The sequence below is a fragment of the Paenibacillus sp. FSL P2-0173 genome, assembly GCF_038008045.1.
In the GTDB taxonomy this organism is placed as follows: domain Bacteria; phylum Bacillota; class Bacilli; order Paenibacillales; family Paenibacillaceae; genus Paenibacillus; species Paenibacillus polymyxa_B.
Genome location: NZ_JBBOYK010000003.1, coordinates 57672 through 173014 on the forward strand (window position 1 = coordinate 57672; position 115343 = coordinate 173014).

109 protein-coding genes and 2 pseudogenes (1 of these 111 only partly in view) are annotated in these 115343 nt (G+C 45.7%); 7 read left to right on the forward strand and 104 right to left on the reverse strand.

All coding sequences use genetic code 11. The features are described from left to right. Positions 1-85: 85 nt before the first annotated feature. The 5 genes from MKX30_RS16575 to ftsE all read right to left on the reverse strand — a co-directional run bounded on the left by MKX30_RS16575 (position 86) and on the right by ftsE (position 6204). Entirely contained in the window at positions 86-1402 is a 1317-nt protein-coding gene (locus MKX30_RS16575; protein WP_068938863.1) for a PDZ domain-containing protein, read from the reverse strand. 165 nt (positions 1403-1567) lie between these two features. Further along, the gene (locus tag MKX30_RS16580) at positions 1568-3034 is read right to left on the reverse strand and encodes a S41 family peptidase (RefSeq protein WP_023990618.1); all 1467 of its coding nucleotides are present in this window, start codon (positions 3032-3034) and stop codon (positions 1568-1570) included. Between the two features lie 206 nt (positions 3035-3240). Beyond that, complete coding sequence (locus tag MKX30_RS16585) at positions 3241-4524, reverse strand: peptidoglycan DD-metalloendopeptidase family protein (protein ID WP_316244316.1); 1284 nt, start codon at positions 4522-4524, stop codon at positions 3241-3243. An 86-nt stretch (positions 4525-4610) separates the two neighbouring features. Beyond that, a complete protein-coding gene (gene ftsX, locus MKX30_RS16590) occupies positions 4611-5528 on the reverse strand; it encodes a permease-like cell division protein FtsX (RefSeq protein ID WP_013312238.1) in 918 nt (305 codons plus the stop codon). Then, positions 5518-6204, reverse strand: a complete 687-nt coding sequence (gene ftsE / locus MKX30_RS16595; protein WP_023990620.1) for a cell division ATP-binding protein FtsE — start codon at positions 6202-6204, stop codon at positions 5518-5520. The genes ftsX and ftsE overlap by 11 nt, the downstream gene beginning before the upstream one ends. Positions 6205-6428: 224 nt before the next feature. Between ftsE and MKX30_RS16600 the strand changes: the two genes are divergently transcribed. Further along, positions 6429-7847 carry a VanW family protein gene (locus tag MKX30_RS16600; protein ID WP_341063020.1) on the forward strand — a complete coding sequence of 473 codons (1419 nt, stop codon included), beginning with the start codon at positions 6429-6431 and terminating at the stop codon, positions 7845-7847. A 71-nt stretch (positions 7848-7918) separates the two neighbouring features. Here the strand turns inward: MKX30_RS16600 and MKX30_RS16605 are convergent, their stop codons facing one another. Next, a complete protein-coding gene (locus MKX30_RS16605; protein WP_028542121.1) occupies positions 7919-9082 on the reverse strand; it encodes an S-layer homology domain-containing protein in 1164 nt (387 codons plus the stop codon). A gap of 266 nt (positions 9083-9348) precedes the next feature. Here MKX30_RS16605 and MKX30_RS16610 point away from each other — a divergent pair, with 266 nt between their 5' ends. Further along, positions 9349-10137 (forward strand): alpha/beta hydrolase, encoded by a 789-nt coding sequence (locus MKX30_RS16610; RefSeq protein WP_316244318.1) that lies wholly within the window; start codon positions 9349-9351, stop codon positions 10135-10137. Positions 10138-10211: 74 nt separating this feature from the next. Here MKX30_RS16610 and MKX30_RS16615 read toward each other — a convergent pair whose 3' ends face one another. The 13 genes from MKX30_RS16615 to argC form a co-directional block, all read right to left on the reverse strand. Further along, positions 10212-11846 carry a glycosyltransferase family 39 protein gene (locus MKX30_RS16615; RefSeq protein ID WP_053326220.1) on the reverse strand — a complete coding sequence of 545 codons (1635 nt, stop codon included), beginning with the start codon at positions 11844-11846 and terminating at the stop codon, positions 10212-10214. A 103-nt stretch (positions 11847-11949) separates the two neighbouring features. Further along, complete coding sequence (locus tag MKX30_RS16620; protein ID WP_341063021.1) at positions 11950-13551, reverse strand: ArnT family glycosyltransferase; 1602 nt, start codon at positions 13549-13551, stop codon at positions 11950-11952. Beyond that, positions 13548-13967, reverse strand: a complete 420-nt coding sequence (locus MKX30_RS16625) for a GtrA family protein (RefSeq protein WP_023990626.1) — start codon at positions 13965-13967, stop codon at positions 13548-13550. The genes MKX30_RS16620 and MKX30_RS16625 overlap by 4 nt, the downstream gene beginning before the upstream one ends. Beyond that, a complete protein-coding gene (locus MKX30_RS16630) occupies positions 13930-14937 on the reverse strand; it encodes a glycosyltransferase family 2 protein (protein ID WP_023990627.1) in 1008 nt (335 codons plus the stop codon). The genes MKX30_RS16625 and MKX30_RS16630 overlap by 38 nt, the downstream gene beginning before the upstream one ends. Positions 14938-14960: 23 nt before the next feature. Next, complete coding sequence (locus MKX30_RS16635) at positions 14961-17420, reverse strand: glycosyltransferase family 2 protein (protein ID WP_053326222.1); 2460 nt, start codon at positions 17418-17420, stop codon at positions 14961-14963. Beyond that, complete coding sequence (locus MKX30_RS16640; protein ID WP_023990629.1) at positions 17413-17664, reverse strand: hypothetical protein; 252 nt, start codon at positions 17662-17664, stop codon at positions 17413-17415. Before MKX30_RS16640 ends, MKX30_RS16635 begins: the two co-directional genes overlap by 8 nt. A 513-nt stretch (positions 17665-18177) precedes the next feature. Next, positions 18178-19590, reverse strand: coding sequence for an argininosuccinate lyase (argH, locus tag MKX30_RS16645; protein ID WP_028542127.1), 1413 nt, complete (start codon positions 19588-19590; stop codon positions 18178-18180). 86 nt (positions 19591-19676) lie between these two features. Next, complete coding sequence (locus tag MKX30_RS16650; RefSeq protein WP_013312249.1) at positions 19677-20912, reverse strand: argininosuccinate synthase; 1236 nt, start codon at positions 20910-20912, stop codon at positions 19677-19679. Positions 20913-20972: 60 nt separating this feature from the next. Then, complete coding sequence (argF, locus tag MKX30_RS16655) at positions 20973-21929, reverse strand: ornithine carbamoyltransferase (RefSeq protein ID WP_023990632.1); 957 nt, start codon at positions 21927-21929, stop codon at positions 20973-20975. 48 nt (positions 21930-21977) lie between these two features. After that, complete coding sequence (locus tag MKX30_RS16660; protein WP_053326224.1) at positions 21978-23240, reverse strand: acetylornithine transaminase; 1263 nt, start codon at positions 23238-23240, stop codon at positions 21978-21980. Between the two features lie 53 nt (positions 23241-23293). Further along, positions 23294-24133, reverse strand: coding sequence for an acetylglutamate kinase (gene argB, locus MKX30_RS16665; RefSeq protein WP_025723996.1), 840 nt, complete (start codon positions 24131-24133; stop codon positions 23294-23296). Positions 24134-24251: 118 nt separating this feature from the next. Next, a complete protein-coding gene (gene argJ, locus MKX30_RS16670; RefSeq protein WP_028542130.1) occupies positions 24252-25478 on the reverse strand; it encodes a bifunctional glutamate N-acetyltransferase/amino-acid acetyltransferase ArgJ in 1227 nt (408 codons plus the stop codon). 103 nt (positions 25479-25581) lie between these two features. Then, entirely contained in the window at positions 25582-26631 is a 1050-nt protein-coding gene (argC, locus tag MKX30_RS16675) for an N-acetyl-gamma-glutamyl-phosphate reductase (RefSeq protein ID WP_023990636.1), read from the reverse strand. A 391-nt stretch (positions 26632-27022) separates the two neighbouring features. On the opposite strand from argC, the gene MKX30_RS16680 reads away from it, so the two are divergent. Continuing rightward, positions 27023-27943, forward strand: coding sequence for an SMP-30/gluconolactonase/LRE family protein (locus MKX30_RS16680; protein ID WP_013312255.1), 921 nt, complete (start codon positions 27023-27025; stop codon positions 27941-27943). 94 nt (positions 27944-28037) lie between these two features. Here MKX30_RS16680 and MKX30_RS16685 read toward each other — a convergent pair whose 3' ends face one another. The 4 genes from MKX30_RS16685 to hpf all read right to left on the reverse strand — a co-directional run bounded on the left by MKX30_RS16685 (position 28038) and on the right by hpf (position 34016). Beyond that, the gene (locus tag MKX30_RS16685) at positions 28038-28937 is read right to left on the reverse strand and encodes a YitT family protein (protein WP_023990638.1); all 900 of its coding nucleotides are present in this window, start codon (positions 28935-28937) and stop codon (positions 28038-28040) included. Positions 28938-29033: 96 nt separating this feature from the next. Further along, positions 29034-30147 (reverse strand): peptide chain release factor 2 gene (gene prfB / locus MKX30_RS16690; protein WP_103744773.1). Its coding sequence is split into 2 segments (ribosomal slippage): positions 29034-30074 and positions 30076-30147, totalling 1113 coding nucleotides; the frame shifts between segments, so codons are not numbered across the junction. 445 nt (positions 30148-30592) lie between these two features. Beyond that, a complete protein-coding gene (gene secA / locus MKX30_RS16695) occupies positions 30593-33043 on the reverse strand; it encodes a preprotein translocase subunit SecA (RefSeq protein ID WP_023990640.1) in 2451 nt (816 codons plus the stop codon). Positions 33044-33455: 412 nt separating this feature from the next. Further along, positions 33456-34016: a ribosome hibernation-promoting factor, HPF/YfiA family gene (gene hpf, locus MKX30_RS16700; RefSeq protein ID WP_023990642.1), complete on the reverse strand. Its 561-nt coding sequence runs from the start codon at positions 34014-34016 to the stop codon at positions 33456-33458. Between the two features lie 433 nt (positions 34017-34449). Here hpf and MKX30_RS16705 point away from each other — a divergent pair, with 433 nt between their 5' ends. Further along, positions 34450-45525, forward strand: coding sequence for a DUF7507 domain-containing protein (locus tag MKX30_RS16705; protein ID WP_341063022.1), 11076 nt, complete (start codon positions 34450-34452; stop codon positions 45523-45525). A gap of 159 nt (positions 45526-45684) precedes the next feature. On the opposite strand, the gene MKX30_RS16710 is transcribed toward MKX30_RS16705, so the two are convergent. From MKX30_RS16710 to MKX30_RS16850, 29 genes and pseudogenes are all read right to left on the reverse strand, one after another. Continuing rightward, the gene (locus tag MKX30_RS16710) at positions 45685-45882 is read right to left on the reverse strand and encodes a cold shock domain-containing protein (protein ID WP_013312263.1); all 198 of its coding nucleotides are present in this window, start codon (positions 45880-45882) and stop codon (positions 45685-45687) included. 647 nt (positions 45883-46529) lie between these two features. Beyond that, complete coding sequence (locus tag MKX30_RS16715) at positions 46530-48362, reverse strand: 2-aminoethylphosphonate aminotransferase (RefSeq protein WP_341063023.1); 1833 nt, start codon at positions 48360-48362, stop codon at positions 46530-46532. Further along, a complete protein-coding gene (locus MKX30_RS16720; RefSeq protein WP_340959064.1) occupies positions 48356-49048 on the reverse strand; it encodes a class I SAM-dependent methyltransferase in 693 nt (230 codons plus the stop codon). The genes MKX30_RS16715 and MKX30_RS16720 overlap by 7 nt, the downstream gene beginning before the upstream one ends. Beyond that, positions 49041-50183, reverse strand: coding sequence for a phosphonopyruvate decarboxylase (gene aepY / locus MKX30_RS16725; protein ID WP_340959063.1), 1143 nt, complete (start codon positions 50181-50183; stop codon positions 49041-49043). The genes MKX30_RS16720 and aepY overlap by 8 nt, the downstream gene beginning before the upstream one ends. Continuing rightward, positions 50180-51778 carry a phosphoenolpyruvate mutase gene (gene aepX / locus MKX30_RS16730; RefSeq protein WP_279835400.1) on the reverse strand — a complete coding sequence of 533 codons (1599 nt, stop codon included), beginning with the start codon at positions 51776-51778 and terminating at the stop codon, positions 50180-50182. Before aepX ends, aepY begins: the two co-directional genes overlap by 4 nt. 49 nt (positions 51779-51827) lie before the next feature. Then, the gene (locus tag MKX30_RS16735) at positions 51828-53876 is read right to left on the reverse strand and encodes a sulfatase-like hydrolase/transferase (RefSeq protein ID WP_341063024.1); all 2049 of its coding nucleotides are present in this window, start codon (positions 53874-53876) and stop codon (positions 51828-51830) included. 60 nt (positions 53877-53936) lie between these two features. Continuing rightward, positions 53937-55079 (reverse strand): DegT/DnrJ/EryC1/StrS family aminotransferase, encoded by a 1143-nt coding sequence (locus MKX30_RS16740; RefSeq protein WP_341063025.1) that lies wholly within the window; start codon positions 55077-55079, stop codon positions 53937-53939. A gap of 19 nt (positions 55080-55098) precedes the next feature. Beyond that, entirely contained in the window at positions 55099-55725 is a 627-nt protein-coding gene (locus MKX30_RS16745) for an acetyltransferase (RefSeq protein ID WP_341063026.1), read from the reverse strand. Between the two features lie 12 nt (positions 55726-55737). Further along, on the reverse strand, positions 55738-56877 hold the full coding sequence (neuC, locus tag MKX30_RS16750) for a UDP-N-acetylglucosamine 2-epimerase (RefSeq protein ID WP_028542144.1): 1140 nt from the start codon (positions 56875-56877) through the stop codon (positions 55738-55740). Beyond that, positions 56874-57902 carry an N-acetylneuraminate synthase gene (gene neuB, locus MKX30_RS16755; protein ID WP_341063027.1) on the reverse strand — a complete coding sequence of 343 codons (1029 nt, stop codon included), beginning with the start codon at positions 57900-57902 and terminating at the stop codon, positions 56874-56876. The genes neuC and neuB overlap by 4 nt, the downstream gene beginning before the upstream one ends. A gap of 16 nt (positions 57903-57918) precedes the next feature. Continuing rightward, positions 57919-58638: an acylneuraminate cytidylyltransferase family protein gene (locus MKX30_RS16760; RefSeq protein WP_341063028.1), complete on the reverse strand. Its 720-nt coding sequence runs from the start codon at positions 58636-58638 to the stop codon at positions 57919-57921. Continuing rightward, positions 58635-59654, reverse strand: coding sequence for a UDP-N-acetylglucosamine 4,6-dehydratase family protein (locus tag MKX30_RS16765; RefSeq protein WP_341063029.1), 1020 nt, complete (start codon positions 59652-59654; stop codon positions 58635-58637). Before MKX30_RS16765 ends, MKX30_RS16760 begins: the two co-directional genes overlap by 4 nt. A gap of 29 nt (positions 59655-59683) precedes the next feature. Continuing rightward, positions 59684-61492, reverse strand: coding sequence for a motility associated factor glycosyltransferase family protein (locus tag MKX30_RS16770; RefSeq protein WP_341063030.1), 1809 nt, complete (start codon positions 61490-61492; stop codon positions 59684-59686). Between the two features lie 127 nt (positions 61493-61619). Continuing rightward, complete coding sequence (locus MKX30_RS16775) at positions 61620-61964, reverse strand: hypothetical protein (protein WP_341063031.1); 345 nt, start codon at positions 61962-61964, stop codon at positions 61620-61622. Beyond that, entirely contained in the window at positions 61964-62347 is a 384-nt protein-coding gene (gene fliS, locus MKX30_RS16780; RefSeq protein WP_010349674.1) for a flagellar export chaperone FliS, read from the reverse strand. Before fliS ends, MKX30_RS16775 begins: the two co-directional genes overlap by 1 nt. A gap of 14 nt (positions 62348-62361) precedes the next feature. After that, a complete protein-coding gene (gene fliD, locus MKX30_RS16785; RefSeq protein ID WP_341063032.1) occupies positions 62362-63834 on the reverse strand; it encodes a flagellar filament capping protein FliD in 1473 nt (490 codons plus the stop codon). Between the two features lie 14 nt (positions 63835-63848). After that, positions 63849-64226 (reverse strand): flagellar protein FlaG, encoded by a 378-nt coding sequence (locus tag MKX30_RS16790; RefSeq protein WP_341063034.1) that lies wholly within the window; start codon positions 64224-64226, stop codon positions 63849-63851. A gap of 171 nt (positions 64227-64397) precedes the next feature. Continuing rightward, entirely contained in the window at positions 64398-65171 is a 774-nt protein-coding gene (locus tag MKX30_RS16795) for a flagellin N-terminal helical domain-containing protein (protein WP_341063035.1), read from the reverse strand. A gap of 421 nt (positions 65172-65592) precedes the next feature. Further along, the gene (gene csrA / locus MKX30_RS16800) at positions 65593-65826 is read right to left on the reverse strand and encodes a carbon storage regulator CsrA (protein WP_209940550.1); all 234 of its coding nucleotides are present in this window, start codon (positions 65824-65826) and stop codon (positions 65593-65595) included. Next, positions 65826-66272, reverse strand: a complete 447-nt coding sequence (locus MKX30_RS16805) for a flagellar assembly protein FliW (protein ID WP_279835439.1) — start codon at positions 66270-66272, stop codon at positions 65826-65828. The genes csrA and MKX30_RS16805 overlap by 1 nt, the downstream gene beginning before the upstream one ends. Before the next feature lie 83 nt (positions 66273-66355). Further along, complete coding sequence (gene flgL, locus MKX30_RS16810) at positions 66356-67264, reverse strand: flagellar hook-associated protein FlgL (RefSeq protein ID WP_279835441.1); 909 nt, start codon at positions 67262-67264, stop codon at positions 66356-66358. Between the two features lie 24 nt (positions 67265-67288). Next, positions 67289-68869 carry a flagellar hook-associated protein FlgK gene (gene flgK / locus MKX30_RS16815; protein ID WP_071558139.1) on the reverse strand — a complete coding sequence of 527 codons (1581 nt, stop codon included), beginning with the start codon at positions 68867-68869 and terminating at the stop codon, positions 67289-67291. Between the two features lie 15 nt (positions 68870-68884). Continuing rightward, complete coding sequence (locus tag MKX30_RS16820) at positions 68885-69385, reverse strand: flagellar protein FlgN (RefSeq protein ID WP_068938901.1); 501 nt, start codon at positions 69383-69385, stop codon at positions 68885-68887. 10 nt (positions 69386-69395) lie between these two features. Then, complete coding sequence (gene flgM, locus MKX30_RS16825) at positions 69396-69671, reverse strand: flagellar biosynthesis anti-sigma factor FlgM (RefSeq protein WP_013312286.1); 276 nt, start codon at positions 69669-69671, stop codon at positions 69396-69398. Positions 69672-69867: 196 nt separating this feature from the next. Continuing rightward, on the reverse strand, positions 69868-70278 hold the full coding sequence (locus MKX30_RS16830) for a TIGR03826 family flagellar region protein (protein WP_023990675.1): 411 nt from the start codon (positions 70276-70278) through the stop codon (positions 69868-69870). Positions 70279-71023: 745 nt separating this feature from the next. Continuing rightward, entirely contained in the window at positions 71024-71491 is a 468-nt protein-coding gene (locus tag MKX30_RS16835) for a LysM peptidoglycan-binding domain-containing protein (protein WP_339201048.1), read from the reverse strand. Positions 71492-71873: 382 nt separating this feature from the next. Further along, a complete protein-coding gene (locus MKX30_RS16840; RefSeq protein WP_258043382.1) occupies positions 71874-72368 on the reverse strand; it encodes a ComF family protein in 495 nt (164 codons plus the stop codon). Between the two features lie 419 nt (positions 72369-72787). Beyond that, positions 72788-73501, reverse strand: a pseudogene (locus MKX30_RS16845) (helicase-related protein); the annotation flags it as partial. A gap of 105 nt (positions 73502-73606) precedes the next feature. After that, positions 73607-73888 (reverse strand): hypothetical protein, encoded by a 282-nt coding sequence (locus tag MKX30_RS16850; RefSeq protein ID WP_341063038.1) that lies wholly within the window; start codon positions 73886-73888, stop codon positions 73607-73609. Positions 73889-74392: 504 nt separating this feature from the next. Here MKX30_RS16850 and MKX30_RS16855 point away from each other — a divergent pair. Beyond that, positions 74393-75295 carry a trypsin-like serine peptidase gene (locus MKX30_RS16855; RefSeq protein WP_341063040.1) on the forward strand — a complete coding sequence of 301 codons (903 nt, stop codon included), beginning with the start codon at positions 74393-74395 and terminating at the stop codon, positions 75293-75295. Between the two features lie 220 nt (positions 75296-75515). Here MKX30_RS16855 and MKX30_RS16860 read toward each other — a convergent pair whose 3' ends face one another. Together MKX30_RS16860 and MKX30_RS16865 are read right to left on the reverse strand one after the other, a co-directional pair. Beyond that, complete coding sequence (locus tag MKX30_RS16860) at positions 75516-76934, reverse strand: tetratricopeptide repeat protein (RefSeq protein WP_341063042.1); 1419 nt, start codon at positions 76932-76934, stop codon at positions 75516-75518. A gap of 470 nt (positions 76935-77404) precedes the next feature. Further along, positions 77405-77614, reverse strand: a pseudogene (locus tag MKX30_RS16865) (Ig-like domain-containing protein); the annotation flags it as partial. 172 nt (positions 77615-77786) lie between these two features. Between MKX30_RS16865 and MKX30_RS16870 the strand changes: the two are divergent. After that, positions 77787-78860 (forward strand): SPRY domain-containing protein, encoded by a 1074-nt coding sequence (locus MKX30_RS16870; protein ID WP_341063044.1) that lies wholly within the window; start codon positions 77787-77789, stop codon positions 78858-78860. A 23-nt stretch (positions 78861-78883) separates the two neighbouring features. Here MKX30_RS16870 and MKX30_RS16875 read toward each other — a convergent pair whose 3' ends face one another. Next, positions 78884-79117: a hypothetical protein gene (locus MKX30_RS16875; RefSeq protein ID WP_341063046.1), complete on the reverse strand. Its 234-nt coding sequence runs from the start codon at positions 79115-79117 to the stop codon at positions 78884-78886. A 132-nt stretch (positions 79118-79249) separates the two neighbouring features. Continuing rightward, a complete protein-coding gene (locus tag MKX30_RS16880) occupies positions 79250-80056 on the reverse strand; it encodes a hypothetical protein (RefSeq protein WP_341063047.1) in 807 nt (268 codons plus the stop codon). Positions 80057-80312: 256 nt separating this feature from the next. Between MKX30_RS16880 and MKX30_RS16885 the strand changes: the two genes are divergently transcribed. Next, a complete protein-coding gene (locus MKX30_RS16885) occupies positions 80313-81179 on the forward strand; it encodes a hypothetical protein (protein ID WP_341063049.1) in 867 nt (288 codons plus the stop codon). On the opposite strand, the gene MKX30_RS16890 is transcribed toward MKX30_RS16885, so the two are convergent. The 48 genes from MKX30_RS16890 to MKX30_RS17125 all read right to left on the reverse strand — a co-directional run. Next, positions 81168-81320 (reverse strand): hypothetical protein, encoded by a 153-nt coding sequence (locus tag MKX30_RS16890; RefSeq protein WP_341063051.1) that lies wholly within the window; start codon positions 81318-81320, stop codon positions 81168-81170. The genes MKX30_RS16885 and MKX30_RS16890 overlap by 12 nt on opposite strands. A 220-nt stretch (positions 81321-81540) precedes the next feature. Then, positions 81541-82311 (reverse strand): M15 family metallopeptidase, encoded by a 771-nt coding sequence (locus MKX30_RS16895; RefSeq protein ID WP_341063052.1) that lies wholly within the window; start codon positions 82309-82311, stop codon positions 81541-81543. Then, positions 82268-82756 carry a phage holin family protein gene (locus MKX30_RS16900; RefSeq protein ID WP_341063053.1) on the reverse strand — a complete coding sequence of 163 codons (489 nt, stop codon included), beginning with the start codon at positions 82754-82756 and terminating at the stop codon, positions 82268-82270. The genes MKX30_RS16895 and MKX30_RS16900 overlap by 44 nt, the downstream gene beginning before the upstream one ends. Positions 82757-82843: 87 nt before the next feature. After that, positions 82844-82972, reverse strand: coding sequence for a hypothetical protein (locus tag MKX30_RS16905; RefSeq protein WP_341063055.1), 129 nt, complete (start codon positions 82970-82972; stop codon positions 82844-82846). A gap of 17 nt (positions 82973-82989) precedes the next feature. Then, the gene (locus MKX30_RS16910) at positions 82990-83370 is read right to left on the reverse strand and encodes a hypothetical protein (protein WP_341063057.1); all 381 of its coding nucleotides are present in this window, start codon (positions 83368-83370) and stop codon (positions 82990-82992) included. A 19-nt stretch (positions 83371-83389) separates the two neighbouring features. After that, positions 83390-84301: a phage tail protein gene (locus MKX30_RS16915; protein WP_341063059.1), complete on the reverse strand. Its 912-nt coding sequence runs from the start codon at positions 84299-84301 to the stop codon at positions 83390-83392. A gap of 14 nt (positions 84302-84315) precedes the next feature. Next, positions 84316-84705 (reverse strand): phage tail-collar fiber domain-containing protein, encoded by a 390-nt coding sequence (locus MKX30_RS16920; protein ID WP_341063061.1) that lies wholly within the window; start codon positions 84703-84705, stop codon positions 84316-84318. 9 nt (positions 84706-84714) lie between these two features. Continuing rightward, positions 84715-85467, reverse strand: a complete 753-nt coding sequence (locus MKX30_RS16925; protein WP_341063063.1) for a putative phage tail protein — start codon at positions 85465-85467, stop codon at positions 84715-84717. Further along, positions 85464-86288 carry a baseplate J/gp47 family protein gene (locus MKX30_RS16930; RefSeq protein WP_341063065.1) on the reverse strand — a complete coding sequence of 275 codons (825 nt, stop codon included), beginning with the start codon at positions 86286-86288 and terminating at the stop codon, positions 85464-85466. Before MKX30_RS16930 ends, MKX30_RS16925 begins: the two co-directional genes overlap by 4 nt. Continuing rightward, entirely contained in the window at positions 86285-86728 is a 444-nt protein-coding gene (locus MKX30_RS16935) for a DUF2634 domain-containing protein (protein ID WP_341063067.1), read from the reverse strand. The genes MKX30_RS16930 and MKX30_RS16935 overlap by 4 nt, the downstream gene beginning before the upstream one ends. Continuing rightward, positions 86721-87146 (reverse strand): hypothetical protein, encoded by a 426-nt coding sequence (locus tag MKX30_RS16940; RefSeq protein ID WP_341063069.1) that lies wholly within the window; start codon positions 87144-87146, stop codon positions 86721-86723. Before MKX30_RS16940 ends, MKX30_RS16935 begins: the two co-directional genes overlap by 8 nt. Positions 87147-87148: 2 nt before the next feature. Continuing rightward, entirely contained in the window at positions 87149-88126 is a 978-nt protein-coding gene (locus tag MKX30_RS16945) for a hypothetical protein (protein ID WP_341063071.1), read from the reverse strand. A 6-nt stretch (positions 88127-88132) separates the two neighbouring features. Beyond that, the gene (locus MKX30_RS16950) at positions 88133-88780 is read right to left on the reverse strand and encodes a hypothetical protein (RefSeq protein ID WP_341063072.1); all 648 of its coding nucleotides are present in this window, start codon (positions 88778-88780) and stop codon (positions 88133-88135) included. 3 nt (positions 88781-88783) lie between these two features. Beyond that, positions 88784-92302 (reverse strand): tail tape measure protein, encoded by a 3519-nt coding sequence (locus tag MKX30_RS16955; RefSeq protein WP_341063074.1) that lies wholly within the window; start codon positions 92300-92302, stop codon positions 88784-88786. 158 nt (positions 92303-92460) lie between these two features. After that, on the reverse strand, positions 92461-92880 hold the full coding sequence (locus MKX30_RS16960; protein WP_341063075.1) for a hypothetical protein: 420 nt from the start codon (positions 92878-92880) through the stop codon (positions 92461-92463). 62 nt (positions 92881-92942) lie between these two features. After that, positions 92943-93392 (reverse strand): phage tail tube protein, encoded by a 450-nt coding sequence (locus MKX30_RS16965; protein WP_341063077.1) that lies wholly within the window; start codon positions 93390-93392, stop codon positions 92943-92945. Beyond that, on the reverse strand, positions 93389-94741 hold the full coding sequence (locus MKX30_RS16970) for a phage tail sheath subtilisin-like domain-containing protein (protein ID WP_341063079.1): 1353 nt from the start codon (positions 94739-94741) through the stop codon (positions 93389-93391). The genes MKX30_RS16965 and MKX30_RS16970 overlap by 4 nt, the downstream gene beginning before the upstream one ends. Further along, the gene (locus MKX30_RS16975; RefSeq protein ID WP_341063081.1) at positions 94722-94979 is read right to left on the reverse strand and encodes a hypothetical protein; all 258 of its coding nucleotides are present in this window, start codon (positions 94977-94979) and stop codon (positions 94722-94724) included. The genes MKX30_RS16970 and MKX30_RS16975 overlap by 20 nt, the downstream gene beginning before the upstream one ends. Continuing rightward, complete coding sequence (locus tag MKX30_RS16980; protein ID WP_341063083.1) at positions 94976-95470, reverse strand: hypothetical protein; 495 nt, start codon at positions 95468-95470, stop codon at positions 94976-94978. The genes MKX30_RS16975 and MKX30_RS16980 overlap by 4 nt, the downstream gene beginning before the upstream one ends. After that, positions 95470-95964, reverse strand: a complete 495-nt coding sequence (locus MKX30_RS16985; protein WP_341063085.1) for an HK97 gp10 family phage protein — start codon at positions 95962-95964, stop codon at positions 95470-95472. Before MKX30_RS16985 ends, MKX30_RS16980 begins: the two co-directional genes overlap by 1 nt. Continuing rightward, positions 95951-96277, reverse strand: a complete 327-nt coding sequence (locus MKX30_RS16990; RefSeq protein ID WP_250273313.1) for a hypothetical protein — start codon at positions 96275-96277, stop codon at positions 95951-95953. The genes MKX30_RS16985 and MKX30_RS16990 overlap by 14 nt, the downstream gene beginning before the upstream one ends. Beyond that, the gene (locus MKX30_RS16995; protein ID WP_341063087.1) at positions 96274-96660 is read right to left on the reverse strand and encodes a DUF3199 family protein; all 387 of its coding nucleotides are present in this window, start codon (positions 96658-96660) and stop codon (positions 96274-96276) included. Before MKX30_RS16995 ends, MKX30_RS16990 begins: the two co-directional genes overlap by 4 nt. Next, complete coding sequence (locus MKX30_RS17000) at positions 96629-96991, reverse strand: Rho termination factor N-terminal domain-containing protein (protein WP_341063088.1); 363 nt, start codon at positions 96989-96991, stop codon at positions 96629-96631. The genes MKX30_RS16995 and MKX30_RS17000 overlap by 32 nt, the downstream gene beginning before the upstream one ends. After that, positions 96991-97923 carry a phage major capsid protein gene (locus MKX30_RS17005; protein ID WP_341063090.1) on the reverse strand — a complete coding sequence of 311 codons (933 nt, stop codon included), beginning with the start codon at positions 97921-97923 and terminating at the stop codon, positions 96991-96993. The genes MKX30_RS17000 and MKX30_RS17005 overlap by 1 nt, the downstream gene beginning before the upstream one ends. 24 nt (positions 97924-97947) lie before the next feature. Further along, complete coding sequence (locus tag MKX30_RS17010) at positions 97948-99186, reverse strand: XkdF-like putative serine protease domain-containing protein (RefSeq protein ID WP_341063091.1); 1239 nt, start codon at positions 99184-99186, stop codon at positions 97948-97950. A gap of 25 nt (positions 99187-99211) precedes the next feature. After that, the gene (locus MKX30_RS17015; RefSeq protein WP_341063092.1) at positions 99212-100042 is read right to left on the reverse strand and encodes a phage minor head protein; all 831 of its coding nucleotides are present in this window, start codon (positions 100040-100042) and stop codon (positions 99212-99214) included. Continuing rightward, entirely contained in the window at positions 100035-101531 is a 1497-nt protein-coding gene (locus MKX30_RS17020; protein ID WP_341063094.1) for a phage portal protein, read from the reverse strand. Before MKX30_RS17020 ends, MKX30_RS17015 begins: the two co-directional genes overlap by 8 nt. 3 nt (positions 101532-101534) lie before the next feature. Then, positions 101535-103220, reverse strand: a complete 1686-nt coding sequence (locus MKX30_RS17025; protein ID WP_341063095.1) for a DNA packaging protein — start codon at positions 103218-103220, stop codon at positions 101535-101537. Further along, positions 103214-104071 carry a phage terminase small subunit-related protein gene (locus MKX30_RS17030; RefSeq protein ID WP_341063097.1) on the reverse strand — a complete coding sequence of 286 codons (858 nt, stop codon included), beginning with the start codon at positions 104069-104071 and terminating at the stop codon, positions 103214-103216. The genes MKX30_RS17025 and MKX30_RS17030 overlap by 7 nt, the downstream gene beginning before the upstream one ends. A gap of 66 nt (positions 104072-104137) precedes the next feature. Next, on the reverse strand, positions 104138-104638 hold the full coding sequence (locus MKX30_RS17035) for a hypothetical protein (RefSeq protein ID WP_341063098.1): 501 nt from the start codon (positions 104636-104638) through the stop codon (positions 104138-104140). 145 nt (positions 104639-104783) lie between these two features. Beyond that, positions 104784-105002 (reverse strand): hypothetical protein, encoded by a 219-nt coding sequence (locus MKX30_RS17040; RefSeq protein ID WP_025682615.1) that lies wholly within the window; start codon positions 105000-105002, stop codon positions 104784-104786. A gap of 135 nt (positions 105003-105137) precedes the next feature. After that, positions 105138-106175 (reverse strand): DNA cytosine methyltransferase, encoded by a 1038-nt coding sequence (locus MKX30_RS17045; RefSeq protein WP_341063100.1) that lies wholly within the window; start codon positions 106173-106175, stop codon positions 105138-105140. Further along, complete coding sequence (locus MKX30_RS17050) at positions 106172-106720, reverse strand: ParB N-terminal domain-containing protein (protein WP_341063101.1); 549 nt, start codon at positions 106718-106720, stop codon at positions 106172-106174. The genes MKX30_RS17045 and MKX30_RS17050 overlap by 4 nt, the downstream gene beginning before the upstream one ends. Before the next feature lie 62 nt (positions 106721-106782). After that, on the reverse strand, positions 106783-107550 hold the full coding sequence (locus MKX30_RS17055; protein WP_341063102.1) for a hypothetical protein: 768 nt from the start codon (positions 107548-107550) through the stop codon (positions 106783-106785). A gap of 270 nt (positions 107551-107820) precedes the next feature. Then, positions 107821-108135, reverse strand: coding sequence for a hypothetical protein (locus MKX30_RS17060; protein WP_341063103.1), 315 nt, complete (start codon positions 108133-108135; stop codon positions 107821-107823). A gap of 1091 nt (positions 108136-109226) precedes the next feature. Next, complete coding sequence (locus tag MKX30_RS17065; protein ID WP_341063105.1) at positions 109227-109484, reverse strand: hypothetical protein; 258 nt, start codon at positions 109482-109484, stop codon at positions 109227-109229. Between the two features lie 187 nt (positions 109485-109671). Then, positions 109672-110160, reverse strand: a complete 489-nt coding sequence (locus MKX30_RS17070) for an ArpU family phage packaging/lysis transcriptional regulator (RefSeq protein ID WP_341063106.1) — start codon at positions 110158-110160, stop codon at positions 109672-109674. An 89-nt stretch (positions 110161-110249) separates the two neighbouring features. Further along, the gene (locus MKX30_RS17075) at positions 110250-110375 is read right to left on the reverse strand and encodes a hypothetical protein (RefSeq protein WP_323873213.1); all 126 of its coding nucleotides are present in this window, start codon (positions 110373-110375) and stop codon (positions 110250-110252) included. Then, positions 110372-110668, reverse strand: coding sequence for a hypothetical protein (locus MKX30_RS17080; protein WP_341063108.1), 297 nt, complete (start codon positions 110666-110668; stop codon positions 110372-110374). Before MKX30_RS17080 ends, MKX30_RS17075 begins: the two co-directional genes overlap by 4 nt. Beyond that, on the reverse strand, positions 110661-110945 hold the full coding sequence (locus MKX30_RS17085) for a hypothetical protein (protein ID WP_341063109.1): 285 nt from the start codon (positions 110943-110945) through the stop codon (positions 110661-110663). Before MKX30_RS17085 ends, MKX30_RS17080 begins: the two co-directional genes overlap by 8 nt. Before the next feature lie 5 nt (positions 110946-110950). Beyond that, positions 110951-111244: a hypothetical protein gene (locus tag MKX30_RS17090; protein ID WP_341063112.1), complete on the reverse strand. Its 294-nt coding sequence runs from the start codon at positions 111242-111244 to the stop codon at positions 110951-110953. Positions 111245-111279: 35 nt separating this feature from the next. Continuing rightward, positions 111280-111609 (reverse strand): hypothetical protein, encoded by a 330-nt coding sequence (locus MKX30_RS17095; RefSeq protein WP_341063114.1) that lies wholly within the window; start codon positions 111607-111609, stop codon positions 111280-111282. 44 nt (positions 111610-111653) lie between these two features. After that, entirely contained in the window at positions 111654-112247 is a 594-nt protein-coding gene (locus MKX30_RS17100; protein WP_341063116.1) for an HNH endonuclease signature motif containing protein, read from the reverse strand. 3 nt (positions 112248-112250) lie between these two features. After that, positions 112251-112481: a hypothetical protein gene (locus MKX30_RS17105; protein ID WP_341063118.1), complete on the reverse strand. Its 231-nt coding sequence runs from the start codon at positions 112479-112481 to the stop codon at positions 112251-112253. 13 nt (positions 112482-112494) lie between these two features. Then, positions 112495-113190, reverse strand: coding sequence for a DUF5348 domain-containing protein (locus tag MKX30_RS17110; RefSeq protein ID WP_341063120.1), 696 nt, complete (start codon positions 113188-113190; stop codon positions 112495-112497). A gap of 108 nt (positions 113191-113298) precedes the next feature. After that, positions 113299-114312 (reverse strand): sigma-70 family RNA polymerase sigma factor, encoded by a 1014-nt coding sequence (locus MKX30_RS17115; protein ID WP_341063122.1) that lies wholly within the window; start codon positions 114310-114312, stop codon positions 113299-113301. A gap of 30 nt (positions 114313-114342) precedes the next feature. Then, positions 114343-115290 (reverse strand): hypothetical protein, encoded by a 948-nt coding sequence (locus MKX30_RS17120; RefSeq protein WP_341063123.1) that lies wholly within the window; start codon positions 115288-115290, stop codon positions 114343-114345. 2 nt (positions 115291-115292) lie between these two features. Further along, positions 115293-115343, reverse strand: partial view of a crossover junction endodeoxyribonuclease RuvC gene (locus MKX30_RS17125; protein WP_341063316.1) — the end only. The gene runs 474 nt beyond the window's last position; the window shows 51 of its 525 coding nt (coding positions 475-525); its start codon lies beyond the right edge, outside the window — the gene reads right to left on this strand; its stop codon occupies positions 115293-115295.

Genomic DNA, 115343 nt, shown 5'->3' on the forward strand with positions numbered 1-115343 from the left:
TTCAAGCAGGCTACTGTCGGCATATAAAAAGAGCGTAGCCTTATTCGACTCTAATCAAATAATGACTACCCTCTTGTTGTAACATCTATTTGTCCATGGTATCCAAATGTGCACCCTCTGCCTGCGATGCCTGTCCAGCTTTACGTCGTCGTGCGCCTATGTGCATGGCAACAATCCGATAGATGGAGGCTGGCTGTATGGATACGGCCCAGCTCGCGTCTGCATCCGGTGCAAGCACGACCCCTAGCTGGTGATGATCGCCATCGTACATGCCTCGCTGCACAAACTTGCTCTCGCCCTGCAGATTGCGTACCTCCAGCTTACAAAAAGCAGAGTTGATTCGCAAGGCCTGGTGTAACTCGGCACGGGTATTCACAACAACCCCATTCACGCGGTAAATGGCCTCGCCCGGCAGTATGCCCATGGCTGTCGCTGGACTGTCTGGCAGCACAGCGAGAACACGCATCCCTTGCTCCGGATGGACAAACATCGGGCTAAGACGACTTTCCTCTATATTACCATACCAGATCAGCGCCTCATGAGCCAGAAAGGAGAATAACGCTGCTAACAATATCAGCGGATTCCACCAAGCAGCCAGCAAGCTCAGCAGAAGTAAAGCCACACTGTACAGGAGCAAACGGTTCGAAGTAAGTACCGCCTTCTGTCGTGGTAGCTGGCCTAGCGTCACGCTACTGAAGCCCATTAGGACTGGCAAGGCTGCCAGCATATACCCGGTTCCGGCATCGCCGCCGAACAAAGGTGTCCAGGGAAGCATGAAGCCTCCCTGAGTCGGTACCAACAACAACAACGGAATGGGCCAGAGGTCTTCCATACGATAACCGCCAACCAATCTTCCCCGTTTGCCCTCGACAAACAGCGGAGTGGCCGCCTTCCCCCCTTGCCAGCGAACCAACAGCGCCTCAGCCACATGCAGCACGGCGACCAACACCAACAGTGCTGGAATATCCAATCCGCGGATGGCTGCTACTGATGTTCCGAGCGCTCCCCCAGGTTGCCAGCCACTGGCCACGTTTAAGAAAAACTGAACCACACCTAGCAGACCTACCGAATAAGCGAGACACAGGTAACGGACGCGTACCAGCATGAGCAGTAATGTCGCTACCCACAGGCACACGATGGAAGCCGAGTTCAGATGCACACTGACGAACATTCCCAGAGCAGATAGCGCCATTCCAGCAAGCAAACCACTCCATACGACACGCCAGGTCTCTGCAGCCCAGCTATGCATTTTGGTATGAAATAGCTTGCGCTCCAGCAGCATTTGCCGACGATAACCAAGTGCTACAATGAGTATTGAGATATAATAAAACGGCTGCAAAAGCAGGTACAAGCAAGCATTCAAGACGCTCCATCCCCATTGTAATGCCCATTCCAAGTCCATTCACACTCCTTATGCCCCTGGCCCGCTGTATAGCGGATCACGTACATTTCATATCCATTTATTCTATATGAAATTGCCAACGTAGGGAAGACAAACCGACAGACTGCAAATAAATCCCAATATAAAAGGAGGCTGTTTCCAGCCCCCCTTGTTGTAGCCTCACTATTATTTCGCTGCGCTTGTCTTCATTTCCTTCCGAATCTCTTCAATCCCCTGCTTGAGTTGATTATCATTTTTCGGATCACGAATTTTCTCAATCAGCTTGGCTTCCATCGCTGCTGCTGTCTTCGCATCAATGATGCCGCTAGCCGTCAGCTTCGCTTGTTTTTGGAAAGCAATAACAGAGCTTTCAGTTACTTTGTCAAAATAGCCATCCTCGCGACCTGGTTTGTAACCCAAGCCTTGCAGAATGATTTGTGCATTTTTCACATCACTGCTATTCATATTGTATTTCAAGGACTTTTCCTTGTTCAACGGTGCTGCTGTGAAGTATTCAGGCTGTTCCACCGCGATATTCGGCTTAATCCCTTTTTTATGAATCCACGTTCCATTTGGCGTTAACCATTTGGCAATCGTGATTTTGAGCAGGCTACCGTCACCCATTTGCTTGTCATAGCTGGTTTGTACAGTACCTTTACCAAAGGAATTTTCCCCGATCAACACAGCACCTGCTGATTGCTGGAGAGCACCTGCCAGAATTTCGGACGCACTTGCGCTGCCTTTATTCATTAGCAAAGTCACTGGATAGTTCTTACGTGATCCTTTGGATTTCTCTTCTTCACGCTTCTGATTCTTGTCTTCCACTTGTACAATCGTTTTGCCAGAAGGTACAAATTGCTGTGCAATATCAATGACCACGGAAAGCACGCCGCCCGGGTTATTACGCACGTCAATGACGAGCCCTTTAAGCCCTTGTTTTTCGAGCTTCGCTAACTCTTCCTTGAAACGTTCTGCTGTATTCAAGGAGAACTGGGTGATCGTGATGACGCCTACACCGTCGCTTTCCATATGAGCCGTTACAGTTTCCATATCAATGTTGTCACGGGTAATCGTGTATTCGAGCGGATCAGGAGAGCCACTGCGCTGAATTTTGACTTTTGCCTGACTGCCTTTAGGCCCACGGATTTTGGAAACGGCCTTGTTTAGATCCAATCCGTCCAGTGTTTCACCATTAACAGACAAAATAATATCCTTAGAGCGTAACCCTGCCTTCTCTGCCGGGGAGCCTTTAATTGGCGTGACTACAACTACTTTCCCGTTTTCGGCAGCTACTTCGGCTCCGATCCCAGTAAAAGAACCTTCAATGGATTGCTCGAATTGTTGGGCAGTTTCTTTACCCATATAAGAGGAATACGGGTCGCCGAGCGACTCCATCATACCATTGATGGCGCCATCCACCAGCTTGGTACGATCCACATCCTGATAATATTGTCCCTGAATCAGGTCCATCGCCGTCTCGATTTTGCGGATATCACTTCTGGAGGTAGAACTGCTACCTGTCACACTCGCCAGCAGTCCTTCGCCCAGAGCGCTGTTCCCTACTGTAGTCGTTCCAGTATAGGCAAAAGTGAGCAGACTGCCGCCAAGCAGCCCGATCACCATCAAGAGTATCGCTGTACTTTTTTTCAACATCTAATCGTCCACCGCCTTCTCATTATCTTGTATCCTATTGCCTTACAACGCATATCCATCCACGAAGTATACGTCTAGCTTGTACGGAATATGTTAATTGTATCCTACTCCGTGTCTCAATGCACATGTTCTTCATCGGATATTAACCATTACAGCAAAGCCCTATCTACAACCGTAATGGCTATAAATAGGGCTTACCTTATCTACTATAAATAGTTCATCGGATTTACAGGTTTGTTATTTTCGCGCACCTCAAAATGACAGTGAGGTCCTGTGGAATTGCCCGTCGAACCAACTTCTGCAATTTTTTGACCACGTTTCACAGTCTGCCCGGTATGAACCACCGTACCGCCATTGCGAATGTGTCCGTATAGGGTCCATAGCCCGTCTCCATGGTCAATCACAACCGTATTTCCATAGCCACTCCACCATTCGGCAACAATGACAACACCATCTTCGGCTGCATGAATATCGGTTCCCTGAGGAGCCGCCATATCAACACCTGTGTGGCCTTTAAGCTTGCCGGTAATCGGATGTACCCGCATGCCAAAAGTAGATGAAAGTCGGTAATGGGATACAGGCGAAGCCAATGTGCCCGTTCCGCCTGTATACGTACTGGCTGCCGCATGGCTGGAATTCGAGGCGGCACCTGAGGATGAAGATGCATATCGTTTGGCTTCAGCCGCACGTGCAGCCGCTCTAGCGCGTGCTGCTTTGGCAGCCTGCTCCGCTCTAAGCTTGTTCTTCTCCTGCACCAGACCCACACGTTTGTTAGCGAGTGCTACCAGCATGTCATTTTGCTCTTCGCTGATTTCATCTGACTCAGCAATATCATGATCGTAATTGGAAATCAGTCTTTGTTTCTCTTTTTCCTTCGAATTCAGTTCTGCTTTGGCGTCCTGCTTGAGCGCATAGAGCTTCTTGGCATTTTTATATTCCGTGTCCAGCTGTTTCTTCTTGCTTACGACCAATACCTTGTCCTTTTTATGCTCGTCCAACAGGATTTGATCCTGCTCCACGATCGTTTTCAAGGAATCTACCCGGCTGAGAAAGTCACTAAAACTGGACGAAGACATAAGCACGTCCATATATGAGACGGTTCCATCCGTATACATCAAACGCACACGAGTTTCCAGCATTTTTTCCCGTGACTGGATACGATCAATTGCCTCAGCTAAATCTTTTTTAGTCGCACGCAGATTATCTTCCGTTTGATCAATCTGAACCGCAACACGAGTCAGCTGATCACTGACGCTGTTAATCTGAGCAAGCACAATTTTCAGGTTTTGCACGGTTTTATTTTTGTAATGTTGAGCATACTGTTTATCTTGAGCAGCCTTTTCCTGTTGTTGCTTGGCAGATTGGGCCTGCTTTTCCAATTGGTTCAGCTGCGAATTGATTTCACTCATGCTTTTGGCATATCCGTCAGAAGGCTGGATTAGCAATGCGGCTACCAAGGTAGCGGCCAACACAGATCCTTTTTTTTTCAACTTGCACTCCCCATCCTTTATCGCAAAATAACACCGGGCTTCCCCGTTCTAATTGATACCGACCACGACGTCCAGCCAACGCTTCTTTATACTTTTAAGAACTTACGCATGGACAGGGTACTGCCAACAATTCCGACCAGCATACCCAAAATAATCAGCAATGCACTCAACTGAATCCAAATGCCTTCAAGTGGCATAAGCTTCAACATATTCAGAGCTATATCGCCCTGAACGGCGGTCAGCAAACGCTGATAGCCAGTAAATAAAATACCTACAGTAATAAGGGAACCAATAAGACCAATAAGCGCGCCTTCGATAAAAAACGGCCAGCGTATAAAAAAGTTGGTCGCACCGACCAGCTTCATAATGCCAATCTCTCTGCGTCGTGCCAATATGGTCACGCGAATCGTATTCGAGATAAGGAACATAGACATGATCGCCAGTCCGGCGACGAATATAAAGCCTACATTACGTATGAGCTTCGTAATCGTAAAGAGCGTCTCTACGGTGCCTTTTCCATAACGAACCTTTAAAATCGGTTTCTCTGGATGCAACGTATTCAGCTTCTCAATCTTTTCAGCCACAAATGGAACCGTTGTTGGTTCAATAACCTCTACCACAATTTTGTCCGGGAGTGGATTGCTGTCCTTGTCAAAACCCTCCAGCAGCTCCTTGCCGCTGTCTCCCAAATCTTTGCGCAGCTCCTCCAAACCCTGAGCTTTAGTCACAAAGGTCGTTTTGCTGATTTCCGGCATCGCCGCGATTTCCTTTTGCAGCGTTTCACGCATGTTCTGCTCTACATTTAGCTCCAGAAATACGTTAACCTCTACCTGACTATCTGCCTGATCAGCCAGGGAATTGACGTTGAGCACCAGCATGATAAATACGCCCAATATAAGTAATGACACAATAATCGAGGTGACGGATGCCACGGACATCCAGCCATTGCGGAATATGTTTTTGAAACCTTCCCGCACATGACGTAAGAAGGTATTAAAAGTCATATCCGTACTCCCCTCTTACCTGATCCCTTACGATGTTGCCATTCTCAATGGCAATTACGCGTTTACGCATGGAGTTCACGATGTCCTTATTGTGGGTCGCCATCACAATGGTCGTACCCCTAAAATTAATTTCGTCCAGCAACTGCATGATCTCCCACGATGTCTCGGGGTCCAGATTTCCCGTAGGTTCATCGGCAATGATCACGGAAGGATTGTTTACGATGGCCCGTGCAATCGCTACACGCTGTTGCTCCCCACCGGAAAGCTGGGCAGGCTCACGATTCATTTTTGTTTTCAAGCCAACCAGTTCAAGCACTTCTGGTACCCGTTTGCGAATCAGCTTCTTGGGAGCTTCAATAACTTCCATAGCAAAAGCCACATTCTCATAAGCCGTCAAACGCGGCAAAAGGCGGAAATCCTGAAAGATGACTCCGATGTTACGACGAACGTAGGGAATTTTACGCTGCTTGAGCTTCCCGATATTAAAACCATTGACTGAAATTTGCCCCTTGGTAGGTACTTCTTCTCTATAAATAAGCTTCATAAAAGTCGATTTCCCCGCTCCAGACGGGCCGACTACGTATACAAATTCATTACGGTCAATTCTGACCGATACTCCTTGAAGTGCGTGGGTTCCGTTAGTATAGGTCTTCCACACATCCTGCATTTCAATCACTCGATCACTTCCCGCTGCTTAATCATATTACGTATAACCTAATATCCATTCGACATATTCCATGCATTTCCTTTAAAAACTTCTCTATTTCATCATACCGTTTATCATTGTAACAAATTTGTTACCTAAATAGTACCGAAAGTTTTCTGCTTTTGGCACATATATATGAATAATATGGCACACGAGTACGCTATCAAGCTTATCAGACAGGAGACATCTGCATTATGAAAAAAATTCATTTATCTGTCATTTGGATATGGGCTGGTGTTCTGGCGCTGGCCATATTGTGGGGGGGACTTCATCTGTACGCCGACAGACAAACGCTGCCGGAGGGAGTGAGGATCGGAGGAGTCAACGTAGGAAGCATGGATTACACAGCCGCTCTCCGGCTGGTGGATAAAAAGCTGGATGCATTAAAGCAACGCCCACTGCTTCTGACGGACAGTGACAGCAGTGCACAGGATATAAAACTTACACTCGGGGAAGCAGGGATTCGTTATAAAGCGGAGGCATTTCGGAATGCCGTGAAGGCGCTCAGCTCGGAGCATCTATGGACTCGTGTGCAGACACGTTTTAGCTTCGAAAAGGAATGGTCTATCGCATCTTTCCGACAGAAGGAGATATTGAAAGCCCAATTCGGAGCCGATTGGGAGGAGCAACGATATGGCATGCCTATCAATGCTGTGCGTCAGATTGACGGGAATGATCAGGTTCGTTATATTCCGGGGCGCTCTGCGCGACGTCTGGATTGGCCCAAACTGGACGCCGCACTGGATAAGGCGCTGCCCAAGGATTTTACCGCTTCTGAGGAGCCGATACGAGTGGAATTACCGTTCCTTCAGCTGGAGCCGAAAATTTCGGTGGACAGCCTGCGTAACGAAGGGATTGAGCGTAAAATTGTCCAGTTCTCCACCAGTCTCGGCAGCAGCTCGGAAGGACGTGTGTATAACGTCAATTCAGCGGCAAGCACCGTTGATGGTTTAATTCTCAAGTCAGGCGACATATTCGACTACGGTCAATTGATTGCCAAGGCCGAGCGCACTCATGGCTTTCGTGAAGCTCCAGTGATCGTGAACGGTCAGTTGGAGTCCGGCATAGGCGGCGGGATTTGTCAGGTATCCAGCACGGTGTATAATGCAGCACTGCGAGTCGGTTTGGACATTGTTGAGCGCCGCAACCATTCCTTGCCGGTCAGCTACCTGCCCAAAGGTCAGGATGCGACTTTTGCTACAGGGTCCATTAATTTTCGTTTTAGAAACAATACAGGCAAGCATTTACTACTTCGTGCGGCTGTCCAAAACCGAACGCTTACTGTTAAATTTTTTGGTACATTTCCGTCCAATGTTTCGTATGAACTGGAATCCCATACGGTTCGCATACTTCCCATACCGGAGAAGAGACTCCGTAATGACTCCCTTTCCCCCGGCTTCTATCAAGTACTTCGGCAGGGCAAAGAAGGGTATGTGGTAGAAACATTCCGGGTAAAAAAGGTAGACGGAAAAACCGTAGATCGCACCCGAATCAGCCGCGATACGTATCGAGCGCAGCAACGCATTATAGCTAGTTATGGCGGTGGCACATCGTCTGAGCCACAAACACGTGAACCCGAGAAGTCTATTGTCGAGGACGGTATAAGCGAATAAACGAAAAATCCCCCTTCCACTGTCGGCTGGACTTGTTCCAGACAGAGTGAAAGGGGGATTTTAGCTATAAATTACTCGCTGCGTTTACCCAAAACAGAAATTTCTACAGGCTCACTTTCGTTACCGTCTGCATCTTCAGCTTTGATTACCAGCCTAACCGTTGCTTTTTGAGCAAGCACACTGATACTAAATGTGCCATCATCTTTGGCTACTGCACTACCGATAGGCAGTTCGTTGGAATAGGCGGTTACTGTGGAACCTGCTTTAGCTGTCCCCGTAATTGTACCTTCTCCGTCATACACATCGTTGACTTTCAGTGCTTTCGTAGTTGCAACCGCGTCAGCAGCTGTGTCTGTAGTGCTATCTGTAGTCGTATCCGTAGTTGTGTCAGTATCTGTGTTGGTATCTATGGTTGTAGAGTTGTCCGTAGTCGTGCTATCTGTGCTGGTACTTGTGCTGCTATCTTCTGTTTCACTGCCAGAAGTAGTCGACGTGTTACCATAAGTGGAATCTGTCACATTGCCGTATGTGGAATCCGTCACCGTTCCACCAGGAGTCGTCGTCAGATTATCAACAGGGCTCAGGTTGTAACCGGAAGCAGCGTCCAGAATAGCGATCGCCTCTGCACGAGTCAGCGACTTCAGTGGCTGGAATTTACCATCCGGATAACCGTTGATGATTTTTTGCTCCGCAGCTGCCGCTACACTTTTCTTCGCCCAAGCTCCAATTTTGTCGGAGTCAATGAATTTAGTAACATCTGCTGCGTTACCGGCAGTGAGTCCAATAGCTTTGCCTACGATAGCCGCAGCTTCTTGACGTGTTACCTTACCATTTGGTTTGAGCTTGTTATCTGCATAGCCGCTTATGTAACCTGCATTCACGGCACTTGTAAGCTCGTTGTATGCCCAGTGAGAGGCTGGTACATCTGTGAACGTTCTGCTTCCATTACCGTTTACTTTTACACTGTCCGCATACGTTACGTCAGTCACAGCTGGAGTATCCTGCGTGAACGTACCCAAGCTGCGATTCAGAAGAACAATAAATTCTGCACGTGTGATTGCCGCATCTGGTTTCACCGCGCCGTCCAATTGTCCTGTGGCTGACCAGCGTTGCACCTGATCTCCTGCCCAATGTCCACTTGTAGTTTGAGGAGCAGCTGCCGCTGCGCTGAATGCGCTAAGAATAAGACCTGTACTCAATACACCTGTAACTGTGTTTCTTAACTTTTTTCCCATGCTATAAATTCCTCCTCTGATTGGATTCATCATTCTTTTTTAAACACTTTACCAGAAATCAAACCCAAATAACCCCCAAATTAAAAAAATCGTCCCATATAACCATACCCCCTCCTAATGTAGGATAAATAAGAAACGGGACTTAATACCTAGTCATTCACTTGGATATGTATATTTAGACAGGCTAAGGTATACTGAATGAATACTCGGTCATATGCTGGAACACCGCAATGAGGTCACAAAACCCTAAGAAAAGAGGTCTTCTTATGGCTCTTATTCAATGTCAGTTTTATTCTGAAGTTCTTGGTCTGAGCACATCCATGAATGTTATTCTTCCTCAGGCAACCCGTTCGCAAATTGGACTGGAAGGCAAGCAAGGAACCGGGCCACATCCGACGCTGTATTTGCTGCATGGCCTATCGGACGATGATTCAACCTGGTTACGTCGAACCTCCATTGAACGCTATGTCGCCTCATTGGGCCTAGCTGTCGTCATGCCCCAGGTACATCGGAGTTTCTATACGAATATGGAGCAAGGCGCGGCTTATTGGACCTTTATCAGTGAAGAATTGCCAGCTTTGGCACGTTCATTCTTTCCTCTGTCCGACAAGCGTGAAGATAATTTTGTAGCCGGGCTTTCTATGGGTGGATATGGTGCTTTCAAACTGGCACTCCAGCATCCAGAGCGTTTTGCAGCCGCTGCCAGCCTTTCGGGAGTCATGGATTTACACGCATCACGCACCGATCCTATGCAAAATGCGATGAGTCCAGCGGAATGGCTTAACATTTTTGGTCCAGATGAAATACGTGGAACGGATCACGATTTGCTGGAACTGTTACAACGTCATGCTACTTTGGGGACCTCACTTCCCCGGCTCTACCAATGCTGCGGCACGGAGGATTTCCTATATAAGGGAAATCAGGCTTTTCGTGAAACATGTAATACTGCCGGAGTTCCGCTGACCTACGAAGAAGGTCCTGGAGCTCATGAATGGGGATACTGGGACGCGAAAATTCAGGATGTACTGGCGTGGCTACCGCTCAAAGAGCACTAAACAGGTTAAAAAATCCCCGCAGCTTCCCTCATCGCACCATAGCGAAAGGATAGGCTCGGGGATTTTTATGCACATTAGGGATTTGTCGTGGTCTCCGTCGATGGAGATCCTTTAGTTAGTGACTTGGGTAGCACCTTGTACAAGCGCCACTCACCATTAAACTCACGTTCAAGCTGGACCCAAGGAGCGCCTTTTTCATATAAATTCGGATATACCATATTGATTTTACTCAGTGGCATGCCTGACATGATCTTAGGTACAAGGATATAATCCACATGGCTATCCTGCGGATAACTTAATGCCTTATTGAACAAATAATCACTGGTAATCAGGAAGCGTTTTGGATATTGGCTGTAGACAATCATGGTGTAGGCTGAAGCCGAATCGGTCATAATGGTAGACTTCGGCAGATGCTCATCCAACCAGACGGCAATCTTACGATCTGACTCCTGTCTCACATAGTTCACATTCCCCGTTCGTGTGAGAAAGCTGTTCTCATCCGGTGCAATATCCGGGCGAGTCAATGCATAGGAAAGTAATCCAGCGGTAAGCAGCAGACTGACGGACACCAGGCCAAAGGCTGCCCTCCGCCATCGTCCCTGAAGCTGGCTCAGCTCATAGGGCAACCAGGCGACGGTAATTGGGAACACGTACATAAAATAACGAAACCATCCGTACGAAGATTGCTTCATCATGAGTAAAAATTGCAACCCTGGCACTGACAGGAACAGCAGCAAAATAATCCATGTTCCCCATCGGAACAAGCGTCCACTCAACAGACGAATGAACAGAATAGCAAACAACGGTACCGAATACCAGAGTGTTTTGGAAGCAATAAATTTCAAGGCCACCAGCGGATTGGAGAAAATCTCTACAAACTTATCATCATTCAGCAGCTCTGCCGATTGGGCCGTGTTCGAATACTCCGAATTCAGGAAATAAAAAGCATTCCCCATAATGAGATAGTTGAAGAAAATCCACAACAGCCCGGAAAAGACCACAGGGAGCAGAAGCAGTAACCAGGTTGCCTCGACCTTGTGCAGTTTTTCTCGCAAGGCCAGTTCACGTCTGCCCATGTTTCGATGAAGAAACATGATCGCCAATACCACTCCACCCGCCATTGCCACGCCCAGAGGAACCGCTTCATAGCGAGTCCAGAACGCCATGGCAAGCGCTAATCCAGAAACAATCAAACTTGCCGTCATGCGATCCTTGAGCCACAATGCAAACTCAATCACCGTCATCATAATGAAGTATATGTATAGCGAATCGCTCAGCCCATTGGCACCAAACAGTAAAATAAACGGATTCAGTGCATACAACAGTGCCAGCATGATGCTCATCCCTGAGCTAAGCCCTGTTCTGACCCCCGCCCGATACAGCAACATAGCGGTCAAAGCAGCAAAGGTAGCACTAAGAATGACAGCAGCCAATCCATAGGTGGCTAATGCCGGAAAGATTGGATACAGCAGTAGAATCACCATTTCCAGAAGACTGGGTAGTGGATTCCAGATAAATCCGATTGCGCCCAGATGCGGGTCACGGCTGTACAACACATAAAATGCATTAGCTACGCGACTGAGCGCGTCTGTGTGCATATATCCCAGAACATAGCTGAAATAGATGCCCGCAGACAGTTCCAATGCAAGTATAAATACAAACAGACCTATAGCCATCCATCTGCTTGCAGACCATTTGCGAAAGGACATTCCTCTCGTTCCCCCTCAAACTTCTTGCGGTGATACAGCTGTAGCCTAATCACACCCTACAGCTGTATGCTTCCCTCCGCTACGATGCACTAAAATATAATAATTATTTCGATTCTTCATGCTCTATTTTGTATAGTCGCCACTGCCCGTCAAAGTCATGTACCAACGAGGCCCACGGCGCTCCCTTTTCGAACAAATCAGGATAGTTCCGGTTCACCTGATCCATCGGTACCCCATCCACCAAGCGCGTGACCAAGACATAATCCACCTTGGAAGCAGGCAGATCCATTAAAGATTCCCCAAAGTCAAAATCACTCGTAATCATAAATTTCTTTGGAATTTTACTACTCAAAATAATCGGATAGGCGGCATAGGAATCTGTCAAAATGAGGGATGAACCATAATGCTCATCCAGCCACGGCGCTATTTTCCGCTCAATAATTTGCCGTTCGTAGCTTTCATTGCCACTATGCGTCAAATAGCTGTGTTCATCCGCTGCAATCGCGGGGTTCGTCAGTGCGTAGGATAACAAACCTGCTGTTACCAACATCCCAACTGTTACCAGAGAGATTCCAATTCCCCTCATTTTTCCCTTTAATAAACTTAGCTCATACGGCAACCAGGCAACCGTAATCGGGAATACATACATAAAATATCGGAACCAGCCAAAAGAAGACTGCTTGAGCATCAGCAAAAGCTGAAGTCCAGGCACCGATAAAAAGATTGCTAATAGCGTAAGCGTGCTCCAACTCAACAGACGTTTGTCCAATAGTCGTATGAGCAAAATGGCAATCAACGGAGCAGCATACCATAAGGTTCGTTGCCCGATAAACTTTAGCATCAGCACAGGGTGGGCAAACATGGCCACAAAGCGTTGATCCTCCAACAAAGCCGCTGATTGTGTGGAATTGGAATACTGCGAGCGTAAAAAGTAAAGTGGGTCGCCCATGATAATCCAGTTAAAAAAGAGCCACAGCAGACCGGAAAAGACAAGTGGCAACAATAATAGAAGCCATGTCGCCTCCACCTTGTACAGGCGCTCTTTTAAAGACAATTCCGTTCTAACCCTCTCTCTGTTTGTACGCCACCGGTGCAGAAAAAAGATCGTCAGCAATACACCCAAAGCCATCGCAATACCCAGCGGAACTGCTTCATAGCGAACCCAAAATGCCAGTGCAAGCGCAAAACCGGATACGATCAAATTCGCCGCCTTGCGATCCTTCAACCACATACAAAATCGACTCACTGTCAACAGGATGAAAAAGATATATGGCGAGTCACTCAAGCCGTTGAAGCCAAACAGAAACATAAATGGATTCAGTGAAAATAATAGCGCAATCAGCAAACTGGTTGCACCGTGAAGCCCCAACTGTTTGCCCGTCGCATACAATAATGCCGCGCTCGCCCCTGCAAATAGGCTACTCACAATCACTGCCGCCAGCCCGTGGGAAGCGAGTACTGGAAATAAAGGATAAAACAACAGCACAATCAGTTCCATCAAACTGGGCAGCGGATTCCATACAAACCCGATAGCACCCAAGTGTGGGTCACGACTGTATAGCACATAAAATGCGTTAGCCACTCGACTGAGCGCATCGGTATGCATATAACCAAGATACCATGCAAAATACACACCCACGGCCAGTTCAAGAGCAGTAATACAAGCAAACAATGATAGCAATTTTCCGTGTTTTCTTAAAATCATGAAACCTCTTTCTGACGCTGTTGCGGAACGGAGAAGATCCAGTAACGGTTCCAGATATAATTATGAACAGGCACGATGATGGTAGTTAGTACTTCACCGATCAGATACGACCAACCGATCCAGTGAATGGTCACGTACATCAGAGCGGCATTTAAGAGCAAGCCACAGGTACAGACCAATAAATATTTAAGAAACTGGGTGCGGCTTCCCTCGCCGGTAGGCTCGAACGTCCAGTTTCGGTTCAGCACATACGAAACGAGCAATGTAACCACGAATCCGATTGTAGTAGCCGTTACTGCTGGTACCGTAAACAACTCCACCAGCAACACAAGCACACCAACATGGATACCTGTACCCAGCAGCCCCACAATACCGTATTTAATGATTGGATACTTTAGATATGAACGTCTGATCATGTTGATTAAACTCCCTGTCCACCCACAATCGGTCAGCATTCGCCCGTTTATCTGCTATCAGATAGCGAGGCCTAGCTTTGACTTCGTGATATATGGCGGCAATATATTCTCCTACCACACCAATTGACAGCATGAGTACACTGCCAATAATCAAGAGCAGCAAAATGACAGTGGTAAAACCGGTCACAGCATCACCCGTTAATTTGCGCATTAAGGTCTGAATCCCCAATACGACTGAAATCAGCATAAAAATGAGGCCCATCAGACTCACTACCCGCAATGGTACTGTCGAAAACGAAACGATCGCTTCTGCTGCCAGTCGAGTCAGCCCTAACGGACTCCAGCGGCTTGGCCCCTCTTCACGTGGAGCCACCCGGAATGAAATCTGGGTTTTACGGAAACCTAGCCAGGCCGTCATCCCACGGAAAAACGGCATCCGTTCTGGCATCGCCATCCAGGCATCCACCACTCGTCGATCCAGTAGCTTATAATCGGAGGCATCCTTGAGATTAAAGCCCGTCAAGCGGTTCAGGGTCGCGTAGAACAAAGAAGCTCCGAGCTTTTTGCCCACCGACTCTTCTCCCCGAAATTCTTTCACACATTCGACCAAATCATAACCTTCATTTTGCCATAAACGTACCATTTCACCAATCATTTCAGGAGGATGCTGCAAATCACCGTCCATGACAATGATTGCATCGCCAGAGGCATTTTCCAAACCTGCACACAACGCCAGTTCCTTACCGAAGTTCCGACTCAGTCGGAGCGCGAGCAAAGAGGGCATACGACGGGACAATTCGGACAGCTTGAGCCACGTATCGTCTTTGGAACCATCATCTACTATGATGAGCTCATAGCGTGAGGTGACAACAGACAATACCCCATCAATTACCTTAAGTGAACGCTCGAGATGCGAGCTTTCATTATACATGGGAATGACGACGGATAAAAAAGGTGTTTTTGTCTCCATTCTTGCTCCTTCTTTCTTCATATTCAGGAGGACTGTGCCGGGGTATCATCCAAGTCGTGCATATCGGTCAGACCATGTGTCGTCTTCTCCCAATAGAACGGCTTGGTAATGAGCTGCCAAGCGGCTTTCACCGCAGCTATACTCATAAGTACCCAATATAACGGCGAGAGTAGCCCATATTTGACCATCGCGTATGAAAATGTTCGTTCACCGCGCTCTTCCAGTTCCCCGATGACCCAATACATTCCGGCCACGTTACTGAATACGAACAGAAAGTTACCGATATAAAATTCCGCGCTGGCCAGGTAATACACATACCCCGGGAACAGCTTGGGAATAAAGGATAATTCCCAGCCAAACCATAAAATAAGCAAGCCCCAAAAAATCGGATTCAGCAACGGCAACATCGGAGTTGCCAAAATCATCACCTGAAAGCCGAAAAAGCCCTTCCAGCCCACTTCGCGCACCAGCTTAACCGGATTGCGCATATGAACCAGCCATGTCTGCATATACCCCTTGATCCAGCGTGACCGCTGACGAATCCAGTTGCCCACGCGGCTGTTAGCTTCCTCCCATGTGCGGGAATCGACAATAGCAGTTTTGTAGCCGCCTTTATACAGACGTATGCCCAGATCGGCATCCTCGGTTACATTGTAGGGGTCCCACGCATTAATATCTTTCAATACAGATACCCGAAAATGATTGGATGTGCCGCCTAAAGGAATTGGGGTATCTAACTGCATAATACCCGGCAGCAGTAACTCGAACCACATACTGTATTCTTGAGTGAACCAGCGGGTCAGCAAATTTTGTGTACTATTAAAGTAGTTGAGCTTCGCTTGAATACATGCATAATGCTCAGGGAGTGAATCGAACGCTGCAATGACCTTTTTAAGCTGATCAGCGTCGGGACGATCCTCAGCATCGTAAATCACGACAAACTCGCCACGTGCCCGAATAAGTCCATAATTACATGCCTTCGGCTTGGTTTTCGGCAAACCGTCTGGAACGACCAGTGTCGTGTAATAGGCCGGCAGCTTCATTTCACGAAGTAGCTCGATCGTCTCAATGTCATCCTCTTCAATCAGCAGCCGCACGTCCAGCTTGGACTTTGGATAATCCAGCTGCTCCAAATTCCGCAACAACATCGGAAGCACGCCCGCCTCCTTATACATAGGTACAAGAATGGTATAGATCGGCAGTTTCTTTTCATCCATGGCGTCAACCTCTTCCTTCGTAAAACGAAGCTGCGCCCCACGCCGGGAACCGAGATAAATAATGCCAAATTTAAATAGCGTCATCGCAAAATAAAACAGCTGAATCATCATATTGATGATCAACACCGTTTTCCAACTGTTCCACAAGAGACCGAGCAGTGTAATCATACCCATAGCTGCGAACACCCAAAGTTGTCCCTTTGTAAAAGTCGTCCGCGCCGAATTGTGCGGTTCTTTTTCCAATAGCCCAGTCGTGCTCTCCTGCATCATTTCTTCACCGTAGATTTTACCCCAGAGCTGCTCCATCTCTTCCTTCGTAGCAAGCACCTGCTCTACCGGCATACCCAGGATTTCCTCCAGCTTCAAGCGTCGCTCTTCTGGCAACGGATCGCTAACCGCCACAATATATCGGTTCATATACTGATGGATGACGACCACGCCATAAGCCATTGCCACTTGCTCGGGTAGTTTGTACGCCGCATCCAGCGCCAGCTCCTCACCAATGCGCCCGATTCGGTTCTGTGTAGCAATCGCGCGGTACAAATCCGCAGGTTCCAGCATTTGCAATGACAGCAAGATGTCGCCGAGCAGCCCGCCGCTCTTCGCCTGGAACTCCAGTGCGCGCTCCAGTTGTTCCGGTAATATATAGCCGGAACGAACCAGCATATCGCCTAGGCGCTCCTTGGACTCGTCGCCGTCAACCTGCTCTTGGAGCTGCTCGGCTGTAATGAAGCCCATCTCTACAAGAATATCACCCAACCTGCCACCGTAACGCTTCTGGTTACGGATGGCATCTGTCAGCTGATCGCGGGTGATCATCCCGTTCTCCACCAGTTGATCCCCCAGACGGGCCTTGCCGTTTCGTCCACTCTGCGTTCCTGTTGCCGCCTCTTCGCCTTCCGTACCAGGGATACTGGAACCAGCGCCCATAGCAGCTCCTGCTGCTGTCTGTTCCTGCCCAGAGGCATATTGGACTTGAGCCTCCTGCACCTGTCCATCCTGTATCCCTTCATCCAGCAATTGTTCCACAGCTGCTGCTGTATCATTGGCGTTCTGTATCGCCTGGATACGAAGTTCTGTATCCTGAAGTCGCCGTTCTAACTCTTCAATATGAAAATCAAGCTTGTACAGCACCGGGGCCTGCTCTAACCGCTGAGCCTCTAGCTGTTGTTGCAGTTGTTCGATTCGCTGACGCTCTTCTTTTATTCTTCTCTTGGTTTGGCGAATTGAAACTCCTCCAACCTGCCACCTAAGCTTGTCACCCATGAATTCCCGCCCTTTCAATCCAGCGCCGCTCTTCCGCAAGCGCATCCGCAAGCAGCTGCTTTAACTCCGCATCCCGCTGCTTTTTCCGTTCCAGCGCCGCGTGGAAAAGTTCCCGCTCCTCACGCAGTAACTCCTCCGCTTGCACCCGTTCCTCATGCAATGAAGATATCAGTTGATCGGCTTCAGAAGCGCGATAACCGAACCAAGCGCTCTTTAACTGACGCGCCGTCCTTTTAGTTCTCATAATACCTCCCTAGATCATCCCGACTCTGCCTTCAGCTACATCGACTTTAGAGCTTTTACTTGCCATTCTCCCGAAACCAGGACATACCTATGTTCTCATTCAAGCCCTTCATTTACACATTTATGAAATTGTCCTAATCAAAAGTGCCTCTAGTAACTTGACATTTATTTATTGAATATAGTTCTTGTCCTATTGAATTGGTAATTCAATGAAAAACTTAGTGCTATTCTACCATAATCATCGTAGGCGTAGTATACAAAAATGTAAATTCTAGAAACTTTCACACTAGCGTATTAGTAGGTATTTAGAACTATAAAATAAATGCTATGAAAAATACCTTCCAGGAAATCTATGCATTTCATGATCATTGGGATCATGAATAAAACAAATACCTCAAAAAGCACAAAAGACACCGCGAACGGTGCCTTTGAAACCTAGATTGCTAATTCCTTAAAATCTGATTTTACACAGCATCCCGCTACTGTGCAAGACAATAATATCTTTCTTTACTGATTAATTTTTCGGCTTGTGCCCTTCAAACCATGTTGATGTATTCGCCAGGAGCTGTTCACTGCGCCCAATGGCTGCCTGTACCTGCCCAGTAGCGGTTCCGCCATATACATTCCGTGCATTAACTACCGCTTCTGGTTGAAGCACCTCATAAATACGATCGTCGAACAGATCCGAAAACTGCTGAAATTCGTCCAGTGTCAGATCAAGCAAATATTTTCCATGCTGGATGCAATACAGCACGGTTTTGCCAATGACCTCATGCGCCTGACGGAACGGAAGCCCTTTGCCGACCAAAAAGTCCGCAATATCAGTTGCATTGGAGAAATCCTGGTTGACCGCTTGACGCATGCGATCCTTGTTCACCTTCATCGTGGCGATCATCGGTGCGAACAGTTGCAAGGCTCCTTCCAGCGTGGCAACGGTATCGAACATCCCTTCCTTGTCCTCCTGCATGTCCTTGTTGTATGCCAGCGGCAAGGATTTCAGTACTGTCAACAAGCCCATGAGGTTTCCATAGACACGTCCGGTTTTACCACGTACCAACTCCGGTACGTCCGGGTTTTTCTTCTGCGGCATAATGCTGCTGCCTGTGCAAAAAGCATCATCCAGCTCGATAAAACCAAACTCCGTGCTGCTCCATAGCACCAATTCTTCGCTCAGACGAGACAAATGCGTCATAATCAGCGAGGCGCCAGCCAGGAACTCTACGATAAAATCCCGGTCGCTGACGGCATCCAGGCTATTTTCATATACGCCATCAAATCCCAGTTGCTCGGCTACAAAATGACGGTCGATCGGAAAAGTGGTCCCGGCCAAAGCGCCAGCACCGAGCGGCAACACGTTAATCCGCTTGTAGCTGTCTTTGAGTCGGTCAATATCACGCTCCAGCATAGACACATACGCCAGCAGATGATGTGCAAATAAAATAGGCTGCGCACGCTGCAAGTGTGTGTATCCAGGTACAATCGTGTCCAGATTATCCTTTGCCTGCCCGATTAATGCAGCTTGTACATCATGCAGCATACCCACCAGCGATACCACACGTCCGCGCAAATACAAGTGCATATCCGTTGCTACCTGATCGTTACGACTACGCCCAGTGTGCAGCTTACCCCCGACCGGACCAATGGCCTCGATTAGATTTTTTTCGATATTCATGTGAATATCCTCATCCGAAACAGAAAATTCAATTTCCCCACGGCGGATACGCTCTAGGACCGTGTGTAGTCCTTCCTTGATCGTGTCTGCATCCTCCTGCGGAATAATTCCACATTTCCCCAGCATGGCCACATGAGCCAAACTGCCTTGAATATCTTCTTCCGCCAACGCCTGATCAAACCCGATAGAAGCCGTATATTCCTCTACCAGTTTGTTCGTTTGCTTCGTAAACCGTCCGCCCCATAGCTTACTCATTGCATGATCCCCTCTCTGCAATACAAGCCGCCCTCGTCGTTTGGACAAGAACGGCCCGCATCCCGTACATTTTTTAGGTTACATCATTATTTATGATTTTGTGTTACACCCGCGTTGACCTTCAAACGCAGAGCATTCAAACGGATAAAGCCTGTTGCATCACCTTGATCGTAGGCTTGTGTCGGATCGGCTTCCATGGTCGCAATGTCCGGGTTGTACAAGCTAACTGGACTTTTAACGCCTGCGCCGATAATGTTGCCTTTGTACAGCTTCACGCGCACGGTACCACTGACATTTTTCTGACTCTCATGAACCAGAGCCTGCAAAGCGACACGTTCCGGTGCGAACCAGAAACCGTTGTAAACCAAGGTAGCATAACGGGTAATCAGACTATCACGCAGATTCATAACCTCGCGATCCATCGTGATAGATTCCATTTTACGGTGAGCTGTGAACAGGATCGTACCGCCCGGCGTCTCATAGACTCCCCGACTCTTCATACCAACAAAACGGTTCTCCACCATATCCACACGTCCGATACCATGTTTGCCGCCCAGTTCATTCAGTTTTTCCATCACTTGCAGTGGATTTAGCTGTTCTCCGTTCAAAGCGACGCAGTTACCTGCTTCAAATTCCAACTCCAAATATTCTGCTTCATCAGGAGCGTCTTCAGGCGCGTTGCTGAGCAAGAACATTTCTTTATTTTCAGGAGCACTTGGATCAAACCAAGGGTCCTCCAGCACACCGCTTTCATAGCTGATATGCAGCAGATTACGGTCCATGGAGTATGGCTTGGCTGCAGAAGCAGTTACCGGAATATCGTGTTTTTCCGCATAGGCAATCATTTCTGCACGGCCCGGGAACTGATTGCGGAACTCTTCCAGCCGCCAAGGTGCGATCACCTTGATATCCGGCGTCAACGCCGCCGCGTTCAGCTCGAAGCGCACCTGATCGTTACCTTTGCCTGTTGCCCCGTGAGCAATGGCTGTTGCTCCCTCGGCAATCGCAATATCGACCATCCGCTTAGCGATCAATGGACGTGCAATACTCGTTCCGAGCAAATATTGTCCTTCATATAAAGCACCCGCCTGGAACATCGGATAGATAAAATCCTTGGCGAATTCATCACGCAGATCATCAATGTACACTTTGGAGGCCCCCGTAGCGAGTGCTTTTTCCTCCAAACCGTCCAGTTCTTCCTTTTGACCGATATCTGCGGTGAATGCGATGATTTCAGCATCATAAGTTTCTTTGAGCCATTTCAGAATGACCGACGTATCCAGACCGCCGGAATATGCGAGTACGATTTTTTCTTTTGCCATTGTTGAAGTCCTCCCCGATTGCTTACCTTTATCTTCTTTACCTATCAATACCTATCAATCTTAAGCCATTAAAGCAACTAACAGCGCTTTTTGCGCATGCAGACGATTCTCCGCTTCATCAAAAATGACCGAATTCGGACCATCGATTACGCCTGCGCTCACTTCTTCCCCACGATGCGCAGGGAGACAGTGCAGGAATAAATAATCCGGCTTCGCCAGCTTGACCAGCTCCTCATTCACCTGGAAGTCGGCAAAAGCAAGCTCCCGCTCCTTCTGCTCTTCCTCAAAGCCCATGCTCGCCCACACATCTGTGTAGATCGCATCCGCATTTTGTACTGCTTCCTGCGGACTTTGGGTTATAACGATCTCACTACCTGTCTGTTTGGCAATTTCACGGGAAGCTGCGACCACACTCGGGTCAGGCTCGTATCCAGCTGGACTTGCGATGGACACATGCACTCCAAGCTTCGCTCCCCCAATCAAGAGGGAATGAGCCATATTGTTACCGTCTCCGATGTAAGCCAATTTGAGCCCTTTTAGCTTACCCTTTTGCTCATACAAGGTTTGATAATCAGCTAGCACTTGGCACGGATGAGCTAAATCACTCAATCCATTGATCACAGGAACGGACGCATAACGTGCCAACTCTACAACATTATCGTGCCCAAAGGTACGAATCATAATGCCATCTAGATAACGTGACATGACTTGAGCCATGTCGCTAATCGGTTCGCCGCGTCCCAGTTGAATGTCATTTTTGCTGAGGAAAAGAGCATGCCCACCCAATTGATACATACCGACTTCGAAAGATACCCGTGTACGTGTAGAGGATTTTTCGAAAATCAGTCCGAGCGTTTTCCCTTTTAGCGGCTGATAGGTTTCTCCGTTTTTGTGCTTACGCTTAATTTCAATGGCGAGATCAATTAAATACTGGATTTCCTCTGAAGAGTAATCGTCCAGTTCCAGGAAGTCCCGCCCCTTCAAATTCATCTGCTGCAGTGCGCCGCCCTGGCTCATGCTATCGTCTCCTTTTGTACTCTAGTCTAGGATGATTTGGCCTTTACACTAAGCCACATGCTCCCGAATCAATTCAGCAATCAATGTTACAGCCTGATCTATTTCGTCTTTCGTTACATACAAGTTAGGCAACAGACGAATCACGTTCGGTCCTGCTGTAATGAACAGAATCCCCTTCTTCTGTCCTGCCAAAACAAGCTCCGCTACCGGTTCTGCACACTCAATACCGACCATCAGACCTTTTCCACGGATATCCTTTACAAAAGGACTATCTCCAAGCTGCTTTTGCAGACTATGGAAAAGGTAATCTCCCATCTCAGCTGCACGTTCTGGTAGCTTGTCATCAATAATCGTTTCAATAGTAGCTTGAACCGCTGCCATAGCAAGTGGCGTACCTCCAAAGGTAGAACCATGACTGCCCGCTGTGAACGCTTCACGCAAATATCCTTTGCCTAGCATCGCACCCACAGAGAAACCACTGCCCAGTCCTTTCGCCAATGTAAAGATATCCGGCTCTATACCATAATGCTCAAAGGAAAACAGTTTGCCCGTCCGTCCCATACCTGTTTGTACCTCGTCAATGATCAGCAGCAAACCATGCTCGCGGCACAACTTTGTGATCACATCTACGAAAGCAGGGTCTACCGGATACATGCCACCTTCGGCCTGCACCATTTCCAGCATAATTGCCGCCGTATGCTCACTGATGGCTGCTTCAAGCGCCGTCTGATCATGAAGCGGAACACTTTTGAACCCAGCAGGAAGCGGTAAAAAACCCTCTTTAACTTTGTCCTGACCCGTAGCAGTCAAGGTTGCCAGCGTCCGTCCGTGAAAGGATTGCGTGAACGTAATGATTTCGTAGCGACCGGTCTGCTTTACCTTCTGGTGGTAACGACGCGCCAGCTTAATTGCAGCTTCGTTCGCTTCGGCCCCGCTGTTGCAGAAAAACACAGCATCCGCGCTGCTATTGGCTGTCAGCAAGGCAGCGGCTCGTTCTTGCCCCGGAATATGAAACAGATTGGATACATGCCACAATTCATCGATCTGTTTTTTCAATCGCTCAGCTACTGCTTGAGGCGCATGGCCGAGATTGGTAACGGCAATGCCTGACATGAAATCCAGATAACGCTTGCCCTGATCATCCCACAGCCAGCTTCCTTGTCCTTTTACCAGTGTAAGCGGGTATCTTGCGTAGGTTGGAAAAAGGGAGCTTTCTGTCTGCGCTTTTGCCGACACCTTTTCCGTTTGCACTCCGCTTCCATCCGCACTTGGCATTTCCTCGCTCACCAGCGTATTCGGTTCCTTACTCATTATGTTCACGCTCCTTTATCGTTTGGTTATATAGGTCGAGCTATATATTGTAATTACTGCATACGCACGATGCGTGTTCCAATCGATTCTCCGCCCAGCACACGGCTTAGTACCTGCGGTTCGCTACCGTTCACAATGACGACTTCCTTCACTTTGCCGTGGATACAGGCAATAGCCGCTCTCACTTTCGGGATCATACCACCGTATATTTCACCTGTGCTGATCATATCCTCAATCTCCTGTACGGTGATAGAATCCAGCACTCTCTTTTCTCCGCCATACTTCTTCAATATGCCTGGTACATCTGTAACGACGATCATCCGACTGACCCCCAGATGAGAGGCTACCGCACCCGCCGCTGTATCCGCATTAATGTTGTAACGCTGACCCGATCGATCAATCCCGATGGGTGCAATAACAGGCATATAGTCCATATCCAGTACACCTGTAATAATCGAGGCTTGAACGGATGTTACCTCTCCGACCCAACCGACCTCAGCGGCATTCGACACAGGCTTGGCTTCGATTAAATAGCCATCACTGCCTGACAACCCCAACGCTCGGCCCCCATGCATCCCTATTCTACGTACAATCTGCTTGTTAATGCTGCCAGCCAGTACCATTTCCACGACATCTAGCACGGGTTCAGTCGTTTTGCGTAATCCATGAATAAACTCTGTTTCGATCCCCAGCTTCGCCAAGTTGTCGGAAATGGCAGGGCCACCGCCATGTACAATGACAGGTTGAAGACCTTCCGACTGCAAACGCGCCAAATCTTCAAAAAAGGAATCAGGTAACGCAGCCAGCGTACTTCCTCCGCATTTCATCACAAAATTACGACGTGCCACTCCCGCATGATTCGCTTGATCCGCGTGTTCCACTGCCGATTGCATATCATCTCTCCTTTTCTTCTCTGCATATCCGTGCCATTTTCAAATGATACTGGACTTCCATCCGCTCGTTGCTTCTAACAACTACTATCCTTATTCAATCCGTATTTTATTCTGGTACCTATGTCCGATAAGCTGCGTTAATCCGCACATAATCATAGGTTAGGTCACAGCCCCATGCTGTAGCGGTTCCGTTCCCGTGATGCAAATCAACAATAATCTGCACCGTATCTCCCCGCAAATAGGCTAGCGCCTCTTCTTCGCCAAAAGCGACCGGACTCGATTGGCTTAGCACAACAATATCACCCAAGCGAATATCTACCGTATCTGGATTAACAGGTTCTCCGGCACGCCCTACGGCCGCAATAATCCGTCCCCAATTCGCATCTGCTCCGAAAACGGCCGACTTGACCAGACTGGACCCAACCACTGTCTTGGCTATCGCTTGGGCGGACGCATCGCTTACCGCTCCGCTTACAGACACCTCTACCAGCTTCGTAGCACCCTCTCCATCGCGAGCAATTGCCTTCGCCAGCTCTCGGCAGATATAGGTGAACGCCTCGGCAAAAGCGTCCCAATCGGGATGCCCTACGTGCAGCTCACGGTTGCCAGCCAGTCCGCTCGCCATGGCGATTAGCATATCGTTCGTGCTCGTATCCCCATCCACCGTAATCATATTAAAGCTGGTATCCGTTGCCTGCTTTAATAGTTGATGAAGCGCCGTCTGTCCGATCACTGCATCACAGGTCATAAAAGCGAGCATCGTTGCCATATTCGGATGTATCATGCCCGATCCCTTGGCCGCCCCGGCGATGTGTACGGTCACACCGTCCACCTCAACCGCCACACATGCTTCCTTTTTAACCAAATCCGTTGTCAGAATGGCTTGGGTAAATTGCTCCGCTCCATCGTTTGCCCCGTTCATACGGTCAGGTAAGGAGGATATTCCGCCAAGCACACGATCCATTTTCAAATGCTCGCCGATCACGCCCGTCGAGGCGACGGCTACATTGCTCTCAGCAACACCCAGTTCACGAGCCGCAGCCGAACGCATAGCGTAGGCATCCTGCTCCCCTTGCTGTCCCGTACAGGCATTGGCGTTCCCGCTGTTCACCACTACTGCCTGCAATCGACCATCTGCCAAGCTCTCGCGGGTCACCTTCAGCGGTGCAGCTTGAAACACATTGGTGGTGTACACCGCAGCAGCTGTCGCCTCTACCTCACAACGAATCGCGCCCATATCGTTGCGGTTCGAATTTTTTAGTCCGCAGTGTAATCCCCCGGCTGTAAAGCCACGCGGAGTTACAATGTTCCCCCCGTTTACTACTGTAAACTCTACTTTGCCCATAATTATGTGCCCTCGTTCGCAACATATTCGATGAATGGCAGCTGCCTGTATTCGAAATTCCGCTCGCTGACGTTTCCTGCATCTTGTTGCGGTTACTTGCTACTTACGGATATACCGGTATGAAGCCCAGCCCGAGGGTCTCCTCCCATCCCATCATCAAATTTAAATTCTGAATCGCCTGTCCAGCTGCACCCTTCACAACATTATCAATGACAGAAATAATCGTAAGACGCCCGGTTCGGGCATCTGCTGCAAAACCGATGTCGCAGTAATTCGAACCCAATACTTCCTTCGTTGCTGGCCATATACCTTCGCCACGTACACGGACAAAAGGATGCCCTTTATAATAATCCCGGTATAACCCGATAAGATCCTGATCTGTATGGTCACCCTTCAGCGTGACATAAATTGTACTCATAATTCCTCGGGTCATGGGAACAAGTTGTGTCGTAAACGTAATCGTAACGTCCTCGCCCGCAATATCACCTAGTACCTGTTCGATCTCAGGGATGTGCTGGTGCTTATTCACCTTATAAGCCTTGAAATTCTCGTTCATTTCCGCATAATGCGAAACAAGACTTGTTCCCCTACCCGAGCCGGATACACCGGATTTGGCATCCACAATCAGCGACCGATGGTCAATCCAATCCGCTTTCAGCGCAGGAATAATCCCCAGCAATGTTGCGGTCGGATAACAGCCTGGATTTGAAATAAAAGAAACGCCCGCCAGCTTTTCTGCATACACCTCACTGAGTCCGTATACCGCTTGCTTGAGATACTCGGGTGAAGCCGCAGGCTTTTTATACCATGCTTCATACGTTTCCCCGCTTCGAAGCCTGAAGTCCCCGGAAAGGTCAATGACTTTCAGTCCTGCATCAAGAAGCTGCGGCACTAACTTGGTACTAACGCCCGATGGCGTAGCAGTGAAAACCAGATCGGCCTTGGCAGCAATTTCGTGGACTTCGACACCGTCCAAATCCTGCACCACAATGTCCGTTAGATGTGGAAACCCGTCACTGATTGGGACACCCGCGCTGGACGAAGAAATAACAGATACAATCTCTACTTGCGGATGATGAACCAAAAAACGAATCAGCTCCACCCCGCCATACCCGGTGGAACCGACAATTGCCACTTTTAACTTGCTGCTCACAGACCTTCCTCCATTCCGTTCCTATGAAATATGTATTATTATACGACTCTATTCATATAAATACAACACCTCATGTCATGTTATTCCTCCAAATTTAAAATATGCGCTCTTGTCTATTCTTTTGACGGACAAGCTGTACGAGCTATAATAAAGGAAATAAAAAATAGACAGAGAGTCTCTTGAATACAGTCTGCCGTTTTGCATAAAGAAAAGGGGGGGGATATTCCCTTTAAATTATCTCATATATTGGTATTCATCTCGATTGGCCGTTTGCTGCACTTTATGAACTTGTTGAACATGAAGGGAGTCACATGGGCTGCATCTAGTGAATCTGCGCAGAGGAGCCGCTGAAGCGGATAATTGGGGTCGAAAATAAACTTAAACGTTAGGGGTGCTACACATCGAAACATATACAGCGAATATCGTTATAGATGCAAAGGCAAAGTTAGGCGAGGGTCCCAGCTGGGATCAGCGGTTTCAGCGTTTATTTTGGGTCGATATTGAAGGTTTTCAATTGCATATCTATGATCCTTCTACGTGCACAGATCGTACAATAGAGGTTGGTGAACATATTGGTGCAGTTGTACCTTATCTCAAAAATAAAGTGATCGTAGCGCTGATTAGCGGTCTATATTGTTTGGATATTGAGACAGGGGCCAAAGTATTGATCCATGATCCTGAGGAAGGTAAACTAGGTAATCGTTTTAATGATGGAAAATGCGATCCTACAGGACGTTTTTTAGCAGGAACAATGAGCCTAAATGGCGAACACGCGCAAGGAGCATTGTATAGTCTGAGCACAAAAGGCAATGTCTCCTTACTGGTTGATAAAGCTTCCATATCTAATGGATTAGCCTGGAGCGCAGATCATCGTACAATGTATTACATTGATACTCCAACATTGGAGGTCGTCTCCTTCGATTACGATGTGGCACAAGGCACGATTAGGAATAAGCAACTGGTGGCTAGATTGGATGAAAGTGAAGGGTATCCAGATGGCATGACAATCGATGCAGAGGGCATGTTGTGGGTCGCGCGATGGGGTGGTAAACGTGTCTCCCGTATCCATCCTGCTCATGGAGAAGTGATTGCTGAGGTGTCACTCCCCGTCAATTGTGTGACTTCGTGTGCTTTTGGCGGTGAACATCTGGATGAGTTATATATTACGACTGCTCAAGATAATGATAGTGCCGATCAACCATTAGCAGGCGGTCTATTTATGGTCAAAACAGGGGTAAGAGGAACGCTAACCTCGTATTTCAATCAAGGACAACCGGCAAATTGGCTTGAACGATTAGTAAAAAGAATCTAGTAAAGCTATTCTAAAAGAGAGAGGAGCCTACTACATTAGTGGGCTCTCCTGCATTGATTCAGTTAAGAGCAAGTCTCAGACAGGCCCCTTTGTTTTAGCTTTCCTTCTTAAACCCTTCACCCAATACCTCACGAGTATTACTAATAATCACAAAAGCTTCCGGGTCTACCAAGCGGACGAGCGTCTTGAGGCGAGTTACCTCGTTTTGTCCGACTACAACCATAAGAACAGGACGTTCTTCGTTCGTGTAACCACCCCGCCCTGCCAGCTCTGTCAATCCTCGGTCCAAATCCTGCAAAATAGCCTGCGTGATCGTTTCTTTCTGATTGGATATGATGTAAGCTACTTTGGAGTAGCTCAGTCCCATTTCCACAGCATCAATGACCTTACCAGTTACAAACAAGCCAATCAACGCATACAGCGCACGTTCCGGCGAGAGGGCGAAACCAGCCAGTGTAATCACCGTGCCATCCATCAACATGACACAGAGAGAAAGACTAAAGCCCGTATACTTTTGAATAATCTGCGCCAAAATAGCCAGTCCACCCGTCGAGCCCCTGCCCCGAAATACAGTCCCCAAACCCAACCCTACTCCGATTCCACCATATAGCGAAGCCAGCAACGGATTTGTTGTCGGAACTGCCCAGTCCTTCGTGACATAAACGAATAGCGGCAGCATAATACTTCCCAGTAAAGAACGCAAACCGTATTTTTTCCCTAACAGCAGGACCCCTGCTATAAATAACGGAATATTCATTCCCCACTGCGTATAGGCTGGTTCCAGGCCAAACAGGTCCTCACCCAAGATAGACAAGCCCGATACACCCCCGGATGCAATCCGGTTTGGAAGCAAGAACATGTTAAAGGTCAGCGCTGTAATGAAAGAGCCGAGTATAATCAGCAAAATGTCGGTCACGTTGCGTGCGGGTCCGCTGGCGGCAATCAGAGGCTTACGGCGTCTTCGGCGGGCAGCGGGGGGATTCAATTGAGACATCATTCGTGTTCTCCTTTAGTTAAAAATACCGTTACACAAAAATTCCTACAGTCCGCAGGCACATGGTCTGCAGACTGTAGGAAAACGTACAGGCTATTATTCTGCGTCCAGCTTAATTTGGCTGCGCAGGTAACCATCGATGAACGGATCGAGATCGCCATCCATGACAGCTCCTACGTTGCCAGTTTCCACGCTAGTACGATGATCCTTAACCATGCTGTATGGATGGAACACGTAGGAGCGAATTTGACTGCCCCATGCAATATCGGACTGTTCTCCGCGGATTTCGTCCAATTGCTGACGCTGCTCTTCGATCTTACGCTCGTAGAGCTTGGAACGGAGCATCGTCATTGCCTGCTCACGGTTCTTGATCTGGGAGCGCTCATTTTGACAAGTTACCACAATGCCGGAAGGAAGATGCGTAATTCGAACGGCTGAGTCGGTCGTATTAATATGCTGACCACCTGCACCGCTGGCCCGGTACGTATCAATTTTAAGATCCTCTGTCCGGATCTCAACGTCCACATCATCCGCAATTTCCGGTACGACATCGCAGGATACGAACGATGTATGCCGACGACCCGAGGAATCAAATGGAGAAATGCGAACGAGACGATGCACGCCTTTTTCTGCTTTGAGGTAGCCATAAGCATTATAGCCCTTGATCAGCAGCGTTACACTTTTGATCCCTGCTTCATCACCCGCAAGGTAATCCAGCGTTTCTACCTTAAAACCGCGTTTTTCTGCCCAGCGTGTATACATCCGTAGCAGCATTTGACCCCAGTCCTGCGACTCGGTTCCACCCGCCCCCGGATGCAACTCCAAAATGGCATTAAGCTTGTCATATGGCTGATTCAAAAGCAATTGGAGTTCAAACTCTTGAAGCTTGCTCAGCAAAGATCTGATACTATTTTCAATTTCTCCAGCCAGTGTTTCGTCGCCTTCCTCATCAGCTAGCTCAGCCATCATCCCCGCATCCTCATATTCCTGACGGAGCTGTTCATAGCTGTCTACAGAAGACTTAACCGCGTTCATTTCCGCGATCACGGCTTGAGCTTTATCGTTATCATCCCAAAAATCAGGCGCAGCCATCTTTTCCTCAAAGTTTGAGATCATTTCCTGTTTGAGATCTAAGTCAAAGAGACCCCCTAAGGTTTGTTAGTTTCTTGCCTATTTCTCTTAAATCATGTTTTACATTTGGATCAATCATGATGACATTCTCCTTTTAATATAGGGTTAGGGGGGTAAAAGCGTTGTGAGTTACGGCTGGGTGAAGAGACGCTGCGCGAATGATTTGATCTTACGATCGCTGGCGCTTCTCCAGATTCAAATCCTCCGCTTCGCTGCCGACCGCCGTAGAGTCAAACGACTTTTAAATTATCGGCTCTGGTATGTGAGCCGAGTCAAGAACTGAATTAACTGACAAACAAGCAGAGACCAGCTTGCTTGTCATAATTGTTTAAAAAGAATTGAGATCAAGCTAGCCATTCATCAATGTTCAAACTGATCCTCTAACAGAGACCTATAAGTTGAAAACATCAGTCTCACCCCTGTATGGCACAAAATGGCCGACGGTCAGTGGTGAACTGCCGCCTGCCATTATATGCACTGCAGGGAATAGTGTATCTCAAGATCTCTCCCTTAATTTCAATCCGTTATTTTCTACGCGGACGCGAAGGAGCGGATTTCTTTTTAGGAGCTGCAGGTTCACCACTCGTCGAGATTTTGTCTTCGTCGATGACAGCCTGACGCTCTTGATTGGATTCAATTTGTGCTTTCATGATGTATGTCGCTACTTCCTCTTGGATGCTAGCAATCATAGCATGGAACATTTCGAAGCCTTCAAATTGATATTCGCGCAGCGGATCGGTACCGCCGTAAGCACGCAAGTGAATACCTTGACGCAATTGATCCATAGCATCAATATGGTCCATCCATTTGCTATCGACTGCACGCAATACGATAACCTTCTCGAACTCGCGTACCATATCTTCGCCAATCATTTCTTCACGGCTGTGGTATCTGTTGGTAACTTTCTCGAAGATCATATCCACGATCTCCTCTTTTTCCTTGCCCCACAGGTCATCACGCGTAAGTGTATTTTCCTCAAGCAGGTTGTTGTTCACATACTCTGCTACTTCTTCAAGCTCCCAGTTTTCAGGAATGTCATCGCCGCAATGAGCTTCCACTACGCGCTCAATGACAGGCTTGATCATGTCGAACACAATTTCCTTGATGTTCTCTGATTCCAGCACCTCACGGCGTTGCTTGTAAATAATAGCACGCTGCTGGTTCATTACATCATCATACTGGAGAACAACTTTACGCTGATCAAAGTTGTTGCCTTCGACACGTTTTTGAGCTGATTCGATAGCACGTGTAATCATACGGCTCTCGATAGGTTGGTCTTCCTCGAAGCCCAAACGCTCCATCATACTCAGCACGTTGTCCGCACCAAAACGCTTCATTAACTCATCGCCCAGCGATAAGTAAAACTGTGTGGAGCCCGGATCACCCTGACGTCCTGCACGTCCGCGAAGCTGATTATCAATACGACGGGATTCATGACGTTCTGTACCGATGATGTGCAAACCACCGAGTTCTGATACGCCTTCGCCCAGTACGATGTCAGTACCGCGTCCAGCCATGTTGGTAGCGATGGTAACTGCGCCAGCTTCACCTGCACGGGAAATAATCTCAGCTTCCTCAGCATGATACTTGGCGTTAAGCACTTTGTGACGAACGCCTTTGCGTTTCAGCATTTCAGAAAGAAGCTCCGAGTTTTCAATAGAAACCGTACCTACCAATATCGGTTGGTTCTTTTTGTTGCGCTCCAGGATTTCATCCACCACTGCATGGAATTTGCCTTTTACGCTCTTGTATACAACGTCAGGCATATCTACACGCTGGTTAGGCCGATTCGTTGGAATTTGGAGTACTTCCAGACCATATATTTTTTTGAATTCTTCTTCTTCTGTTTTCGCTGTACCCGTCATCCCCGCCAATTTGCGGTACATACGGAAATAGTTTTGGAATGTAATCGTCGCTAGCGTCATGCTTTCATTTTGTACAATGATGTTTTCCTTCGCTTCAATGGCTTGATGCAGACCATCACTGTAACGGCGTCCAGCCATCAGACGACCTGTAAACTCATCGACAATCAGGACCTCACCGTCAGCTACGACATAGTCCACATCCAAACGCATAATGGCATTAGCCTTCAATGCCTGTACAATGTGGTGATTGATTGTAACACTTTCCTGATCGTACAAGTTTTCAAGACCAAAGAAATTCTCGGCCTTGGATACGCCGTTTTCGGTCAAAGCAACCGACTTCACCTTAATATCCAGAGTGTAATCTTCTTCAACACTCAGGCTCTTCACAAAACGGTCAGCCGCGAAATACAGCTCTGTCGATTTCTGAGCTTGTCCTGAAATAATCAATGGCGTACGGGCTTCATCGACGAGAATAGAATCGACTTCATCAATGATACAGAAGTACAACGGACGTTGTACCATCTGCTCTTTGTAAAGCACCATATTATCACGCAGATAATCGAACCCGAACTCGTTGTTTGTACCGTACGTGATGTCACAAGCATAGGCTGCCTGCTTGGCGGCATGATCCATATTGGCCAAATTCAGCCCTACGGACATTCCCAGGAAGTTATAAATCTGTCCCATTTCTCCGCTGTCACGTTGCGCCAAATAGTCATTGACCGTAACCACGTGCACGCCTTTGCCCAACAGAGCATTCAAATAAACCGGCAGTGTTCCTACCAGTGTTTTACCTTCACCGGTTTTCATCTCGGCAATTTTACCTTCATGCAGCGCAATACCGCCGAGCATCTGTACGTCATAATGACGTTTACCCAGCACCCGCTTTGACGCTTCGCGAACCGTTGCAAAAGCTTCCGGCAAAATTTCTTCAGCCGTAGTCCCTTGTTCGACCCGAGCTTTAAATTCTGCCGTCTTCGCTTGCAACTCCTCATCCGAGAGCTTTTCGAAATCCGGCTCTATCTTATTGATCAGTTCAACCGTCTTCATTAAACGCTTGACGTCACGTTCATTGGTATCTCCGAAGATTTTCTTAACAATTCCTAGCATGGTTTACCCCTTTCGCGCAAAACAATTAATAGAATCAATTTCACAATAAGAAAGGGTCCATGATGAAATTGATTCCCGATATGTTTGACAGGCCCGGCTGTACCAGCCCATCGTGCGATGTTCTTTGCATAAATTGTAACAGTTTGTAGGACATGCCGCAACACAAGCAGCCTCCAGATTTGCATCCGGTTAAAGATACCAAAACAATTGACGCACGAAATACACAACTTAGTTACGCTTATCCAAGTTAAAATTTCCTTACATTTACAAAAAAACATATAAAAGAGCCCTATCCCGCCAGGTTCGCAAGGATAAGGCTCGTGTTGTTTTCATTTTCCTAATATCCATGAAGCATGCTTCAATCGAAATCGTTCTATTCATTTTAAAATGTGAAAAGTTCCTACTTCATAGGCTATTCCCGTTCGATCAGACCGTATTTACCATCATTGCGCTTGTAAACTACGTTAACTTCTTCGTTGTCAATATTGGAAAACACAAAGAAATTATGTCCAACCATGTTCATTTGAAGAATAGCTTCTTCCACATCCATAGGTTTCAATAAGAAACGCTTGGTGCGGACGACTTCCAGCTCATCCAGTTCTACATCCTCATCTTCAGCAACAGCCACGCCACCTGCCGGATCTTCCACAAAAAGGGTTTTCAAACTGCCTTCCTGGCGGAATTTTCGGTTTAGCTTGGTTTTGTGCTTGCGAATTTGCCGTTCAAGCTTGTCTACCACGGCATCAATGGATGAATACATGTCATCGCTCTCGTCTTCGGCACGGAGTACAAGCCCCGGCAAAGGAATGGTTACTTCTACAGTGTGCAAATCTCTGGTTGTGCTTAACGTTACACTTCCATCAGACGTCGGGGGTGCATCGAAATACTTTTCAAGTCTGCTGAATTTCTTATCAACGTAGTCCTTCAAAGCGTCGGTAACCTCGATCTGTTGACCTCGTACTGTTAAGTTCATAGGGCACGCCTCCTTTGCTCCTTCAGTATAGCACATATGTTAACGCCAAGTAAAAAAAGAGACCAACATTTCGAAGCTATTTTACAAAATTCTTCTTTTTTCGCTAAAACGCTTCCGATAACGTCATTCTTTGAAAACAGGTATGTTTAAAATTGACTTGCATACATATGTGAATAATGAGTGCATATATAAATATTGCCCCGCTGACGTCACGACAAACAACTATTTTGGGCTTCATGCTAAGCTATTTTATCGAAAAGGGGGTGACCTTTTCCCGCTGGATTAGGTACATGGGCTTGTGCGATATGCAAGGCCTGGTTATAACGCAGGCAATTTATACGAAAGGATTATTACACCCAGCCTAGCTGGCTCTTCCTATACGAAAATCCTAAGATAACGGATTTGGAAGAGATGGAAAGTAGGAAGCTAATCCATGGCTTTTATTCAGCGTTACGTAACGAACCAGACGGGGGCTGTCACCTTTATAGGGAATACACTTGGGCTGGCACGCTCTAATTCGGTAGGAGTGCCGGGAACAGCGACCAGCATTGGCGCGTTCATCACAACTAATACAGCCTCTCGCTTCGGTACGTATCCATTTGGCACGACTTCTACCTTTACCAGTAACTCATCGACAGCATTCCTTGTGCTCCCTGCGGGCAGTACGGTGCTGTATGCTGAGCTTATTTGGGGAGGAAGTTATGCCAACGGCAGTACCAATGTATTGTCCAGCACCAGCAACCCTGTCACATTTCAGACACCTGCTTTATCTACTACGGTCAGTCCTGAATCTGCAACATCGGTCAACGTCACTAGTCTCAGTACCTATGTGAGAACAGCGAATGTCACAAATCTGGTCATTCAAGGTGGCGCTGGTGCGTATACGGTCGGAAATGTGACGGGCAACATCACGGTTCCCGATTCCACCAACACCAACCATGCCGGCTGGACGCTGGCTGTGGTGTACAATAACCCGTCTCTGCCCTTCCGCAACCTGTCGCTACGTGTTGGTGGTGAAGGGGTCAGTACCGCTACAGGCTCGGTCAATGTAGTGGTGAGCGGCTTTGCCACACCTGTGCAGGGGACTTTGCGTGGTAGGGCGCTGATTAGCGCCCAAGAGGGTGACGTGGACATTACGGGTGACCGTGCGTTGTTTGGACCTACCACATCGAGTTTGACTGCGCTGTCTGGGCCTAATAATTTTTCGACTAATTTTTTCGCTTCCCAAATTAACGGAGACGACGGTACATTGGTCACGACGGGGACCTTCGGTACAACTAATGCCGTGAATGGAGCACCTGGAACGCAGGTCACGGGTGGACGGCAAGGTTGGGACATTACCAATGTCGATATTTCCTCCACGCTGCTCAATAGCCAAACCACAGGTGTCCTCCAGCTGACAACAAATGGTGACATTTACACTGTAAATGCCAATGCCATTCAAATTGATATCAATGCTCCACTGGTGACCCTGACCAAAACTGCCAGCTCTACAGGCTTGGTTATTGGCGATACTGTGACCTATACGGTTAACATTTCGAATACGGGGCTCGTCAGTGCTTCCAACACAGTACTTACCGATACCATACCAGCTGGGGCTACCTTCGTACCCGGCAGTGTTGTTGTCGCGGGCACAGCCCAGCCAACAGCCAATCCCGCTACAGGTATCACAGTGGGCAGTGTAGCTCCTGCTTCCACGGTGACCATTACATTCCGTGCAACCGTCACTTCATTGCCAGCAAACACCCAGCTGGGCAATCAAGCATCGGCATCCTTTTCCTTCCAAACCGTGCCTGGAGGACCTGTCATTTCTGGCAACGTTCCGTCCAACACTGCCAGTACACCAATCTACCAACCTGTTATTGGAATTGTTAAAAGTGCCAATACAACGGCTGCTACAGTTGGAGATACGATTACGTACACGTTTCAGATATCCAACACGGGCAGCATTGCTGCAAATCTCAGCTTTTCGGAGAGCATTCCCGCCGGATCATCCTTCATACCGGGCAGTGTGACCATTGGTGGTTCTTCCGTGCCTGCTGCCAATCCCGCTACTGGTTTTTCAGTAGGAACGATTAATACAGGTGCTACTGTACCCGTGACCTTCCAGGCCCTCGTCAACGCGGTTCCCGCCTCTGGTAATTTGACCGATCAGGCGGCTTACACGTATACCTTCACACCGCCTGACGGACGTATATTGAACGGAAGCGGGACGTCCAACACGCTCACCATTCCCGTATCCTCACCAAATGTGACCGTGACAAAAGCCTCTTCCCTGGCGGCAGCCGCAGTCGGAGAGACTGTTCAATTTACCATAACCGCCACAAACAACGGAATCGCCAATGTGACCAATGTAGTCGTTACCGATCCGCTGCCAAGCGGAGTTGCCTTTGTACCTGGTAGCGTCACCGTGAACGGAACTGCTTCTGCGACTGCTACACCTGTGAACGGTATTCCGATCGGCACTTTAGCTCCAGGCGCATCGGTTACGGTTGTATTTCGGGCAGCCATTAATTCTCTACCTTCTCCTGCACAAATCAACAATCGTGCAACTGTCAGCTTCACTTCCGGGGCCTTTACCGGATCATCTTTGTCCAATCTTGTAACCATACCTGTCGTTATTGCAGCGCCGACGATTACCAAAAGCGCCAGCTCCAACCGTGCCAGCGTTGGCGGGACGATTACTTATTCATTTCTCATCGCTAATACCGGAACAGCCGTATTAAACACGACCTTGACGGAAACTGTACCGACAGGCTCCACCTTTATTCCCGGAAGCGTCATTGTCGGCGGGTCCTCAGTGCCAGGCGCCAATCCTAATACGGGAATTTCAGTAGGCACCGTAAACCCTGGTGCACAAATTACAGTCTCATTCCGGACGACAGTGGATTCGCTACCACCCGGGGGTGGATTAAACGATCAGGGCCTGCTCCAATACTCATATCAGTTGCAAGACGGAAGAACCCTGTCGGGCTCGCTTCTCTCCAATATTGTTTCCGTATCGATTTCTCTTCCCAACGTAGCAGTAACCAAGTCTGCGGGATTCACATCCGTTAGTGTTGGCGAAACGCTGACCTACAGCGTGAACGCCGTTAATAACGGAATTGACCCCATCACAAACACCGTAATTACCGATCCACTCCCCGGCAGCGTGTCATTTGTACCCGGAAGCGTAACCGTCGGTGGTTCACCTGTGAGCACAGCCGACCCAAGAAGTGGCATTCCAGTCGGCACCATTGGCGCAGGCGCATCCGTGCAGGTGTCCTATGCTGTGCTGGTCAATGCCGTTCCATCCGTGCAGCCGCTGCAAAACACAGCCAGTGTCAGCTTCACCAGTGGTGCTTTTACCGGAACATCCCAGACAAATACCGTCTCTGTGCCGGTTTATCAGCCTCGTATCAGTGTGGTCAAATCTGCAAATACAACAGCAGCTACGATAGGCGACACGATTCTGTACACATTGTTAGTCACGAACAGCGGCAACTATAATGCTTCTGTAACGCTGACAGATGCTATTCCTGCCGGGTCCACATTTATGGAGAACAGCGTGGTAATCAATGGCGTTAGTCAGCCTGGAGCCAGTCCAGCAGCAGGTGTTTTCATCGGAACCGTGTCGCCGCAAAGCCCTATCACACTGACATTCCAAACTGTAGTGGCTACCCTTCCAACACCATCCCAACTGACAGACCAGGCCACCGCCGCCATTTCCTTTACGTTGCCCGATGGGCGAGTGCGAACAGATAGCACATCGTCCAACGTGTTATCCATTCCTGTGTCTGCGCCGAATGTGTCCATTTCGAAGACTGCAGACCGTTCCACCGCCATTCCGGGTGATTCGGTGTTATACACCCTGACCGTACTCAACAACGGAATCCAGACCGTGAGCAATGTGGTCGTTTCCGATCCTATCCCGGCCGGCTCTCAATTCACTGCCGGTAGCGTAACGCTGAATGGCTCCACAATAGCCAGTGGAGATCCGTCTTTAGGTATCGTAATTGGGAGCATTGCCGCTGGAGGGGGAGCTACAATCACTTTCAGGGTAATGGTATCCTCCCCATTACCAAGTCCTCCGCAGCTCACCAATCAATCGCGTGCCAGTTACACCAGCGGTGCTTTTTCAGGCGTATCAGTATCTAACCCGGTGAAGGTAGCCGTCAATGCCCCAGTGCTAACTGTCAGTAAAACTGTAGATCCCATACAGGCAACGGTTGGCGATATCGTAACGTATTCTGTGGCGGTGACCAACAATGGTAACATTGCTGCTGCTGCCACATTGACAGACAATATTCCCGCAGGCTCAACACTGGTACCGAACAGTGTGGTCGTCAACGGTGTTCCTATTCCCGGTGCCAGTCCCGAAGCAGGTCTGTCTATTGGCTCCATTGTACCTGGAGCCGCAACTCAAACAACTTTTCAGGTGGTGATTACTTCCGTGCCTTTACCTCCCCAACTCACCGACCAGGCGAATATCAGCTTTTCCTTTCAACCGCCGGATGGCCGGATTGTTAACGGCAATGTTTCGTCCAATATTGTCACAATCCCTGTATCGTCACCCAATGTACAGGTAAGCAAAAGCGCCTCGGTAGCTGATGCCGTTCCTGGGGATACGATAACCTATACCATTACAGCTACCAATAGTGGCATCGAAACCGTAACAAATGTTCGCGTAACCGATACCATTCCTACAAGCTCCACTTTTGTTCCTGGCTCGGTTATTGTAAATGGAACGACATTGCCGTCAGCCAGCCCCTTAACGGGGATTCCAATCGGTTCCATCGCTGCTGGTGCGTCAACAACCGTCACCTTTTCCGTGTCTGTCAACAGCCTGCCTGACCCACCTCAGCTGAGTGATCAGGCTACAGTTTCTTTTACCAGCGGTACACTGAATTTCACATCACTCTCCAACACTGTTGTCATCCCTGTTTACCAGCCTATTGTCAGTCTTGTTAAAACTGCAAATACGAGTCAAGCAACGGTAGGCGACACCGTAGTCTATACACTCACTGCTCAAAATACAGGTAATCTAGCAGCGACCGCCACATTCACCGATGCTATTCCATCTGGTTCCTCCTTTATACCGAATAGCGTCACCGTGAACGGTCTGCCTGTTGCTGGAGCCAATCCCCAATCAGGGGTATTGGTCGGAAACATTGCAGCGGGGGCTTCTGTCGCCCTTACCTTTCAAGTGGTCATTAACGCTGTCCCTGCTGGCCTGGGTCTGTTAAATCAAGGTTCGGCCACATTCACCTTCCAGCCACCTGACGGTCGCACATTAAATGGAAGCGCACAATCGAATCCGGTGTTCATTCCCGTATCCAATCCGAATGTCACCGTGACCAAAACGGTCAATCAGACCTCTGTAGCCTTCGGCGATACCATTACGTATACCATTAACGCAGCAAATAGCGGCATTACACCCGTAACAGGGACGGTCTTTATCGACCCGATTGCGGATGGCACTACTTTTATACCTAACTCCGTACAAGTCAATGGTGTCACTATACCGGGAGCCAACATCGCCACAGGCGTATCCGTAGGCACTATCCCTGCTGCCAGCTCAGTAACGGTCACCTTCCAGGCAACGGTAACATCCTTGCCAGCGTCAGGTTTGTCAACGGATCAGGCAACGGTCTCCTTTAATTCCGGGGCTTTCGCAGGTCAATCCGCCTCGAATCAGGTCAGCCTGCCTGTATTTCAGCCAATCTTGAATGTGACCAATACCCTCAGTGCAGATCGTGCAACCGTAGGGAATACACTTGGCTTTTTCATCACTGTAACCAATACCGGCAACGCGCCCGCAGAAACGGTCGTGCTTGATCTGTTGTCCAGCTCGCTTAGTCTGAATCAAAATAGCGTACTGGTCAACGGTTCGCCCATTCCCGGAGCAGACCCGATTACAGGCATTAATATCGGTTCGGTCGCCCCAGGTGCGACGGTAACCGTCTCGTTTAGCGCCGTGGTCATATCAGTACCACCTGGCTCCATACTAACCAACCAGGCAACTGTGAGCTACACGTTCCAATTGCCCGATGGACGAACGCTGAGCGGAAGCGGAGCGGCCCTGCCTGTATCCATTCCGATCTCGTCACCGAATGTAACAGTCACGAAGGCAGCTGATGTGGCTGTCGCTGTCGTGGGTGATTCTGTCCCCTATGTCATAACTGCGTTCAATAACGGACTCGATCCTGTTACTAGCGTAATCGTCACGGATACCATTCCTTTTGGAACCGCCTTTGTCCCGGGCAGCGTTACAATTAATGGTACGCCTGTTGTTACAGCCAACCCACAAAACGGTATTCCTGTCGGAACGCTTGGAGCTGGTGGCGGAGCTACCATTCGCTTTTTGCTTAACGTACAATCTCTGCCGTCGCCAGCGTCCATTACCAATGAGGCGACCGTAAGCTTTACTTCAGGTGCATTTAATGGATTTTCGGTATCCAATCCCGTTACCATCCCTGTGTATCAACCGATCGTCACTGTAACTAAAAGCGCGGGAACGGGAAGAGCTACGGTTGGAGATACTGTAACCTATACATTCTCCGTTACAAACTCTGGAAACATCGGTGCAGATACCGTCCTTAGTGATCCCATCCCGGCTGGGGCTGCCTTTATCCCTAATAGTGTAGTGATCAATGGCACCGCCGCACCTGGCTCAGATCCAAGTGTTGGGATTCCATTAGGTATCATAGGTGCAGCTACGACCGTCACTCTGACCTTTCAGGCAGTCATTACCTCACTGCCCGCATCAGGTACATTGGTCAATCAGGCGACCGCAGCTTACAGCTATCAGCCTCCAGATGGTCGTGTCCTGACTGGAAGTGCAGTATCTCCGTCCGTGACCGTCTCGGTCTCTTCGCCAGATGTGGACGTTATCAAAACAGCATCCGCTACAGATGCCGTAGTCGGAGATACCATTACGTATACTGTGATTGCTACGAATAACGGAATCAGTCAAGTCGTCAATGCCGTTGTATCTGATCAGCTGCCGCCCGGCACCAGCTTTGTTCCGGGTAGCGTAACCGTAAATGGAACTTCTGTACCTGCTGCGTCACCAAGCTCCGGTATCCCTGTAGGCACCATTGCAGTAGGTGGTTCGGCAGCAGTTACATTCCAGGTCTCCGTCGTTAGTCTGCCGCAGCCGCCGCAAATAACCAATCAAGCGACCGTTAGCTTTACTTCAGGCGCGTTGACCACGTCTTCGCAATCCGATCCGGTTACCTTGCCTGTTTATCAGCCGATCATCGGCCTGACCAAAACCGTCAATACCGTCAACACACAGATCGGATCAACATTGGTCTATACCCTGACGCTAACTAATACCGGAAATATTGCCGTTATACCTGTGCTGTCAGATAACATCCCCGCAGGTTCTGAACTACTGCCTAACAGCGTAGTCGTTAACGGCATCCTTGTCCCGGGAGCTTCGCCAGTTACAGGCATAACGCTCGGATCACTGGCCCCTTCAGGCAGTATTACAGTGAGTTTCCAAACCATCGTCTCGTCTCTGCCAACTCCGCCTATATTGACCGACCAAGGGCAAGCGGACTTTACCTACTCACCACCTGACGGTAGAGTACTGAGCGGTTCTGTCACATCGAATACAGTCAACGTTGCTGTGTCTGCACCTAATATTCAGGTGACGAAAACATCCAGCCTGGCAGCCGCTGTAGTCGGAGATACGATCAGATATACACTGAGCATCACGAATAGTGGCGTGGATTCAGTCACAGATACTGTTGTAACCGATACAATTCCTGCAGGTACCTCCTTCGTTCCGGGCAGTGTCCTAATCGACGGAGTAGCCTTCCCTAATGCCTCTCCGGTTGCTGGAATTGCCATCGGAAACGTCGCACCTGGAAATACATTCGTTGTCAGTTTCCAGACAACTGTCCAGTCTTTGCCGCAGCCACCACTGCTCACAGATATTGCAGCCGTCACGTTTACTAGCGGAACGTTCACTGGGACTGCCTTTTCCGATCCACTCATCGTACCTGTGTTCCAACCGTTAATTGCAATTACTAAAGCATCCAGCACTCTTAACGCCTCCGTCGGCGATACACTGACCTACACGATTACAGCCGTGAATAGCGGCAATATTGCAGCAGCGCTTACCATCAGCGATAACATCCCGGCCGGATCGACTTTCCTTGCCAACAGTGTCAGCATAGCTGGCAGTCCGCAACCTGGATTATCCATCGAAACTGGCGTTCCAGTTGGATCCGTGTTGCCAGGCGGAACGGTATCCGTAACGTTCCAAACCATTATCAATACACTGCCTAATCCACAGGTACTGGTCGATCAGGCATCAGGCTCATTCACTTTCCAACCACCAGATGGCAGAACTGTATCCGGATCTGCGGTATCCAATTCAGTTAGTATCTCTGTATCCTCACCAGACGTTAGCATTGTCAAAGGAACGGCGGCTACCGACGCCATTATTGGCGATATCATCACCTACACACTGGCTGTCTCCAACAATGGGATCAGTACAGCCAATAATATAGTGGTTTCAGATATGATTGCGGCGGGAAGCTCCTTTGTAAATGGCAGTGTTACCATAAACGGAACTTCCTTCCCTGATGGAAATCCTGGATTTGGTATTGCCATCGGTACACTCGCTCCAGGAGCTGTTACTACTGTTACGTTCCAGGTTCGAGTCGATTTCTTGCCCACACCGGCACAATTAAACAATCAGGCATCCGTTAGCTTTACTAGCGGGGCATTTACTGGTAGCTCAACATCTAATGTAATAACCATTCCGGTCTTCCAGCCGATCCTGACAGCAGTCAAAACAAGCAATACCAATAATGCCACAGTCGGAGACATCATCACTTACACGATTGTCGTATCCAACACGGGTAACATTGCAGCCTCAACTACTGTAAGTGACAATATTCCGGACGGCTCTGTATTCCTTCCGAACACAGTCTCGATTAACGGCATTGCAGCTCCCGGTGCAAGCCCAGTTTCCGGCATCCCGACTCCAGCCATACCACCAGAACAATCGGCAACCGTCACTTTCCAAGTGCTGGTATCTTCCATCCCTGCAACCGTATTACTGGTCGATCAGGCTGAGGTAGACTATCGCTTTAATGCACCAGATGGGCGAGAGGCAGGCGGTTTCCATTTATCCAACATTGTTGAGGTTGCCGTGTCACCGCTAGACATCACATTAAGTAAAAGCGTAAGCTCACCTTTCGCCACTACTGGCGATACCTTGACGTATGAACTCGTGATCCTCAACGAGGATACGAATACCGTGCAAGATGCCCGTTTGCTGGATACTTTGCCAGAGGACATCGAGTTTATTACAGGTTCAGTTCAGATTAATGGATCTACGGTGGTAGAAAGCGATCCCGGCACTGGCATATCTTTGCCACCGTTAGAAGCGAATACCAAGACTGTCATATCCTTTGATGTCCGTATCACAGCAACAGAACAGCCAGGACCGCGTACGAATCAGGCGCGCTTGTTACTCACGAAAAGTGAAGAAGCGAGTGCCGTTTTGTCCAATGCTGTCACCATTGCCGTACTCCAGCCTGTGGTGAAGCTGACGAAAATAGCCAGCACGGAGAGCGTGCAGCCAGGCCAAAGCATCACCTATTCCATCATTGCAGAAAATACTGGAAATATCGGTGCCTTTGGCTTGTTGACGGACTCATTACCATCGGAGCTTTCTTTTGTTGCTGGCTCTGTTTCGGTTAATGGAACCCCTCATTATGGGGTCAGTCCAGGGCAAGGCATTGCCCTAGGTACCATCGCACCAGGAGAAAAAACGACTTCCGCCTTCTCCGCGCTTGTCGTTCGTGCCTCCGAGTCTGGCACACTGGTGAATCAAGCTTCACTGGCTTACTCCTACCAGCTGCCGGACGGACGAAGCACGAATCTGGTAACTGCTTCACCTTCTATCTCGGTTAAAGTAGCCCCTACTGCTAAAGGAGCCTTGTCAGCTGTGCTACGCACAACAGTATCTACTGTCGCATTAAGCGATGCTGTGCCTTATCAGCTGACTCTTGTTAACGATGGAGGCTCAGTCATTACCGATGTAGTGTTAGCCGATTACGTACCGATTGGAACCATCATAAACCCGGACAGCTTGAAAATTAACGGTTCTCTACCTGCTTCTAGCAAGCCGGGTGAACCATTATTTATCGGCAGCTTACAGGCGGGACAGACAATGGATGTATCCTACAGCGTAAACGTTCAGTCTCTGCCTCTCGGAGGACGTCTAAACAATAGCGTACGGCTCCATTATGCTGGCAATGAGGGTGCGAGCGAGGTTACCAGCAACACCGTGACTATAACTGTTTTTGATCCACAGCTTGCCGCAAGTATCTCTACGGAAAATACGGAGGCCATCGCAGGAGAAAGCCTTACTTATACGGTACTGCTCAACAACTTTGGCAACGTAACATCAGAAGTTACACTGCAAAATTTCATTCCTGCCGGGACTCTATTGATTCCTGACAGCATACAGTTGAACGGTCAATCACTGTTGGGAACCGATCCTGCTGTCGGTGTTAGTCTGGGGTCTGTGGAACCTGGACAGTCATTGACACTGACTTATCAAGTGACCGTATCGGAGACGCCTCCATCTGGCTACATCGTAAATCAAGTTGCCTTTGCCTACTCGTTTACGTTACCTGGAGGAAGAGTCGTATCAGGGACATTGACTACGAATACCGTTACCATCCCAGTTGTATTCCCACTGCTCGAATTAGTTAAAAAAGTGAATACCACGGATGCCTCTGTAGGAGACATACTCACCTTCACCATTCAGATTACAAACAAAGGAGGAATTCCAGCACAGTATCCGCTGTTCACAGACCCGTTGCCGCATGGACTCATTTATGTACCCAACAGCCTAACTATCCAAGAAAAAGCACAGCCAGGCGCTAATCCCGCCGCAGGTATCACGCTTCCGGATATTGCACCAGGGGAGACGCTCACCCTTACGCTCCAGGCACAAATTCGTGAAGCACCAACAGAGGGAACATTCAGCAACCAAGCCACCATCGAATATACCTCACGTCGTAGTGGAGGAGAGACCATCCAGGAAACAACCCAAACCAACACCGTCGGCGTGACCGTTATTGCAGCCATCCCTAAACTTACACTTAGCTCCAGCGCTTTGCGTGTCGGGCAAGAAGATACCCTGTCCTTCACCGTCCATGTGGAAAACATCGGCAATACTCCGCTGGAAGAACTCTTGCTCACTGCACCATTTGCAGCCGAAGATTTCATTTTGTTGCGAACTGTCACCGTGAATTCTGTGCCGCTTCCGCATCCTAACCTGCTCCAAGGTATTCCGTTAGGTCGGCTTGACCCAGACCACAAAGCCGTTATCGTCTTTTCTTTCGACATCGAATCTGCGCTCCGCGCGTATCTGATCGCCCAGGTCATCCTGCGCTATCAATTCCGCTATCCAGACGGAAGCGTAGAGAAACAATCTGCCTCCTCCAATACCATTTTTGTGGAGATGGCTGACTTTGATGGTTCTCTAGAGTAAATGTTCTATTGTGTCGAGCTTCTTACCACTGGGTAAGGGGCTTTTTTATGTAATTAGAAAACATAAAAAAGCCCTGGAATATTTTCCAGGGCAGTTGCTAGCGCGTTATCCATTGCTAACCATCTTACCAATTATGTAGGTCGGCTATGCCGGGGATGATTATAATTTGGTTACGTTAGCGGCTTGTGGTCCACGTGCGCCTTCGACAATGTCGAACTCCACGTCTTGTCCTTCTTCAAGTGTTTTGAAGCCTTCTGTTTGAATTGCGGAAAAATGTACAAATACGTCGCCGCCGTCAGACGTTTCAATGAAACCATAACCTTTTTCTGCGTTAAACCATTTTACTTTACCTTGCATGCACTAACATTCCCTTCGTCATCAAATGAAGTGAAGCTCTCGCCCACATTTCCGACTATACCACCCAAAGTTATCCATTGTCAATTGGAATTGATAATGTTTTCATTCATAGTTATTCCAATTTTACAAAGCAATCTATTTCTATAGATTGAAATGGTATATTAAGCAAAGAGTTTACTATACAAGTATAGTAAACTCTTTGTGAATGTTTGAAACTCCTAGGGAAAAAACATTGAAAATTTTTGTTGTTTCTTTTTTACTCTCTTTTCATCTAGATCATATAAAAGACTCCGGTCTCCATCTATGTCATTGAAATCTAATTGTTTTCAGAGATTTTTTTATACGAACCTCTAATTCATTACAACTTCTTGAAGTATAGCGTCCATAAACAGAAAAGGTTTAAAATCAAAAAAATACGTTATCTGGACACTGGAAAATCGAAAATCAGTCTATATAGTCTGATATTTGGCGATTAACTGTTACTACAACTGTAACTTTATCTCACAATAAAAGCAGAACCTTGTCCCAATAAAATTGAGATAGGCTCTGTTTACACTATTTGGACTGATTGCAGCAACACCATTAATAAATAATTGATATATTTCCAAAAAGTTACAAACTTAAGTTTTTTAAATAGGTTTAATTTGTTACAAAGACAGATACTCTTCCATGGACTTCAAGAATCGTTCGATATCTTGGTAAGTAATTGCCCCTATATTAGCCACTCTGAAAGAAGTAGTTTGACCGATTTTACCCGGATAAATTGTAAAACCATTGTTGTACAAATAGTCGTGCATAGCACCGAATTCGTAGTTCCTAGATGCTGGCTCCTTAATGGAGGTAATAATTCTAGAATGATGCTGTATTGGTACCAAATACTGAAGCTGAAGGCGATCCAATCCTTTAATCAAGGTCTGCCACGACTCTGTATAGCGTTTATAACGCTGTTCAATCCCCTCATTTTGCGTCTCAATAATTGCTTGTTCTAGTGCATAAAACGTTTGAACTGGTGGCGTAAATCGCAGCTGACGGGTACGCTGGAAATGCTCATATTGCTTATACAAATCCAGATAATATGATTTTGGACTATAATCTTTAATCTTTTGGAGTTTTTCTTTATATGCGACGATAAAGCTAATTCCTGCCATTCCCTGCAAGTTCTTATTTGAACTCGATATAAGAAAAGAAACCTTACTCGCTTTCATATTAATCGGTATTGCCCCATACGAACTCATCGCGTCGACAATCAGATCTACTTCATGCAGAGCGCACAACTTTCCGATAGCATCAATATCGTTTAAAATACCGCTAGTCGTTTCATTATGAACAACCGCTACATGAGTAAGCTTATTTTTATTCCTTATAATCGCTGTTTCAACAGCATCCAGGGATAACGGTAGCATAGATGAGCTCTCCAAAACTTCGTGATCAACATGATAGACTTGTGCAATCTCAGCCATTCGCTCTCCATAAGCTCCATTACTGAGAATTAGCAATTTGCCTTCCCCGATCACTGAACTAATAACCGACTCTACTGCAGCCGTGCCCGACCCTGAAAATAGAGCAGTATCATACTCACTCTTTGGCGCAACGAATAAAGTAAGCTGTTCAGCTATCCACTCCATTAGATCTCCAAATTCCTGTTCTCTCGGACAAATATCTGGCACAATTTGCGCTAGCTTTACAGTATCGGTTGTTGTTGCTGGTCCAGGATTAAGTAGAATATTTCTTTTGATGGGTAATAATAAATGTGCTGCTGGTTGCTTTAATTTCGGATAGATCACTTCTCTGGCACGCTGTAAATGTTCTTCTGTATCAATTTCGCACCAAATAAATTTTTCGATTTTTTTTACAGAAATTAGTTTTCCTTTACCTACCTCAACCAATGCCTGTTCATAATCCCATTTCAAGTGATTATGAAAGTCAGCTTCTACCAGTCGGCACATTCGCTGATACGTATCCAAAGACACCTTGGATATCCCTACAAGTTCAGCATCCACTCGGCCTAAAAGTTCAATCTGCTTGGACATCGCAATGAGGTGACCTTCTCCATCCATCTCTATATAAACTTCATCATTAGAGTGAGTCGCGCCGCTCGATAGAATTACATCACTACGCGTATCCGCCAGCAGATTTTTCAGACCCGCTATGTCGTAGAGTAGATCAGACTCTAATAGTAGAAAGTCCTCATGTACAGAATCCCGCATGTTATACAGGGTGTACATGCTCCCACTGTCTTTATAGCGATTGTTATGCACGCATTGCACTTCAGGGTACTTCCTTGCTAATCGTTCATACTCCTGTGCTAAATAACCGGTTCCAATCCAGATATGTTCAATACCACTCTTAATTAATTGAAGAATCGAGCGTTCTATAATAGACAAATCGTCGATCTCTAGGAAGCCCTTTGGCTTATGTGCCGTACGTTCTTTTAATCGGCTACCCAGTCCAGCTGCCAGAATAACTGCTGTATTTACCATTTTTCGATCACCACGTTAAACCGGAATTTGTTGTTACCATAGTTATTGATTTGCTGATTAGAAGTATTTATTGTAAACCTTTTGCCCTTAAGTGCTTTCTCAGCGAAGTTCCGTTCATAAAAAAGATGTTCCAAACCGGCATATTTCTTCTCATACTCACCTAAAGATAGCGATCCTTTCCGAATTCTTAACGCTTCATCTGCGAACTGGATATCATTCAAATCAAGTAGAACTAGCATTTTATTTGTTTTCTCCCACATGATCCGAAGCACTTCTTCCGCATATTCTAGGTTTGGAAAGTATTGAAAAACACTATTAGCCAAGACAATGTCAAATCGACGTGTGGAATCTACATGAGCAGCTTCCTGTACACTAAAGTCCATCTCCGGCATAACAAAACCTGCAATTCCAATGAGAGAAGGAGAATAATCAACACCACTTACTCGGTGTCCATTCTTATAGAATGGATACAAAAAAGCACCGCTACCACAGCCTATTTCAAACAATGAGTCATCTGGCTGAATCTTCATAAGGCTAGCCGCATGCCTCACGTAAGTAAACCAAGCTTCCTCACTGATTTTTCCCGCTCCGGAATTAAAACCGTCCGCATCGATTAAAAACTGCAGGTTTGGATCAGCATTCGGAAGCTGCCGAGTACGTGACCAAATATTTCTCCAATTATCCATGGATGAACTCCACCAATCTCTCTTTGACTTCATGAGGTTTAACATTGGGACGGCTGAGATCATCTTTTGCCCCCCCTAAGATCGGCATGTACAAAAATGTGAGTTCAGGTTGTGACTTCCATTCTTCTATAAATTCAATAAGTTGATCCGTATCCTCTACACGCTTTACTCTTTTATAGCCACAACCCGCTGCTAAAGCTGGAAAATCAATATTTGCTGAAACTGTTTCTTGTCCACCGGTCGAATCATGACACTGGTTATCCAAAAGCAAATGGAGCAGATTACCTGGACCATAACGCCCATTAGTAGCTAGATTCCCCATTCTCATGATTAAAGCACCATCACCATCAATAGCAATTACGTTCAACTCGGAGCTACTTAAAGCAAGCCCAAGCCCTAACGAGCTCACACACCCCATAGAACCTACCATATATAGATTTTGCTCGGAATCCTCAACCTCGTACAGTTCCCTTCCAGTATATCCAGTAGTAGCCAGATATACTGTTTTTGGATCATTGCAGCGTTTCAAGGCTTCTAACGCTTGATATCTGGATGCCCTGTTTTCAGGGTGCTTCTTAATGCTCCCCTGCACCTCCAAGACATTGTGTCGGATCGTTGTTACATCAGATACTTGAAGTACCTCTTTACTGAAGGTTCCCTTCTTAACTACGAAAAAGAAGGGCTGATTTTTTGAAATCCAACGATCAGCTTCATGCAATTGTTTGCTAGCTTCTTCAAAATCTTTCGAAAGATAGCTCCACTTCACTTGCATCAAATCCAAAAGTTGTGTTGTTATCTGTCCCATCAACTCATGCTGAGGTTCATCAGCGACACCTGCTTCACCACGCAAACTGACAAACCCTAGAACAGGCAACTTGAAAGTATAATTTAAGGAGGTTAGTGGAGAAACGGCATTCGTAAGACCCGAGTTCTGCATCAAAACAACAGACTTACGCCCCCCCAGATAGGCTCCACTAGCTATTGCAACTGCATCTCCTTCATTGGCAGCCCCTACATAATCACACTCATTAATTGAATAGTTAATCAGATCCTTCAAAAAAGAGCACGGTACTCCAGTAAAGAAGTCGTACCCCAATGATTTCATCTCTTTCCCGAACAACTTTGTATCTATCACAGCATTTCACCTGCTTTTTGAAGATCGACAATCGTGTCCACGTCCAGCCAATCTCCTTTAATAAATCTCACTGCAACAGAATGTATCTTAACTAGTTCATTAAATAGATCGGTCAGAGTAAGAGTATGAAAGTCTTTTTCTTTAGATAAGCGTTCCAGCACTGTTTTTACTATATCTGCTCCTTGTGCGGATACCTTCCAAAGCCCGATAAACTCACCATTGAATTTTTGTTCAACACCGGATTTACTTACACTTACTAGCTTAACAGCGCTAGAGTACAAGTTTTTGGAATAAGGTTTTTCAGTCACAACAAGATCTTGATTGTTTTCAGAAACTTCAGCATCCGCATCGACCACAATTGTAATATCGTTTGTATCGTTAAGAAGATCATTAAGTATGTAATTCTTATAAATAATATCTCCATAGCTAATCACCGTAGTATCACTACCAATCTTATCTTTGGCCAGATAAAGAGAGTACAGTTCTTGGGTTGAAGCAAATTGATCATTGTCAATAGTCGAAATATTATTCAGCTTCACGTTCTCTTTTGCAAATCCGCGTACGACTGAAATATCCTTTATACCAACCTTGTTCAGATCATCCACTTGCATGCTCAGGATCGGCTTCCCGCTAACTTTCAGCAGTGTTTTAGGAATTTCTCTTGTGAGTTCTCCCAAGTTTCCTTGACTCGCCGCAAGAATGAGCGCATTTACATTTTTTCCGGATGTAGGCAGGTATTTTTTCTCCGCTTCTTTCAGTTCATCCGCACCCTGTAACTTAAAAATTTCAGACACAGTTGTAATTTTACCTTCTACGTTAATCAAAGATTGATCTTTGTAAATCTGTCGCACTGTCTGTTGCATAGAATGGATAGCTGACCGTAAAGTATGATTCGCCCAAATAACCATGTTAATTCCAAGTTCCCTGAACCGATCGGAAGGCGTAGAATAATATTTAGTAGGCACAATCACAACTGGATGACGATTACCCCACTCTCGCATGAAAGCCTCGATATCAGAACTGTCAGCTTTTTTACTATGAACCAGGATGGCGTCCGCTCCCGCCAATCTGTATGCTTCCGCTCGGCGTAAAGCTTCGTCCAGCCCCCATCCAGCAATAAAGGATTCCAAACGCGCAACTACACAGAAGTCATCGTCACTTTGCGTTTCCTTGGCAGCTTGTATCTTACCGCAGAATTCATCCATATCCGCAAGCGGTTGTGTTTCTCCAGATATGAAAGAATTTGTCTTAGGAAACAGTTTATCCTCAATGCATACACCAGCCACACCACGCTGTTCAAGTTTTCTGACCAATCTTCTCATATTGTTGAAGTTACCGTAACCGGTATCTCCATCTAGCAGTATAGGCAGCCTCGTCGCATCGTTCATAAATTCCATAACATCGAGGATTTGTGTCCAAGATGCTTCGTTATTATCACGAACACCCAGAGAAGCAGAGATCGTAAGTCCACTACCCCAGATTCCTTGAAAACCTGCTTCCTCCACAATTTTTGCTGATATCCCATTATGAGCTTCCATAATGAAATCAAGTTTGGAGCTTGTAATCATTTGTTTGAGCAACTTTGTTTTTTTCATTATAATCTTTCATCCTTTTACTTGTTATAAGTTTGTATTTTAAAATCTATTAACTAATTATTATGTGTTTACGAATATGTTTCCATACAACTTCCTCATAGTGATCAACTTTGTCCGGGAACACATCAGTCTCATTGCTACTAGTTTCTTTATTGATCAATTGAACCTTATACTCATTTAAATCTACCAGCCCATCATTCTGAATAGGTTGTCCGTTTTCAAACCTAAAAATATGAGTTTCATCCGTGATTGCAGCTTTATAAGTTTGATTAGGATGTATAGCTTCTGTAAACGCAAACTTGCGGGCTTCCTCGCCCCCTAAAGATGCAGGGAGGTGACCATCAATATCTTCAGGAGCAGACAGATCACTGTAGTGAAGTAGCGTCGGCAGTATATCAATCAGTTCCATAAATTCGTCAGATTCTCCCACTGGGACATCCCCACCTCTGATCATAAAAGGAACTTTACGTCTACTTTCATGAAGGAGAAAAGGTTCATCTTCTAAGAATGATTGACCATGATCGGAATGAAACAGAACCAGGATCTCTTCATTCTGAAAATGCTGATCAAAATAGGTATAAAGAAGGTTCAAGTAAAAATCGATTCGTTTAATTTCAAGAATATACTTCTCATGTTTGTTGATATCATAAGGAGTCAGAACGGTAGTACTACCCTTTTTATTTATCTTGACACGCTTACTGATGTCAGTTTGTGCTTGTGTCATGAGATTACAATCTATCTCATCTGGCACGTGATGTACATCCGCCAAAGATATCCATACAAAGTTATTTCTTTCCTTAAACGTCTCCAAATGCTCTATTGATTCTGTAATAACCTGTTTGCAATCCATCCCGCCCATAAAATTTTGATATAGAATACGATCAAAACCTTTATGATACCCGTGTGCAGGTGTCACTCTCCAATCTCCTCCGATTTGTGAGGTAAGATATCCAGCCTCTTTAAAGTGCTCTTGCATCATTTTATTATTTTCGGCAAATGCATGATTAAAGTCAGGGTGGAATAAGCCGTGACTGGTTGTATACTTCCCAGTAAACATACTAGCTACACTTGGAAATGTCCATTCACTTGTTGCATAGCAACTGGTAGAAGTGAACCCCTTTTGAAAATAGGCATGTGTATAGGGCATAATCGATTTAAAATCATGTTTTTGTATAAAATCAAACGAAAGCCCATCAACAAAAATGTTGAAGATTAATCGTTTTTTCTTCGCTACTTTTTGTAACGGGATCGGTGTTCCTATAAATATAGGTTTATTCATCGTTATCTTTAATAAGCCACTTTCATTAAACCGTAAATAATTATATTGATTATAAGGAAGATCTTTACTTGAAAAAGGATAATCCTTGCCGTTCAAATTAAAGTTAAGCATCGTGTCTTCCTCTAGCGGGGAAACAGGCAGTAATGTTTGACCTTCTAATGCTATTTGTTGTTCAGAGTTACATATCCGGCCCTTTAAAGTTTCTGTCATATGATAGTGTCTATTAATTTCGTCAATATCAGCATCATTATATGATTTGTAAAAATTGGTCATATATTCATCTGAGGTTCCGGTTGCCTGAGGTCGACGAATCGTGCTTAGACGGTTATGGTCAATGGGAAATAATCGATAGTCTGTTTCTCCTAAAAATCTCTTGCCCTCCTCAATAATTTGAAACAATTCAGCCTGATGAGTCTGATAAGTTTCCATCAATAAAAGATTCATTCGATTAATATACGTCTCAGCTAATTCCTGTTTTTCTACCGTACTAGCATATTTGAATGCACGGAGATACCTATGAAAACTGTCAGTAAAAAAATTACGCATTTCATAAACAATACCAAGATTTAAGTTAATATCAAAATTAAATGGATATAGCTTAATTCCTTCTTCTAAAATTTTCGTAGCTTGCTCATAATCGCCTTTTTGGAAAAAGTAGTTGCTCTTAATCGAGACTAGGTTCGCATCTTCTGTAATCTCAATATATTTATTAATGCCTTCCTCCAATGTTGATGGATTATTGTTATCAAAAGAAACTCTAATAGTATGGTTTATATTTTTCAATTTCTCTATGCGTTGCTGAATCGGCTTTCTTCTCATTAAAAAAATCCCCTAAAATTTCTATATTTTATTTAGTAATATAATTTTCTGAAACATACCTTAGAAATTTTTTTTCAACTGTTCAATAACAAACTTTTGATTTTCTTGAGTCATATTCGTATCAGATGGGAGACAAATTCCGTTTGAAAACAACTCTCGACTGATATCCCTTCCCGCTTCATGTGTAAAATAGTCTGTTTCCACAAACAACGGCTGTAAGTGCAATGGCTTCCATACTGGACGTGATTCAATATTTAACTTCTCTAAAAAACGAACTATTTCATGTACATCAATTCCTACTTTCGTTGAATCAATCTGCATAGCAGTTAACCATCGTGTGGATTTACCAGAGCCCGTCTCAGGCATAAAATATATGCCATCTATTTCTGATAGCATTTTGTGATACAAGCCAAAAATATCTCTTTTTTGCGAAATTCTATCTTCTAGAACTTTTAATTGTCCTCTACCAATCCCTGCAAGTACATTGCTTAAACGATAATTATAACCCAACGCACTATGTTGATAATAAATCGCCTTATCTCTTGCTTGTGTTGAATAAAAGCGTGCTTTGCTCAGTGCTTCTAAATCATCTGAAACCAGCATACCTCCGCCGGAAGTAGTAATAATCTTATTTCCGTTAAATGAAAGGATACCGAATTTCCCAAGCGTTCCACTCATCTGATTGCCGTAAGTTGCTCCGAGTGATTCCGCAGCATCTTCTACAATTGGCACCTCGTAATAATCACATATTTTTTTCAACCGATCGTAGTCTGCACTCTGCCCATACAAATTGACTATAACTACAGCTTTAGGTTTTTTCCCCTTATCTGCATAAGTCTTGAATGCTCGCTCTAGTGCCTCAGGGGACATATTCCAACTGTCTGGTTCCGAATCGATAAAGACAGGAATTGCACCTTGATATAAGATCGGATTAGCACTGGCAACAAAGGTAAGAGAAGAACAAAAAACAATATCATCCTTCTCCACACCAAGCAATATCAAAGACAAGTGAATTGCTGCTGTTCCAGAACTTAGGGCAACTGCGCCTCCACATCCTAAGTAATTTGCCACCTCTGATTCAAAAGCGTCTACATTTTTACCTAGTGGAGCAATCCAATTCGTTTCAAAGGCCTCTGCGATATATTGTTGTTCAAGCCCGCCCATATGCGGTGAAGATAAATAAATTCTATCTCTATTGGACATTTTGTTTCATTCCTTATCCTTATAGGTTTTTTATTACTTTGGCCGGACAACCCACAGCTATGACGTTCTCTGGCAAATCGCGGATGACACATGAACCGGCACCAACGATGGTATCGCACCCTACACGAATACCAGGTATAAGACTTGTACCTATTCCGATATGAGCACAGCACCCGATCTGAACTCCACCTGCCATATGTACACCTGGGGAAATATGCACGAAGTCTTCTATTCGGCAATCATGATCTATAGTAGCCGCCGTATTAACAATGACATGCTCTCCAACAAACGCGTCAGCGTTAATTACAGTATTAGGCATGACAACCGTCCCCTCCCCAATGAATGCGCTGGGTGCGACTACAGCGCTTGGGTGAACAGCAGTACCAAATTGGACTGAAGCAACTTTTAATTGACTTACAATCTTCCTTCTGGTTGTATTATCTCCGATTGCCACAACGAACAGCGCCTCTGGATACAGAGATAATAGTTGAGCAATCTGATTACGGCCCCCCAAGATCGGCAATCCGTTCCATGCTTCTTCTTTACAATGGTCATCCAGAATACCAATGATTTCTTCACCACAGGACCGTAAAATATCCACGATAACCTTGGCATGCCCTCCTGCTCCAAAAACAATATAGCTCAAGGCCGATCCTCCTTAATAGGTAATTGTCTTTTGAATAAGCTGCTCTGACTTGGATGTTCGGTTCAATATATCTACGATGCGAGAGCTGGTGTTATCTCTACTGTAAATATTGTCGGCTGCTTTAACAATTTGTTGGAAAGGCTCAGACATTGCGTACTCTATTGCAGAAGTCAATTCGAGCTCGTCAGCTGCAATATCTATTGTGTTCACAGAACGCTCTCTGCCTGTCTGACGAGTTCCAATATTAATGACTGGAACATGAAAGGAGGCTGCCTCAATAATCCCCGATGAAGAATTTCCAATTAATATTTTTGCATTTTTCAACATCGTCAGATAATCAAGTTGCTCAAAACTGGTTATAAGATGCATCCCTTTTCTTGCAGAAAACCGATTATATACATCAACGATCGCATCAGCTCCAGCATCCGAATTGGGCATCACACAAATTACCTCATTCTCCCCAGCCAAGAGAACTTCCATCATCTTACCAAGGATGTGCATATCCGCTTCTTCCGTGGTGACAGGATGATAAGCAAACAGCACATAATCTTTATCTATATTCAGATCGTATTTACGTTTCGTCCTCTCTAGCTCAGGCAGGGAAGTGTTCATCATCGTTTCAATTCTCGGAGCACCGACTACATGAATTCTCCAAGGTTCTTCGCCAAGCCTAATTAGGCGCTCTCTGCTTCCATTTGTAGACACAAAGTGAATGTGGGCCAACTTACTAATCGCATGCCGTACAGACTCATCAATCGTGCCGGAGACTTCTCCACCATGCAAATGAACAAGCGGAATGTTCATGTGAGAGGACACAATCGCAGCTGCAAGCATTTCTCCCCGATCTCCTAATACAACAATAAAATCTGGTTCCAAAGCTTCTACGGCTTGTGTCATGCCCATGATTGCTATTCCAATAGAGCGAGACATATTAGCATGAGTAGATCCTTGCAGCAGACAGTCTACCTTAGCAGATACACGAAATCCGTCCTTTTGGATAGCGTCTAATGTATACCCATGCTGTGGAGATAAATGCATTCCTGTAACCAACAGGTGGAGCTCCAGAGCATGTTCTTCCTCAAGAGCCCGCAAAACCGGGTAATATATCCCGTAATCAGCTCGTGTTCCGGTAATCACCAATACTTTTTTCATTGCACATCATCCCATGATAACAAATAGTCTTCATGTACATCCTTTAAAAGCTGCTTACCAACCAAGTCATCAAAATATTTAGGCTCTATTCCAGTGCCCGGACGCTTGATAACTAGATCTTCTAGTGTTAGCAACTGGCCTGTTTTTTTAGATGTTGCCATCACAATACTTTTTCTTGCAACGGATCTGGTGCTTTCCTCGGAAGGCATACATCTTTTAACACCATCCCCTAAAGCCTGCTCCACATTTCGAATCGCAAGAACCATCTTTGAAAAGTCAGCAGGCTCCAGTGAAGCCTTATGGTCAGGACCTGGAAGATTTCGATCCAATGTAAAATGCTTTTCAATAATTCTAGCTCCCAGTGCTGAAGCCGCTATAGCGATCTCAATCCCAGCCGTATGATCTGAGTAACCTGTGACCTTATTAAAAGCTGTAGATATTGTCTTCATGGCCAGCAGATTTACATCTTCCAAAGATGCCGGATAGTCGGAAGTACAGTGTAGCAATAGTACTTCACTTTTTTTAAATGCTTGTAACGATTCTCCAATTTCATCCAAATTAGACATCCCGGTCGATAGAATAATCGGACGCCCATAGCTATCAAGTTTCTGAAGAAAGGGGATATTGTTCATATCTCCTGATCCAACCTTGAATGCGTCAATATGAATTGAATTCAGAAACTCAGCACTTTCTTCATCAAAGGGTGTGGAAAGGAAATCTATCCCTTTATCCTCACAGTACTTTTTCAATAGAACAAAATCCTCAAAGCTCAATTCCAGCTGTTTTAACATATCTAGTTGGCTTTCAGCTGAATTGGTATTTTCCGTCTGGTAATTAGCCTTCTGGGCATACTTGGTTACCAGCTTTTCGCTTTTAAAGGTTTGGAATTTCACCGCATCTGCACCACATAAAATCGCTTGGTCAATACACTCGAATGCCAGCTCCAATGATCCATTATGATTGACTCCTACCTCCGCGATAATATAGATAGGGTGGTTTTCATTATTTGATAAGAGGTTTTTCATGTTATATTCCTCCCTCCTACTGCAAGGATTCCTTGTGATTGGATTGTCTCCAAAAAAGCTCTGCCATTTTTAAATCAAACTCGTCATCTATGTCAACAGATCTTTCTTTAGGCATAATGTAGCCACAATTATTAGGACCAATCAGAGTGTCACCATTTATCAACAGATCTCTTTTCACGATATAGATGGCTCCATTTAAAGCATGTAGTTCTTTGAGATCTTGTCTCCTCAAATGCTCCCTTTCACCTTTCAGGTAGGGCGTAAGCCGTCCGTTATCCATTTCCCTTAGTAAATAGGGTTGCACTCCAGACAAAGTGACACTTTGAAGTGAATCAGCCTGATGATCTAAAAATATTTTATATGCTTCTTTAATGTCCATAGCATTTCGCAGTGGAGATGTGGGCTGTAGCAGCATAATAACATCAAAAAATTGATTTTGCGTCTGCTCATAAAATTCAACTGCATGCTTCAATACATCAATGCTTTTAGCCTCATCGGTAGCCAGTTCATCGGGCCTTATAAACGGAACAGCCGCTCCGGCTTGGCCCGACACACGAGCAATCTCTTTACAATCCGTTGAAACTATAACTTCGTCCACACAACCACTATTTAGTGCAGCTTCAATGCTATATTGAATGAGCGGTTTATCATGTAACAATCTTATGTTTTTACCGGGTAAACCTTTTGATCCACCCCGCGCAGGAATAATTGCCAAACACTTGTGATTGCTCATCATACAATACCTTTTGTAAAGCCCAATCCGTTCTGTTCAATAAGCTCCCGGATGGCTTTCGGGAAAATCTGTGGTGCAGTCATTGAAGAATATTCTTGGCGAATCGCCTTTTGAAAACCTTCATATTCTTGCTCTGCGGTATGAAATAACGAAGGAATGATATACATTTGTCCATTCTCCAACGCTCTTTCCGATTCCTCAAGCGTCATGAGCTCCTCATATAGCTTTTCTCCCGGACGGATTCCGGTCTCAATGATTTCTCCACCATAAGGTTTACCAACCGCCTCTTCATACGAATCGATCAAGCATTGGGCCAAATCCGTAATTTTGAGAATCGGCATTTTCAGTACAAATACCTCTCCCCCTTGGGAATAATGCGCTGCATCTATGACCAATTGAGCGGCCTGAGGAATAGACATCATAAATCGAGTCATCTCTGCATGTGTGACCGTCACGGGTATCCCTTTAGCAATCTGATCCCGGAATAAAGGAATAACAGAGCCTCTAGATCCCATAACATTTCCAAAACGAACACAGGAGAAGATGGTACGTTTGCTCCCTTTGTACAAGTTGGCGGCAGAAATCAAACGTTCGGATAGCAGCTTCGTAGCCCCCATCGTATTCGTTGGGTTTACCACTTTATCTGTGCTGATGGCTACTACTTTTTCTACATTATGCTCAATAGCCGTCTCTATCAGATTTTGTACGCCAATAACATTCGTTTTTACTGCTTCCATAGGGTTATACTCGCATGCAGGCACATGTTTGAGAGCAGCAGCATGAAAAATATAATCCACATCCTCCATAGCATAACTCAGTCTTTGCTTGTCCCTGATATCACCGATTAGATAACGAATATTCGTATACTCTTTTAATTCCTGCTGCAGATCAAACTGCTTGCTCTCATCCCTGCTAAAAATCCGCAAGGCTTTAGGGTTATACGACAAAATATTACGTACAATTTCGCTTCCAATCGAACCTGTGCCGCCCGTAACCAGTACAATCTTGTTGTTAAACATAATGACCTCCGGAGTGTAAAACGATTAATTTATATATCTTTATCGATCACTGCATCGCTATCTGTTTTTTTATCTAAACGGCGGATCGATTCCGAAAACATTTCTTCAAGTATTGGGATTTGTGTTGTAATATCCTTCAAAATCTTACTAACGTGCTCATAGATTAAATCAGACTTACGAGTCAACTGATGTTCTGTCACAATGACAGGAAGCACCTGGTCAAAACGAGCAACTTCGATAGGCATGATAGACTCAAATATAGGTGAGAACCATGTTCTGTTAGCTATTAGCCCCCACATCTGCTCTATGGATTCCATCATATATTGAGCCTTTGCTGGTTTAGTCCGGCTAAACTCGCGTAGCTTATTCATAAGCTTGTGAATGGCTGCAATCTCAGAGCGTACATTGGAGAGGTCCTCACGTGTCGCTATCAGCTTTTCTCTGACATCTTGTACCTTATTCAAATCAACTGTAATACTTTTTTTATTTATCAAATCGGCAATTGCATCAGGAACAATAGATTCTGATGCTAACAACTTATACATCTCTTCCATGAGCTTGAAAGGAGCACCCTCAATCACTGCACCATTGCGGCTTGAATTGACGAATTCGATTCTCGGAAGTGCCGCAATGAGATTTTCGAGTCCATCCTTCATCAAAGAGAAACTCTCATCTGTAGTGTTGTATGTTCCCTTTACATTCAGTACTTTCTTAGGCGCTTCTTGCACTGTCTTCTCAGTAGCTTCGGCTGCAAAATGTTCAATTCCATCTGCGTAAAATTTGTTATTAGGGAACGACAAATCCTGACCTGCAAGTATGATCCGTTTAGCCCCTAAACATGCTGCTGCTTGAATAGCCGTTCCTGCAACCGTTTCTGTGGGGGATATAAAGAGTTCCTCTTTACTGAGTCCAAAGAAATACTGAGATACAGCATCACTTTTCATAATACTATGAATTTTCTCTGCGCAGTTCTGATCAGAGATTTCATAATAAGATGAGGAGGTAAACAATAAAGGCTGCTCCCTTGTTACAGAAGAAGCGAAGATCTTCTTATTGACTGGATGTCCATCCATAATGACAGCAAGGTGAGGCTGTATTCCATGCTTTGCTAAAGCCTGAATGCTGGAGCCTGCTGAAATAATCAGTACATGAGGACGTAATTTTTTCAGCCATTCGATATCTTCTTGTAACGATGGTCCCGATGATACAACAACTACAGTTGCGCCTTCAAAAGCATAAAAAAATCGCTCAATGGAGGGAGTGTATAACACATCAGATAGGTGATATAGGAAATTCCGCGTCCATTCTTCACGAAACCGATTCTCTGTATATTTATCTACCAAAAAACTCTGACGGTAATCTTGGAATTGTTCTTTCACTTCACGTAACATACTCATATTGTCTGATAAATACTTACGTAGTGCGATAAACACCAAGTCTTCCATCATATAACTACTCAACATATGAAACATCATATTGAGCTGAGAATCACCCACGGATAGCCAGTACAAGTTGGGATGCTCCAACAAAAGACTGAGGTCATACTCCGTCACGGCTTTCAGAAAAAGTTGCTCATCTGGCTCGTATACAAACAACCAGTGGTTCGGATACAATTCGAGGAGGTCAGCAATACTGAGTCCCCTTTCAAACCCATATACAAAAATGATCTTTCCATTTCCAATAGATCCATCGACAGCATTAAGCCAGGCGATATCCCTTTCAAAGGGCTCAGTAAACAAAGGTATAGATAAGTCATCATTCAGCAAACTACTTATTTTGGTTGCAACATGAGGAAACCTCTGCTCTAGAATTGTATGGTTTATTTGTAGTTGAGACAAGGTAATACCACCGTTTCACATTAATATTTGTTAATTAGTATATCGGATTTACTCTTAATGGAATGAACCTTTTCACAAAAATACCCCCATTCTAAATCGAATAGGGGTACGCTCCTTAAAGCATTTTTTATTTACGATGATCAATAAACAAACTGTCTACAGAATAAGCTTGCTGGTATGCATGCTGCTGCACACGAATGGCTCCGCGTTTCTCCATCCAGTGACCAGCCTTATCCTTTAGTACCTGCATACGCTGCAAAATTACAGAATCGTTACTTAGTATGTCACGAATGTTCTGCTTATCATTTTCCGTTAACGATGGTTGATAGGGCTGCATCTGTTCTACAATGCGCTGCCTTTGATCTGCAAACTGTTCAAACTCTTCCTCACTTAAATTCAGAAGGTTAGACAACACTGCTTCTGTCCTATGTTGCAGTTCTTCAAGGAGTACTTGCATATTAGGATCTGCCATTACACACTACCAACTACACCAGGCATTTTCATGGCTTCCAACCAAGCTTCCCGTAGGTCAGTCAAATGTTCCAGCACCTCTTGTGCCGGAGCGGCTATTTTGTGAACATTCGCCTCGATCAGCTCATGCAGCATATATTCATACACTCGCAATAAGTCATGGGATATTGGATACTCAAAATTCAACGCAGATATCAGCTCGTGTACAATAGCCTGCGCTTTACACAAATTATTATTTGCTTTCTCGTTATCCTTATTCTCTATCCCCTCAATCCCCGCACGAACGAAACGGATAGCCCCATCGTACAGCATAATCAGCAGTTTAGGCTTGGATGCAGTTTGCGCTTGAGTCTGCCGGTATTTCTGATAGGGTGTATTGATCAATTGTAAAACCTCCTTTATGACGACATGCCTGTAAGACTAGAAGAAGTATTATTATACTTGCTTATTGCCGTTTCCATGGCGGTGAATTTTTTGTAATAGTTAGTTTCAATCATCGTTAGACGGCTAGTCATGTCACTAATTCGACGGTCCAGACTCGATAATTGCTCTCCCATTGTGCTCGTAGAAAGAAATGAAGCAGTTAGTTCCTTACTAACTTTTGAAGTACCGGCTGTATCGGTCATTCTTTGAAGTGAGGTATTCGAAATCTTCTTAAGTTTAGCAAGAACACCATCTTGTTGTGTATATTTATTAGTTAATACGGTACTTGGGTCCTGTTTCCCAAAAAAATTTGAGACAACATCCGGATCTTTTTCAACCGCTGCACGCAATTTGTCTGCATCCAAAATTAGCTTGCCTTTCGTATCATACGTCCCCGTAGTGATTCCAAGCTCAGACATCATTAAAGGCTTATTCTTACCATCTGCATCAACTCTGCCGATATCTACACCTTGAATCATGGCATTACGCATTTCAGATAATGTATCCTGCAGGATAGGATCGTTTCTAAGCATGCCACTCTTGGCCTTGGTTGTCCAGAGCTTGACTTCATCATCGCTCATAGCGGCTTTTTGTTCCGTCGTAAGCGGAGTGTATTTTTTATATCTCTCCTCACTAACCTTGCCATTGAGTGTAGCGAGAACATCATTATAAGCATCAACAAAGCTTTGAATATTTTCGACGATCTTATCCGTATCTTTGGTAGCTTCTATTCTTGTCGCAGCACCACCTGCTGTCTTAAGCGTAATATCAATACCATTAATAGCAAAATTATTAGAAGACTTTTTGACTTCAAGTCCATTTACCTTTAGCAAAGCATCGGTTCCGTTCGTTGAAGACAGTTTAAACTCACTACTAATTTGAGAATCAATATTGAATGCTTGGGAACCGGTGGTTTTACTTGTTAATGACAATCCGGATTTGGCATCATATATGGCAGTTACTCCTGTCTTACTGTTCTCATTAATTTTTTTGACAAACGATTCAATCGTTTCGTTTGCATCCACATCAATGGTAGCACCACCAACCTGAACCGTACGGGCTGCCCCATCGGCAAATGCCAGTTCACTACTAGCCTTTTCAGACCATGAGCTGTCTGAAACAGATCTTGCAGCAGTAGCGAGATTTATTACCGAGATATCTAATACTCCACTAGCAGACGTAGAAGCCGATGCAGTCAACGCGTCACTATTTCCCGTTACTGTTACTTTCTGCGGATTCATTGAAGCAGTACGACTTAATACACCCAGTTTATCTTGTAGAAATGAAACAACTTTAGTACTGGACTCGCGATAATTTTCCCTTTTCCATTCCATTAGTTGTTTTTGTTGATTCAGCTTATCGAGCGGTACACGCTCAGCAGTCATCAGCTTTTTGACCATTGCATCAATATCCATCCCTGAGGCAAGGCCACTTATTCTAGTTACCATGATTGTATGTCCCCCTATACTTTTTTATCGATAATGATTCCTGCAATTTCCATCATTCTAGCCGCTATATCCAGAATTTTCTCAGGAGGTACCTCACGAATCAAATCTCCCGTTTCCTTGTTCATCACTTTTATCATGATTGCATGTGTCTTTTCATGTACGGATATTTCAAACGTCTTCTGCGGGCCTTGAATAGCATCAATTGCTTTCTGTAGCTCCAAAACTGCTTCCTCATGTGTCTGGTGTTTCTGTGCGGCACCACTTCTATTGGCTGTTTGAACAGTATCTTGTACAGAATTTGTTTCGGCATCTGAAGGGGCTTCACGTTGTATTCCTGCTGATGGCTGAATCGGTAACAGACTCCCAGTGCTAGGGGGTATCATCGAGTCCATAGAATAACCTCCATTAATAATTTTAAACACAATAAAACCGTTCTGTATTTGAAGTGCCAATACAATATATATCGGTAAATAGGTGCAATTATTTACGAAAAAATTAAAATAAAACAAAAAAAAGATCCTGCGAAAGGCAGGATCTTTTTTTGTAATGGTTGTCGTTTAAAATTAACGCAGCAACGACAGTACGCCTTGTGGCGCGGAGTTTGCTTGTGACAACATGGATTGTGAAGCTTGCAACAAGATGTTGTTTTTGGACAGAGTAACCATTTCTTTTGCCATGTCAGTATCACGAATACGGGATTCGGAAGCTGTCAGGTTTTCTACAGTTGTACCCAAGTTGTTGGAAGTGTATTCCAGACGATTTTGCATAGCACCGAGGTTCGCACGTTGCTTAGCAACTGCTTCAATTGCTTTAGTTGCACTTGCAAGTGTTACGCCCGATGTAAGACCTCTAAAACCAGCGGAGCTAATACCTTTAATAGTGATAACGAACGCATTATCATCAGCTTGAATTTTCACACCTGCTCCACCGGAAATTGAAATACCGTTGAATTTAGTGTTGGAGAGGATTGCGTCAATTTGACTACCCAATTGGCCAAGCTCTGCTTTGATGTTGGATTTATCGCCAGCACTGTAAGTATCATTAGATCCTTGAACAGTCAGTTCTTTCATACGAGTCAACATGGAGGATACTTCGTTCATTGCACCCTCAGATGTTTGTGCGAAAGAGATACCATCTTGAACGTTACGTTGCGCTTGTTCCAGACCACGGATTTGACCGCGCATTTTTTCGGAAATAGAGAGACCAGCAGCATCGTCAGCTGCACGGTTGATACGCAGACCTGAAGACAATTTCTCCATATTTTTGCTTGCTGCCGTGTTGTTCAATTGCATGTTACGGTGTGTATTTACTGCAGGTAAGTTGTGATTGATAATCATTTTAAATTTCCTCCCTGAAATGGTTTGATTCCCACGTCCTTGTGGTATAAGCGTCTTCACAGGTCGGCCGCCCTGAAGAATTACCGCTCTAAACTATATATCGACCCTTAAGCTAGAATTGTTTATAGCATTCAAGCTTTTTTTTTGAAATATTTTCTTAGAAGTTTACGACTCGGTTATTTCGATTTAAAATCACCATTTTATATAGTGATGACCTTTCCCAAATCCAACCTGTCCTACCTAACTTAAGCCATCAAACAATAACCAGATGGAGATTTTCGGTATTACCGATAAACGCGGTAATACATGATTATATCAATTACTGTTCCAGATAAATAAGCATAAAATCTAGTCAAACAAAGGCCGACACTTTACTCGTGTCGGCCTTTCTCAATGAATGTGCACTACTATCATTAATGGATCAGGACTTTCTCTTCTCCATCTCCAACATAGCACTTTGAATGGCATTGGAATCCATAACTGCAAATTGATTATTTTGCTGAATAGCCTCAAAGACTTCCTTTCGATAGATATCAATATCCTTAGGAGCAGAAATGCCAATTTTCACAGTATCGCCATCGACGGAAAGAACCGTGACGACAATATCATTCTGAATTACAATGGATTCACCCTTTTTACGTGTTAATACCAGCATTAGGACTCACCGCCTTTGCTGAACTCTATTTCATTCCATAAGGGATGCTTGATAGTATATTTCGTATTCTGCAAAACAATTTGCTTTCCCGTCTGCTGTTCAATGTTAAAAATTAAAGGAGCAAGCAAATTAACTGTTGTTTTGGATTGATCGCTGTTCCATGTGCAGATACATCGTACTGCTATCTGTTCTTGACTGGTAATTCCAATATCCTCTAGGGCATCATCAGATAGTTCAAATTCATAATCTTTAAAGAAATCAAATGGATTTACAGTAATAAAAATGGTAGCAGGCTGCTCTACTGCACTAAAAAGACTAAATAATTCATTATGCTCCTGTAGTTGAAATTCCCGAAGTTGTTCAAATCCTGGTATCCCTTTCGGAAACACATAAAAAGTAGAGTTTGTATCTTGGTTCTCTTCATCTAATTTCTGTTCTAGGGTCATAAGTAACTCCTCCTATATATAGTAACAAAAAAGCTACGGACCACTCGTCCATAGCTTCTAATTACAAATGTCAAAGATAAAAATCAGCTCATAAAGTCCATCAGGGATGGCTGCATGATTTTAGCTGATGATTTCAGGGCGGCTTCATAAATGGTTTGGGCAGATGTAGCTTGAATCATCAGACTAGCAACATCCGCATCTTCCGTTTTAGCTTGAAGTGTCGTCAAATTCAAATTCCGCTCTTCCAAACGGGATTGTATCAGTTCAACCCGATTCGTACGTGCGCCCACTTCAGACAAACTGGTCTGCATTTTAGTAAAACGGGATTCAATGCTTGAAAGATGACTCGATATTGCCGTGCTATTTCCGCTGCTTAGTGCAGAAGATAGACCATCCATGACCTTAAAAATATTATCAGCATCTGTCGATTTCCCAAAAAAATCGCTACCGGAGGTATTTACCCGAAATGCATCTTGGTCCCCAACTGCATAGCTGACAGCGGCTTGATCCGGATTGATCTGATCATAACTCGTTACCGTAGCAGATAGCTGGTACGGCGCCTGATCATAATTTTGTCCATTAAAAACATATTTCCCACGAAGCTGGCTGTTACCAATATTCATCATTTGTTCTTTTAACTGATCAACTTCTAGCTTAATCGAATCCAAGCCGGATTGAGGTAGTGTTTCACTTGAAGCCTGTACTGTCAGCTCTTTAAGACGCTTCATTACATCACTGGCTTGTTGCATGGTTGTATCAGTGAAATCTAACCAGCTAACAGCCGCATCTGAGTTTGTCTTGTATTGTTCATTAGAAGCTAACTCAGCTCTGTAACGTAGCGCATAGGTTACCCCTACTGGATCATCTGAAGGCTTATTCAACTTACGACCAGTCGAAATCTGATTCTCCATTTTACCCATATTATTATTATTTCGATTCAGGTTACTGAGCAGTTGCATACTGGTCATTCCTGAAGTCACTCGAATTGGCATGGCTTACTCCACCTTCTCATTATACTAGAGACCTACGCGGCCTGTACCATTAATCAGTTTGTCTAACAGTTGATCAAAAGTTGTCATGAACCGGGAAGCTGCACTGTAAGCATGTTGAAACTTGATCATGTTCGACATTTCTTCATCCAGTGACACCCCGCTGACGGATTGGCGGTTCAAGTCCACTTGCTCAGTCAACAGCTGTGCATTCTGCGATTGTCGCTCTGCTTCCTGAGTTTGGACGCCTAATTGCCCAACAATTGCACTGAAGAAGTCATCTACAGTGGTAGTTTGCGCTTGAGTTGTATTAAAACCAAACTTCACATTTTTTAGGCTCGCCATAGACAATGCCAAAGCATTGTTACCTACAGTTACCTTTTCATTAGCTGTTCCCGTTCCATCTACACGCAAAGAGCTGGCAATTTTATTGGGATCATCTTGAATATCCTTATTCAGCGTAATGTTACCTGCTGTAATAGCAGCTCCATCTTTGGAGGTAAAGAACGCTCCGCCCTTTTGTGGTGTCGTACCACTAAGGGTGTATCCCAACTGATGGAGTCCATTAATCCCTTGTACAGTTACTTTCAAATCCGCGGTCAAGGTTCTGTTGTTATTCGCATTCGAGTAAGTCACTGCTGCATTGTTGACACCTGAATTTAGTACCGTTCCCTCAGGCAGAACTGTACCTGCAGGTAAAGTAATTTCAATGTTACCATTCGCCAGCGTATTAGCTAGCTGATCCATCTGAGTTTTGTAATCTGCTACATATTTATCTCTGGATAAAACCATACCGTACACTTCGCCACCAGTTAACGTTCCACCTTGATATGCAGCCTCAAGGCCAGCCGCCGTAATAGCAGTTACCTCTGTACCCGCTACAGCTATCTGTCCTGCCACCGTTACCTGATAACCGTTATCCAGCTGAGTTACCTGCACATTTGCAAGCTTGGACAACTTATCAACTGCATAATCCCGCTGATCACGCAAGTCATTTGGATTATCCCCAAGTTGTTCCAACTTGTAAATATTACCATTCAGGTCCGCTATAGACTGCAATAACGAATTCATCTCAGATGTTTTTAATGTAACGTTATTAGTCAAATCAGAACTGAGTGCATCCAGTTGCTTGCTAGCCTGGTTCATCGCATCTGTCAGAGCAAGCGTAGTCTCTTTTACAATTTTACGATTCGTGACATCCTGAGGATCTTGGCTCAGATCGGACCATGCATCCCAGAAATTATCCATGACCTTACGTATACCTGTATCCGAAGGCTCATTCATAATGGTCTCAAGCTTGTTCAGTGTGTCATAGCGAATGTCCCATCCACCTTGAGAAGAACTTTCATTACGATACTGATCGTCCAAAAACGTCTGACGGACGCGCTCAATAGCAGTGAATTCAACCCCTGTACCCATTTGACCTCGTACAACGGAACGATTCAAACCGTAGGCTTCCATAGAGTCCGAGGCCTTCATACTAACCACTTGTCTGGAGTAACCCGCTGTGTTGGCATTTGAGATATTGTGTCCGGTTGTATTAAGTGCTGCCGTTTGTGTGTTTAAGCTTCTTTTCGCTGTTTCTATACCATGAAATGTTGAGACCATATTTTCCTCCTTCAATTAGGCGCGTGTATCAAATAGTCCCGCTCGTACAGTAGAGGTACTTTTGTCAGCTGGACGCTGATAAACCGCTTCAGATTCCGCATAATATGACATACTCTCAATAGAAAAATCAATATAGGAAAGCGCCTGTTGTATAAGCTGTTGATTCAACTCATTTAATTTTTTCAATTCTACAAGCGTATCCGCTAGATTTTTTTGAATGTGAAGGAGGCGCTGCTTGTCTTCTACATCAAACACAAGACGAGACAACTCCGTAATATTAAGATTCAACTTGGACTTAATACCACGTTCCTGCAAAAATTCATATGCTGCCTGCAGGCGTCGCTCATCCAGCTGTTCAATGTGTCTGGACATCTTCGATTCCTGGTTCATGACTAGAATGAGCTGATCTACCTTATTTGATATCAGTGCTTCTTTTTTTTGATTTCCTAATGCAATCAACTGCTCGTGAGCCTCTCTAAGCTGCTCCAGCACATCAATCAATCGATCTAAAGGCATATTCCTTCACCTAGCTTTCAGAAGACTGCTTGAAGTAAGGTAACAGCTTCTCTGCAATTTTATCGGCATCCACACGATAAGTACCAGAAGCTACTTGCTGCTTAAGCTCCTGAATTTTCTTAACACGGTCTGCATCACTGCTGCGGTTCAGCATTTCCATTGCTTCCGGAGAAATGGAAACCTCGTCCTTGCGGCGGGATTTCTTTTGTTCCTCTTGACGTCCTGTTTCAATATTGCGCTGATATGGATTAATAGCTCCGATGCGGTTGGTCTCGTTAATTTTCATAACTTCCACCTTCCTTAGTTATTTGATATGGTCAGAATGTATCAGACGACATAGCGTCGAACATGGTTCGTATTATGCCTCACTTCTTTATTTTGTGCATGGTTGCTAAAAATAAAAAAACCGATAAGCTCTATAAAGATTATCGGCGGTATTTGAAACTTTTTGAATAGCTGAATGCGTTTTTAATTCCCCTGTACTACTTTCCACGAAGTTTATCAATCGCGCTGTAGGTACCTGAGCCCATATTATTACTTTGATCCTGATTACTACTTTCGCGTACAGCCTGATGCAGGTCTTTAGTCAGACGTGTTCGACAAGAATCGCACATATGCCCTTCACGAATCGGTATCCCGCATACCTCGCAAGGATACGTCATATTGGGCGCATTAGCAATGGAAATACGTCCCTCACGTATAAATGTCGTGATTTGTTTTACGGATACCTCAGTAGCCTCTGAAAGCTCATGCATATGAATGCCCTTATTTTCACGTATATGTTTGACACAGCGTTCGTATTCAAATTCAATTTCTTTAATACAGTTCTGACAGATTCCCCTGACGTTCTTAATAAACAGCTTTCCACAGCGAGGACAGTTATCCAAATTCATCCTCTGTAGCGCCCCTTTCCAATTTCCGATCTTTAATTACTTTTATCCTTACATTAACTTATAATGAAGAGCCTCGTCTAGCAAATATTTCAAAAAAGATTTTCAGATTTTACACAATTGCACATCTTATAAGCTATCATATAAAAAGTATAAGAGAGAATGATCCATCAGTAAAAGTTTGTCTACATCTATATGCATCAATATGCAATGACATAAAATAAAGAAAGCTCATGGAAGCTAATAGTTCAGCCTATTGCATGTGTTTATTTATCGTCAAACATTGCTCCATACTTTAGATAGAAATAAAATAAGCGCCATTCCAGTTATTTTCGGGAATAGCGCTTCATTATACAATTAAAATAGCTATATATGAATATGAGTAAATGTAGAAATTAAATATCAAGATGAGGGAAAAACCGGGCGAAACAATCCTCAGAAGAATTCATGTTCACCTGTGCCCCGAATGACATCAAGAAAGCCCTGTAAATCCGGGGGAACGGCGCCCATACGAATGCTCCGCACATGGAGTGTGGGTATTCATAAATCTCATGGACCTAACATCATCTCAACTAATAACTCATCTGAAATCAAGCTAGATGCACCAGTGGAAATTTGCAGCCCAAAAAAACAAGCTATTTCACAAATAATTATTCAAAAAAGCATTGTTTTAATAGAGGCCTTCCCGTATACTATAGTCAAACGCTTGGTTTAAAAAACACATTTTATTATACATTTATAATGATAATTATTTATTTGTGTTTGTTTGCGGTACTTGCAGTTCTTGGCCTGCTTTAACCAGGTTGTTGATTTTAACCAGTTCTTCAACGGTTACACCGTATTTTTCAGCAATAGAAGCCAATGTGTCGCCCTCTTGAACATTTACAGTGATTGTATTTACAGTTGCTGGTGTTTCAGTTGTAGTGGTCGCTGGTTTTGTGGTTGTTGCTTGATTGTTGCTCTCAGTAGCTGGTTGAGCTGGTGTTGTAGTTGCTGCATTTTCAGTAGTTTCAGTTCCAAAAAGTTTTGCTTCAAATGCTTTTTGAGCTTCTTCTTGTTGTTTGATGATCAGTTGTTCTTCAGCTTGATCCTTAATTTGGTCAGAGTTCGATTTTGCCATTACTTGACCTGTTGCAAGTGGACTCAACAAAGATACTGCACCTAAACTAACTGCCAACATGCTAGATACTGCTACTTTTTTCATTACGTTTTTCATGATTTTTTCTCTCCTCTTTTTAGCTTTAAATTTTAATTAACTGCTTTACTACTGAGCGAGACACTCCCAATGTCCGCTCTTTAGTCATTAGCTAATCACTTATTACCAATCATGTTAGCTATCAACAGATAGAAATTGTACTCCTCTTTTCCAAAAAAATCAACCTCTAAATTGAAATATTCTGTTTTCATCCCTCACTTCCTTACTTTTTGTTTGTCTCTATATTTTTATTATATACCTCTCTCTAGCTCGTTGTCAAATCCTGCTGATTGTATGGTTTAAATGGCTTCTGCTCTATCATCTAATTCTTCCATTAAGGGAATTATACCCTTTTTTCATAGTTTCAAGCAAAATAATCATGAGAAATACTGGAGATTTGGACTTATGATCTGGCTAAAGTCAGGCAAAAAATAGTCAAATGTATTCCTTGCTCTAATGCCTTTTCTCTCAATACACGTGCACACGCCTGCAATGTGCTCCCCGTTGTATAAATATCATCTACAAGCAAAACGGTAACGGAAAGCTTATCCTTCGTAACACATTGAGATTCAGCTTTTAAAATAAAAGACTTCAGCAAATTTGTCATATTGGGGTGGACAGAAAACGCATTATTCATTGTGTTCATGCGTTCCTTTTTTGATTTAAAGCTTTGTTTGCCTGTATCTTGTGGACGAGCAAGTAATGATAGGAAGGGGAGATTATTCCGCCTAGCGATCTCTTCTGCCAAGATCCGAGCCTGATTGAAGCCTCGCTCTGTCAGCCTCTTCTTACTTACCGGGACACAGGTCACTATATCCACACTCCACAAAGAACGCTTGAAACGAGAATGTTTAAGACTTGCAAACTCATACCTCATCGCCTGATAGGCTCGATTCATGATCTCACCCAGCAGGGAACCATACTTTTCATTCCCGCGATATTTGAACTGTCCAATCCATTCTCTCATCATCGGCGTATAGCTGGTTGCACTCCGATTGCATACAAAGTAACGTACTAATCGGTCAAATTTTACGCAATCCGGGCAAAACGTCGGACGTCCGCAATGAACACAACGAATGTTGTAAACCCAAGGAATTTGAAGCGAACAAGAAGTACATATCCCAGAGAATTCAGAAAAACGTCCTGTGAAAGTGCCGCAAGCGATACATGTTTGGGACTGACGTTGGAATAACCAATTCAAAAATAGACGGGTTCTTGGAATCATCCCCATACCAGAATGCACCTTTCTTGGTAGTTTACGTACTGACATTGTTTCAGGTTTCACATTTCCAAAAAAACTTTTTTTATTTAATACATTTAGTGCTTCACCTCCTTCAGGTACCCTTTTTTCCGAGCCAGTGCATTCATTCGTTTAATTTGTCTAATCGCTCTCTTTTGGCCTCGAGTCCATTGGGGCGATGTAAAAATAACACCTCCACATGGATCATCCTTGGACCTTCCCGCGCGACCAGCCATTTGGACAAGAGAGGCTTCATCAAAAAGACTGCTGTCCGCGTCTAACACATACACATCACTCCGTGGAACAGTCACCCCTCGCTCCAAAATAGTCGTTGTGACCAGAACTCGTATTTCAGTAGCTCGAAATAAGCGCACTTTAGCGGTTCTTTCTTCATCCTGTGAGGAGGTTCCAGCAATAGGTACATCAGGCAATTGTTTAATCAGCAGCTCCACAAGTCCCTGAATAAGTGAGATTCGTGTCACAAACAGGAAAACCTGTGCTCCACGTTGTATGGATACGCGTAGGCGTTGAATAAAGGATGCGGGAAGCCGACCTTTTTGCAGCCAATGTTGCACTGAAGCAGTCCCCAGGCGAAATGGGACAGGTAGGGGATGACGATGAAAACGAACGGGAACCTTGGCGTGTGGCAGTAGACCGCGTGCAGCCTCTTTCTGCAAAGCATGGGGTGGTGTAGCAGACAAATAGATAAACTTTCCCTTCGGCTTACATACTGCTCGTGCAGCAAAGGCAAGCATAGGATCATTGTGATAAGGGAATCCAAGGATACTATTTTACACACGATTTATTATTTTCCTTCTATTATAAATGTCTATATGTGTCCGTACCTGTCTATAGATGTCTAATATATAAAAAAAACCTCGGATTGTCCCGGGGTTTTAATATTCCGTGTAATATCTATTTGCAGCTCCTGGGGGAGTTGACGGTGTAGAAATCTTTGGGTCCCTATCCCAGCCCTCTATGATTACGATATGGCGCGTATCAGATTTATTTTCCCACAAGATATAGTTATCTTGTTCTAATGCAAGCAGACCCGCCTTTATGTCCTCTGTGCGCCTCCCTGTTTTTATCTCTAGTTCCTTCATCGTCGGTAGTCGCCTTCTTCCGGCAGAGTAGTTGTAGAGTATCCGTAGCAGCTTGCGCTCGATATCAGGTAACATGTCGATCACTCCTCTGCAACTATTATATGCAAACAAGCGTTCGTTATTCAACATAAAAAAATGCTCCGCTGGCAGTCTAATTGCCAGTGGAGCTGGTACTTTCTTTGGCACTTATGAGGGGTTCGGTTTACTCACCCATATAGAGTGAGACTGCATCTTAATTCGCATTGTAAATGCGGGAATCAATTTCAATCCACGCACTCCTATGAGGTGCGATCCTTAGGAGAGAATAAAAAACTAACGAGTTGATTATATTGTGGTTACTTATGGTGGATAAGAAATACCTTGCCCAGGTGGCGGTTGTCTAAACTCCTCATGTTGCGTATTAATTTGCACACTGAATCATCCTTTTCTTTAGTTTCTCGTTATACAATAAGGGTATTCACCCATGTAGATTTGAGTGCTAATATACAAAAAAAATTATTGAAAACAAAAAATTGAATTTTATTTTAGTACATAGGGGACTATAGATTTGTATTTTTAATAAAGGAGGAACAAAACTAAATGGACACAAACGAAAACAATAATTCGATACATTCAACTAGCGAAGACCCCCAACAAATTCTTGATTACTGGACACCCGAGCGGTTGGCAAGTGCACAACCAGTGGAACCGCTAATTATTTCAAAAAATAACCTAGCTGATTTAAAGGACTTGCATTCTGACGGGGATATAGAGCAATTAACGATCCATCCCCAAAGAGGAAATGATTTTAACTCAGGCACACCATATCCAGTTGATATTACTAAAAGACCATATTCCTGTGCCGGAGTGATCTTCTTTACAAATGAAAAGGGTGAAAATAGAATGGGAACTGCTGAATTTGTTGGTGATCTAAGAATGATTTTTACAGCGGCCCATTGTATTCGAGACCATGTTTCCGGGAACTGGTTTACAAACTTCCTTTTTATGCGAGCATACGATGGAACTAACCGTTCAGGGCAACGAATTCCTTTGTCCGCTTATGGAACAAAGCAAGCGTGGGTGGTAGGTCCAAATCAAGAAAAGAATTGGGCCTTTGATTACGCCTTTGGATATACTTCTATCGATAGCCAAGCAGGTTCTTTGGGTATGAAGTTTTCTTCTGAAATTCCAGCAGAGTTCGAAGCCATTGGTTATCCAAATAACTTTGGTAACAGTCAAGTAATGTATGGTGTTATTGGCAGGAAGGGAAGAGTTGGAACTGGTGTTGTTGAAATGTTAGATAATCCAATGGGACCTGGTTGCAGCGGCGGAGCCTGGTTAGATGGTGAATATATTATTAGCCTTAACTCTTATAGTGCTTCAGATCCAAACACTGAATATGGCCCTGTTTTAAATGCAAATACCCGTTCATTATATGATGCTGTTTTAAACTGTGGAAAAAACAATGTTTGCGGCAGGACAATGGAATCGGTTGGCAACTAGAGTATAGTTTTAGCGTTTTAGTTCGCTTTATATGTATGTTTCATGCTGATCACCTCGGTAATTCATTCGGTGAATGGTATTGTAATTCCTTCAATAAAAAATCCCCGCCGACCAATTAAGGTTTGCGGGGATTTCCTTTGCTTACGTTTAAGCACCTCCATGTTGTACTTGAGGCTCTATATCATGCGAGTGAATAGGTACAGTAACAATAAACAAAAAGCTAGCCGCAATGATCAACAGTGCCATTTTTTTTAACATTGTTCATCCACACCTTTTCAATAAGATTTAAAAAATCTGCTTTGGTTTCAGGAACTGCATGATCCCGAAAATGTAAAAATAGCCCCATACAATTTATAAAATAAGTCTCATTATTTAGTGTATGATAACTTACCATTGAATACATCAAATGTTTAAAACCATCACTGTATATGCCTTGATTTAGATAATAGTAGGCTAATTCGTAACCACACCACGCAAAATAATCAGGTACTACTTGTTGATTGTACATACCACCTGATGTTAATTGTTGTGATAAAGACGCAATGTCAGTTTCAAACCGTTTAATTATACTGTTTACGTCTATTCCATATTGGTTAGCCGCTATCAAAATATTCAATAATTGAACAATCCTATCTTCTTGCGTTGCATCTATCGACGCATCAATATATTCAACATATTCCGAAAGTACGCTTATATCCCCTGATAAAAGCTTATTCACGATACTATTAGCTTTTGCCCAGTGCCCAAATAAGCTGATCCAGTGTCGGGTATCCTCATCGGTCTCCTTAACCCAATCTAAATTAGCGTAGGCATATGTATATTGAAGAGCTTTGTCGTAATCGCCTTGGGCTTCATAGACACTTGCACACAACAGGTCAGCATAGGAAATGTATACAAACAAGGGACGAGTTAGCTTCTTAGTAAATTCATTACGCTCTCGACTCTTCTGTTCATGTTTCAAAGTATATTGAATTTCCGCTTTAGCTCTCATTATTCTTGCTACTTCCTCAACCTTGTCCCATTTACGCAAAGACCTGTACACGTTAGCTAAATCCTTCAGTGCGTCAAGCTGTTCTATTTCATCAAGACGTTCCACGAAGGGTTCAAATAGCGTTGCTGCCTTGAGATTACGGCTTTGATCGTCTCCAATCTGAATCGTGAATATACGATATTGACAGATGGCTAAACGTTCAGAATGTTGGTACTTCTCCGCTTCAGCTACGCCCTCATAGAGCAGCAATGCAGCCTCATGTCGTCCCTGTGCTAATAGTACTTCTGCTATATCAAATAGTTTAGGCGAATAGAGTACGTTGTCCATAATGCTTCCCACCACTCGACGGATCGCATCCAGCTTGTCCAACTCCGCACAGCGAAACAAAAACGGCTCGATTCGTCTCATATTCGGGGGAGTGTCGATGATGTAGTTTTCTATAAATAAGTCGTAAAAGTAGCCCTCCGGTAAATCCATAGCTTCAGTAATTAGGTCAAGCTGGTTAACAGACATAGACTTATTCCCCGTCACAATAGCACTTACTATTCCCCTATTCATGCCTGCTATATGCCCGAATTGCGTTAGACTCATGCTCTCTTGTTTTAAGTATCTGTCTAATTCTGCTCGTATCGTAGGTGCATGCTTCATGCCATAGCCACCCTTCGCATAAACTTTCCATAATTTTTAAAAACATACTTCATTTTTCACCAAAATTAACCACCTGTCAATATACTATGCAACTAATGTAAGAATTCGATTTTTAGCATGAAACAAAACAAAGAACTAATTATATATAGCATAATAATCCTACTAAAAAGACCTCAGCGTAGAAGATTGTCCAAAACCACAAAAAAGCGCGCCCTCCAAAAGCTTGGAAGCCGCGCTGTGCTTGAGTTTATAGCTATGCTGGTGAAGGGAATTGAACCCCCGGCCTACGCATTACGAGTGCGTCGAAATAGAGTTTTAATAGGTTTTAAAAGGGGCCTATAGCCTGCACTATCAAGAATAAGGTTCCTACTGGTAGTGTAGATATCCGTATTTCGGTAGAAGATTTGGTAGAAGAAAAGTCGTGATAAAATGTGCGAAGTACCCTGCCGTAACGAACAGGGTACTTCGCTTTATTTAGAGTATTCACTTACTTCAAACGTGAGTATCCGATCATACAGCATGTAGTCCTTTCGGCTGCTGAATGGGCCTTTATTATTGTCATGCTTATTGATGGCATATGAAGCCGATCCAGTTCCAGCCTGTTTGCCTTCATACCAGGCAATAAAGTCATTGACTTCTCTCATGCTCATGTCGAATTCTTTTTCTAAGCCGGTTGTCATTACAAAACAAAATAAAAATCACCATATCTATAACAGTAAAGCACCTTACTATGCTCTAAAATTTAAATTCACTATTAAACTTATATTTGAATATATAGACATTAATGTTTAGACATCCCTTTAATTCGGTTTTATAATTCGATTTGTTACTGCATACATTTAGGAGGAAGTCATGAAAAATATCATAATCAAAAAACTAGGAACAATTATGTTAGCCCTTCTCATTGGAGTTTCAGTGTTCTCATTGTTCCCTACAGTTACAAAAGCTGAGACTACAGATGTTACTTGGTCAAATGGTTCTTTATTATCAAAACTAGGGGTTGGAGGTCAAGGAGATAAAGCAACTGTAGGAAAAACCAGCGGGAAGTGGTACTGGGAAGTAAATGGAATTGATGGAAATCCAAATATACCAAGTATATCATTAATTGGTATAACAAGTGAAGCAGGTAATAATACATCAGATAAATGGAAGTATCATAGTTACTATGGGTATAGCGGTGAAATTTTAACTAAAATCTCTTCTAATATAACAAGAACTGCTTATGGCACTACTTTTGCGCAGAAGGACACTATTGGTTTAGCGTTGGACATGGATAACGACACAATTTCTTGGTACAAAAATGGAGTTTGGCAAGGTTCTAATACTGCAAAACCGTCTCAACTAGGTGGATCACAAGTATTCCCGATGGTTATGGCTGGAGAAAGTGGATATAAATCCTTTCAAGCCAATTTCGGTGCTAGCCAATTTAAATATCCCGTCCCTGTAGGATTTTTACCTTATCAGGATTCGGGTAAATCTACAACACCTGATCCGTCTACAAAGCCTGATCCGTCTACAACACCTGATCCGTCTACAACACCTGATCCGTCTACAACACCTGATCCGTCTACAAAGCCTGATCCGTCTACAAAGCCTGATCCGTCTACAAAGCCTGATCCGTCTACAAAGCCTGATCCGTCTACAAAGCCTGATCCGTCGGATACAGATGGATCCTCACAACCTACTGGCGACCGTGCCATCTTGGTTGTAACTATGGACAATGGGTTTGATAAAGAATTCGATCTGAGCAAGAAAGAATTGAATGCTTTCATCGCTTGGTATGACGCTAAAGATGCTGGTAGAGGCCCTTCATTCTTTGCCATTGATAAACACAATAACAACAAGGGTCCATTTAGTAATCGCAAGGATTATGTAATATTCAATAAAATACTCACCTTTGAAGTAAGCGATTATTCAACTAAATAAACAACAAGAAGGACTCTTTCCGGCTACAAACCGTTAGAGTCCTTTTTCACATCTACTCTAAATTTAAACTGATTCCTCATGAAATAGCTTCCGTTAATCTTAATCGACTCCGGTGTAATCTTCTCCACTACTCCACCGTAATCCACAATATCTATCAGATCCTCACCCAACGGCTGTACTACATATACTCTTACCTGGCTTAATGCAGCCGCGAATAGTTCTATATCCGACTTTAACACTTTATATGTATAGTTCATGCTGATCACCTCAATTAGCTATTCAGTGATTGGTGTGGAAATTCCTTCAACGACAAAAAAAAGACTCGCCAGTTACCTAGCAGAGCCTTTAGATTGCCTTCAACTAAAGTCCGCTACTTCCTAGCTTAAACTTTAACGTTTTTTGAGCATCTTAATTCTAGGCTTGGCAAAAACGCCTATATCGTCGCCTGCAAGTAGCATACTATCCTTGTTTATTTCAGGCCACTTCTGACCTCTTAAATTACTGACTCTAACAGGTATTTCTACTTCCGTATCATGACTACTTGTGCAATATTGAGTAAGCTCATCAAGACCTTCGTATTCATTAAGATCTGTGACCAAATAAGCAATCGGAAAATATTTCAACATGCTGAACATCCCATGTTTTCCACTTTCGGGACCAATTACTTTCATCATAGAAAAATCCTGCATTATTTTCACATTATTATAAGGGTACACCCAATAGAAAACCTTATATCCATTAGGAACTGCCGTTTCTGAATTTAAAATGTATTCTCTAAAAGCTTTATCTTGATTAGAATATGACAAGTTTCCCTTTGCAGCAAGCAAATGCCCTAAAACAGCCTTAACGATCATTACAGGCTTAGTTTTAAATCGAATTACTGCCGGAATTGTAAGCGAGCTTTTCAGATATTGCCCTATTTCCTCAGCAAAAGAATTTAATATAGGATCATACTTTGCCCCCAAAAGGCTATTATTACACTGCTGACATAAAGTCCTGAACTTTACCCCGTTTTGAGATGGTATGTATTTCGTATCAGTTGGTCCAACCATATGCTGCATTACATTCCATTGTTCAACCTCAGATAATTCAATCCCACCTTTTGGAGGGATGTGATCCCAAGAAAGTTTTTTCTTTTGTAAGCATATATTGCAAATATCAACTTCATCTCTCTTAAATTTCACATAGTTAGCCATTTCGCTTCCCCTTGTAATAAGTTGATTCATCGATAACAAAAAAGGCCCTTAACAGCACAAGCTGGCAGAACCCTTTACCGATGCTTTCGTATTGCTCTCGGATAGCCGATGTGTCACTAAAATTATACAGAGGTATGGTATAAGTTGTAAATGAGATTTTCGAATGACCTACTTGATTTGAAATTGGGTTTATTCCTTTCCTTCTTCTGCTGTAGTAAAATAGTTCCAGTAACCTAATGCACAAGGAGGCTAAATTATGATTTTGATGATTAATCATATTGATGAGTATATTAAGAGTTACAAAGAATATTATGATATATTTCTCGACAACTATCGCAAGAGAGTAATGCAATATTATACAGAGGAGTACAAACAGCATCCTGAGAATTTCCGCCTTATGAATAAGGTAAGAATCACGACGCTATTCCGCACTGGTGAATTCTTTGCATACTTTTTTGAATCAAAATCCGGACAAGACGAATATATAACTATTAAGTCATTTTTCAAAGATGAGGAAGAAGCTAAATCCTATCTTGATTTACCAAAACATATTCAAAAAGATCAGTTTAATAAGCTACTTATTGACAATGAGATTATAGATTACTTTGATTATGAAACACACTGGTATGGAATGGATGATGACCCTCATCCAGATTGGGATGAGGATGTCCCGGTGATTAGAGGAAAAGGAAAAGCTGACTCTGACTATGATAAAAAAATTGCTTCCTCGAAAACCATAGCTAATATTTTTAATGTAGAAGAACTTGTTTCAACTGTTAACGATGAAGACTTTCAATATGAATATGAAGAGGCCCTAAGGGCATATCAAGAGGGGTTATTTTTAGCATCATCAGTAACTGCCGCTGTCGCACTTGAGACATTATTAAAAATAGCATTTGTAAAAACTTTCTCAATAGATGATTTACCAAAGATTTATTATATCTTAACTTTAGCAGACAAGCTAAAAGAAAGCGGGAAAATAGACGAAAGGCTCCACCACAGAATCAAGTCAGTGAACGAACTTAGAAGAGGCGTCGCTCATAGCAAATCGGGGCATGTGAGTAAATGGGACGCTGAACAAGTAATTGGTTCAATAAAAGTGATCGCAGATTCACTGTTTTAAAATTTCAGTCCTTTTTAGAATAGATTTTAATTTTTCTAAAAATTGTTCTTCAGATCCATTCAATCCAAACTCAGACTCGATAGATTCCAATCCAGCAATAATCAGTTCCAATTCTTTATCGGTCACATTAATTTGTTTCATAATTCAACGCCTCCTAGACTTCTATTATATGCAACGTTATCTTGAATATCCGGAATTAAACAGGCAAATGACCCTTTCTAAAGAGTTATTCGCCTGTTTGTTTACATATACGCCTAACAAATAAGAAGATTCTAAACTGAAATTGGAAAATGATAAAAATAACATAATTCCCTTGATTTTTGCTGGATTGAAGTCCTCCCAACTCTCTCTGTACAGGCTCCTACCCTTTCACCAGTCCAGACCGATACAACACAGTCAGCAAGCTATAAAAATCATAGCTGCGGCCTACTGTCTTTTCAACAATGCCAGCAGCCTTAGCAGCCACACATGCATCCTTAGCCCACGCTGGAATCTCCGGCATGGCATTGTATTTCTTCAGTTCCTCAATCGTAGCTGACTGCTGTTTGGCCGTGGCCTGTAATGCCTCTAACGCCTTCTTCTCTGCTTCTGTCATAGGTTCATCCTCCGTTTCAAGTGAATTAATCTTCGCCAACACAGCGTCGAGCTGCGCCTGAGTTGGGCGCTTGCCCGCCCGGAATTGAGCTGTCGTGATTCCGAAGACCATCTGCAGGTGAGGCATGTCCTTAAAGCTGCGCCAATCGCCACCCCACTCAAGCCCGAGTTTTTTGGCTTCCTCGACCACCTCACTCCAATCAGGCAGCGAATCCTTATCATCGTCGCGCAGCGTATCCCAGCTCACTGTTCGGCCATCTCGGAGCAACAGCGCAAAGTCAGCGGCGAGCCTAAAATTATGATTGCTGTATCCGCCCCGTGCTTTCGTGACCACTTGCCCCGGCTTTGTGCGGCCTTGAGCATACAAAGCATCCTGCTCCGCATACGTCCGCAAGCCTTGAGTAATTAACACCCATACTCCACGGGCGTAACATCGGTCTATCAGTTTTTCCATAACCAACTTAAAAACCGGATGAAGCCCGTTCAACCGCTTCTCAGATTTTTTCTTTAGTTGTTCCAGCGTCAGCATCCTTGCCATCTCCTTTCTCATTAAGCTGCTTCAAAAAGCTCTTTAATTTGAATGGTAGCGGGATGCCTATTGCTCCCAAATTCTCGGCCAACGACAGCCCCTCGCGTCCAGCGTAGAAGTAGATGGCCGCCGTCCGGAAGATCGGTGCGCCTGGTTGAAGCCAGTCATCCAACTGTGCGGACAATCCCACTACCGTCAGCACCGTAGCCTTACGGATACCGCCCCAAAACATCACGTCGCTGTCCATTTTCTTGTTTTTAATAGCCGCGATCACGCCAGAAGCATAATCCAACAACATCAATATAAGCAGCACCTTCAGCGGTTTATCCCACCCACCCAGAAACGTGATCAGCAGCCCAACAAGCGCAGACCATCCCCCTGCCGCCGCCTCCTTTTCCGTTGCTCCAACCATTGCGGTCCATACGGTGCTGCCAAACATTTTTATTTGGCTCACTCTCGCTCCCCCTGTTCTTTTGACAAAACTTCTGCCCCCGGTCACTCCCGAGGGCAGAAAAATAGCGCATCCGATTGGATACGCTATTTAAACATTTTGCGGTGTTGCTAAAATTGCTTTTCGTTCATCTTCATTAATAAATTTCGGTGTGTATCGGTTAAGGCGCTCCTTATCAACCTTGCCCATAGCCCACATGTTAAGCAGAAATGCATACATAACGTCTCACCTCCTTGTTAGGTTGTAGTGGTATCCATGAGAGCAAGCAAAGCGGCCTCCGTACTTTCCTGACGCGCCTTTAGGTCGCTTACTTGATCAGTCAGAGGAACTTGCGGTGTAGGAGTCTCGCCACCGTTGCCGTCAATATAGACAAACTCCAGTTTTTCAGTGTCCGGGTTGACCACATATGACTTTGCGCGCTGGAAGTCTTCGTAATATTGTCGATAGGTGAGTTTCAACACCTCAACCTGTTCAGGATCAAACCCCTTGAGTTGCGGGTAAAACCCCATGTCGTCGTCCTTTGTAGTCTCACGGGCATGTTCTGATTCGATTTCCGGCGTAACGAAGATTACCTCGCCGCTTGATTTTCTCCAGTAAACTTTCGATCCTATTTTCATATAAACCACCCTTTCGTTTTTATTCGAATGCCCACCATTCGTAGGCTCTTAGGACGGCTAATGTGCTACTGCCTCCAGTTCTCAGTGCGCTACAATATATAGTAAGACTAAATCCCCCGGCGACTTTATTCACCGAAAAAATATTTATTAAATTATTAAAATTACCATCTCGTATAACCTGGTACTGGCTTGCCATCCCTTCTAAATAAACCGTTCCGGCCGTATCAGTTAATTTCACTTGAAAAAAGACGATATTCGGAGAAAAAGACAAGCCAGTAGCAGACAGACTTAGACTTGTCCCACTACCGATGCCAGTAGACGAAGCACTCTGGCCGTTAAAAGTTCCTTTCGCCCACCGTTTGACGGGTAGGTTCGTAATTACTGACGCTATCTGATCGCTGCTCATGTCGGGACTGGCGCCTCCAAACTTGCCGTTGATCGCGCCTACAATTTTATTTTTAAAATCAACGGCTTGCGTTAAAGACTGTTGCGCCAAATTGTATGCCTCGTTGGCTCGGTCATTAGCCGTTTTAACGGCAATCGGCGCGGCTGCCTGGTCTGTTGCTGTACTGCTTACCGATGTATTAATCTGCACAATTCCGCGCGCCTGTGTTGACGCAGAAGGTAAATCCGATGCAGGATGCGTATGCGCCTTGGGTGCTGCGTACTGCTCTGTATACTTCTTGGCATTGCCCTCTGTTGCATTCCAGGCCGCTTGTTTGGCGGCTGTGACGTGTAGGTCAGTGTTAGCAGCGTGATTATCCAGCGCTGCCTTGGATGCAATGTCGTTCCCGGCTGGATCGTTTTTAATGTTTTCAATCTGTGCGGCCAGTTCCTGGTCATTTTCATACAGAGTATCGAAGCGAGCATTTAGTAAATCCGCATGTCCAGGGTCTTTGGGTAAAATACGTTCAGGTTGTTGCAAGGCCATCTGTTTCACCTCTTTCAATAAATGTCATCAATTTCAAAAATGAATTCCATGTCTTCGTCCTTGACCTTGTTGCTCATTGTCCGAACGGCAGTCAGCTTGCCCGCTGAATCTACCAATGCAAGCTCATTAATCGTCTCACCCGCCAATTCAGTTTCCATAAGTGAGCAGATATAACGGATTGTCGCAGGAGCAATGAATTCAAAGCTGGTAATATCCTTCTGAGCTAGTTCCTTTTTCAGCGCCTGTTCTGTTCCGTCCAAAGGCAGCGGCTTTCCTGATTGATCCACCCCCCCGCTGCCGAAGGCCATCTTAACCACCTTCGTCAGTGCCGTTCCCTCCACTCTCGCCCGGGCCATCTGCTCTCGTGCATACGTCGTCGTAACGGTAAACACTTGATTTGCCATAGCTACCTCCTATACCTCAATGATTTTTTCAGATGCATCCAACAAGCGGCTACCATCCATCAAGACGCTGCCATCCCACTGCCAAAAATTTTGCCGCGCTCTAACGATGCCATCCTGCTTATTTTGGACGCGGTGCGATGTCCGAATCATTATCCTTTGTCGGTACCTTTCCCGCTCTCCCACCCAACCAGAGAAGTTCACACTACCATCCAGTAGGTGTACGCCATCCCAATACCAAGGCTGCCCGCCGAAAAAACGCACTCTGGAACGTAATCGGATACGGGAATGGATCTGGAACGTATGATGAAATGCAATGTTAAATGAGGGCAAAGCCTTATTGATGTGGACAGGCCGGATGTACTCAAAGTCTTCCATCAGGCTTTTAATATCTAAAGCCGAATCGACTGAGTAAACAAAACGAATTTGCTTGGTGAGAAAGTCCTCCTGTATATCCAACAGTTTGCCGTATTTATTACCGATTAGCCGCAGTGTGGGCAGCGTAAATGGCCGCTTTGCCCAACGTTTACGACGTATCGCATCACGCCGCTGCTCCAATGTCCCAATTTGCTCCTGTCGGAAATATATCCATTCCCATATCGGTAGCGACCAAGTAGCCCGTTGTAAGATAAACTGATTGCCCAGATCGTCAATTGACTTTTCACGCTCATCCACCACCAGTTCCATAACACCAAAATGTCGCTCGGCCATGTCGATCTCATACATGTGCGGCGGCAACATTTCCCGATAACGCAGAGGTATCATGTCAGGCTCACCTCAATTTTTAATACGGACGTTACTGGAACCTCAACGTCTTTGGTCGCTCCATTAAGCGTAAGATTTTCATAATCCTCCACGCCTTTGACCAACAAAGCTGCACCGACGTAATTAAAGACAAGCTTTGTACGACCAAGGGCATAATCAGCAATACGCTGTCTGATTGGTTCGATCAGCTCAGGAAGCGGAAGAACAGTTTTTAGTTTCGCAGCTACTTGCAGCGTGAACACCGGAGCAGGATACACTTCAAGATCGTGGCCACCAATCCGTTTGGTTTCCCACAAATCCGCCTTAACCTTAGCAGCAAAATTTTCTGTGACTGGTTTACCCTGTAGATCAGTCAGATACAAGTCTATGGATACATCACTACGAGCCTTCTCAACAGCTACAGCACCACCGACACCCTCCAGTTCCTTCGCCCATGTCTCATAGTCCTTACGCCGTCCACTACCTTCCTCGGTAAACTTACGGTCAAGTACCCTCATACGGTACGTATCATCGTCCTCCCCCGCTTTTCGGGGCATTCCGTCCGACCATCCGTGGCCATCTAAATACTCACTGTCTGCCCAAATAGGGAAGGCTTGGAGAAAGGCATATGTTAATAGCTCCTGCTGTTCAGCGTATTCCATAGCGATGGGATACCACAGATCATAGAAATATTCTCCCGGATCAGTAGGAGGTGGGGGCAAGCCTTTTTCATGTGCCAATGCAATCGCACGGTTGACCCAGCGACGATAAATTTCTTCGGGAGTTTCCTCCAAAATTGCCATTGGAGGGAGCACTGGCAAATCCGTTAATTTCACATTCACAATTCAATCGCCTCCTCCAATTCTACTTCTCCGGCCAGCCCGGTTAATTTAATTCGCAAATACATGTTCTGGCCATCTCGCTCCATCGACAATACCTCAGCTTGTGAAATTTCAGCATGCGCGGTCAATGCTTCCTCGATGTCACGTTTAATCTCTACATCCTCCCAGTTGGCCCACTCAGACCGTTCCACACCTATTTCCTCATCGTATACAACATACTGGAAACGCTCTGTATTGAGGATTTTGAGCGCTGTCTGCACCAAGTATTCACCATACGTAGCTGTCTTTTTGGGACGGCCATCGTCGGTGGTTGCCATCTGCCGCGTGCGATAGTCGATCACATACGTCCATTTGGTTTCCGATGCTACAGTTTCGGTGAGCTCAACCTCGTCCAAGCCAGCCAGATCCATATCAGGAAATAGGCTTTCATCGTCAGCCATTGCCACCGACATCCTTTCCGTGGACGTAGTAACGCTGACCGCTCAGGCGAGAGACAATCAGACGATCACCGACCTGCAAAGGGCTGGGAATAATCAGGTTGCCGCGTAGCGATGTACGTGGGGTCTGCTTGTAAGGCTCCCCTGTTTCGTACACCACGCCGTTAGCCAATACGCCTGTGACGCTGCCCTTTGCTTCGTCACCCTCCAGGTATTCGGCCACTACAAAATCCGCTTTAATTTCCCGGTTCAGCAAATACTCTGCAAAAACAAGCTTGTCCGCTGGGTACGGTTCTGGATCTCCATCCACCTGAACCGATGGACTTCCCGGCCAGCTCAACAGAGTGGCCCGTTCAGTATCCTTCGCATCGATCTTGTTCTTAGTCTTTTCATGCAACAGCTTGAGAGCATCGGTCAACACGGCTATTCCCTCCTTTCCAGTTCCAGCGTGACGGTATATGTACCGTTTTTGTAGCTGCTGTCAGCAGTGACGACAATCCATTTAGACGTATGGTCCGTCTTGGTAAGGACGAGCCAGCCAGATCGTAAGCCAGACAGCGTATGGTCTTCATGTCGGACGGTGATCTTCTTAGTTTGCTTGGCAACGGATAGAGCTTTAAGCCGCTGAGTGGCAATGGTCTCTGGCTTTTCATCCTCACCAACCTCGATGATTTCTTCCATTCGGCCCATCGCCTTCACCGCACCTGCTGCCGTCTTAGTGACAGCAGAAGCTATCTTGTCATCCTTCCATTTCTGCGCGGTTACGACTGTGTAAGTATCCTCGATGCTGTATCCGGCGGTGCTGGAAGTCATCTGCTCAGGGACAAAAATAGGGACCTTGGTATTGGTCCCTTCTCGCATCACCTGCAGATAAAAGCTCGTTTCCGTCCGGATTAGATCCACATAATAACGGTAGCCGCTACGCTCATATGCCTTCTGCAGCACATCCAAGATAATTTCTGAGTGCGCCATCGTCCCATATCGCTCGTCCAAGCTGAAGCCCAAAGTTGGGCAGCGAAAGTCAATGCCCGTGCTCTTGATGTATCGTTGCAGCTCCGCTCCGGCCTCGCCTTTAAGGTATGGCCTCGTACCCTTGTTCTTGCTCAAATACCAGCCGATCTCCCGCGCCTCAATTTCCCAAGCGTTTGTAAATTCGTCCTGCTCGTATTTGATGATAGGTCCGTGAAAAAATTGGTTTTTATGATGAAACAGAGCCTTGCCGACCTTGAATGAAAAGCACATCAGCATACCGGCTACCTTTATAGATGTGGCGTTACGAAGCCGAACCGTAGCACTACGAGCGATCTCATCACGGCCAGAAGACCAGGACACTTCCTCAATTGCATCCGTCAGCATCTGCCGGGCATTCTCCTTCCCGTATACAACCGCAAATCCGTCCATAATGCATCACTTCCCTTTCGCCTTGGAAACCTTGTCTGATATTCGCTTTTTGGAACCGGTGTAGTCAAAAGCGCCCCTAGCGTTCGGGTCCTCCTTGGCTTTTTTGCTTTTATCCTTGGCCTTCTTTTTTTTCTTATCCTTTTTTTTATCATTCTTTTTGTCCTTTTTCCCGGACGTGTTCGGGCGGCTCTTGGACGATTTGGTAATAACCGTCCCAGGTTTAAGCACTTGCTTAGAATTGGAGTAAGATACGATCTTAACGGGCTTGTACTCTACAAAAGAGTACGTTACATGCAGATTGGCCTGGCCGTCCTTATAAGTCTGATCCATGCCTTCAAATAGCATTGTTTGGCTGAATAGATTCTCAAAGTTAAGTACAACCGGCTTACCTTTCCATTGCTCCAGCAGCTTCCACGTTACTTCCGGTGACTTGTACGTGACCGTCTGTTTGCTATCCGTTTCCCAAATATCCTCCCAACCACGTGGCAGAATGGCAGAAAAAGAAACCCGTTTCACTTTCGTGACGGGTTTCCCTGTGCGCTCCTGACCAGTTATGACAGTGAAGGTTTCAACTTCATTGCCTCCGGTTATTTGAATCTCTGCCGGTGTGATGGGAAAAGTAAGGCGGATTTTGCCTTGCGATAGTGCCAACATGGCTTACCCTCCAGTCTCCAATACTTTCATCATTTCTTCACCAAACACTTTACGGATCAACGCACGACCTTGAGGGCTGGTGAGCATCTGTGCGAACTCGGCAAAATTACTAATGCCCTTTGCCATCTCTCCGAAATCAATATTGATGTTACCTATTGAAACAGACTTCGGCGCGGCAGGGGCAGGCTGAGCAAGCGTCTGAGCCATTGGCATCATGCTAGCCGTACCAATCAAGCTTGGCCGGCCGACTTGTCCTCCGTTGGCATAAGGACGTACACCCATGATTATTCCAGCACGTTCCCACAGCTCGCGGCCACGATCTCGTCGGCTGGCCGATAACGGAATAATCATCTCCGGTCCAGCTTCACCAACTAATCCAACATGCGGACGGGTAATATAACCACCTTGAGCATATGGACGTGGCTTAGGTGTCGGTGTAGTACCACCGCCTCCACCGCCGCCAGAATTAGCGTCTTTTGCGTCCTTCATCTTTTTAAGGACTACAGCAACAGAACTTACAACTGAGGATAGCGTTGGGAACTGGCCGCGCATACCAGCTATAAAACGGGACATAAGATCACTTCCCCAGCTATTGCCTTGACTCGATACGTTTTTAAGTGACAACAGATATTGCGTGGTCTTATCCACGGCCGATTTAGCCGCAGCGCTGACGCTATCGAAGCTTTGCTTGTTTTTAGCCGCGCCTTTGGCCACCTCATCAGCGGAACCCTTTGTCGCAGTTCCTACAGCCTTAACGTTCTTCTGAGCCGTGGCGCTGTCGCTACTTTTCCAGACAATTCCCCACACGTTTTTAAGTGCGTCAAGCCGTTGCTTTACCTCTGGCTGGTCAGCGACAGTTTGCAAACCTGCCTTGAATCCCTTTTCGACGATACTTTTGCGCACATCATCCCCAATTTGTTTAAGACGCTGCTGCTTCTGCTCAGTCAGATTGTTGATCGTAATTTTAGCTTCAGGAGGTGGGCCCGGCTTCTCTTCCTTCTTGTCTCCCGCGAACCAACTCTTCATACCATTCCACGCACCGATAGCGGTATCTACCACCTTACGAGTAGCTCCGCTCTCATCAGCGAATTTTCCGATTTTCTCCCCAACAACATTACCAATCCACGCGCCAGCCATTGTACCAAGAGGACCTGCGAACGAACCTAATGCACCACCAACAGCAGTACCAACAGCTTTACCCGCGATGGCTCCGCCCTGCGATGACACGGCCTCGCGCAAGCCTTTTTCTTTCGATGCTTCGTACAGGTCGTATACTCCCATGCCTACACCTGCAACCGTTCCAACAATCCCACCAACTTTAGCCGCTTTCCCTGCTCCTTTTATAAAGCTTCTCAGGCGGCCGCCACCCGAAGGTGGACTTGGCGGCGGCGGTGGATTAGGAGGAACAGGACGACGGACGCGATATGGATTATCACGTGATCCCCTTGGGCTTGGATTCGGATTAGGTGGATTTGGTGGAGTGGGACGGGGGCCGTTGATCCGAATACGACGTCTTCCACCGCCAGCCCCCCTTCGGCCACCACCACGGCTGCGTCTGCGGTTACGGTCCCTATCACGGTCGCCGCCATCCCCGCCGCCGTCACCTGCTCCACCGTCTCCACCACCGCCCGAAATGGAGCCATTAATATAAACTTTGGTGGCGTTAACGGTCATTGAAGCAACAGAACGTAAGCCGCCAAAACGATCATCGACAGGGTTAGGGCTCCCACCCCCACCTAATTGTCTTCTGACACCGCGTCCACCCATTCGCTCCCGTATTCGGGCAGCTCTTTGTGCTGGTGTTTCCTCAGGAGGTGGAGCTGGAGGTTTCCGTCGAATCCAATTCCACCCGGCTTTGACTCCCCTGCCTGTTGCATTTACCCCCGCTTTCCCCTTCTCTCCTACCCATTTGGCTGCGGTGGTTAAGTCATCATTGAATTTCTTAACCCCCTGAGCGAAAGACCATAATTTCTTAGCTACCAGTACAGCCGCCAGCCCCATTAAGGCAGTATTTATGGCTTTAAAATGATCTTTATAGAAGCTAGTCGCTCCGGTTATCGCACTGGTTATCCCCATACCGAGCGCCTGAATGTTGTCCTTATTCTGCACCAGTAATGCGTTAAACTCCTTCAAAGCTGGAAGGGCTGCTTGAGCAATATTGGTTCCAATCTCTTGCATTTGCAAGCTCATTTCAGCACGAGTTTGCTTCATTTCCGTCATCGGATCAGCAGCTTGCTGCTTACGAAGCAAATTATCAGTCGTTCCTCTCATATCTGGAGCCTTTTCAAAAGGCGTTCCATATGTTTTGAGGATCGAATCAGCATTATCTTCTGCTGCGCCAGAGCCTAAAGTAACAAGCGACTGCTTTAACTGGTCACGTGTCTGGCTTCTTAAATCTGCTACCAGAGCCATAATGGCTCCCTGTGCTTGCTGCTTGTTCCCTGAATTAATATCAGTAGTAAATGATTGGGCTTGACGTTGTGCCTCATCCTTGCCTGCTCCGCGACTGATAAAGTAATTCGCCATGTCACCGGTATTCAACGCCTTTACCCCAAACGTCTCTTTGAAAAAGTCCGCAGGCTTATCAAAGTTAAATGCGCCTTCTTTAACCGTCTTAGTAAAGTAGTTTGACATCTGCGCTGAGTCGGTTCCGGAACTCGCAAAATACGGACTGTATTCCCAAAACGTATCAAATAAATCCTGTTGTTTGTCGCCTACCTCCTTATAGGCATACATCATACTATCGGCCACTTGACTATAGGATTCTTTAAAACTGTTCGACGCTTGAGACAACGCCCGCTGTACTTCCTCAGCTCCGGCATCTGGGCGGATGTACTGGATCTTAGCAGACGCATTTACGAAGTCGCTCATCTTGGATTTGTCTTGAACTAACGGAGCTGCATCAGCAAGTTGTCGGGTTCCTTCTATACGATCTGGAATAATGGCCTTTTTAACTAAGTCATCTACCGTGCTAAGGCTCTGCTGACGAATGTTCTCTGGCATGTAAGCCGCACTTCGCGCCGCCTCACGGCTGTAATCGGACACGCCCCCAAACATAGAGTCACCCACGCCGCTACCAAGCACAATGCCTCCCGCCAACGCTGTCAAAGCTGAAATCTTGTCGGATACCTGGTCAACGACTGGACTTATGGAATCCTCAGCGCGTAATTTCACATTAGCATCACGAATGCTGCGGATATCTGCATCCGCACGATCAGCAGAGCGCCTAAGATCATCAGCACCTGCACGCGCACGACGAAAAATATCGTCGAGCTGGATCTGATTCATGCGGCGCACTTCGTCCGAGGTATCGCCAATTCTCCGGCCCAAATCGTCGGCGGACTCCCGCGCCCTGCGGCTGCCAGATACAAAATCGTCAAACATATCTCCGGATGCGCGTCGAAAATTAATAAGATCGGAATGCGCCCCTTGAAGCATACGCCGCATATTCCGGACAGCTCCGGTAATCATATCCCTTGCCTCAAACGGTACCGTAACTGATGTAGTTGCTATAGTTTCCACCCCCTTCCTGTTTCGACATGACTATTTCCGGTTCATTCGCGCCATTTCTTCCTCGGCAATCATTGACGCAGCCAGGCAAAAATAATACTGGCGCTGTTCGTCTACTTCATACGGCAAGACCTCAGAAGGTAGCTTTTTTTGGTTAATCCAAAAGTGGGCTATCCAGCTCGCTTCTCCGTCTCGCCGGATAAGTTTTTTGCGTCAGCCAAAAGCGAGTCCTGAGTCTCTTTGAAATTCCGGACTGCCTTGCTGAGTACAGCGTAATCGTCTACGTTGTCCAAAATGCGCGGCGGCAGTTCAAATTTGCTGGTGGCTCCATAAGCTTTCAGAAGGTCTTTGTTATTCCAGTCAAATTCATGCTCTGTCGCCTTGACGATCATCACATCGATTTCGTTAAAATAAGGCGACTTATAATTACCATCCTCATCAAAAGCAAGATCATACGACCGACGTACGTCTAATGTTTTCAAGCGTTGTACAGACCAGTCCTCGCCATCGGCTTGCACCGTAATAACGTCGTCCTTACGTACTTCATTGGCTTTAGCTAGGTACTTCTTCAATTTGTCTTGATTGCTCATGTTAGTTCCTCCAATTGGTTATGATTTTTAGAAATAAAAAAGAGAGTGAATGAACCGCCCTCTTACTCCCACATATAATCTGGGAACTTTTCGACAAAATCGAAGTCTGTCGCCGTGCCCTCCAAAGTAATATCGATCCCATTGTTATCGTCGATTTTGGCAATCAGGATGTCCATTTCTCCGTGGATATGGACACCAGTAATTAATACTTTCTCCGTATTGCCTGTAATACGGTCTTCTAATCCGCCCGTAATGCGTGCCAAAAACATAGTCTTACCCGCTTTAAAATCCTCCAGCAAACGGTAGCGCAGCCGTGATTCTAATTTGGACATGACGATTTTGACCGGGATTTCGTAACCCGTCAATTGCTTTGTTTTCGTCATACGGCGTGCTCTGACAATATCCAATGTTTCCGTGGTGAGCTTGACCTCAACCTCTTTGACAGTATGAATATCCTCGCCGTTGTCGTCTTGGAGCGAGAGATTTCGCCCAATAAGTTCGCGTTCCATCATTCAACCTCCCAGTCAGTATAGAAAATTTCGATAGCATCAAGCGGTTTGGCACCAAGCTTGAAATATGCATAATCGTTCTCGCTTGTCTTATCTGGATTTTCCGAGAAACTGAATTTGTCTGCAATGGCCTTCTGCTGAGCACGGATTTTGAGATATTCCAACACCGCAGCAATAAACATGCCGCGTCCTTCTTTATCGTTATCCAGCTTGGCCTTCCAACGCTTGCCCGCTTCGTAAATATCGTTCATGACCTGGTCAATTGTGGCCGAAACGCGAATCTTCCCGAAGTCCTCACGTTCGTTCGGTCCGAGCGTGGTCAGGGTGTTAATAGCAGATTCGATAATGTATTTGTAACCATCTCGCGTAGCCATCAGCGTTCCCTCTGCCAGTCCCTTTAGCGCCTCAGTATGGCTCCAGTCCACTTTTGCCAATGTCATAGGCACTTCAACACCCGTAAATGACTTATTGGCAGGTGTACCCGCAACCAGCCCAGCCACCCATGCAGCCCATTCCACAGAACTGTACGTCTTGCCGTTGGTATGTTCACCAGCAAGAGAACAGTTAATGACATAACGGGCATTCATCGCACGGCTACGCGCGTTATGTGCCTCGATATCGCCGTCCGTAGAAGCAGGTCCAGCGATAACCAACGTCGCCAACTTATGGCCCTTATCACGGCGATCCAACAGCCATTGTTTGGCGGCAGCTTGTACAGCCGGATCAGTAGCGGAAAGGTAAATAGTATCAAACGTCAGGCCGTACACCCGGTTGAAGATGCGATTCCAGTCGGTCGCTGCCAATGTGGCCGTGCCAGTTGTACCGCCATCCAGCTTGGTGTAAGCCGTATCTGCAAGAGCAGTCGCGCCAGTATCTTTAAAACGGATCATAGCCGACTTTTTAAGAGCTTCCACCGCAGCAGCCTTGTCGGCAACCAGGTATGTCTCGGTGTCATATACACCCTTGGTGTCGCGGATCACGATCTCCTTTTTGGTTTCATCTATAATTGCGGGACGCACCATATATTCAAAGTCGTTACCTCGTGTGCCTGGATAACGCGCTTCTACGGTGTAGCTGTCAGCAACAGCTACCGATGCAGCCTTTTCTTCGCCGTTTGTAACCCGGTAGCCGATAACAGTCGCCCCGCTTTCGGCAGCAAGCTCCAGTACATCCACAAGCTTGCCGGACTCCTTCAGGCGCTCCGAGTCATTAGCCATGTCAACGGCTTGATTCGCTGCGCCCCATTCGGCTTGATACGGTATCAGAACGCGGCCAGTTGTGGGAACAACCCGGGAACGTGCCTTTACCAGCAATTCAATGTACGCGCTGGGCCTAGCTCTCTGAATTGTCATGTGACGTTTCCCCCTTTGCTTTTTTCACTTGTGTTACTTGTGGTTTAACAGGCACAGCAGCAGGAGCTTCCCTGACCGGATGCAAATAAGCATCCAGTCTTTGCTCCACTTCTGCCCGCGAAAGTAAGGCATCAGCAGCGCAATCAAAAAGAGCGCCCGCAATCTCGTAAGGCTCTGCCTTCAAGATCGCTGCGCTCTCTATCCATTCCTGCTTATTCCGTTTGTTTAAATCAGTCATACATCAAGCTCCTTTCCTTCATGCTCGATATAAAAATTATTAATCTTCTGAATCGGGCTGCCACCGTCATTCACCGTCGCTTTCGGTACATGCAGCAAATAGGAGTACCTGAAGGTGACCTCCACCTGATCTGCCTTTTTCCGGGTTCGGGGCGGCTCAATGACTAATACAACACCGAAGCGCTTGGACGGTACATTAAACCGCCGCTGCCGAAGGTACATAAAGAACGGGTTCAAGTCCAACGGAATTGGCTCCCCTTCGTCTTGTTCATCCACCCGTTCCTTGTCATAGTGGAACACCAGCCCCACATCCTCAATTATCCGGTCAGCTCGCGGCGTATGAACCTTGTCTGAAACAAGGTCCGTCTCGATGAACACGGCAGGCAGCTCAAAATCCCCGGCCAGCCATTTAGACCGATCTCGCAGGATAGACAGATCAGGATACACCCGCCGAACGATCTCAGCCCAGGCTTTTACTCCCACATCCATCATCAGCGCAACATCCTTTCCAGTTCTACTTCTAGGCGGTGCATGATGAGTTGGTTCATCCCGCCTTCCAAATGCTCGACAGCGATATCAAAGTAGTGGCGGCCTATGAAGCTGCGAGGCTTTGCCATGAACCCAGTTTTGGCAGACGGATCATAGACAAATGAGCCCCCACCATTCCAGTAGCCGGGGACGAAATGAGCCTTTTCGATGGTATAACCATCATTGATCCATTGCGCATAAGGCAGGTTGGAACCTAACTCCAGCGTGATCGCATTGCGGTCTACATCCCACTCCCACACGTTGTTATCGTCGCCACGGGAAAAGGACTGCCACATGGCCCCGGTGTCGATCAGATCCTGTCGGTCGATTTCATCGATGATGAGGTTCAATAGCGTTTCCCCGGCAGCCTCAGCAATGTTACGCAAAATACGTTCCATCCCTTCGTCAGCTATCCGACGGAAACGCCGGGCCAGTCCATCAAAATCATGCACGGTCATTTCCCTTCACCTCACATGTTACAAGCAGCTCGCGCCAGTAACGACGCGGAATGGAGTCGATCACCAGGTATCGGCGGCCTAGCAGCACCACCTCGTCGCTGAGTTTAACGTCAGCCTGTTTCAGAATACCTATCGTCTTTTTGACGATGTACATTATCGGCTTAGAATCTGCTTTCGCTTCCGTCTGTGTTTTCACGACAAAGCATTTCAGATCAGCAACTTTACCGGATTTCCGATCATCGAACAGGTCGTCATCATCCCTTTTGCTCTCTGTCCGATACACAGACAGTGGCGTGTGAAAACGATGGTTCATAACACATACGCGGTGATGTTGCCATCATCCGGTCCCGTCTGCTGCTTCTTGACCCACAAAAACAAGATAGCGTCCACATCGGGATTACCCGTTGTCTTGCCTTCTACAGCCTGCCGGGTGTACGTCCAAGCTCCATCACTCTCGGACGCGTAATTACGCGCCACAGATGCAAGATATTCCTCACTGTCTTGTAGGGCTAGTCCCTCAGCCAACTTGACCCAGGCAAGCATAATCTGCTTGTCTACCGGATCGGGGAAGGGAATGGGTAGATACAGTTCAATACGTACTTGCGAGTCATCGATGTATTGCTGTAGCAGCTCTGCCGATGCCTCTTGGATCGGGGTTACGCGGCTACGCTGTTGGAGTATTGTTGGCGTCAGCATTTTTACCGTCAGCCCCTTCAGGTTTCGGTGGATCACCTGCAGGCGGCGTATCATCGGAAGGCTTACCACCACCACGCAAAGCAGTGATCAGATCCTGTGTATTCATGTTGCTAAATCCCTTAATCCCGGCCGCCTTAGCCTTATCTTTAAGCTGGACGAGGGTCAGGTCTTCCAGCGGAATAACCTTGTCTTCCTGAACATCAAAGTCCGAGCGATCACGAAAATTTTTAACAACAGATTCACTTTCAACCAGCACTGGAACTTTGGCCGGGAAGCGGATGCCGTAAAGCATCAAAGAGGTGTTTTCCCCTCGATATGTGATATGGGCCATTAAAATTCCACCCCTTCGACGTATGCCACCGCTCCTGGCTCTTCGAAGATAGAGTCGTAATCGGAATGGATAGCGTAGAAACGCTTGTCCGCGAGAATGGCTTCTCTGCCCTCGGTCGTCTTACGAATCTGCATATCGTACGTATTGACCAAGACAAAGTTCTGTTGGTACGTAAAGATGATAGCTCCCTCTGGCATATGAGCTACTTCCTCAACCTCATAGCTGTTCACCTTCTTCACGCCGCCCGTAATCTGCAATTGGATGGATGCACTGGTGTCCTTCTCAGCCAAAGCCTGAAGCCGCTTAGAAAAGGTATTCGGATGCATGAAATACTTAAATACACCACCAGTACGCAGACGAGTTGGAATCGCACGTTCCAGTTCAAACAGTACACCCTTTTTCTGAGGGTCCTTCAACGTGGTCCAATCAATGTAATTGCCTTTGGCCTTCGCATGCTTCAACCAACCGTTATTCATACTTAGGAAAGCATAATCCGGGTCAGTATTCGGCGTAGCAGTATCCCCGTTAAACCCAATATCCTGCATATTTTCACCATAGTTTTTGGTCATGGCTGCCATAATAATATCCTCACCGTTCTGACCACGTACACGAGCAGTTTGACGGATAAATTCCTCGGTGATTTCGAATGGCAAAACAACTGGCTCTACAGCATACGGAACTTGCGGTAATGTTGGGGTAGGCGTATTGTCAGCCATAATATTTTCCTTTTTGCTGCGCAAGTTACGGCCAGTAACACCAATTTTGTCGATTGTCCCCTTAGAAGCGATACGTGTGATCGTACGAATCCCCTTTAGAAACTCAGTCGATTCGTAAGCCATTTCGGTAAATTTATCTACCTGTTGGTAATTCAGAGCGGTTTGATCCAACGTGCTCGTAATAGTGGATTTGATGATTTGTCCGTTTGTTCTCATATTTGCTTGTCTCCCTTCTTGGTATTAAAGCAGGCCGCCGAAGCTCACGCCGCCAGTAGATTTTTGAATTTCGTCTACGGTACCGCCTTGAGCGGAACCACCACGGCTGTTCTTTACAACTTGTACATCAGTAGCCAACGCTTGAACTTGCTCGGTCAACGGCGCCAGTGCCTTAGTAATCGCATCAGTCAGCGCGTTTGCTTGAGGTTCAGCAGGTGGTTCTGTTCCCGCCGGCTGTTCAGGCTCCGCCCCTTCTTGTTTCTTCAATTCAGTAACTTGCGTCGACAGGGTTTCTACCTGCTTGGCGATTGGAGCCACGGCAGCCTGTACAGCCTTTGCAATATCTTCAGCGTTCAAATCGTCTTCCTCCTCGGACCCCTCATCTTTTTCAGGGTCGGTTTTTGTTTTTAATTCGGTTAATGCAGCAATGGCATCATCAATGTGCTTCAGGTTGCCGGCAGAAATCTTCTTCCCTGCTTTAGCAATCTGTTCAGGTGGGCTACCGATTGCCTTCACAATATCCTCTTGTATGAGCACTTCCTGAGCGATGTCCACAAAGTCCTGAAGGGCTTCGCGGATTAATTCAGGGTCGCTCTCCATGCCGCTCTCCCAACTATCCCAACGAAAAAGAACCGCGTTTAAGGCATCCTGTGCAGCCCAAAATTCGCGGTTCTTACGGTTCTTATTGTATTTGTCAGCGACTGCGCCTTTCTCAATTAATCCCATTGCACCGAGCGCTTTAACGATTTTACCCAAGAGCCCTTTGGATACCTCCCCATCTTCCTCGATTTCTTCCCGCTTACCGACACCCCACATAGAGAAGCCAGTAATCTCGCCTTTCTGAATGTCATCCCAAGTGTCGTCATCCGTCACCTTTACCCCGGCCACCCAGGAGCCTTTAACAATAGTTTGTTCACCGATCTCCATGTCACAAGGAGCAATGTAGGATTCGACTACATAACCCTTGTCCGTATCCAGATCATGCTGCTTGTCGATGTTATAAGTGTGCTGCTTCTCCATGAAGAGATGTGCTGCCTTCTCGATCTCGGCTTCATCCATCATATCGCCGTGTGCATCCTCCACATCAGGCTGATAGACGACACCAACGACAATCCGCTTGGCATCATCAACCTTAGCAATCTGCACCTGCTTCTGGATGGCATTTTTCCCAGCAGCTTTGATGATTGCAAACGGTACACCATTGGCTCCTTTATCAACCAGCGAAATATGTGTAATCTTTGCATCTTTCAATTTAAAGGTCATATTCTCTTTCACCTCCCTTCACGAATTAATCCAGCACCAACTGCATAGTACAGCGGCAGTTTACAATTTCCTTTGCCTCACCGGACGGATCACCGGGGTACATCAGTTTGCTGTCACCGACTTTAAACGGTTCATCCAGCGGAACCACCTGACCATTGGCCTTACGGTGGCTCTTTCGGGTACGTGTACCGCCAGCAGCGCGCCATTTCTTCCCCTTAGCAATTTCGGATTTCTTCCAGCCTTCCAGCTTGCCGCCGTTGGCCGCTGCGGTGCTCATGGTACGTGATACCCGCTGCGCACGCTGCATACTAAATGGGCCATCTTCCCCGCTAGCAGCCTGCGCGCTGACTTCCTGTACAAGCAAAGCCCGCTCTGAAGGTGTAGCTCCTTCCTCAATGGCTTTGCCGAAGCTGCGCAACAACACATCCGTAGAAGCTTTGTTCATGTCGGGAACCAGCTTCTTGAGCTTCTTCGTGAAACGGCCAGCAGCCTTGTTGCTGGTGCTCCAGACCTTTTCCGGGTCTAATGCCACCAGTTCCGTTTCACCGGCCAAGTGAAACAATGGCTCAAATGCTTCCTGCACCGCCTGCTCGAACAGCTCCGCAAACACATCCGTAGTGTGCAAAGCAATAAGCACCTTACCCAGTTCCCCGATATCGCCCAGGGCATCCTCGCTCAATTCTGAAATGGCATCGTGTAGCGCCTGCCCCTGTAGCTCTAGAATCTCCGTGATTTTGTCCTCACCTTGCTTGTACAATTCCTCAAGCACCTTGCGCTCAACGTAGCTCAACTCAAGGCTGTCCAGAAATTCGGCATCGTCGGCCTTGGCAATCAACGCCCAACAGGACTCACACATGCAAAGCGGCCTCCTTGTCAGCCTGTTTTAACAAGCGCTTGGCAATTGTAGCGATACGATTTTGCATGTCGTCTGAGTCCGTGTCAGGCTCCGGCTCAAGCAATGCGGGCTGACTGGATGCAAGTTGTGCAATTGGCGTATCGAGATACTCTTCGCTGTACTTGGTTTCATCAATCGTCGTACCAAGTACATCCTCAGCAATCGGAATGAGATCCCGCACCAACATGATGCCCCGATCCGCGATAAAGTCCAACATAGCCTTGCGATCAGCCGGGTCAATGATCTTCGGTCCCCGCAAAACAGCACGTACCCGGAAAATGTCCATAGCCGGAAATAGGCGTTTGTTAAAAATCTCGGCCATAATCCACTTGCGGTACGGCTCAAAAACCTGTTCCTCAGCGAACCGTAGCGCGGCATCCGCTGTGGCCCGGTTATAATCTGAACTCTGACCAACCAGGATCGGCGGTAGACGGAAGGCGGACAGGATATCGGCTTTCTTTTCTTTACCATACTCTAGAAAGAGTGCGTCCTGTTGAAGCAAGTCATTAAGCTTTTCAAGTTTAATCGCTGTTTTTTCAATCTTTTCATCATTGGGACCGCCCGTTTCTTCCCCTATGGCTTCGAGATACAAAATCCCGCCTTGAGAATCGGAACCCTTCACCTTTTTGAGCAGCTCCATAGATTGTTTTGTCAGGCGGCCATTCGTAACGGTCAGCAACATAGAGAGCATACGACCATTGGAGAAGTAGGAAACGTTCAGTTCCTCAGCTTCACGGCTGCCGACCACGCCAGGCGCATTACCAAACCAGCGTGGTTCCCCATAGGGACCGTCATGACCGATACGGAGGGGGATAATTTGATTACCTTCATCGGATTCCTGCGCTTCTGTACCAAATAGCCGGAACCACACAACAGATGTATTCCGTTTCATGGCATAGCGCCGTGTATAGATTTCCTGTGAAAATTCCTCTACTTGCTTTGTGGAGCTGATGCGCCGCTTGCGCTTGATAGTCGCCTTCGTACTTTCCTTCGTACAGCGGATATATTTCGGGTTCATGCGAAAAATAGTCGGGAACTCCGACCCTACAGGCCAAGCTACCTCTACATGAGCCATTCCCGTACTTTCCAAGTCTTCGATCAACTGACTTATAATCTCGTCCGGTGTGTCTTCCAGATTGCAAGTTTCGAGAAACTTCTCCGCCTTGTTCCAATCATCCAGAGCGGTTTTATCGTTTTCCCCCGGCAAATACTCCAGGGCAATACCATAGCCAGCGATATTGCGTTTGTATGCCTCTATGCATTGCGGTATGATGTTGGAGTTTTTGACCAGCAGCTTGCAGGAAGCAGGGTCATTGCCGAGTGCGAAGGGTAACAGACCGTGAATATCGTACAGATCGTCAAATAAATCCGGCAATTGAGCGCTGGACGGTATATGTTGTTCATCGTCCGCCTTGCTGATCTGAAACCACTGTGCATTTCCCTCACTCATTGCTTAAATCCACCCCACTCCCTCGTTGTAATCATCACGGGATTCAGCCCGTTTTTGTTGTTTCTTCGCGTACCAGTCGAACCATCTACCAGCCACTTGTCGCAACTGCAGCGCAATGGAATACGCCAGGATTCTGTCATCATGGCACCCGCTGTCTGCCTCAGCTCTGCCATTCTTGTCTATTAACGTCATGCACTCGCCGTACAGTTCGGGACAGTAGATATCATAGAGCTGGTCCCGGATCGCTTCCTTGAAGTCACTGATCATCACTGGACGCGTTGCCTGGTTGGTATTCCAGCCTAAACTCTTCTTATGCATGAATAACAACGGATAGTGGCAAGTATTAAACAACGTATTCAGCACGGATTCCCCAGTGTTGTTGTTCTCCACGGCCAACAGTGCCGTGTTGTAATATAAACCGAGCGTGTTCAGCTTCTTGCCATAAAGGTCCGTATCCCATTTACCGTGCAGAGCTGCGCACATTTCCCCTGTGCGCTCCTCAATTACGTAAGCAGCATCATAGTCCCCGTCTTCCTTACCCTTGGCTGTATCGGCAGCCAGCACGTACCGTTTACCTTGTTCTGGCTGCCGATAGATGACCAGCTCGCCGGCATGTGCCGGGATGATCTTATTTTTAACAAAATCAACTTCGTGTCGGCTGCCAATAACACTGATCGCATCCCGCAAACTCTTAATAAATTTGTTGTCAAAGATACCTTCACCGGATAACAGAAAGGCATCGTCGGGCTCAGAAGGATACTCTTGGTCAAACTGCCGCGGATCGCCGCCGCAGTCGTTTCGAATGGTATACCGCCGCCATTGCAATTGCTCATCATCCAAGCCATACTTGGCCTTCAATTCCAGTTCTTCTTCGGTCAGTTCAAAGCCTGGCGGTACCGGCTTACGATAATCAGGCATTTCGAACCACGCAAAAAAGAGCGGAGTAAAATCACTCTCGCCCTTTACAGCTGCATCCCACATTTTTTTGAACTCTTCCATGCCGTTGGCGGTAGATTCGATCACACCCAAACTGCCGGGCTCTTTGGACAGGGCTGCCAGCAGGGACAGTAAATGCTTCTTTTTCTTCTTGGCTGGCCAGAACGCCACTTCTGAAGCATGCAGATAATGGATTGTGTCCGAACGGGCAAGGACCCGGCTTTCCGCAGTCTGTACAGTGATCTTCGATTTCAGCCCCGGATTCTTACGACGGTCCGCTGTCCGAATCGTTGGATTTTCGAAGGTGAGTTTCTTAGCATTGTTCTTTCGGCTCATTGGTTTGATGATTGCCGGCACCTTTTCATAATAGAACTGGAACATATCGTACAAGTTACTAGAGGCATCAGAAGACTGTGCGACGATAAAGGCGTTCTTCGCCTCTTGTAGTGACGTGAAATAGTAGATCAGCGCCTCCGTCACAGTGGAGAATCCCATCTGTCGGGCCTTCAGGATGATAATCCGGACAGGCTTGCCTGCTTCGATCTGCCTAAATACTTCACGGACAAATGTCCGTTGAGCATCATTGAGCGTCAGCGGCATAATGCGACCGCTCTTCGTCTTGATCTTGAGCATACGCCAGCAGAACTGTTCAAAATCGGCTAGGATTCCCTTTAGCTCATCCAGTTTTTCAGGCCGATCCCTTAGCCGCCGCTTGGCTCTTTTTCGATGCTCCTTAGCAAGAGTAATTACCATTCGTCGTCATCTTCCTCATCGTCTTCATCGCCTTCATCCCCTTCCGCGCCGCCGTATCCCTGCGCCTTGAATCTGTCTAGTTCCAACCGATCACTGGCGAGTTTCAGCCTTGCTTGTTCATGCTCAATGGCTGCAATTTGAGCGAGAACACGAATTTTTTTGTCGCGCACCTTGTTGAGATGATCTTCCTGCTTGAGAATCTTGTCCAGTTTGGAAGCAACAACGGTGGTTATCTCTGTGACCTTCATGCCCTCGGTTTGAACAGACAAATTAATCTGCTTGCCTGTTTTTTGGCTGGTGTAAGGAACTTTATCCTTGCGTTGGTACAATTCCTCTTTGATCTTCTTTTCTTCATCGGTCAGGCCGGACTCAAGCTGCTTGATGCGATGCATAATTTTCCGCTCTTGGAGAATCAGTGTCTTCAAAGTAGTTTCCAACTGATCAAGGGGCTTAACTTCAATAGAATCAAAAAGCGCCTGCTCTTGCTCATCCAGCGTGTCCAGAAAGATTGTTTCGTACAGCCCATGTTTTAGTGCCTTCTTGTTACGAAACGGCCCACCCGGCCCGCCACTATTCCCCTTGGCGTTTTGGTTACCTGGGGGAGCACCGCCACGATTGCCGGCAGCGTTTTTGTTCCCTTTGGGCGCTCCTCGTTTGGTAACGTTACTTTTGGATTCATTGGTAACGTTACTATTCAGATCGTCTGCCCATTTGTCCTGCGACTTCCATTTTCGGACCTGGGTCTCGCCAACAGAAAGAGCGGCGGCGATGTCTTTTAACTTCATCGTTCCGTCGCTCTCCAGCCACATCTGTTTTGCCTTGTCCCGCTCAGGACTTCGCTCTCTTGCCATGCTACACAATCACCACCCCCAACAAAAAAAGCGAGCCTCATAGGCTCGCTTTCCCAGCAATTATATTTAAAAATTCGTATTAGTACTAGTCCGAACTCCGAGCTTTCCAGACATGGAGCCAGAACCACTACTTAAACTAACATAAAATTTCCCTGAGGACCACGCCTTGCTTTTATTTAATATTTCATCGAATGTTTTACCGGGTTTTACTGTTCCACTGTACTTTTCCGCACCAGATACACTTCCCTGATTTACGGTAAAGGATATAGTAGTGTCTCCTGTATTTCTCAAGTACAGTCTTACGTATCCATATCCTCCTTTAATGTCAAAATCAGCAGAATCATTAAATCCAGCTACTGGACGATCGACAATTTGTCCATCAGTAGCCTGTGGAGTAATGACATGGTCACCAGTAGTTGTTGTAACAGCATCCTGGGTCGCCGTAGTGGATGTTTTTGCAGAATCAGTTACAGCATCTGAATCCGCAAAAATCGCATTGGGTACGGCAACAGCCCCTCCAATAATACCTAAAGCTAAGGCTGACGCAACTAAATGTTTCTTCTTCACAGATTATTCCTCCTATATTTGTATATTAAACTACCTCCTTATACTACTAAATGATTCCATGTTTTTAATATTTCTTACATTAAGATCATATTATTGTTTAATAAATCCATATTTATGAATCAGATAGCAATATTATTATGAGCTTTTACAATTCATCCTTTTGTAACTTAATATCTAATTCAATCAGACGATCCAAGTCCTGGACCGTCTGCATTTTTATATTTCCAGCCTGTAGGTCTTTGACCCACTGGGCGATTCCTGCTTTGACAATCTTCCGGTATTGCGCCTTGGATTCGAGGATTCCCTCGATGATTTCTATTTCACGTTGTAGTAATGCATCTTGTTGTTCGTTGTCTGTTCCCATTGTCGTATCCCTCGGCTTTCCTATATACTGGAATGCGAGATAGCGGATGTCTGCAAAATGCCACGCGTGGCGGGCCGCTATCTCAGCCGGGGGATACCCTGGATTGGGGGGGAGGACGTTACAGCGTCCTCCTTTTTAATTACCCTCGAACCATTGGGAATTGATCTGCTCTGCGATCCGCTGCATCATTACGGGCGGAACGCTCATACCACATACATACTGAACATTAGCATCCATAAAATCATAGTCGCTTGGGAAAGTCTGCATCCGTATAGCGTCCGTGTCGCTAATATGTTGCGGCACATCATCCCTCAGGAAAACGGACGAGCTGGCAAGAGTATTTGCAACCTTCTGATCCTTCAGAAGAATGGTATTAAAGTTACTCATCTTACCTTCTTCACGCTCTGTTACGTCGCCCATATTAAGGTCAGGCGGACGCTTCTTATTCCAACGTTCAAAAGTTAGACTGTCCTGACTGATCAGCCTACCATTACCACAACGAATGTCCCTATACAGCACCGGCGGCTCGTTGAACTCCAAATGTAGCGGTGGAAATGGCAGATCCTCCCGGACTGCGATGAAGAAAACACGCTCCCGCTTTTGAGGAACGCCCATCGTGGCAGAATTGAGAAGGAATAACTGCGGTTTGTATCCTATCTCCCGAAATCGGGACAATACCAGGCTAACGAAGCCCCGGGCTTTGCCAATCAGCATACCCTTTACATTCTCAGCTACAATAGCCCGTGGCTGGAGCTTGTGTGCTACCTCCAGAAACTCAAAAAACAGGTCGTCAAGTTGCTGCACGGCCTGTCCCTCTCTGAAAGCATATTCTCCACCCCATTTGTCCTCCCTTGCGCCAGCGGTTGAAAACACGCTGCAAGGCGGCGATCCGTCCAACACATCCAGATTAAACAATTCTGCCGGCAGCTCACTATCAGGAATCGACTTAAAGTCCTGAATAGGCATTAGGAAGGGATGCGGCGGGTTATGGTTCTTCCTGTAGATACGCATCATCTGTGGGTCAATCTCCACATTACCCAGCACCTTATATCCAGCTCGCTTGTATCCCATTGTGGAGCCACCGCCACAGGAGAAGCAAGAAAACACCGTCCGTCCATGCTGCGGCACAGCAGCCAGATCAGACAGCTTCCAATCCCATGCTGGGCGGCTCATGACTCACTGACTCCTTTCTCTGTGCGGTCAAACACAAAGCCACATCGTGGACACTTGCACTCGAAATTCTCTTCGTCGAACTCGCTCACGTCCAGTTCCTTATTGGTGAAGTCTCCAAGCTGATCTGCTGCAGGTTCAGCAAAGTCTTTCATTAACTGTTCGACCTCATCCGTATCGAAGCCAGAGAGGGCCAGATCAGCTCCACTCTGCTCCAGATCGTCAAGCAATCGATAAAGGGCTTCATCATCCCAGTTCCCACTGACCTTATTAAGCGCCAGATTGAGAAGCTTTTCCTGCTGGTCGTCTAAATTGACAACGGAAACGGCTAACTCCGTATGCCCCAGCTCATGAACCAGTATCTTATAGCGTTGATGGCCACCAACCATGTTCCCGGTGCGTTGGTTCCAAATGATCGGATCGATGTATCCAAACTGCTCAATGCTGGCTTTCAGCTTTTCATACTCTGGATCGCCCGGCTGAAGATCAACACGTGGGTTGTATGCTGCTGCGTTGATTTGTTCAATTGGTAGGACACTGATTTCCACTGTTCATGCTCCCTTCAAAAGAAAAATCGCCAACTAAGCTGGCGATTGGTAAGTTTATTAATCTATAAATCAAAATTATTAAATAACATCAAATTATGTTGGTTACCTTCGTCCACAGAAAGTCTTCTGAGTACGACAGCTTCATCGTTTGAAATATTAACTTTGATGATTTTTTTCAAATTCTTAGTTTGAAATTCTGCTAAATCAGAATCAATTACAAACTGGAGCATGAAGGTACATGATTTTTCATACTGTTTTAGTTGTTTCAAATGATCTTGTTCGATCAGTGAACGCGATCGCTGATGTGACTGCTGAGCTATTGCTTTTATTGCTTCTACTCCTTTTTTTGTGTTACGTTCTATTGTCATATCTAAAGTAGCTATTGTGCTGTTTTTAAGTTTAATTAGGTCGTTAACAGTGGTAAGCACTACTTGATAATTCATTAATTGCCTCTGCATCTCTAATTGATCAGCGGAACGAGTAGTCTCTTCTCGTTGCATCTTTAATTCTGCAGTTTGCGTCTCGATAGCTTGCCTTTGGAGCGCCAATTCTTCTGTTTGCATATTGATAGCTGTTACTTGGAGCTCCAACTCATTAGTTTGCATTTTTATGGCTTTTCTTTGCTCTATCAATTCTTCTTTTTGGACTGTAATGGTATATATAAGCCCTGCAAAAGCTAAACCTGAGAATAATGCATTGATTGCTCCGAACATATCTCCGAACGTACCGCCCCCATCTGGTTTTCCGAACCACATAGAAATAAAGTATCCAGATAGTGCCCACACCAACAGAACTCCTGCTAAAGTCCACAAAATATGTTTCTTCGTCATCTGACCACTCCCAATCTAATTCTGGCACAACATCTTCCAGTATCAGACAATAAATGACGGTGGTCAAGAGCCATATTTGTGTTGAGTTGGTTTTTACTATTCGGGTGACAGGCTAGTAGGCTGTCAGAGCGTGTCTATGCCCTCTCTCTGCTTTCATCTGCACTCCTTCCGGCAATTCGCTGAGCAATAAAAAGCAAGCTTAAAACGACTCACCTTCTGTCTTACGAGAGCAAAAGAAAAAGCACCCCGAAGGATGCTTAGACGATAACTTTAGTGAATTCCTCCCATAATTAGTGGGACTAGTTTCCCACTAACCGTAGCACCACTGTCGTTGTATACTGTGACTACCCAATCATTCGCGTTATTAAGCTCAACTTTAGTAACAAATACTTTTGTTCCTGGCAATTCCATGCTGTAGTTAACAATATACTCTTTTAGGCTAATATCAGCCGATAATTGAACTGGTACGGATGTTTTGTCGGGCAAGTTGTTAACTAAACCAGCAGTACCTTTTCTGAAGTAAATTTGGCCAATTGGTGCTACTTCACTCTCATTTAAAAATTTTGCAGATACTGTATTCTCCATGCTATGCTACCTCCTTGAATTGTTTTCATCATTAATATGAGCATATATAGTTTCTTTATTCATACTAGTCTCACACTTTTGTCTAATACAAAACTGTTTAACCCCGTCCCATCTACCCCAAACGCAACCTTTGCATTTCTTCGGCTGTTTTGGTGGACCTTTCAACGGGAGCAAAATTCCTTTCTTCTGCTTCTTCTTCAAACCATTCAAACCTTTCAAGGCAATAAAAAAAGCCACCCAAATGAGTGACTTGTATCTGCCTATGTATTTACAGCACCAAAGCAACACAGGCGCTTATTTAAAACCCGAAAAAATAAACAGCGATAACACCTATTCCCGCAAGCGGGATGCAAAACGCTGCGCTGTTGCATAAAAGCATTTGTACTTAGTAACAAGAGAGGAAGAACAAGACCATTTTACTGATATCATAAAATGGCCGTCAAAGAACTAAGACCGGACAATGCCGGAAAATGGGCAGTTAAACCATTATAAGCTGGCTTTTACTCACTTTCTCGATATTACTTGTCCCAGACAATTCTCTCACCCAGTTTATCCTCGTCACCGGATTTCATTACATCCCAACACGTATCACAAAAGGATGCGCCCATTGTTGTGTTTTTTGGGTTCGGGTTGGGGTCATTGCAAAGCATACATTTCCCTGCTTTCGGGCTCTTTTTCACAATATCGCTCCCATCGATGAAAAAATAAAAGACACGCTGCGGAATTGAACCGCGCAAGGGTTCTGACCAGGCTGTTCATGTTTCCGCTGGTTAACTGGTTCCTTGCCACCTGCACGTGCCATGAATAATGTGGGCGGGGGCCACTCTCCCCCGCATGGAATGACTTACCGTTTAACCGCAGCCTGCATACCGCTACCGATCTACCGCTGTGCGTTACGGGTGCCCCTAAGGGATACAAGGATCTATCCTTGTTCGCGGCCACATATTTGGGCTTTCCCTTGCGCGCACTGGTCAATGCCACTGAGCAGTATGTCCCTCTATCCCCTTGCAGGAGTCACTGAGGCTATCAACTGTCATCTGCAGGTGTCATCCTACGTTGTAGCGTCTCTCTTCCGCCACCACATTCAAAAACTACAGAAGCTCTGCTGCGAGCTGCTTGAGAACTAGCGGTGTGGGGATAAGTTGACCATCTTTCTTGTTGCCTTTAACGTAAGCCTTGTCATCATAGGCATAATACACAACACCCTGACCCTCAACGACTGGGTAGCCACTCTCGTCGTCAGTCAGGCTTGTTTGTACGTGCTTGCCGTGCTGCGAAGCGTGCTCCTCATCGTGTAAGCGCAAGATTCCGTCTTCACTCAAAAATGCGAAACGTGGTTTTGTAGACATGATTAATTCCTCCGAATATGGTTTTATAGAGAAATCAAAAAGGCCGGCACATTGGCCGACCTGATCACCGAGGCTCGAAAGCTAAGGTGTGTTCCTTATTTGATTTTCCATGCTATAAATTTACCACAGTAAAAGTCCAATGAGCGGCAGCAAAGCGGAACAAATCCGGCAAAAAAGCGGAACCCTTTTATACCACCGAGCTGGTCTGAACCGAGTTTTTAATAAAAACAGTTAGGTGGAGCATCCCAGCGAGTGTGTCCAAGGCTGCCTGTTTAATCTCTCTTAACCTGCGATCACTCATGTGGAGCTCCCCTGCAATGATATAGTCAAACTCTCCCTCATCGTCCAGGTAACTCCGCTGGATAACCTCACGTTGAATGCTGGAAAGTTTACTCATTGCTAACTCCAGCAGCTCGTCCTTTGCTTTAAACTTTGCTTCCTTGTCCACATTGAATATGGCGATTTCCTCCGTCTGCTTGCTGATCGTATTAGTGGATTGATGCTCTCTATATGAATACGACTGTGTTATTGCAGCCTCACGCCGTACAAAACCAATCTGCCGATACTGCCGAACTATTTCCAGATAATCCTCCACCGCAAGGCGGGTAGCTTTCTCGTCGACCGGCAGAATGTTAAAAGTAAGTTGTAGGTTGTTTTTTCTTCTTTTCCCCATCATGTTCCCCTCACCCGTGGTATAATTTGGTGAGGTAAAAACTAACTATCGACCCCCGCGAGCCCGGCCAAGGAATGCGGGGGTTGTTTGTATTACTCCGGGATGCATGTCCCACAAAACTCCTGCCATTCAGCTTGGCAGTCTTCCAGACTCCATCCGTCTACTAAATCCTCAGGGTAACCATATTCCAACAATAATTGACGATAATCCTTACTCATAGGGTGCTCCTTTCGTAGCTCTTTGGTGCGTACTTGCTGGATGGCGTGTCCTTCAAATCCAAACTCATCAGCTCATGAACCACTCGCGTTTTCGGGATGCCAACCTGTCGGGCAATCTGCGACCGCGAAACGCCTTGATTGTCCAGATCAATGATTGTCTGACACACCTCGTCCGGCAACGGTTGGTAGAACCCTTCGATTAATGTATCAGGCCCTTTCTTCACTTCATTCTTAGGGCTAGGCTGCTTCGCTTCTTTTATGGAACCGCCTGGGCGGTATTGATGTTTAATCATAAATTAACGCCTCCAGAGGTATATTAGCTGGTCTAATTGACAGAGCTGCATATCCTTCAGGTACATAAGGAGCACCACGCAAGATATGAGGTCCGTATATCTGCATTAGCTCCCAAAGCTGAAATTGCACTGGTTCTTGTTTTGAGATTTTGAAGTGCATATCTAAGGGCATTCTTATGTTGATTGGTAAATGGGAGTACAATTTCATATAATGATTTTCAAGTATGTCTATCCCTGTTTTAGTCAAAACAACTTCAACGTAACTGTTAACATTCAATCCATTCACTCTCCTTGGGTAGTAGAATCGATCTGATAGGAATCAGGAAGCTCAACCATTACAGGCGGTCGATCATATACAGCCAGGATCAATCCTCCATTGCGGAAATACTCCAAATAAAAATGAGTGCGTATTATTTGATTTTCGCGTATAAACTCGAACTCTAAATAATCTCCTTTAATGTCAGTTATAATCCCGGTTTCATCTATTTCATCGCCGCCCTCGTCGTTCCCGGTAACACGGGCCAACATCCAACGCAAATTGGGGTTAAACGCCCACGACTGTACTGCTAATTCCATTTATAATCGTCTCCTTTGATATAGGGGATACCCCCTTATACATCAATTCCGTACGCATCCAACCAACTCAATACAGATCGCTGTTGTACGCCCGTCATGCGTTCCAGGTTTGCATGTATCCATGTGAGTTGCTGGGGTGTAGGCTCCTGCCAGATAAAAGCGTGGCAGGAGCCTGGGTCGCCTTCTTTGCCAACGCCTGGCGCAAACCCGAATTTGATGAAATCAGGAACTTTATTGCTGTCGCCATCAAAAGTATTAATATTAAATTTTTCAACCAGTTCGACAGCCAGAACCCGATGCTCACCATATTTGCACTCATAAAAAAATCCGTTTGGAGCTAAGAAGCCTGACAAACCATATTGCATTGCGCCTCTCCCCCCTTATGAAGGGTTGCCCCTCCTTAGGTGTATTAGCGTTTTCTCCGCTTCCGTTCTCCGATCTTTTTGATGATGTCGGCCATGATGACGCCCGTCCTGGTGAACTTAGCATCGTTTTGAATCAGCCCCCTTTTGTTCATAATTGCCAGTTGGCCACGAGTAACCAGGATCAAATTATCTGGATTAAAATTGCGACGGTTCCCGTCACCAAAGATAACAACATGTCCTTTCGGAACAGAGCAGACATGATGCTGCTCCCATACGATTAGATGCTTCCCACGCCACTTGTTCGGATCAGCAATTTTGATATCAACGTAATCGTCGCCATTTACCCTTTCCGATCCAACAGGGACATAATTATGGGGTTTATGCCCCTTCTTGAATTGGGTTTCCACGCCACCTTGACTAAGACCCTTCTTCCCTTTATTGGCCGGGACATGCCCTTTCTCAAATCTGCCCGTCAGCCCGCTGCTAACCTTGTGATTAGCCTTGAAGCGTTTAATTTTCTCCACGGGCAAATCCGTACCAAAGCGAGCATTGAACAAATCCGTCAGTTCTGCGTTGCCTCTGCCGGCAGCATTGTTTTTTATGAAATCCCGCTGTTCGGGGATGTAGCGATGAACCATCCGTCAGCCCTCCAACATCTTTGGAACAGGAGAGTCAGCATTAAGTTTGTCATCAGCCAGCCTGGCCGCTTCCAGAACCAGTGATCCGTTAGCGATGATTTGTGAAGCTACACTCGTCACAGCTTTGGCTCTGATGATTTCCTCGGCCAATTTGTCACCGTTCAATTCTTCGTCACTCAGCCTCTCCAGTTGAGCGAATAAATGATTGTTCAGATCTCCTAAAGTGTTTCGCATGTTCATGCCCCCCTCAGCGTGGAATGTACTTAATCCGAACGCGCAGCCCTTCCAGCGACAAATTACGATCAGTTTCTAGGTAATAGTCCTGACCATTATGACCAATCCGAGACAGCACCCAACGATCACCATCATCATCCGGGGCAAGATATTCAATAGCCTCGCCGGAAGTAAGTTCACGTCCATGCAAGGAGTAGCGTCCGTTCGGCTGCTTTACCAGCACGCCTTCATCGACAACTTCGGCAAACGTCTGAACCAGCAATCGGTTCGCATCATCCAACATGTCACCGATCCGGTAAAACATCCCCCGCAAATACAGGTCTTCTGGATTATTCTGATCGTAATGTGTCGTCCAGCTTTCCTCCGCGTCAGTGATCATGTGAGTAACTTTTTTAATCTGTGGAAGCAGCTTCTCCAGCTCTTCACGAATCTGACTTTTTACAGAGTCATCATAGGGATAAAACGCCAATGAGGAATAATGGCTGTACTCTTCGTCCCATCCGGCATTAAACTCGTATCCAATCGGATGTTCAATACCACCGATGTTCTTCTCAACCCGAACCCTCCAGCCGACCCAGTGATTGGAGCGTCCTAATCCTGCATTTCCCCCACTTTGGTCTTCTATCACCGTTACAACTGCCGCATTAAAAGGAGATTCCACCAGTACGTATTGCTTGCCAACATGAATTTCACTCGCTTTAAGAGTCATATAAAGTCGTCCTTTCGGGATGAAATAAGATCGTATGTTCCGTTTGATAAGAGCAGGTGGCCACCGTACCTGAAAAGGTAGGGCCACGCTGCTAAAAAAGATTGTTGATTAAACTGTCCTCTTCAGCAAATGAACCATATCCCAAAGTAGCTTATTTTCTGCCTCCAGCTTGGATAGCCGGTCATTTAGGAAATGGATCTGATCGTCTTTATTCGAATCATCCTCTTGAACAATAGTGACTGGGTTAGATATACTGTTAGGGCTTGATGTTTTTCCGGGCCTGCTCTCAACCAGGCCCCATTGTTTTTTTCGTTTATAAAGCGCGCTATCCCCCATGCCAAACCTTTCGGCAATGCTGGCATCTGTTAAACCTTTGCTTCTCAGGTTCATGTATTGCTGTTTAGTTACATTGAATTTGTCCTTTTGCACCGCTACACCACCTCCAAAATACCTACTTGCCTTGTCTTGCAATCTATCAATCTCTTCAAGAAGCTTTTCCTGCGAAATCGACAAACGTCTGGAAATCTCGTATATTTTGAACCCACCAATCAACAGTTCAATGACCCTTTTCTCTGTGGAATCTAACCGGGCTACAAACTGTTCAACGGGAAGAACAGTGTCGTCGTCATTAGACGGTATAAAATCAATAAGTTCAGTGTCTTCCTCTATCCCTACAGGCTGGCTTAATGAATGAACCCGGCTGAATTTCGAATACTGCAAAACGTTATGAGCCGTTGACTGGCTAATATGAAGTGCCTCGGCAACTACCGCTGAATCTGCATTTTCTAAACCTCTATCGAAAAGCCGATAGACCAATCGCCCTGGCTTATCAGGAAGACGGATTATGCCCGACTTCTGTACGAATTGAAGCATGTGACCTTTTATATACGGTAAGGCGTAGGCTTCAAATTTGACCTCCCTGTCGCCCGGATCGAATCTATCAAACGCCAACATTAAGCCGATAGTTCCCTCGCTTATGAGGTCCTCCAGATCGATTCCCTTAGCAATACAGAGCGGTTTGTATCTCTGCGCGATCTTCTTTACCTGCCGCAAGCCATCCCTTATAAAGTCTTCTTTTGCCCCAAGATGCAGATTACAGTCACGGATTTTTAATGAGCTCATTGGTGGTCACTCCGTTGAAGAAAGAACGGCTTACGCCGCTCCCCCGTTTTTCATTTGTTTAGCAACCTTTTTCTTATAAGCAGACCATTTTGTAGTGAGCTGGCCGCTGGTCAGGCCGATGCTTGTAGCAATCTGCATCCACGTCTTGCCTTCTTCTCGGCGTTGTTTGAGCAATGTAGGGAAATCCAAAGTGATGTCCTCAAAGGTTGGGCGAGCCTTCAAAATGTAGTTCTCCAGCTCATCCTTATCGACTACCGGTTCAGGATCTGTGTCGGTATCAGGATTTTGATCACCCTCTGACTTGCCACTATCATCGGATTCAGGCTGCTCAGAAGGATCTGTATTGGTTTCATCTTGTTGATCAGCCGGCTGACCTTCTACTGGCTCGTCATCTTTTTTCGGTGGTACTGTATTGACCTGACCTTTACGCCATTCATCCCACTTAGCAGCCATTGGAGCGACCCGCTTCCGGTACTCATCCACCATAACCACAAACACGCCCACACCCATACCAATATCAGCAGCTATTTTCAGATAGGTGTCCCCACCGGCCAAGCGCTCTGTAATTTCCAAAAAGTCATACTGCATGTCGTCAAAGCGCGGTGCCAGGCCGCTAAGTATAAAGTCCTGAATAACTTCAAGGTCAATTTGCTCTGGATCAGCTTTAACCTCCACTTTCTCAGGTGGAAGCCCCAAGTCCATAGAAAGTTGCTCCCCTTCTGGCTTCGCTACAGATACCACGCCGCCATCATCCACGGTGTATTTGGTGATCGGCTTACCTGTTCTGGCGTTCTTTAAAACTTTGTACGTAACAATCTGTGAATCTAACCCGCCGATAACTTTTAGTTCCAGCATGCTTTGAAGCGTATTATATTGGCCGTCCAGTTCAGAAGCTGGGATACTAATGGTAATTTCCGTTTCTTCCGATGATTTGAGATTGATCTTTTTAACCGTACCTTTGAAATTTATATAGCTCATCTTTAAGCAACTCCCTTAATGAAATTTTGATGATAGGCCCAGCAAAGTGCGAT

Excerpts from the sequence above, each read along its gene's own strand:
- MKX30_RS16705 (WP_341063022.1), top strand. The coding sequence starts at position 34,450 with ATGGCTTTTATTCAGCGTTACGTAACGAACCAGACGGGGGCTGTCACC.
- MKX30_RS16610 (WP_316244318.1), top strand. The coding sequence starts at position 9,349 with ATGGCTCTTATTCAATGTCAGTTTTATTCTGAAGTTCTTGGTCTGAGC.
- MKX30_RS16790 (WP_341063034.1), bottom strand. The coding sequence starts at position 64,226 with ATGGACTCGATGATACCCCCTAGCACTGGGAGTCTGTTACCGATTCAG.
- MKX30_RS17055 (WP_341063102.1), bottom strand. The coding sequence starts at position 107,550 with ATGACGAAGAAACATATTTTGTGGACTTTAGCAGGAGTTCTGTTGGTG.
- flgK (WP_071558139.1), bottom strand. The coding sequence starts at position 68,869 with ATGGTCTCAACATTTCATGGTATAGAAACAGCGAAAAGAAGCTTAAAC.
- MKX30_RS16915 (WP_341063059.1), bottom strand. The coding sequence starts at position 84,301 with ATGGCCTTGCAACAACCTGAACGTATTTTACCCAAAGACCCTGGACAT.
- hpf (WP_023990642.1), bottom strand. The coding sequence starts at position 34,016 with ATGAACTTAACAGTACGAGGTCAACAGATCGAGGTTACCGACGCTTTG.
- MKX30_RS16735 (WP_341063024.1), bottom strand. The coding sequence starts at position 53,876 with ATGAGAAGAAAGCCGATTCAGCAACGCATAGAGAAATTGAAAAATATA.
- argH (WP_028542127.1), bottom strand. The coding sequence starts at position 19,590 with ATGAGTAAGCTATGGGGCGGACGGTTTACGAAGCAAACGAACAAACTG.
- MKX30_RS16650 (WP_013312249.1), bottom strand. The coding sequence starts at position 20,912 with ATGGCAAAAGAAAAAATCGTACTCGCATATTCCGGCGGTCTGGATACG.
- MKX30_RS16855 (WP_341063040.1), top strand. The coding sequence starts at position 74,393 with ATGGACACAAACGAAAACAATAATTCGATACATTCAACTAGCGAAGAC.
- secA (WP_023990640.1), bottom strand. The coding sequence starts at position 33,043 with ATGCTAGGAATTGTTAAGAAAATCTTCGGAGATACCAATGAACGTGAC.
- MKX30_RS16805 (WP_279835439.1), bottom strand. The coding sequence starts at position 66,272 with ATGACCCTAGAACAGAAATTAGATGAAGAGAACCAAGATACAAACTCT.
- MKX30_RS17120 (WP_341063123.1), bottom strand. The coding sequence starts at position 115,290 with ATGAGCTATATAAATTTCAAAGGTACGGTTAAAAAGATCAATCTCAAA.
- MKX30_RS17070 (WP_341063106.1), bottom strand. The coding sequence starts at position 110,160 with ATGATGGGGAAAAGAAGAAAAAACAACCTACAACTTACTTTTAACATT.
- MKX30_RS16970 (WP_341063079.1), bottom strand. The coding sequence starts at position 94,741 with ATGACAATTCAGAGAGCTAGGCCCAGCGCGTACATTGAATTGCTGGTA.
- MKX30_RS16850 (WP_341063038.1), bottom strand. The coding sequence starts at position 73,888 with ATGTTACCTGATATCGAGCGCAAGCTGCTACGGATACTCTACAACTAC.
- ftsX (WP_013312238.1), bottom strand. The coding sequence starts at position 5,528 with ATGACTTTTAATACCTTCTTACGTCATGTGCGGGAAGGTTTCAAAAAC.
- MKX30_RS17065 (WP_341063105.1), bottom strand. The coding sequence starts at position 109,484 with ATGTCTACAAAACCACGTTTCGCATTTTTGAGTGAAGACGGAATCTTG.
- MKX30_RS16925 (WP_341063063.1), bottom strand. The coding sequence starts at position 85,467 with ATGATACCTCTGCGTTATCGGGAAATGTTGCCGCCGCACATGTATGAG.
- MKX30_RS17115 (WP_341063122.1), bottom strand. The coding sequence starts at position 114,312 with ATGAGCTCATTAAAAATCCGTGACTGTAATCTGCATCTTGGGGCAAAA.
- MKX30_RS16985 (WP_341063085.1), bottom strand. The coding sequence starts at position 95,964 with ATGACCGTGCATGATTTTGATGGACTGGCCCGGCGTTTCCGTCGGATA.
- MKX30_RS17040 (WP_025682615.1), bottom strand. The coding sequence starts at position 105,002 with ATGGGAACAGACAACGAACAACAAGATGCATTACTACAACGTGAAATA.
- MKX30_RS16870 (WP_341063044.1), top strand. The coding sequence starts at position 77,787 with ATGAAAAATATCATAATCAAAAAACTAGGAACAATTATGTTAGCCCTT.
- argF (WP_023990632.1), bottom strand. The coding sequence starts at position 21,929 with ATGAGCCAGGGCGGCGCACTGCAGCAGATGAATTTGAAGGGGCGGGAC.
- MKX30_RS17090 (WP_341063112.1), bottom strand. The coding sequence starts at position 111,244 with ATGGAATTAGCAGTACAGTCGTGGGCGTTTAACCCCAATTTGCGTTGG.
- aepX (WP_279835400.1), bottom strand. The coding sequence starts at position 51,778 with ATGAAAAAAACAAAGTTGCTCAAACAAATGATTACAAGCTCCAAACTT.
- MKX30_RS16600 (WP_341063020.1), top strand. The coding sequence starts at position 6,429 with ATGAAAAAAATTCATTTATCTGTCATTTGGATATGGGCTGGTGTTCTG.
- MKX30_RS16995 (WP_341063087.1), bottom strand. The coding sequence starts at position 96,660 with ATGCTGACGCCAACAATACTCCAACAGCGTAGCCGCGTAACCCCGATC.
- MKX30_RS16905 (WP_341063055.1), bottom strand. The coding sequence starts at position 82,972 with ATGTATGCATTTCTGCTTAACATGTGGGCTATGGGCAAGGTTGATAAG.
- MKX30_RS16885 (WP_341063049.1), top strand. The coding sequence starts at position 80,313 with ATGATTTTGATGATTAATCATATTGATGAGTATATTAAGAGTTACAAA.
- MKX30_RS16760 (WP_341063028.1), bottom strand. The coding sequence starts at position 58,638 with ATGATGAGCAATCACAAGTGTTTGGCAATTATTCCTGCGCGGGGTGGA.
- MKX30_RS16615 (WP_053326220.1), bottom strand. The coding sequence starts at position 11,846 with ATGTCCTTTCGCAAATGGTCTGCAAGCAGATGGATGGCTATAGGTCTG.
- MKX30_RS16860 (WP_341063042.1), bottom strand. The coding sequence starts at position 76,934 with ATGAAGCATGCACCTACGATACGAGCAGAATTAGACAGATACTTAAAA.
- MKX30_RS16840 (WP_258043382.1), bottom strand. The coding sequence starts at position 72,368 with ATGAATCGAGCCTATCAGGCGATGAGGTATGAGTTTGCAAGTCTTAAA.
- MKX30_RS16635 (WP_053326222.1), bottom strand. The coding sequence starts at position 17,420 with ATGGGTGACAAGCTTAGGTGGCAGGTTGGAGGAGTTTCAATTCGCCAA.
- MKX30_RS16880 (WP_341063047.1), bottom strand. The coding sequence starts at position 80,056 with ATGGCTAACTATGTGAAATTTAAGAGAGATGAAGTTGATATTTGCAAT.
- MKX30_RS16950 (WP_341063072.1), bottom strand. The coding sequence starts at position 88,780 with ATGTTGGCACTATCGCAAGGCAAAATCCGCCTTACTTTTCCCATCACA.
- MKX30_RS16895 (WP_341063052.1), bottom strand. The coding sequence starts at position 82,311 with ATGGCAAGGATGCTGACGCTGGAACAACTAAAGAAAAAATCTGAGAAG.
- MKX30_RS16795 (WP_341063035.1), bottom strand. The coding sequence starts at position 65,171 with ATGATTATCAATCACAACTTACCTGCAGTAAATACACACCGTAACATG.
- MKX30_RS17000 (WP_341063088.1), bottom strand. The coding sequence starts at position 96,991 with ATGGCCCATATCACATATCGAGGGGAAAACACCTCTTTGATGCTTTAC.
- MKX30_RS16820 (WP_068938901.1), bottom strand. The coding sequence starts at position 69,385 with ATGCCTTTAGATCGATTGATTGATGTGCTGGAGCAGCTTAGAGAGGCT.
- MKX30_RS16935 (WP_341063067.1), bottom strand. The coding sequence starts at position 86,728 with ATGGCTGACGATGAAAGCCTATTTCCTGATATGGATCTGGCTGGCTTG.
- MKX30_RS16715 (WP_341063023.1), bottom strand. The coding sequence starts at position 48,362 with ATGGTAAATACAGCAGTTATTCTGGCAGCTGGACTGGGTAGCCGATTA.
- MKX30_RS16660 (WP_053326224.1), bottom strand. The coding sequence starts at position 23,240 with ATGAGTAAGGAACCGAATACGCTGGTGAGCGAGGAAATGCCAAGTGCG.
- MKX30_RS16685 (WP_023990638.1), bottom strand. The coding sequence starts at position 28,937 with ATGTCTCAATTGAATCCCCCCGCTGCCCGCCGAAGACGCCGTAAGCCT.
- MKX30_RS16640 (WP_023990629.1), bottom strand. The coding sequence starts at position 17,664 with ATGAGAACTAAAAGGACGGCGCGTCAGTTAAAGAGCGCTTGGTTCGGT.
- MKX30_RS16990 (WP_250273313.1), bottom strand. The coding sequence starts at position 96,277 with ATGAACCATCGTTTTCACACGCCACTGTCTGTGTATCGGACAGAGAGC.
- MKX30_RS17005 (WP_341063090.1), bottom strand. The coding sequence starts at position 97,923 with ATGAGAACAAACGGACAAATCATCAAATCCACTATTACGAGCACGTTG.
- MKX30_RS16720 (WP_340959064.1), bottom strand. The coding sequence starts at position 49,048 with ATGGATAATTGGAGAAATATTTGGTCACGTACTCGGCAGCTTCCGAAT.
- MKX30_RS16580 (WP_023990618.1), bottom strand. The coding sequence starts at position 3,034 with ATGTTGAAAAAAAGTACAGCGATACTCTTGATGGTGATCGGGCTGCTT.
- MKX30_RS16980 (WP_341063083.1), bottom strand. The coding sequence starts at position 95,470 with ATGATGGATGTGGGAGTAAAAGCCTGGGCTGAGATCGTTCGGCGGGTG.
- MKX30_RS16830 (WP_023990675.1), bottom strand. The coding sequence starts at position 70,278 with ATGAATTTGGATAACTGTCCTCGCTGTGGAAAGCTGTTTATTAAGAAC.
- neuC (WP_028542144.1), bottom strand. The coding sequence starts at position 56,877 with ATGAAAAAAGTATTGGTGATTACCGGAACACGAGCTGATTACGGGATA.
- MKX30_RS17105 (WP_341063118.1), bottom strand. The coding sequence starts at position 112,481 with ATGCGAAACACTTTAGGAGATCTGAACAATCATTTATTCGCTCAACTG.
- MKX30_RS16890 (WP_341063051.1), bottom strand. The coding sequence starts at position 81,320 with ATGAAACAAATTAATGTGACCGATAAAGAATTGGAACTGATTATTGCT.
- MKX30_RS16835 (WP_339201048.1), bottom strand. The coding sequence starts at position 71,491 with ATGAAAAACGTAATGAAAAAAGTAGCAGTATCTAGCATGTTGGCAGTT.
- neuB (WP_341063027.1), bottom strand. The coding sequence starts at position 57,902 with ATGAAAAACCTCTTATCAAATAATGAAAACCACCCTATCTATATTATC.
- MKX30_RS16945 (WP_341063071.1), bottom strand. The coding sequence starts at position 88,126 with ATGGACGGATTTGCGGTTGTATACGGGAAGGAGAATGCCCGGCAGATG.
- csrA (WP_209940550.1), bottom strand. The coding sequence starts at position 65,826 with ATGCTGGTATTAACACGTAAAAAGGGTGAATCCATTGTAATTCAGAAT.
- MKX30_RS16605 (WP_028542121.1), bottom strand. The coding sequence starts at position 9,082 with ATGGGAAAAAAGTTAAGAAACACAGTTACAGGTGTATTGAGTACAGGT.
- MKX30_RS16920 (WP_341063061.1), bottom strand. The coding sequence starts at position 84,705 with ATGGCAAATCAAGTGTTTACCGTTACGACGACGTATGCACGAGAGCAG.
- MKX30_RS17100 (WP_341063116.1), bottom strand. The coding sequence starts at position 112,247 with ATGGTTCATCGCTACATCCCCGAACAGCGGGATTTCATAAAAAACAAT.
- MKX30_RS16765 (WP_341063029.1), bottom strand. The coding sequence starts at position 59,654 with ATGTTTAACAACAAGATTGTACTGGTTACGGGCGGCACAGGTTCGATT.
- flgM (WP_013312286.1), bottom strand. The coding sequence starts at position 69,671 with ATGAAAATTAACGAGACCAACCGCATCGGAGCTATTAATCCATATCAG.
- MKX30_RS17075 (WP_323873213.1), bottom strand. The coding sequence starts at position 110,375 with ATGAGTAAGGATTATCGTCAATTATTGTTGGAATATGGTTACCCTGAG.
- MKX30_RS16620 (WP_341063021.1), bottom strand. The coding sequence starts at position 13,551 with ATGATTTTAAGAAAACACGGAAAATTGCTATCATTGTTTGCTTGTATT.
- MKX30_RS17095 (WP_341063114.1), bottom strand. The coding sequence starts at position 111,609 with ATGCAATATGGTTTGTCAGGCTTCTTAGCTCCAAACGGATTTTTTTAT.
- MKX30_RS17020 (WP_341063094.1), bottom strand. The coding sequence starts at position 101,531 with ATGAGTGAGGGAAATGCACAGTGGTTTCAGATCAGCAAGGCGGACGAT.
- MKX30_RS17015 (WP_341063092.1), bottom strand. The coding sequence starts at position 100,042 with ATGTGTGAGTCCTGTTGGGCGTTGATTGCCAAGGCCGACGATGCCGAA.
- MKX30_RS16575 (WP_068938863.1), bottom strand. The coding sequence starts at position 1,402 with ATGGACTTGGAATGGGCATTACAATGGGGATGGAGCGTCTTGAATGCT.
- argJ (WP_028542130.1), bottom strand. The coding sequence starts at position 25,478 with ATGGGCAAAGTAGAGTTTACAGTAGTAAACGGGGGGAACATTGTAACT.
- MKX30_RS16875 (WP_341063046.1), bottom strand. The coding sequence starts at position 79,117 with ATGAACTATACATATAAAGTGTTAAAGTCGGATATAGAACTATTCGCG.
- MKX30_RS17060 (WP_341063103.1), bottom strand. The coding sequence starts at position 108,135 with ATGGAGAATACAGTATCTGCAAAATTTTTAAATGAGAGTGAAGTAGCA.
- MKX30_RS16910 (WP_341063057.1), bottom strand. The coding sequence starts at position 83,370 with ATGAAAATAGGATCGAAAGTTTACTGGAGAAAATCAAGCGGCGAGGTA.
- fliD (WP_341063032.1), bottom strand. The coding sequence starts at position 63,834 with ATGGTAACTAGAATAAGTGGCCTTGCCTCAGGGATGGATATTGATGCA.
- MKX30_RS17010 (WP_341063091.1), bottom strand. The coding sequence starts at position 99,186 with ATGACCTTTAAATTGAAAGATGCAAAGATTACACATATTTCGCTGGTT.
- MKX30_RS16965 (WP_341063077.1), bottom strand. The coding sequence starts at position 93,392 with ATGATGGAACGCGAACTTATTGGGCGAAATCTCTCGCTCCAAGACGAC.
- MKX30_RS16960 (WP_341063075.1), bottom strand. The coding sequence starts at position 92,880 with ATGAGCAATCAAGACAAATTGAAGAAGTACCTAGCTAAAGCCAATGAA.
- flgL (WP_279835441.1), bottom strand. The coding sequence starts at position 67,264 with ATGCCAATTCGAGTGACTTCAGGAATGACCAGTATGCAACTGCTCAGT.
- MKX30_RS16775 (WP_341063031.1), bottom strand. The coding sequence starts at position 61,964 with ATGGCAGATCCTAATATGCAAGTACTCCTTGAAGAACTGCAACATAGG.
- MKX30_RS16625 (WP_023990626.1), bottom strand. The coding sequence starts at position 13,967 with ATGATCAGACGTTCATATCTAAAGTATCCAATCATTAAATACGGTATT.
- MKX30_RS16975 (WP_341063081.1), bottom strand. The coding sequence starts at position 94,979 with ATGACTGATTTAAACAAACGGAATAAGCAGGAATGGATAGAGAGCGCA.
- MKX30_RS17025 (WP_341063095.1), bottom strand. The coding sequence starts at position 103,220 with ATGGTAATTACTCTTGCTAAGGAGCATCGAAAAAGAGCCAAGCGGCGG.
- MKX30_RS17110 (WP_341063120.1), bottom strand. The coding sequence starts at position 113,190 with ATGACTCTTAAAGCGAGTGAAATTCATGTTGGCAAGCAATACGTACTG.
- MKX30_RS17080 (WP_341063108.1), bottom strand. The coding sequence starts at position 110,668 with ATGATTAAACATCAATACCGCCCAGGCGGTTCCATAAAAGAAGCGAAG.
- MKX30_RS17045 (WP_341063100.1), bottom strand. The coding sequence starts at position 106,175 with ATGAGCCGCCCAGCATGGGATTGGAAGCTGTCTGATCTGGCTGCTGTG.
- MKX30_RS16740 (WP_341063025.1), bottom strand. The coding sequence starts at position 55,079 with ATGTCCAATAGAGATAGAATTTATTTATCTTCACCGCATATGGGCGGG.
- MKX30_RS16710 (WP_013312263.1), bottom strand. The coding sequence starts at position 45,882 with ATGCAAGGTAAAGTAAAATGGTTTAACGCAGAAAAAGGTTATGGTTTC.
- MKX30_RS17030 (WP_341063097.1), bottom strand. The coding sequence starts at position 104,071 with ATGGCAAGAGAGCGAAGTCCTGAGCGGGACAAGGCAAAACAGATGTGG.
- MKX30_RS16630 (WP_023990627.1), bottom strand. The coding sequence starts at position 14,937 with ATGGAGACAAAAACACCTTTTTTATCCGTCGTCATTCCCATGTATAAT.
- argB (WP_025723996.1), bottom strand. The coding sequence starts at position 24,133 with ATGCAATCGGCAGTGGAACACGCGGATCAAGCGAATCATGCGGGAGTG.